84 protein-coding genes and 7 tRNA genes are annotated in these 92655 nt (G+C 38.8%); 37 read left to right on the top strand and 54 right to left on the bottom strand.

All coding sequences use genetic code 11. The features are described from left to right. The coding region (locus F928_RS05485; protein ID WP_005072893.1) for a PT dipeptide repeat lipoprotein at positions 1-1431 on the top strand (1431 nt) is incomplete at its 5' end. Between the two features lie 60 nt (positions 1432-1491). Here the strand turns inward: F928_RS05485 and F928_RS05480 are convergent. From F928_RS05480 to rplU, 7 genes are all read right to left on the bottom strand, one after another. Beyond that, positions 1492-1965, bottom strand: a complete 474-nt coding sequence (locus F928_RS05480) for a tRNA (cytidine(34)-2'-O)-methyltransferase (RefSeq protein ID WP_005072891.1) — start codon at positions 1963-1965, stop codon at positions 1492-1494. A gap of 43 nt (positions 1966-2008) precedes the next feature. Next, positions 2009-3382, bottom strand: coding sequence for a siroheme synthase CysG (gene cysG / locus F928_RS05475; RefSeq protein ID WP_005072889.1), 1374 nt, complete (start codon positions 3380-3382; stop codon positions 2009-2011). A gap of 67 nt (positions 3383-3449) precedes the next feature. Further along, positions 3450-4721 carry a serine--tRNA ligase gene (serS, locus tag F928_RS05470; protein WP_005072887.1) on the bottom strand — a complete coding sequence of 424 codons (1272 nt, stop codon included), beginning with the start codon at positions 4719-4721 and terminating at the stop codon, positions 3450-3452. Positions 4722-4839: 118 nt separating this feature from the next. Further along, positions 4840-5640 (bottom strand): RsiV family protein, encoded by an 801-nt coding sequence (locus F928_RS05465; RefSeq protein ID WP_005072884.1) that lies wholly within the window; start codon positions 5638-5640, stop codon positions 4840-4842. A gap of 115 nt (positions 5641-5755) precedes the next feature. Next, on the bottom strand, positions 5756-6451 hold the full coding sequence (lolA, locus tag F928_RS05460; protein WP_004789378.1) for an outer membrane lipoprotein periplasmic chaperone LolA: 696 nt from the start codon (positions 6449-6451) through the stop codon (positions 5756-5758). 239 nt (positions 6452-6690) lie between these two features. Further along, the gene (gene rpmA / locus F928_RS05455) at positions 6691-6948 is read right to left on the bottom strand and encodes a 50S ribosomal protein L27 (protein WP_002116037.1); all 258 of its coding nucleotides are present in this window, start codon (positions 6946-6948) and stop codon (positions 6691-6693) included. 18 nt (positions 6949-6966) lie between these two features. Then, a complete protein-coding gene (rplU, locus tag F928_RS05450; protein ID WP_000271409.1) occupies positions 6967-7278 on the bottom strand; it encodes a 50S ribosomal protein L21 in 312 nt (103 codons plus the stop codon). A 441-nt stretch (positions 7279-7719) separates the two neighbouring features. Here rplU and sdsA point away from each other — a divergent pair, with 441 nt between their 5' ends. The 8 genes from sdsA (at position 7720) to F928_RS05410 (ending at position 18395) form a co-directional block, all read left to right on the top strand. Continuing rightward, entirely contained in the window at positions 7720-8697 is a 978-nt protein-coding gene (gene sdsA, locus F928_RS05445; RefSeq protein WP_002116233.1) for an All-trans-nonaprenyl-diphosphate synthase, read from the top strand. Between the two features lie 14 nt (positions 8698-8711). Continuing rightward, positions 8712-10772: a site-specific recombinase gene (locus F928_RS05440; protein ID WP_005072881.1), complete on the top strand. Its 2061-nt coding sequence runs from the start codon at positions 8712-8714 to the stop codon at positions 10770-10772. A gap of 183 nt (positions 10773-10955) precedes the next feature. Further along, positions 10956-11582, top strand: coding sequence for a phosphatase PAP2 family protein (locus F928_RS05435; RefSeq protein ID WP_005064516.1), 627 nt, complete (start codon positions 10956-10958; stop codon positions 11580-11582). A gap of 24 nt (positions 11583-11606) precedes the next feature. Next, on the top strand, positions 11607-12854 hold the full coding sequence (adeI, locus tag F928_RS05430) for a multidrug efflux RND transporter periplasmic adaptor subunit AdeI (RefSeq protein ID WP_005064514.1): 1248 nt from the start codon (positions 11607-11609) through the stop codon (positions 12852-12854). A gap of 12 nt (positions 12855-12866) precedes the next feature. Further along, positions 12867-16043 (top strand): multidrug efflux RND transporter permease subunit AdeJ, encoded by a 3177-nt coding sequence (gene adeJ / locus F928_RS05425; protein WP_002116419.1) that lies wholly within the window; start codon positions 12867-12869, stop codon positions 16041-16043. Continuing rightward, positions 16043-17494 carry a multidrug efflux RND transporter outer membrane channel subunit AdeK gene (gene adeK, locus F928_RS05420; RefSeq protein ID WP_002116015.1) on the top strand — a complete coding sequence of 484 codons (1452 nt, stop codon included), beginning with the start codon at positions 16043-16045 and terminating at the stop codon, positions 17492-17494. The genes adeJ and adeK overlap by 1 nt, the downstream gene beginning before the upstream one ends. A gap of 108 nt (positions 17495-17602) precedes the next feature. Further along, positions 17603-17953, top strand: coding sequence for a YbjQ family protein (locus F928_RS05415; RefSeq protein ID WP_002116377.1), 351 nt, complete (start codon positions 17603-17605; stop codon positions 17951-17953). 7 nt (positions 17954-17960) lie between these two features. After that, the gene (locus F928_RS05410; RefSeq protein WP_005072879.1) at positions 17961-18395 is read left to right on the top strand and encodes a YbjQ family protein; all 435 of its coding nucleotides are present in this window, start codon (positions 17961-17963) and stop codon (positions 18393-18395) included. On the opposite strand, the gene F928_RS05405 is transcribed toward F928_RS05410, so the two are convergent. From F928_RS05405 to F928_RS05395, 3 genes are read right to left on the bottom strand one after another with little or no spacing between them, the layout of a single operon-like run. Beyond that, positions 18392-18826, bottom strand: a complete 435-nt coding sequence (locus F928_RS05405; RefSeq protein WP_002116099.1) for a nuclear transport factor 2 family protein — start codon at positions 18824-18826, stop codon at positions 18392-18394. The genes F928_RS05410 and F928_RS05405 overlap by 4 nt on opposite strands. Positions 18827-18879: 53 nt before the next feature. After that, positions 18880-19686, bottom strand: a complete 807-nt coding sequence (locus tag F928_RS05400; RefSeq protein ID WP_005064503.1) for an SDR family NAD(P)-dependent oxidoreductase — start codon at positions 19684-19686, stop codon at positions 18880-18882. A gap of 25 nt (positions 19687-19711) precedes the next feature. Then, complete coding sequence (locus tag F928_RS05395; RefSeq protein WP_002116504.1) at positions 19712-20383, bottom strand: hypothetical protein; 672 nt, start codon at positions 20381-20383, stop codon at positions 19712-19714. A gap of 196 nt (positions 20384-20579) precedes the next feature. On the opposite strand from F928_RS05395, the gene valS reads away from it, so the two are divergent. Further along, positions 20580-23477: a valine--tRNA ligase gene (gene valS, locus F928_RS05390; protein WP_005072876.1), complete on the top strand. Its 2898-nt coding sequence runs from the start codon at positions 20580-20582 to the stop codon at positions 23475-23477. Positions 23478-23542: 65 nt separating this feature from the next. Here valS and F928_RS05385 read toward each other — a convergent pair whose 3' ends face one another. The 3 genes from F928_RS05385 to F928_RS05375 all read right to left on the bottom strand — a co-directional run bounded on the left by F928_RS05385 (position 23543) and on the right by F928_RS05375 (position 26326). Further along, a complete protein-coding gene (locus F928_RS05385) occupies positions 23543-24121 on the bottom strand; it encodes a class I SAM-dependent methyltransferase (protein ID WP_005072874.1) in 579 nt (192 codons plus the stop codon). Between the two features lie 187 nt (positions 24122-24308). Next, complete coding sequence (locus F928_RS05380; protein ID WP_005072871.1) at positions 24309-25325, bottom strand: hypothetical protein; 1017 nt, start codon at positions 25323-25325, stop codon at positions 24309-24311. 95 nt (positions 25326-25420) lie between these two features. Continuing rightward, on the bottom strand, positions 25421-26326 hold the full coding sequence (locus tag F928_RS05375; protein ID WP_005072869.1) for an AEC family transporter: 906 nt from the start codon (positions 26324-26326) through the stop codon (positions 25421-25423). A gap of 117 nt (positions 26327-26443) precedes the next feature. On the opposite strand from F928_RS05375, the gene F928_RS05370 reads away from it, so the two are divergent. Both F928_RS05370 and F928_RS05365 read left to right on the top strand, forming a co-directional pair. Beyond that, the gene (locus tag F928_RS05370) at positions 26444-27328 is read left to right on the top strand and encodes a LysR family transcriptional regulator (RefSeq protein ID WP_005072867.1); all 885 of its coding nucleotides are present in this window, start codon (positions 26444-26446) and stop codon (positions 27326-27328) included. A 304-nt stretch (positions 27329-27632) separates the two neighbouring features. Further along, the gene (locus tag F928_RS05365; RefSeq protein ID WP_005072865.1) at positions 27633-28820 is read left to right on the top strand and encodes an ammonium transporter; all 1188 of its coding nucleotides are present in this window, start codon (positions 27633-27635) and stop codon (positions 28818-28820) included. A 94-nt stretch (positions 28821-28914) separates the two neighbouring features. Here F928_RS05365 and F928_RS22315 read toward each other — a convergent pair whose 3' ends face one another. Continuing rightward, the gene (locus F928_RS22315) at positions 28915-29049 is read right to left on the bottom strand and encodes a hypothetical protein (protein ID WP_014207507.1); all 135 of its coding nucleotides are present in this window, start codon (positions 29047-29049) and stop codon (positions 28915-28917) included. Positions 29050-29118: 69 nt separating this feature from the next. On the opposite strand from F928_RS22315, the gene F928_RS05360 reads away from it, so the two are divergent. Beyond that, entirely contained in the window at positions 29119-29829 is a 711-nt protein-coding gene (locus F928_RS05360; RefSeq protein WP_005064477.1) for a phosphatase PAP2 family protein, read from the top strand. Position 29830: 1 nt separating this feature from the next. Here F928_RS05360 and F928_RS05355 read toward each other — a convergent pair whose 3' ends face one another. From F928_RS05355 to F928_RS05330, 6 genes are all read right to left on the bottom strand, one after another. After that, positions 29831-31165, bottom strand: coding sequence for a two-component system sensor histidine kinase PmrB (locus tag F928_RS05355; protein ID WP_005072863.1), 1335 nt, complete (start codon positions 31163-31165; stop codon positions 29831-29833). Positions 31166-31188: 23 nt separating this feature from the next. Next, positions 31189-31863 carry a DNA-binding response regulator PmrA gene (locus tag F928_RS05350; protein WP_002116411.1) on the bottom strand — a complete coding sequence of 225 codons (675 nt, stop codon included), beginning with the start codon at positions 31861-31863 and terminating at the stop codon, positions 31189-31191. 14 nt (positions 31864-31877) lie between these two features. Continuing rightward, positions 31878-33527 (bottom strand): phosphoethanolamine transferase, encoded by a 1650-nt coding sequence (gene yjdB, locus F928_RS05345; protein WP_005072860.1) that lies wholly within the window; start codon positions 33525-33527, stop codon positions 31878-31880. A gap of 178 nt (positions 33528-33705) precedes the next feature. Then, positions 33706-34998 carry a DcaP family trimeric outer membrane transporter gene (locus F928_RS05340; protein ID WP_002116353.1) on the bottom strand — a complete coding sequence of 431 codons (1293 nt, stop codon included), beginning with the start codon at positions 34996-34998 and terminating at the stop codon, positions 33706-33708. 272 nt (positions 34999-35270) lie between these two features. After that, the gene (locus F928_RS05335; RefSeq protein ID WP_005804665.1) at positions 35271-35462 is read right to left on the bottom strand and encodes a hypothetical protein; all 192 of its coding nucleotides are present in this window, start codon (positions 35460-35462) and stop codon (positions 35271-35273) included. Positions 35463-35535: 73 nt separating this feature from the next. Beyond that, complete coding sequence (locus F928_RS05330) at positions 35536-36795, bottom strand: MFS transporter (RefSeq protein ID WP_002116253.1); 1260 nt, start codon at positions 36793-36795, stop codon at positions 35536-35538. 128 nt (positions 36796-36923) lie between these two features. Here F928_RS05330 and F928_RS05325 point away from each other — a divergent pair, with 128 nt between their 5' ends. The 4 genes from F928_RS05325 (at position 36924) to qmcA (ending at position 39984) form a co-directional block, all read left to right on the top strand. After that, a complete protein-coding gene (locus F928_RS05325) occupies positions 36924-37550 on the top strand; it encodes a lysophospholipid acyltransferase family protein (RefSeq protein ID WP_002116508.1) in 627 nt (208 codons plus the stop codon). Positions 37551-37616: 66 nt separating this feature from the next. Then, the gene (locus tag F928_RS05320; protein WP_002116244.1) at positions 37617-38534 is read left to right on the top strand and encodes a patatin-like phospholipase family protein; all 918 of its coding nucleotides are present in this window, start codon (positions 37617-37619) and stop codon (positions 38532-38534) included. Between the two features lie 105 nt (positions 38535-38639). Continuing rightward, a complete protein-coding gene (locus F928_RS05315) occupies positions 38640-39101 on the top strand; it encodes an NfeD family protein (protein ID WP_002116499.1) in 462 nt (153 codons plus the stop codon). A 28-nt stretch (positions 39102-39129) separates the two neighbouring features. Further along, complete coding sequence (qmcA, locus tag F928_RS05310; RefSeq protein WP_002116544.1) at positions 39130-39984, top strand: SPFH domain-containing protein; 855 nt, start codon at positions 39130-39132, stop codon at positions 39982-39984. Positions 39985-40055: 71 nt separating this feature from the next. On the opposite strand, the gene F928_RS05305 is transcribed toward qmcA, so the two are convergent. The 3 genes from F928_RS05305 to prpF all read right to left on the bottom strand — a co-directional run bounded on the left by F928_RS05305 (position 40056) and on the right by prpF (position 42744). Further along, entirely contained in the window at positions 40056-40424 is a 369-nt protein-coding gene (locus F928_RS05305) for an MmcQ/YjbR family DNA-binding protein (protein WP_002116325.1), read from the bottom strand. A gap of 58 nt (positions 40425-40482) precedes the next feature. Further along, complete coding sequence (gene ispA, locus F928_RS05300; RefSeq protein WP_005072853.1) at positions 40483-41394, bottom strand: polyprenyl synthetase family protein; 912 nt, start codon at positions 41392-41394, stop codon at positions 40483-40485. Between the two features lie 162 nt (positions 41395-41556). Beyond that, positions 41557-42744, bottom strand: coding sequence for a 2-methylaconitate cis-trans isomerase PrpF (prpF, locus tag F928_RS05295; RefSeq protein WP_002116337.1), 1188 nt, complete (start codon positions 42742-42744; stop codon positions 41557-41559). Between the two features lie 378 nt (positions 42745-43122). Between prpF and F928_RS05290 the strand changes: the two genes are divergently transcribed. Continuing rightward, the gene (locus tag F928_RS05290; protein ID WP_002116340.1) at positions 43123-44502 is read left to right on the top strand and encodes an amino acid permease; all 1380 of its coding nucleotides are present in this window, start codon (positions 43123-43125) and stop codon (positions 44500-44502) included. A gap of 79 nt (positions 44503-44581) precedes the next feature. On the opposite strand, the gene nudC is transcribed toward F928_RS05290, so the two are convergent. Next, on the bottom strand, positions 44582-45361 hold the full coding sequence (gene nudC / locus F928_RS05285) for an NAD(+) diphosphatase (protein WP_002116282.1): 780 nt from the start codon (positions 45359-45361) through the stop codon (positions 44582-44584). A gap of 287 nt (positions 45362-45648) precedes the next feature. Here nudC and F928_RS05280 point away from each other — a divergent pair, with 287 nt between their 5' ends. Next, positions 45649-47172: a cryptochrome/photolyase family protein gene (locus F928_RS05280; protein WP_002116547.1), complete on the top strand. Its 1524-nt coding sequence runs from the start codon at positions 45649-45651 to the stop codon at positions 47170-47172. Positions 47173-47176: 4 nt separating this feature from the next. Beyond that, positions 47177-47317 (top strand): DUF2256 domain-containing protein, encoded by a 141-nt coding sequence (locus tag F928_RS21770; protein ID WP_077162469.1) that lies wholly within the window; start codon positions 47177-47179, stop codon positions 47315-47317. A gap of 85 nt (positions 47318-47402) precedes the next feature. Here the strand turns inward: F928_RS21770 and F928_RS05275 are convergent, their stop codons facing one another. Beyond that, positions 47403-47657, bottom strand: a complete 255-nt coding sequence (locus F928_RS05275) for a TIGR03643 family protein (protein WP_002116175.1) — start codon at positions 47655-47657, stop codon at positions 47403-47405. A gap of 309 nt (positions 47658-47966) precedes the next feature. Here F928_RS05275 and F928_RS05270 point away from each other — a divergent pair. Continuing rightward, positions 47967-48039 (top strand) — tRNA-Arg (locus tag F928_RS05270). Positions 48040-48052: 13 nt separating this feature from the next. Here F928_RS05270 and hchA read toward each other — a convergent pair. The 4 genes from hchA to F928_RS05250 form a co-directional block, all read right to left on the bottom strand. Beyond that, the gene (gene hchA, locus F928_RS05265; RefSeq protein ID WP_002116447.1) at positions 48053-48928 is read right to left on the bottom strand and encodes a glyoxalase III HchA; all 876 of its coding nucleotides are present in this window, start codon (positions 48926-48928) and stop codon (positions 48053-48055) included. A gap of 208 nt (positions 48929-49136) precedes the next feature. Next, positions 49137-50147, bottom strand: a complete 1011-nt coding sequence (locus tag F928_RS05260) for an NAD(P)H-quinone oxidoreductase (RefSeq protein WP_080632632.1) — start codon at positions 50145-50147, stop codon at positions 49137-49139. 32 nt (positions 50148-50179) lie between these two features. Beyond that, positions 50180-51076, bottom strand: coding sequence for an AraC family transcriptional regulator (yqhC, locus tag F928_RS05255; RefSeq protein WP_002116473.1), 897 nt, complete (start codon positions 51074-51076; stop codon positions 50180-50182). A gap of 159 nt (positions 51077-51235) precedes the next feature. Next, the gene (locus F928_RS05250) at positions 51236-52054 is read right to left on the bottom strand and encodes an undecaprenyl-diphosphate phosphatase (RefSeq protein ID WP_002116515.1); all 819 of its coding nucleotides are present in this window, start codon (positions 52052-52054) and stop codon (positions 51236-51238) included. Positions 52055-52407: 353 nt separating this feature from the next. On the opposite strand from F928_RS05250, the gene F928_RS05245 reads away from it, so the two are divergent. Both F928_RS05245 and F928_RS05240 read left to right on the top strand, forming a co-directional pair. Beyond that, positions 52408-53208 (top strand): PaaX family transcriptional regulator C-terminal domain-containing protein, encoded by an 801-nt coding sequence (locus F928_RS05245; protein WP_002116030.1) that lies wholly within the window; start codon positions 52408-52410, stop codon positions 53206-53208. A 105-nt stretch (positions 53209-53313) separates the two neighbouring features. Beyond that, positions 53314-54297, top strand: coding sequence for a fatty acid desaturase family protein (locus tag F928_RS05240; protein WP_005072844.1), 984 nt, complete (start codon positions 53314-53316; stop codon positions 54295-54297). A 57-nt stretch (positions 54298-54354) separates the two neighbouring features. Here the strand turns inward: F928_RS05240 and F928_RS05235 are convergent, their stop codons facing one another. Then, a complete protein-coding gene (locus F928_RS05235; RefSeq protein ID WP_025464193.1) occupies positions 54355-55380 on the bottom strand; it encodes an AraC family transcriptional regulator in 1026 nt (341 codons plus the stop codon). A 156-nt stretch (positions 55381-55536) separates the two neighbouring features. Between F928_RS05235 and F928_RS05230 the strand changes: the two genes are divergently transcribed. Next, on the top strand, positions 55537-56235 hold the full coding sequence (locus F928_RS05230; protein ID WP_005072841.1) for an NAD(P)H-dependent oxidoreductase: 699 nt from the start codon (positions 55537-55539) through the stop codon (positions 56233-56235). A gap of 598 nt (positions 56236-56833) precedes the next feature. Beyond that, the gene (locus F928_RS05225) at positions 56834-58345 is read left to right on the top strand and encodes an OmpP1/FadL family transporter (RefSeq protein ID WP_002116318.1); all 1512 of its coding nucleotides are present in this window, start codon (positions 56834-56836) and stop codon (positions 58343-58345) included. A 58-nt stretch (positions 58346-58403) separates the two neighbouring features. Here the strand turns inward: F928_RS05225 and thrH are convergent, their stop codons facing one another. After that, complete coding sequence (thrH, locus tag F928_RS05220) at positions 58404-59021, bottom strand: bifunctional phosphoserine phosphatase/homoserine phosphotransferase ThrH (RefSeq protein WP_002116438.1); 618 nt, start codon at positions 59019-59021, stop codon at positions 58404-58406. A 184-nt stretch (positions 59022-59205) separates the two neighbouring features. Here thrH and cysH point away from each other — a divergent pair, with 184 nt between their 5' ends. Together cysH and F928_RS05210 are read left to right on the top strand one after the other, a co-directional pair. Further along, positions 59206-59940, top strand: a complete 735-nt coding sequence (gene cysH, locus F928_RS05215; protein ID WP_002116388.1) for a phosphoadenylyl-sulfate reductase — start codon at positions 59206-59208, stop codon at positions 59938-59940. 171 nt (positions 59941-60111) lie between these two features. Continuing rightward, positions 60112-61497: a WS/DGAT/MGAT family O-acyltransferase gene (locus F928_RS05210; RefSeq protein WP_005072836.1), complete on the top strand. Its 1386-nt coding sequence runs from the start codon at positions 60112-60114 to the stop codon at positions 61495-61497. A 29-nt stretch (positions 61498-61526) separates the two neighbouring features. On the opposite strand, the gene F928_RS05205 is transcribed toward F928_RS05210, so the two are convergent. From F928_RS05205 to F928_RS05180, 6 genes are all read right to left on the bottom strand, one after another. Next, positions 61527-61700, bottom strand: coding sequence for a PA1571 family protein (locus tag F928_RS05205; protein ID WP_002116397.1), 174 nt, complete (start codon positions 61698-61700; stop codon positions 61527-61529). Positions 61701-61839: 139 nt separating this feature from the next. Then, positions 61840-63294: a ribonuclease G gene (gene rng, locus F928_RS05200; RefSeq protein ID WP_005064412.1), complete on the bottom strand. Its 1455-nt coding sequence runs from the start codon at positions 63292-63294 to the stop codon at positions 61840-61842. Positions 63295-63407: 113 nt separating this feature from the next. Then, positions 63408-63968: a Maf-like protein gene (locus F928_RS05195; protein WP_005072834.1), complete on the bottom strand. Its 561-nt coding sequence runs from the start codon at positions 63966-63968 to the stop codon at positions 63408-63410. Further along, positions 63956-64447 carry a rod shape-determining protein MreD gene (gene mreD / locus F928_RS05190; protein WP_002116279.1) on the bottom strand — a complete coding sequence of 164 codons (492 nt, stop codon included), beginning with the start codon at positions 64445-64447 and terminating at the stop codon, positions 63956-63958. Before mreD ends, F928_RS05195 begins: the two co-directional genes overlap by 13 nt. Beyond that, positions 64434-65291 carry a rod shape-determining protein MreC gene (gene mreC, locus F928_RS05185; RefSeq protein ID WP_002116449.1) on the bottom strand — a complete coding sequence of 286 codons (858 nt, stop codon included), beginning with the start codon at positions 65289-65291 and terminating at the stop codon, positions 64434-64436. The genes mreD and mreC overlap by 14 nt, the downstream gene beginning before the upstream one ends. Positions 65292-65307: 16 nt before the next feature. After that, a complete protein-coding gene (locus F928_RS05180; RefSeq protein ID WP_000601379.1) occupies positions 65308-66348 on the bottom strand; it encodes a rod shape-determining protein in 1041 nt (346 codons plus the stop codon). A gap of 133 nt (positions 66349-66481) precedes the next feature. On the opposite strand from F928_RS05180, the gene gatC reads away from it, so the two are divergent. The 4 genes from gatC to pfpI all read left to right on the top strand — a co-directional run bounded on the left by gatC (position 66482) and on the right by pfpI (position 70546). Further along, a complete protein-coding gene (gatC, locus tag F928_RS05175; RefSeq protein ID WP_000107699.1) occupies positions 66482-66796 on the top strand; it encodes an Asp-tRNA(Asn)/Glu-tRNA(Gln) amidotransferase subunit GatC in 315 nt (104 codons plus the stop codon). 53 nt (positions 66797-66849) lie between these two features. Next, on the top strand, positions 66850-68328 hold the full coding sequence (gene gatA / locus F928_RS05170) for an Asp-tRNA(Asn)/Glu-tRNA(Gln) amidotransferase subunit GatA (protein WP_005072830.1): 1479 nt from the start codon (positions 66850-66852) through the stop codon (positions 68326-68328). Continuing rightward, positions 68328-69797 (top strand): Asp-tRNA(Asn)/Glu-tRNA(Gln) amidotransferase subunit GatB, encoded by a 1470-nt coding sequence (gene gatB, locus F928_RS05165; RefSeq protein ID WP_002116348.1) that lies wholly within the window; start codon positions 68328-68330, stop codon positions 69795-69797. The genes gatA and gatB overlap by 1 nt, the downstream gene beginning before the upstream one ends. Before the next feature lie 170 nt (positions 69798-69967). Next, positions 69968-70546: a DJ-1/PfpI family protein gene (pfpI, locus tag F928_RS05160; RefSeq protein ID WP_005072827.1), complete on the top strand. Its 579-nt coding sequence runs from the start codon at positions 69968-69970 to the stop codon at positions 70544-70546. Between the two features lie 78 nt (positions 70547-70624). Here pfpI and F928_RS05155 read toward each other — a convergent pair whose 3' ends face one another. Both F928_RS05155 and F928_RS05150 read right to left on the bottom strand, forming a co-directional pair. Further along, positions 70625-71143 carry a hypothetical protein gene (locus F928_RS05155; RefSeq protein WP_005072826.1) on the bottom strand — a complete coding sequence of 173 codons (519 nt, stop codon included), beginning with the start codon at positions 71141-71143 and terminating at the stop codon, positions 70625-70627. An 83-nt stretch (positions 71144-71226) separates the two neighbouring features. Then, positions 71227-72294, bottom strand: a complete 1068-nt coding sequence (locus tag F928_RS05150; protein ID WP_005072823.1) for a DUF1176 domain-containing protein — start codon at positions 72292-72294, stop codon at positions 71227-71229. A gap of 124 nt (positions 72295-72418) precedes the next feature. On the opposite strand from F928_RS05150, the gene F928_RS05145 reads away from it, so the two are divergent. Then, on the top strand, positions 72419-73168 hold the full coding sequence (locus F928_RS05145) for a DUF4850 domain-containing protein (protein WP_005072822.1): 750 nt from the start codon (positions 72419-72421) through the stop codon (positions 73166-73168). 42 nt (positions 73169-73210) lie between these two features. On the opposite strand, the gene F928_RS05140 is transcribed toward F928_RS05145, so the two are convergent. The 7 genes from F928_RS05140 to F928_RS05115 form a co-directional block, all read right to left on the bottom strand. Beyond that, the gene (locus F928_RS05140) at positions 73211-75259 is read right to left on the bottom strand and encodes a M13 family metallopeptidase (protein WP_002116375.1); all 2049 of its coding nucleotides are present in this window, start codon (positions 75257-75259) and stop codon (positions 73211-73213) included. A 268-nt stretch (positions 75260-75527) separates the two neighbouring features. Further along, positions 75528-76721 (bottom strand): peptide antibiotic transporter SbmA, encoded by a 1194-nt coding sequence (gene sbmA, locus F928_RS05135; RefSeq protein WP_005804672.1) that lies wholly within the window; start codon positions 76719-76721, stop codon positions 75528-75530. Positions 76722-76959: 238 nt separating this feature from the next. Further along, a complete protein-coding gene (gene tdcB / locus F928_RS05130) occupies positions 76960-78195 on the bottom strand; it encodes a threonine ammonia-lyase (RefSeq protein WP_002116295.1) in 1236 nt (411 codons plus the stop codon). A gap of 204 nt (positions 78196-78399) precedes the next feature. Then, complete coding sequence (locus F928_RS05125; RefSeq protein WP_005804673.1) at positions 78400-79374, bottom strand: patatin-like phospholipase family protein; 975 nt, start codon at positions 79372-79374, stop codon at positions 78400-78402. 170 nt (positions 79375-79544) lie between these two features. Beyond that, the gene (locus tag F928_RS05120; RefSeq protein WP_002116430.1) at positions 79545-81020 is read right to left on the bottom strand and encodes an alanine/glycine:cation symporter family protein; all 1476 of its coding nucleotides are present in this window, start codon (positions 81018-81020) and stop codon (positions 79545-79547) included. 99 nt (positions 81021-81119) lie between these two features. After that, entirely contained in the window at positions 81120-81260 is a 141-nt protein-coding gene (locus F928_RS21765) for a hypothetical protein (RefSeq protein ID WP_016802562.1), read from the bottom strand. 183 nt (positions 81261-81443) lie between these two features. Then, complete coding sequence (locus tag F928_RS05115; RefSeq protein WP_002116048.1) at positions 81444-81647, bottom strand: hypothetical protein; 204 nt, start codon at positions 81645-81647, stop codon at positions 81444-81446. A gap of 509 nt (positions 81648-82156) precedes the next feature. Here F928_RS05115 and F928_RS05110 point away from each other — a divergent pair. After that, complete coding sequence (locus tag F928_RS05110) at positions 82157-82864, top strand: nitroreductase (protein ID WP_002116417.1); 708 nt, start codon at positions 82157-82159, stop codon at positions 82862-82864. 25 nt (positions 82865-82889) lie between these two features. Here F928_RS05110 and F928_RS05105 read toward each other — a convergent pair whose 3' ends face one another. Then, positions 82890-84104 (bottom strand): multidrug effflux MFS transporter, encoded by a 1215-nt coding sequence (locus tag F928_RS05105; protein ID WP_005072812.1) that lies wholly within the window; start codon positions 84102-84104, stop codon positions 82890-82892. A 127-nt stretch (positions 84105-84231) separates the two neighbouring features. Here F928_RS05105 and yccS point away from each other — a divergent pair, with 127 nt between their 5' ends. The 4 genes from yccS (at position 84232) to sanA (ending at position 90726) form a co-directional block, all read left to right on the top strand. Further along, positions 84232-86406, top strand: a complete 2175-nt coding sequence (gene yccS, locus F928_RS05100) for a YccS family putative transporter (protein ID WP_002116372.1) — start codon at positions 84232-84234, stop codon at positions 86404-86406. A 100-nt stretch (positions 86407-86506) separates the two neighbouring features. Further along, positions 86507-87082 carry an SdpI family protein gene (locus F928_RS05095; RefSeq protein WP_002116136.1) on the top strand — a complete coding sequence of 192 codons (576 nt, stop codon included), beginning with the start codon at positions 86507-86509 and terminating at the stop codon, positions 87080-87082. 155 nt (positions 87083-87237) lie between these two features. Continuing rightward, complete coding sequence (gene cysJ / locus F928_RS05090; protein ID WP_002116380.1) at positions 87238-89826, top strand: PepSY domain-containing protein; 2589 nt, start codon at positions 87238-87240, stop codon at positions 89824-89826. A 114-nt stretch (positions 89827-89940) separates the two neighbouring features. Next, on the top strand, positions 89941-90726 hold the full coding sequence (sanA, locus tag F928_RS05085; RefSeq protein ID WP_005072805.1) for a YdcF family protein: 786 nt from the start codon (positions 89941-89943) through the stop codon (positions 90724-90726). Between the two features lie 377 nt (positions 90727-91103). Here sanA and F928_RS05080 read toward each other — a convergent pair. The 7 genes from F928_RS05080 to elsL all read right to left on the bottom strand — a co-directional run bounded on the left by F928_RS05080 (position 91104) and on the right by elsL (position 92533). Continuing rightward, positions 91104-91179: transfer RNA gene (locus F928_RS05080), tRNA-Val, on the bottom strand. A 65-nt stretch (positions 91180-91244) separates the two neighbouring features. Then, positions 91245-91321: transfer RNA gene (locus F928_RS05075), tRNA-Asp, on the bottom strand. 36 nt (positions 91322-91357) lie between these two features. After that, positions 91358-91433: transfer RNA gene (locus tag F928_RS05070), tRNA-Val, on the bottom strand. Positions 91434-91522: 89 nt separating this feature from the next. Continuing rightward, positions 91523-91599: transfer RNA gene (locus tag F928_RS05065), tRNA-Asp, on the bottom strand. A gap of 47 nt (positions 91600-91646) precedes the next feature. Then, positions 91647-91723 (bottom strand) — tRNA-Asp (locus tag F928_RS05060). Positions 91724-91747: 24 nt separating this feature from the next. Continuing rightward, a tRNA-Val gene (locus F928_RS05055) sits at positions 91748-91823 on the bottom strand. Between the two features lie 206 nt (positions 91824-92029). Then, positions 92030-92533: a cell wall-recycling L,D-carboxypeptidase ElsL gene (gene elsL, locus F928_RS05050; RefSeq protein ID WP_002116462.1), complete on the bottom strand. Its 504-nt coding sequence runs from the start codon at positions 92531-92533 to the stop codon at positions 92030-92032. Positions 92534-92655 lie beyond the last annotated feature (122 nt).

The following is a 92655-nucleotide window of genomic DNA, read 5'->3' as shown; positions in this document are numbered from 1 at the left end:
ACACCAACACCAACACCAACACCAACACCAACACCAACACCAACACCAACACCAACACCAACAAGTGTAGCGGATCGCTTTGTTGGAAGTTGGTTAGCAGGCAAAGGAGGTTGTATTAACGGCTCTGCTCTAAAAATGAATGTCATTAAGGTTTCTGATAACAGCGTGCGATTTGCCAGTGAAACAGTACGTTATGAGAATGAATCGAACTGTACAGGTAACATTGTTGCAAGTTACCGCCAAGCTGAAGATTTTAGTCTGGTTTCAAATATTGGAGCACCTCAGACAGTACAAACCTCAAGCTATAACAAAGTAGATTGGCAGCTTGTAGTAGCAGGAAAGCTAACGCAGAAACAGCAAGCTATTCTAGGGTTTAAAAATGCAAACCAATTCTGTCTAGTTCCTACAGATGAACCAAATGCGATACATAATTATTTGCAGCAAGCAAACTTTGATCTCACAAATACGTGCTTCACAAAAACAACCCCACCAGCAAGCATGCAAAAGCCAACTCAAGTATTGGCAACAGCAAGTTTTAGACTAGGAGATAATAAGGAATCTTGGGCAGATCTATTAACCCAACTTAATGACCAAGGACGCCAAGGCTATGCTCTTCTCACGCCATCTGTAAGATTAGATAATCCGGATGGAAGCTTTGCGCTGTATAAAAATTTATATGTTAAAAACAATAAATCCACTGACACATACACCTATAAAACAGTTGATGTTAAAACTAATTCAGTAGCAAACCGTTATTTACTATGGGTGAATGAGTTAAATAAACAAGGTAGCTTAGGCTATATATATAAGCTTTCATTTGGCGAGGTTACATCTGATACAGATAAATATTTATTTGTGAAAAATGATAAGAAACCTGCAACCTATTCGTATTCTAATCGCTTCTTAACCAACACTTCTCGCACAAGTATTCTAAATGCCTTCAATGAACTTGGTGCACAAGGTTGTAAGCTAATTTACGCAAACTCAGAATTCACCAATAATGGCACAACGAATGGAACCTTCTATGTACCTACTTGCGTAAATAGCAGTACCCATAACGGAACCTATGCATATCGTTATTTTGAAATTCCGCAACATATTCCTTTCAACAAGGATGATGCAATTAAACTTGAAAAACTTCTTAAAGAACAAGCAGCTGAAGGTTATAGGTTAGTCGACGCGAACAATAACCTAGGCTTCTTTAATATTGATGGTTATCTATTTGAGCGCGACAGTGAAAATACAGGACCTATTGAATATAAAGTATTTATTGAAGATGCTGCATCCGAAACAGATGAGCCTTATATCTTTGAAAATCGGATTCAAGACCAAGGTACATTAGGCTGGTTCTTTGCAGTTCGACTTGGATCGGTCTATACTAACTCACCAACAAATTATGATTTAGCAAGTGGTGTTGTTTTCCCTAAATAAGACATCTAAAAACAAATAAGGCCACAACTGTGGCCTTATTTTTATTTAAAAACTATTAACTTATCCTAAGTCTTTAAAACCCTGCTGACGCCATGCTTCATAAACAATCACAGCCGTTGCATTAGATAAATTTAAACTTCTTGAGTTTTCAGCCATTGGCAAACGAATCCACTGTTCTTGTGGAAACATCAAGCGAACATGCTCAGGCAAACCGCGTGTTTCCGGCCCCATCAGTAAAGCCACAGGTCGATTCAAATCAACTGTATGCGGAGTTGCAGAACCTTTAGTGGTGAGTGGAAAAACATGCTCAACCCCTTTAGCTTTCAGGTCAGCAAGGCAAAGTTCTATGTTGTCCCAAATTTGCATACGTGCCCATTCATGATAATCAAGGCCTGCTCGTTTGAGCTTTTTATCATCTAATTCAAAACCTAAAGGCTTGACCAAATGTAACTGTGCACCAGTATTAGCACATAAACGAATGATATTGCCTGTATTGGCAGGAATTTCAGGCTCGTATAGGACAACATGAATCACAAATTTTCTCGACTTTAATAACCAGCAATAAACTCAAATGAACTTATTGCCATTTTAACTGTTCACGTAAATTCACCACTTCACCAATAATGGTTAAAGTCGGTGCTACGATATGATGTTCAGACACTTTTGTTGCGATATCAGCTAATGTTCCAACTACAACTTTCTGGTCTGGTGTGGTTCCTTTAGAGATTAAAGCCACCGGCATATCAGCACGTTGACCATGAGCAATAAGTTGCTCACAAATACGCTCCAAACCAACTAACCCCATATATAAAACCAAAGTTTGATTTTCATAAACCAGCTCATTCCAAGGAAGTTCAGGTGAACCTTCCTTTAAATGCCCAGTCAAGAAACGAACACTTTGTGCATAATCACGATGTGTTAATGGGATACCCGCATAAGCTGAACAGCCTGATGCTGCTGTTATACCCGGTACAACTTGGAAAGTGACATTCGCCTCAACGAGCTCTTGAATCTCTTCACCACCACGTCCAAAGATAAACGGATCACCACCTTTTAAACGACAAACACGCTTTCCTTTTTGAGCATACTCAACCAGTAAAGCATTAATACCATCTTGAGGAACAGAGTGATTTGAACGCGCTTTACCGACATAAATTTTGGTCGCATCACGACGGCAAAGCTCTAAAATGGGTGCAGAAACAAGACGATCATAAATCACAACATCAGCTTGTTGCATAAGACGTAATGCTTTTAGTGTCAGTAACTCTGGATCACCTGGTCCAGCACCTACCAAATAAACTTCACCTTTAGGTGCAGTCCATTCTGTTAAGGCTTGCTGAATCAAACCATTTGCAACTTCTAAATTGTCATTAAAAACTTGTTCTTTTAATGGACTAGCATAGAGATTTTCCCAAAAAATCCGACGCTCATCTGGATTGGGAATTTTTTCTTTTACCTGCTTACGCCACTGACCAGAAAACTCAGCCAACTTACCCATGCCATGCGGAACAATTGTTTCTATTTGAGTACGAAGTTGTCTTGATAAAACTGGTGATGCACCATTTGAAGCGACAGAAATAATTAACGGAGAACGATCAATAATAGCTGGAACCATAAAGCGGCAATGTGGAATATCATCAACACTATTGACCAATAAATTACGCGCTTCGCATTGTTCAAAAACAGCTTTATTCACTTGCGCATCATTAGTTGCAGCAATCACTAATCGATATGGTGTATTTAATATTTTTTCAGCAAAGGACTCGGCAAAATACTCTCCGCCTGTCGTTTTGACTAACTGTAAAAGCTGCTCTTCAATTGCAGGAGCAATAATATCGATTACTGCTCCCGCCTTGGCTAAAAGGTTTGCTTTGCGCAATGCAATATGCCCACCACCTACAATCAGACAATGTTGCTGTTGCAACTTTAAAGAGATTGGAAAAATATCCACCTTAAACCTCTACATTAATCATCTGATTTGGGTTAAGCAAAAACCGTGCACAATTTAGATGCAAAGCTTAGTCAATAAACGTTGCACCACCCATATATGGGCGTAATACTTCTGGAATCTCGATAGAACCGTCTTCACGTTGGTAATTTTCCATTACAGCAAGCAAAGTACGTCCAACTGCCAGACCAGAACCATTTAGTGTGTGCACCAATTCGGTCTTCTTTTGATCCATTCTGTAGCGTGCTTTCATGCGGCGTGCCTGAAAATCACCCATATTAGAGCAACTAGAGATTTCACGATAAGTATTTTGGCTTGGAACCCAAACTTCTAAGTCGTAAGTCTTAGTTGCACCAAAGCCCATGTCACCACCACAAAGCAAAATCTTGCGGTATGGCAAACCTAGTGCCTGCAAAATGCCCTCAGCATGTGCAGTAAGCTCTTCAAGTGCTTGCATAGATGTTTCAGGTTTAACGATTTGCACCATCTCAACTTTATCAAATTGATGCTGACGAATTAAACCACGGGTATCACGACCATAAGAACCAGCTTCACTACGGAAACATGGCGTATGCGCTGCATATTTTAAAGGCAAACGTTCGGTATCAATAATCTCATCGCGAACGAAGTTAGTAACTGGAACTTCTGCTGTAGGGATGAGGTAATATTCTTTTTCACCTTGAAGTTTGAATAAATCTTCTTCAAATTTTGGCAACTGACCAGTACCACGAAGTGAATCAGCATTGACCAAATAAGGCACGTAAGCTTCTGTATAGCCATTCTTTAAAGTATGGGTATCAAGCATGAACTGTGTTAATGCACGTTGTAGGCGTGCTAAAGAACCTTTCAATACGCTAAAACGTGAACCAGTCAATTTAGTAGCGGTTTCAAACTCTAAACCACCCATCCACTCACCTAAATCAGTATGATCTTTGATTTCAAAATCAAACTGACGAGGCGTACCCCATTTTGAGATTTCAACGTTGTCATCTTCATCTTTACCAGCAGGAACAGACTCATCTGGTAAGTTAGGAATACTCAGCGCTTTTTGTTCAATCTCATTTTGTAACTCTGACAAAGCAACTTCAGCAGCTTTGATTTCGTCACCAATGGCTTGCATACGCGCCATGATTTCAGAAGCATCACCACCGGATTTTTTAATCTGACCCACTTGTTTTGCACCGGCATTACGTTCTGCCTGCAATTTTTCAGTTTTTGATTGCAAATCTTTACGACGAGTTTCTAAAGAAGCCCATTCTTGAACATCTAATTGAACACCGCGTTTTGCCAAAGCCGCATTAACGGCTTCAATATTATTTCTGAGTAACTTAGGGTCGATCATAATCAATCATAATATGGGTAAAAAACTGGCTATAGTGTAAGGCCTTAACACTAAAAAATATAGTGATCATCTTCATAACGAATAGCTTTCACACAATTCTTAGAATAGATCACTTATTTTAAAAGTTATAGTTTGGCACACTTGGTAAATACTCAGGTTTAATGAACTTACCCGCTTCAAAATATGGCAGCGTTAATTCAGACATTCCCTCTGCATATGAAGCTAGCTCATAAATTGGATAGACAAATACAATGCCATTAGCGCCATAGTAGAAATTATCGCTTAGCTGAAGTTTTTCACGGCTAATATTATGTGCTTGAAGCCAATTTGTATTTGCTTCAAAAAGAGCATCAACCAACTGTTTTTCAACATCTGGCTTAATAAGTTCAGCAACAGTAATGTGCTTTTTATTTAATAAGTCAAAATTTACAAATTCTTGATGAGACATACCGTGTGCAGCACCAGCTGAGTACGAATAAGTCTGTAATGCAAAGGTGGCAAGATTATAGTTTTGCCCTAAATAGCGAACATAAATTGCACTTTGACTTGAACTTGGTTCACCTTCAGGTACTTCAACTGGTTGATCGGCTAAATTTGCAAAAGCATTCGGATCTGCTTTCTTTATACGATTGGTGAAGTAATCATTAATCCATTTTTGGTTGGTCTGTACTGTTTGAAAATCATACTCAGTACAACCATCTTCTAAGCAAACTTTTGATTTTGGCAATTTTACTGGGATTACTTTTGCTTGAATTACAGGAACACCAGCCTCTTTCGTTTCTTTAACTTTTGCAGTCGAAGCAGCCTGCTCTTCTTTGGCTGCTGACTTTGGTTGGCAACCCGTCACCATTGCCATTGCAGCCATTAATGGAAGAATACAAATAATTTTCTTATCGTAAAGTCGCATAATAATCCCCATGAATTTACCTCTAACACTATACAAAGCGTAAGAATAAGACGGGGTTAAAAAATGTATCTGTTTCTCTTATATAAAAAAAGCTACCGTTAAAGTAGCTTTTTTGAAGAGGCTTTAATTATTGGTCAATAACATCCGTACCTTTTGGCGGCGTAAAGTTAAAGACTGATGCCGGAATTGAAGCATTTACTTTAACGTTCTTAAAGCGTACATAGGTGGTTTGACCTAATGAGTCTTGTAATACCATAAGTGTAGGCGCTTTATTTGCTCCGAAGCTAATCGTTAAGCTTTGGAATGCCCCATCCTCTTTTTTAGGGAATAATGTGAAATAAAGTTTAGATTTATCGGGTTGTGTTACACGATAAGACTTCATGATTTGGTTGGTATTACCAGAGAGTAATAATGCTGGTGTATCTGCAACCTGATCATCTAAGCTTTGGCGGACCGCTTGTTGTAAATCCGGATCATAGATCCAAACTGTTTTTCCGCTCGTTACAATAGTTTGTTTAGCAGGACTTACTGTTTCCCAATAAAATTTCCCCGGACGCTCAACTTTCATTGAGCCTTTAAATGTCTGGTTCATATGCTGTGCACTTAAACTCTTTTTCTGTGCCACAGTTTTTGTATTGGCTTTAGTTGTTTGTTCAAAGTCGGCAGTCAAACGCTGTAAACCTGATAACTGATTAACCAGGTTCCCAATTGCCTGTTGCTCCGGTGCTGCTACAGGCGCAGCAAACACTGTAGTACTCATTACAGGAGCAAGCACTGACGCGCTAAGTGTAATAGCACACATAGTTTTACGAAGCATATTCATGTCATCACCTTTTTAGTTGCTGTAAGACAACTTACTCTCTTTCAAAGTTATGAAACTGAGTAAGCTCTTAATTCAAGACTCATATTAACCGACAAACTCTGTGCTAATCATTGAGAAAATAAGATATTTTGTTATGTTATTCATGTTGTTTGTAGAATTTCATTCATCATGATGAAGATGAATAAAAATAAATGCCATAAAAAAAGCCCACAAAATGTGGGCTTTTTTCGAGCTAAAACTTATACAGTTTCAACTTTTACGTAGCGACGGCCAAATTGACCTTTCACTTCGAATTTTACTACGCCGTCAGCAGTAGCAAATAAAGTATGGTCACGGCCCATACCAACATTTGCACCAGCGTGGAACTCTGTACCACGTTGACGAACGATGATGTTACCAGCAGTTACAGCTTGACCGCCGTAAACTTTAACACCTAACATTTTTGGGTTTGAATCACGACCGTTCTTCGTCGATCCACCGGCTTTTTTAGTTGCCATGTCTCTTACTCCTCGTGATTAGCCTGAAATACCAGTAATTTTCAACTCAGTGAACCATTGACGGTGACCTTGTTGTTTACGGTAGTGTTTACGACGACGCATTTTGATGATGCGGATTTTGTCGTGACGACCATGACCAATCACTTCTGCAGTTACTTTAGCGCCAGCTACAACTGGAGCACCGATTTGAATGTTGTCACCGTTTACAACCATTAATACATCATCAAATGTAATAGTCGCACCAGATTCAGCTTTCAATAATTCAACTTTAAGGGTTTCACCCTCAACTACACGGTGCTGTTTACCACCGCTTTGGATTACTGCGTACATAATGTACTCCAATCAGCCCGTGTCGTCGTGTCGATAAAGGGATATATCGATCTTAAAACGATCGCCACTGGGGTTATACAAGGCGACAGATTTTAAGTGAAATTTGATCAAACGACAAGTATTTTCTATCTATCAGTAAAGCATGATCCCCTATTCTTACAAAATCAAACAGCTTGGACTGGAATTTAGCAGTTTTCATTGATTCTGAATGAAAATTAAAATACAGTTCCAAACACAAATTGCGTCAAGAACAAGTTGTATTAATGCTGATGTCATTAAATTTATTGTTTTGCCGAAAACATCGTATTTTGCTTAAATAAAGAACAAAAAACGCTTAAAAACAATAGAAATGATTAATATCAGCCACTTGTTAACCTGTGCAACACATCTTTAATTGATACACTAACGCCACTTATCTACCAATACGGGGTTTTTCTTCATATGGTCATCGATTTCAAGCAAGACATTCTTGCGCCTGTTGCTTCAGACTTCGCTGCGATGGATCACTTGATTAATGAAGGAATTAGCTCAAAAGTCGGTTTAGTCATGTCTGTCAGCAAACATGTCGTTGAAGCTGGCGGAAAGCGTATGCGTCCAATCATGTGTTTACTTGCAGCACGTGCTTGTGGTTTAGATAACATGGCAAATGCACAGCGTTTAGCTGCAATCATTGAAATGTTACATACCGCGACACTAGTCCATGATGATGTGGTAGATGAATCTGGGCTTCGTCGTGGTCGCCCTACAGCAAATGCAACATGGAACAATCAAACAGCCGTTTTAGTTGGCGACTTCCTGATTGCTCGTGCTTTCGATTTACTGGTCGATTTAAACAACATGACTTTATTGAAAGACTTTTCAACAGGTACATGTGAAATTGCTGAAGGTGAAGTATTACAACTTCAATCGCAGCATCAACCAGATACAACTGAAGAAACTTATTTAAAAATTATTCATGGTAAAACGTCTCGCCTGTTTGAGCTGGCTACAGAAGGTGCTGCTATTTTGGCGGGGCAAGAAGCGTACCGTGAGCCATTAAGATTGTTTGCTGGTCATTTTGGTAATGCATTCCAAATTATTGATGATATTTTAGACTACACCTCTGATGCTGAAACATTAGGTAAAAATATTGGTGATGATTTAATGGAAGGTAAGCCAACTTTACCGTTAATTTCTGCATTAGCACGCTCAACAGGTGAAGAGCATGCGATTATTCGTCGCAGTATCGCAACTGGTGGAGTAGACCAACTATCTCAGGTCATCGAAATTGTACAGAAGTCTGGTGCTTTAGATTATTGCAACCAACGTGCCCAAGAAGAAACAGAAGCAGCACTGCAAGCTTTATCAAACCTACCCGATACACCGTATCGTCAGGCTTTGATTAACTTAACTCAGCTTGCGTTACATCGAATACAATAGATATTATTTTGCCTATGCATATAAATTTTTCAGATCTTTTTTTAAAAATAGAGAAACAGCTTGAGGATCCTCAAGCTGTCATTGATGAAAATCTACTGATTGAACTCGTCAATGTCATCCGACCATCCAACCCACAAGATACGGATGAAATTAAGAAAAAAATACAGGCTTTTATTGAAAGTCTTTTGCGCACACCTACAGCGCCCTTCTTACTACAAACTTTTTTATTACGTTTAATTAATCGCTATAAGCAAGTTAGTTTATATGCTGATAGTGGAATTTTGTCTTTAGATGGTTTCTGGAACCAGCTTGGGCAAAGACTCGGAGCACATTTTTTACCTTTAATAGAAGATGCAAGCCAACTCAGAATATTAATTGGTAAAATTTTCTATTTAGAAAGTGACAAAATTTGGCTCAATAATATTGATGATGAAGATTGGGCAAATTTATTTAGCCTTATTGGGCAAAGCCAAAGTAATGTCGATGAGAAGTTAGTCATTCAAAGTGAAATGATTAAAGCCATTACAGTCCTATCTTATCGAATTAGTGGAATTGGTCTTTATCCCGAATTTATTAACGCTCAGCCAGAATTAACAGAATATGAGTCACCGTTTTTAGTTCAGAACCGTGAAATTATTGAGTTTATTGAAAAGTATAAAAAACAAGAAATTTCTGAACATGAAATTGCAGTTATTTCCCCGCCCGATGCATCACAAGCATTTGTTATGTTGGAACAGTGCCGAGATGTGGTTTTAAAGATTCGTCGTGCGACCAAAAGAATTGGTGTCAGCTTAAGTTTGACTTACTTACTATCATTACTTGAGCAATGTCTTGATCGAATTGAGTTATTACTTTATCTGGTCGTAGATAACACTAAAGGAAAATATGTTTCTTTAGGACATCTGATTTCCGATTTAACCAAGGCACATTACAGCGAAAAAAGTGTTCGCTCATTACTCAGTACGACTAGTGAACTCATTGCCTTTCAGGTAACAGAAAATGCTAGCCGAACAGGTGAACATTACGTAAGTACAGATACCAAAGGCTTTTGGGGAATGTATAAAGCTGCCGCTGGTGCAGGTGTCATTATTGCCTTTATGGCATCTTTAAAAATTCTTGCTGCAAGAATGACAATGGCCCCGCTCATGCAAGCCTTTACTTTCAGTATGAATTATTCCCTAGGTTTCATTCTGATTCATGTTCTGCATTTTACAGTTGCGACCAAGCAACCCGCTATGACGGCGGCGGCTCTTGCTGCAACAGTGCAGCAACGTAAAGGCTCTAAAACGGCTCAAATTGCAGAGTTAGCGGCGCTTATTATTAATATTATCCGAACGCAATTTATTGCTATTTTGGGCAATATTTCAATTGCGATTCCTACTGCTGCACTCATCACTTTTGCTTGGCAGTTTTACCTTGATGAACCGTTATTAACCCATACTAAAGCAACTTATCTTCTACACAGCTTAAACCCCTTTACTTCATTAGCAGTTCCACATGCAGCAATTGCTGGAGTATGTTTGTTTTTGTCAGGTCTCATTGCAGGATACTTTGACAACATGGCTGTTTACCGAAAAGTCGGCCCGCGCCTAAGAGCACATCGCCGTTTAGCTAGCTGGTTTGGGCAAGATCGCCTTAACCGTTTTGCTGAATATATTGAACGTAATTTAGGTGCGTTAGCCGGTAACTTCTTATTCGGTATTATGCTAGGAAGTATGGGGACCATAGGCTTTATCCTAGGTCTACCTTTAGATATCCGCCATATTGCCTTTGCATCCGCTAACTTTATTCAAGGTTTAATGACTATTAACGGCAGCCCAGATATCGGACTGATTATCGTGTCCTTTCTTGGTGTGTTATGTATTGGTCTCACCAACTTATTTGTGAGTTTCACCTTAACGATTATTGTGGCATTACGAGCGCGTCGAGTCCGCTTTGAACAATGGAAACCTTTAGCCAAATTGGTCATGACCCATTTTTTAACTCGTCCAAGCGATTTTTTCTGGCCACCAAAACAACCATTAGAACTTGAAGAAAACACTTCAACAAATAACGGGAAAAAAGCAGACCACTAAGAATTTTGCTTTGTACACAAAATGTGATTTTCGTCAATTTTGTTGTGATTGTTTTTCCAAATGTTAAAAAATTTTCAAAATGAATTTACGATGATCTATCAGGCTTGAAAAAAAGTGTACTGGCAAGTACACTTTTAACGGCTTTCAGTAGTAGACACTGCTTGAACAAGCAAAGGTATATACATGCCCTATTTATTGCTTTTTATTGGTTGTATTTTTTTAGGATTAGGTGTTCTTGGTCTTTTTGTACCAAGACTTCAATCTTTGGATCTTCTCACCGTTCAAATATTGAGTGAAAATCGATCAGATTATCTTAACTCTATTACGACTTTTCTAGCACGTGTAGGTGGTATGCCTTTTGTATGTTTTTTATCCTTATTGGTGTGTATATATCAAGCATGGTATAAAAAATATATTACTGTTATTTTCATTAGCGTGGGTGTTCTTGGCAGTATCATCACGGGTTGGCTGCTCAAGTGGTGTGTTGACCGTCCAAGACCTCCACAGGTATATCATATTGTCGAAAGTTATGGTGCATCGTTCCCAAGTGCACATAGTGTTTATGCATCAACACTGGCTTGTATGGCAATGATAATGTTATGCCATAAGCCCAACACTAACTCTCCTTATATCATTTTGATTTCCTGTCTTTGGTTTATCTGCATGGGGCTTTCAAGAATATATGCTGGAGTTCATTTTCCAACAGATGTACTCGCCGGTTGGGGCATAGGTTTTATTTGGATTGCACTGCTTTGGCTCTGGTTATTACAAACACAAAGTAGGTTAAGTAGAAAACAAATATATTTTTAGATTTTATCTAAACGAGGTGGAACAATGATGTCGGCTAAGCTTTGGGCTCCTGCCCTTACTGCTTGCGCATTAGCAACAAGTATCGCACTTGTTGGTTGTAGCAAAGGCTCCGATGAGAAACAGCAAGCTGCTGCTGCTCAGAAAATGCCGCCTGCAGAAGTAGGTGTTATTGTTGCTCAACCACAAAGTGTTGAACAAAGCGTTGAACTCTCCGGCCGTACTTCAGCATATCAAATTTCTGAAGTTCGCCCTCAAACAAGTGGTGTTATTTTAAAACGCTTGTTTGCTGAAGGAAGTTACGTTCGTGAAGGACAGGCTCTATATGAACTGGATTCTCGCACGAACCGTGCAACGCTTGAAAATGCAAAGGCTACCCTTTTACAACAACAGGCAAATCTAGCTTCACTACGTACTAAGTTAAACCGTTATAAGCAACTTGTTTCAAGTAACGCTGTATCTAAACAAGAATATGACGACTTACTTGGTCAGGTTAATGTTGCCGAAGCACAAGTTTCTGCTGCAAAAGCTCAAGTAACGAATGCAAATGTTGATCTTGGCTACTCTACAATTCGCTCACCAATTTCTGGTCAGTCTGGACGTTCTTCTGTAACAGCAGGTGCTTTAGTCACTGCTAACCAAACTGAACCGTTAGTGACGATTCAACAGTTAGATCCGATCTATGTTGACATTAACCAGTCTAGTGCCGAGTTATTACGTTTACGTCAACAACTTAGCAAAGGCAGTTTAAACAATAGTAACAACACGAAAGTGAAATTGAAGCTCGAAGATGGTTCAACTTACCCAATCGAAGGACAACTTGCTTTCTCTGATGCTTCTGTAAATCAGGATACAGGAACGATTACTTTACGTGCCGTATTCTCGAACCCGAATCATCTGTTACTTCCAGGCATGTATACCACTGCACAGATTGTTCAAGGTGTAGTTCCTAATGCTTACCTGATTCCTCAAGCTGCAATTACACGTTTACCTACAGGTCAAGCTGTAGCAATGCTTGTTAATGCCAAAGGTGCTGTTGAGAGTCGTCCTGTTGAAACCTCTGGTGTTCAAGGACAAAACTGGATTGTGACTAACGGTCTTAAAGCTGGTGATAAAGTGATTGTTGACGGTGTTGCCAAAGTTAAAGAAGGGCAAGAAGTTTCAGCAAAACCTTACCAAGCTCAACCAGCGAATCCACAAGGTGCAGCTCCAAATGCGACAAAACCGGCTCAATCAGGTAAACCTCAAGCAGAACAGAAAGCATCTAATGCATAAGGGGTAGATTGAATGGCACAATTTTTTATTCATCGCCCCATTTTTGCGTGGGTGATTGCATTAGTCATTATGTTGGCGGGTATTCTCACGCTAACAAAAATGCCTATTGCACAGTATCCGACGATTGCACCACCGACAGTTACAATTGCTGCAACTTATCCTGGTGCATCTGCTGAGACTGTTGAAAACACTGTAACCCAGATCATTGAACAACAAATGAATGGTCTAGATGGTTTACGCTACATTTCATCTAACAGTGCTGGTAACGGTCAGGCTTCTATTCAATTAAACTTTGAACAAGGTATTGATCCAGATATTGCACAGGTTCAGGTTCAAAACAAACTGCAATCTGCAACTGCGCTTTTACCTGAAGATGTACAGCGTCAAGGTGTAACAGTAACTAAATCTGGTGCAAGCTTCTTGCAAGTTATTGCATTTTACTCACCAGATAACAGCCTTTCTGACTCGGACATTAAAGACTACGTAAACTCATCAATTAAAGAACCACTTAGCCGTGTTGCTGGTGTGGGTGAGGTACAAGTCTTTGGTGGTTCATACGCAATGCGTATTTGGCTTGATCCAGCTAAGTTAACCAGTTATCAACTAACTCCTAGTGATATTGCGACAGCTTTACAAGCGCAAAACTCACAAGTAGCAGTAGGTCAATTAGGTGGTGCACCAGCTGTACAAGGTCAAGTGCTTAATGCAACAGTGAATGCACAAAGTTTGCTGCAAACACCTGAACAGTTTAAAAATATCTTCTTAAAGAACACAGCATCTGGTGCTGAGGTTCGTTTAAAAGATGTTGCGCGTGTAGAGTTAGGTTCTGATAACTATCAGTTTGACTCGAAGTTTAACGGTAAACCTGCTGGTGGTCTTGCAATTAAAATTGCAACTGGTGCCAACGCACTTGATACCGCAGAAGCTGTTGAACATCGTTTATCTGAATTACGTAAGAACTATCCAACAGGTCTTGCAGATAAACTAGCTTATGACACGACTCCATTTATTCGTCTTTCAATTGAAAGTGTTGTACACACATTAATTGAAGCGGTAGTTTTGGTATTCATTGTCATGTTCTTGTTCTTACAGAACTGGCGTGCAACGATTATTCCAACACTTGCTGTACCTGTTGTGGTGTTAGGTACATTCGCTGTTATTAATATCTTTGGCTTCTCAATTAACACCTTAACCATGTTCGCCATGGTATTGGCAATTGGTCTTCTGGTCGATGACGCCATCGTTGTGGTCGAAAACGTCGAACGGGTTATGAGCGAAGAGCATACCGATCCGGTCACGGCGACCTCACGATCAATGCAACAGATTTCTGGCGCGTTAATTGGTATCACAAGCGTATTAACAGCGGTATTCGTACCAATGGCATTCTTTGGTGGTACAACTGGTGTAATTTACCGTCAGTTCTCGATTACCCTTGTAACAGCAATGGTTCTATCGTTAATTGTAGCGTTAACATTTACACCGGCACTTTGTGCAACCATTTTAAAACAGCATGATCCGAACAAAGCACCAAGCAATAATATTTTTGCTCGTTTCTTTAGAGGCTTTAACAATGGTTTTGACCGCATGTCGCATAGCTACCAAAATGGTGTTAATCGCATGCTTAAGGGCAAAATCTTCTCTGGCGTGCTTTACGCTGTAGTTATTGCTTTATTAGTGTTCTTGTTCCAAAAACTCCCATCTTCATTCTTACCAGAAGAAGATCAGGGTGTGGTAATGACGCTTGTTCAATTACCGCCAAATGCAACGCTTGACCGTACAGGTAAAGTGATTGACACCATGACAAACTTCTTCATGAATGAAAAAGATACTGTGGAATCTATTTTCACCGTTTCGGGCTTCTCATTCACAGGTGTTGGTCAAAATGCTGGTATTGGCTTCGTTAAATTGAAAGACTGGAGTGAACGTACTTCACCAGAAACTCAAATTGGCGCATTGATTCAGCGTGGTATGGCATTGAATATGATCGTTAAAGACGCATCTTACATCATGCCTTTACAGCTTCCAGCAATGCCTGAATTAGGTGTAACAGCCGGATTCAACTTGCAACTTAAAGATTCAAGTGGTCAAGGCCATGAGAAACTTATTGCTGCACGTAATACGATCTTAGGTTTGGCTGCACAAGATAAACGTCTTGTGGGTGTTCGCCCTAATGGTCAAGAAGATACACCTCAGTATCAAATTAATGTAGACCAAGCTCAAGCTGGAGCGATGGGTGTGAGTATTGCCGAAATTAACAATACAATGCGTATTGCATGGGGCGGCTCATACATTAACGACTTCGTTGACCGTGGGCGTGTGAAAAAAGTTTATGTTCAAGGTGATGCGGGTAGCCGTATGATGCCTGAAGACTTAAACAAGTGGTATGTACGTAATAACAAAGGCGAAATGGTACCGTTCTCTGCATTTGCTACTGGCGAATGGACATATGGTTCTCCACGTCTTGAACGTTATAACGGCGTGTCATCGGTTAACATTCAAGGTACACCTGCACCTGGCGTGAGCTCTGGTGACTCGATGAAAGCGATGGAAGAAATTATTGCTAAGTTACCATCTATGGGCTTACAAGGTTTCGACTATGAATGGACAGGTTTATCACTTGAAGAACGTGAGTCTGGTGCTCAAGCTCCATTCTTATATGCACTTTCATTGTTAATCGTTTTCCTTTGCTTGGCTGCATTGTATGAAAGCTGGTCTATTCCGTTCTCGGTTTTACTTGTGGTACCACTCGGTATTATTGGTGCAATCGTATTAACTTACTTGGGTATGATTATTAAAGGAGATCCAAATCTCTCAAATAACATTTACTTCCAGGTAGCGATGATCGCGGTAATCGGTCTTTCTGCAAAAAATGCGATCTTGATTGTTGAGTTCGCAAAAGAGCTGCAGGAAAAAGGTGAAGACCTGATTGAAGCAACTTTACATGCTGCAAAAATGCGTTTACGCCCAATTATCATGACTACCCTTGCCTTCGGTTTCGGTGTACTTCCGCTTGCCCTTTCAACAGGTGCAGGTGCAGGAAGTCAGCACTCTGTTGGTTACGGTGTACTCGGTGGCGTACTCAGTGCAACGTTCTTAGGTATCTTCTTTATCCCTGTATTCTATGTGTGGATTCGTAGTATCTTTAAGTACAAACCAAAAACCATAAACACTCAGGAGCATAAATCGTGATGCAAAACGTATGGTCTATTTCAGGTCGTAGCATTGCGGTATCTGCACTTGCGCTTGCTTTGGCAGCTTGTCAAAGCATGCGCGGCCCAGAACCAGTCGTGAAAACCGATATTCCACAAAGCTATGCATATAGCGCTTCTGGTACGTCTATTGCTGAACAGGGTTACAAACAGTTTTTTGCTGACCCTCGTTTGCTCGGAGTGATTGATTTGGCACTTGCCAACAACCGCGACTTACGTACAGCAACGCTCAATATCGAACGTGCTCAACAGCAATATCGAATTACACAGAACAATCAGCTTCCAACAATCGGAGCAAGTGGTAGTGCAATTCGTCAGGTTTCTCAAAGCCGTGATCCGAATAACCCCTACTCTACTTATCAAGTAGGTCTGGGTGTAACTGCCTATGAGCTTGATTTTTGGGGCCGCGTACGTAGCTTAAAAGATGCTGCATTAGATAGTTATCTTTCAACGCAAAGCGCACGTGATTCGACTCAAATCAGTCTAATCAGTCAAGTGGCGCAAGCGTGGTTGAACTACTCTTTCGCAACAGCGAATTTAAGACTTGCAGAGCAAACACTTAAAGCACAGCAAGACTCTTACAATCTCAACAAAAAACGTTTTGATGTGGGCATCGACAGTGAAGTTCCACTACGTCAGGCACAGATTTCTGTAGAAACTGCGCGTAATGATGTAGCGAACTACAAAACACAGATTGCTCAAGCGCAAAACTTGTTGAACTTGTTAGTTGGCCAATCAGTTCCACAAAACTTGTTACCAACCCAACCTGTAAAACGCATTACGCAACAAAATGTATTTACAGCGGGTTTACCAAGCGACTTGCTTAACAACCGTCCAGATGTAAAAGCTGCTGAATATAACTTAAGCGCTGCTGGTGCGAATATCGGTGCTGCAAAAGCACGTTTATTCCCAACCATTAGCTTAACGGGTTCTGCAGGTTATGCATCAACTGACTTAAGTGATCTATTTAAGTCTGGTGGTTTTGTATGGTCAATTGGTCCAAGCTTAGACTTACCAATCTTTGACTGGGGCACTCGTCGTGCCAATGTAAAAATTTCTGAAACTGATCAGAAAATTGCATTGTCTGATTATGAAAAATCAGTTCAGTCTGCGTTCCGCGAAGTTAATGACGCGCTTGCAACTCGTGCCAACATTGGTGAGCGTTTAACAGCTCAACAACGTCTAGTAGAAGCAACTAACCGCAACTACACACTTTCAAATGCCCGCTTCCGTGCTGGTATTGATAGTTACTTAACGGTTCTTGATGCACAGCGTTCATCTTATTCAGCAGAACAAGGTTTGTTATTGCTTCAACAAGCAAACTTAAACAACCAAATCGAGTTATACAAAACTCTAGGTGGTGGTTTAAAAGCAAATACTTCAGATACAGTGGTTAATCAACCATCTAGTGCTGAACTTAAAAAGCAATAAGTTTTAAATAACTTATTCACAAAAGCTCACTTCGGTGGGCTTTTTTATTGCAACTCATCTGAATATTTTTTATCTTGAAACCTTAAGAATTTAGATTGATAAAAAACAATGTTATTGAGTAATTTAGAAAGTGTTCCAGGCCACCAGATTGTAAAGCAGCTGGATGTTGTTTACGGAAGTACTGTTCGTAGTAAGCATGTTGGCCGTGACTTGATGGCAAGTTTAAAAAATATTGTGGGTGGAGAACTTACGGGTTATACCGAATTATTAGAAGAATCTCGCCAAGAAGCCATGCAGCGTATGATTGTAAAAGCCCAACAGCTTGGTGCTAATGCAATTGTGGGTATTCGCTTTTCAACTTCCAATATTGCACAAGGTGCTTCTGAGTTATTTGTGTATGGCACAGCAGTGGTTGTGCAGCCTCAAGCACCTCATCTACCCGATCCATTTAATGCATAGGTAGAAAATGGACAATCTTATTTTTCAGCTTGTTATTTTTCTCATTCTTTTCAGTATTGGTTGGGCTTTTGGCCGCCATATTGAACGAAAACATTTGAATGAACTTATAGAAAAAGAGCAAAAATTTGCCCATATCAGAATTGATACCAATCGTTTTGCAACAAGTGATCAGCTAGGCCACTTTATTAGCAGTAATGTTGTGATTTCTCATGATTACTTTAAATATGTATTGGCATCTATAAAAAATGTTTTGGGCGGAAGACTGACCAGTTATGAAAGTATTGTTGAGCGTGCTCGCCGAGAGGCAATTGTACGTTTAAAACAACAAGCTCAAAGTGTCGGTGCTACTCATATTATGGGAGTTCGGTTGAGTACAACCGAACTCGGAATGCAAGGCGGAATGGTGGAAGTTTTTGCTTATGGAACAGCAGTTAAAGATTAATACTGCCCAACCTCAGAAAAATGAATACGTGGATTGCCAATATTTTTAGTTAAATGTTGGCAAATTCGGGTAATTTTCCATTGGTCTTGTTGTTTCGCCAAAGTAAAATAATAACGACCAAAAGAATGAAAATAATCATTTTCTGAAAAACGGTAAATTTGATAATTACATTCTAGCCATGCTTGATCTTGTTCAATCCGAATTAGAGGATTGCTCAAATTGTGCTGTAGTCGTAAATGGGATAAAGCTTGCTGTCGAGAACCTTTATATTCATGACAAGACACGACACATAAAGGCTCTCCTCTAAATTGGAAATAGTCCACCTCAAGTTGATCTGCCAACAACTCATCAAAAGCGTCCCAATTTTTCTGATCAAAGACCAATTGAAAACGCGTGACGACTTCTAAAATACGGTGATAATCCTGATCCATGGTGAACCTTCTATGCGGGTTTTTCACCAATTTAGCACGGCAAAATCACTTTTTTATTTTACTTTTGTTTTCCGAATCATTTTATAAAGAAGTTTTGGTGACATCCGAGAAACCATCACACCTAGTTTTTCTTTGGCCCCACCCACAACAATATATTCTTGACCCTGTACTAACGCTTTTACAGCTTGCTCTGCAAAAACATCTGCTTCTAAACCATTTTCAATTGCTTCATCTTGATGGCCTTGAGGTTCCCCTGCACCATTGAGTGCATTGAAAGAAACATTGGTTTTTACAAAACCAGGGAAAATAACCGAAACTTCGACACCTTGATCTGAGACCTCAGCACGTAAACTATTTGCCCACATGTGAATCGCTGCTTTAGCAGCCGAGTAGCTTGCACGGTACTGTGTACCCAATAAACCCGCTACACTCGACACAAATACAACTCGGCCAGACTTTTGTTTTAGCATGGTCGGTAGGACGGTTTTAGTTAACGCAACTTGTGAGAAATAATCGACTTCCATGATGGCGCGTTCGGTTGCCATTGTCGTGTCTTTAATTAAAGCACGTTGACTCAAACCTGCATTATTGATGAGCCAGTCAATACGGCCTTTCGCTTTTAAAATCTGCTTGTAAGCCTCTTGAACCTGCTTTTCATCAGTAATATCTGCGACCACAGACAAATGATGATCGGGATTTAATAAGCCAACCCGAACCTCTTCTAATTCTTCAAAACGACGCGAAGTCAAAATCAGCTTTGCGCCTTGTAAAGCCAACTCCCCTGCTAAGGCCTTACCCAAACCAGAAGATGCGCCCGTAATCCATACCACTTTATTTTGCAAAGTATCAAGTTTGGCCATGTGATGTTCCTATTATCTTTTTAAATTATGCTGCTTGGTGCATGAAGGCCAAAAAGTGGTTGATATAATGAGTTGCTGTGGTCTGATCGACCTGTGTCCCTAACTTTTCCAAACGTTTATAGCCCAAATGCGTCGTCATGTTGATGACTCCGTTAAGAGTTTTATCGACAACCAAATTAAATTTTAAACGCTTTTTAGGTTCACGTACTAGGCTTGTTACGCCTAAATCCACAATTTGTATGAGCGTTTCAAATGCAGCCGTAATGCTTTGCATATTACCGTCACGAATTTGCTGGGTAAGGGTTTCGGCTTGTTGTACGAGTTGAAGTGTGACCGGATAGGTAATATAAACTTGCTGCCCTTGCTCTTTCATGAGAGATGTCATGTAGTCAACTAAAGGTAAAAGACGTTCATTTCCAAAGAATGAAACTGACCAAGGCATGTATTTTCGAAAAGTCTCTAAAACTTGCTGAATAACTTTTTCAGACTCAGCTTGTTGTTTTGGAGACATGCTTGCATTTCCTGACTGTAAAAGCACAGAAAAAACCTGCTCAATAATTTCACAAGAAAGGTCAGACAATACATCCCCCAAAACTTTTGCCTGACTTTGGCTTACTCCATCATGTAGTTTTTGCCGAATGGCCTCGAATTGGGTATAAGTCGAATCGGAAATTTTCAAAAAAACTTCATAACTCATCAGCAGCATCCTTTTTCAATTCTTTTGTAATTTTTGTGCCGTGTCGCCACACGATTAAATTGTGATCCATCTTTCATAAATCTACCGTTTTTTGAAAAAAATACAAAACCGTTTATCTGTTTTCAGCACATTAATTTCGAGGCATTTTTTTGCTACAATAGATGCAATTTTTTATGCATATTCGATCTAAGCTACTATGACTGATGCTCAAACCGCTCAAAATATTGCAACCACATACGATCCAACCGAGATCGAAAAGAAGTGGTACAAAACGTGGGAAGAACAAGGTTACTTCAAACCTTCTGGTCACGGTGAATCATTCTGTATCATGATTCCACCACCAAACGTCACTGGTAGTTTGCACATGGGCCATGGCTTTAACAATGCCATTATGGATGCCCTCACCCGTTATAACCGCATGATGGGTAAAAACACTTTATGGCAACCGGGTACAGACCATGCTGGTATTGCAACTCAAATGGTTGTTGAGCGTCAACTTGGCTTACAAGGCGTAACTCGTCATGACTTAGGCCGTGATAAGTTCATCGAAAAAGTTTGGGAATGGAAAGAACAATCTGGCGGCACGATTACGAAACAAATTCGTCGTTTAGGTTCGTCTGTAGACTGGTCGCGTGAACGCTTCACGATGGACGAAGGTTTATCAAACGCAGTTAAAGAAGTATTCGTTCGTTTGCACGAAGACGGTTTAATTTACCGCGGTAAGCGCCTTGTAAACTGGGACCCTAAACTGCAAACAGCACTTTCTGATCTTGAAGTAGAAAGCAAAGAAGAAAAAGGCTCACTTTGGCACTTTAAATATTTCTTTGAAGACAAATCTGTTAAAACTCAAGACGGCAAAGACTATTTAGTCGTTGCAACGACTCGTCCTGAAACTTTACTGGGCGATACTGCCGTTGCCGTTCATCCAGAAGATGAGCGTTATGCGCACCTTGTTGGTAAAAACATTGTATTGCCAATTACAGGTCGTTTAATTCCGATCGTTGCTGACGACTACGTTGAGAAAGACTTCGGTACTGGCTGTGTAAAAATTACCCCTGCTCATGACTTCAATGACTATGACCTAGGTAAACGCAATAGCTTGCCAATCATTAATATCTTCAACAAAAACGCCGAAGTTTTAGGTGAGTTTGAATATATTGCAAAAGCTGGCGAACAAATTTCTAAAACCATTACTGCACCTGCGGAATATGCTGGTTTAGAACGTTTTGCTGCACGTAAAAAACTAGTTGCTCAAGCTGAAGCTGAAGGCTGGTTAGATCAAATCCAACCGTATGACTTAAAAGCGCCACGTGGCGACCGTTCAGGCGTGATCATTGAGCCATTACTGACTGACCAATGGTACGTGAAAATTGCGCCGCTTGCTGAACCTGCAATTGAAGCAGTTCAAGATGGCCGCATTAAGTTCGTTCCAGAGCAGTACAGCAACATGTACATGGCGTGGATGCGTGATATTCAAGACTGGTGTATTTCACGTCAGCTTTGGTGGGGTCACCGTATTCCAGCTTGGTACGATGCGAATGGCAACATCTATGTTGGCCGTAACGAAGAAGAAGTACGCGCGAAAAATAACATCGCTGCTGACGTTGAACTTAAACAAGACGAAGACGTTCTTGATACATGGTTCTCATCTGCACTTTGGACATTCTCAACTTTAGGTTGGACTGGCGACGCACAAAAAGATGCAGCAAATGATTTCTTAAAAACCTTCCACCCAACAGATGTGTTGGTGACTGGTTTTGACATCATTTTCTTCTGGGTTGCCCGCATGATCATGATGACCCTACACTTCATGAAAAATGAAGATGGTTCATCGCAAGTTCCATTTAAGACTGTTTACGTTCACGGCTTGGTACGTGATGGTGAAGGTCAAAAAATGTCGAAGTCTAAAGGTAACGTACTTGATCCATTAGACTTAATTGACGGTATTGATTTAGAAAGCTTAGTTGCAAAACGTACAACTGGCCTAATGAACCCTAAAGATGCAGCGAAGATTGAAAAATCAACGCGTAAAGAGTTCCCAGAAGGCATTAATGCTTATGGTACTGACGCAGTTCGTTTCACGTTCTGTGCACTTGCAAACACTGGTCGTGATATCAAGTTCGACTTAAAACGTGTTGAAGGCTACCGTAACTTCTGTAACAAAATCTGGAACGCAACTCGTTTCGTTTTGATGAATGTTGAAGGCCAAACTGTTGGTCAAGAAGCGCGTCCTGATCTATGGGAACTTCCAGAACAATGGATTATCAGCCGTTTGCAAAAAGCAGAAGCTGCTGTACATCAAGCGTTTGCAACGTATCGTTTAGACCTTGCTGCTCAAGCGATTTACGACTTTATCTGGAATGAATACTGTGACTGGTACGTTGAGTTAACTAAACCAGTTCTGAATGATGCAGAAGTTTCAGAAGAGCGTAAAGCTGAAGTACGCCGTGTATTACTTGCAGTCATGGAAGCTTCTTTACGCTTGGCTCATCCGCTTATGCCATATTTGACAGAAGAAATCTGGCAGACTCTTGCACCAATGCTTGGTCAAGGTGGCCCAACCATTATGACTGCTCAATACCCTATTCCTGAGCAAGCAAAAATCAATGAACAAGCTGAAGCAGACATGCAATGGCTTCAAGGTTTGATTGGTGCAGTACGTAACATTCGTGGTGAGTTGGGCTTAGGTAATGCACGCTTGTTGCCAGTATTACTTCAAAACACTTCTGATGCTGAACGTGAACAAATTATTCGTATTGAAGCGTTGTTCAAAGCATTGGCTAAAGTTGAAAGCATTGAGTTCTTGAATAAAGACCAAGAACCACCTTTGTCTTGCTCTAGTGTTGTTAGCCATGCATCGGTATTTGTACCAATGAAAGGCTTAATTGACCCTAAAGCTGAGCTTGCTCGTTTGCAAAAAGACTTGGATAAAATCCAAAAGCAACACGACCAAATCGCGGGCAAACTTGCAAATGAAGGCTTTGTTTCTAAAGCACCAGCAGCTGTTGTTGAAGGTGAAAAAGCCAAACTTGCTGAGTTTGCTGCTCAATTAGAGAAAGTTAAAGCGAACATGGAGCAAATTGCTGCGTTTTAAGCTTTTTTAGTCGAATAAACCCAGAATCTGTGCAAGCAGGTTCTGGGTTTTTCTATATTTAGAAATTACTTTTTTTGTAGAATCAGTATATGAAGATGCCATGATTTTATATAACCACTCAGCAAAGGTAATTTTTCATCAATTTCTTTATGAAACAATAAATTAAAATCGCATAAAAACAAATCGCCTATATCTTGGTACGTAAAACCTATAAATTTTTTAGGTTCTCTAATAACCCATTCATCTTGAGTCCCCAATAAATCAACTACCAGAATTCCGCCATCAGGAAGTGCATTTATAATTCGTTTAATTACACTATAAAAATAGCTTGGCTCACAAAAGAATAGACTTGATGAAGCAATAATTAAGCTTGCAGACGGGAAATTAAAGTCTTCAAAAGATTCATGATAGAAAGTAAATTTAGAGTCATCTTTGAATCGCTCAGCACAGACTTTTTGTGCATCAATTGAAATATCAAAAGCATGAACATTAAATCCCTTTGAGAGTAGATAAGCAGATTCATTGCCAGCGCCACAGCCGCAATCTATAGCAATTAAAGGTAAGTTAGGAAAATGACCTAAAGCCTTCTCTAAAATAGGTCTATGTTTAAGTTCTCTTGATAATTGAATAAATTTTTCATTCATAAATCCGATCTTTTAATTTTTATAATTCCCACACTATATTTTATAAAAAATCCAATCTCAACGATTTCTTATTTCAGAAGCTACTCTCTCACAACCTCATCACTAGTATGGTTATGGCAGCAAATAAAGTATAAATCTAATTATTGCTGCCATAAGTTGAATACGCCAATAGGCTTATCAAAGATAATTAAAGCGCCCCATGCCCCAACAACATCTCTAACCCACTCACCTTTTTCATATGCTTTAAACGCTCTTTTTCCCACTTCAACTGTTGTTTTAACTCAGCACAATCAGCATCGACAGCTTTATAAACATCACTAATATGTACATGCTCTGCTTTTACATTTTTTGCTAACTGAAAAGAATCTAAAATCTCAGCAATTTGGCTTTCAAGCTGCTGACTTTGTGCATCTAATGCCAGTTTATAAAACCGCAACTGCTCAGCAGATAGTTCTTTAGCGCCTACCCCTTTATTCTGTTCAAGCTGTAACTGGAGTTTGAGTAAATAAAACAAATCCTGCTTTTCATAGGCCTGACTTGCCTGTTGAAACAACTCAGTTTTTTCCTGTTTCTTTGTTTCATCTTGTTCACGGTCTGGGTGAATCATCGCGGCAATTTTTAAATAGACTGTTTTGAGTGACTGCGCTGCCATTTGCTCAGCTTGTTCGCGTTTTTGTTGTTGTCTTTGCTGTTTGGCTTGTTCTCGCGCTTGATGTTGCTCAGCCGCATACTGTTCAAAGTCTTCATCAAATTCTGCACTTTGCTCAGTGCTTTCTTCATATTCAGATTTTATTGGCTGAGTTTTTTTATTCTTTTTTACCGACTCTTGTGTATGTTGCTGATAAAAGGTATCAATCTGCTTCACCAACTCCAACTGTTCAGCAGATAGCATTTTGGAGCGCTTCAACATTTGTGCAAGCTGGGCAATTTTTTCGTCTAGTTGTTGCATGTTTGCTTTGGAAAACTCATGGCTATGTAACATATTCCAAAGTTGCTCTAACTGTTGGAATAACACTTCATGCAAATCGCCATACACAGGCATCAGTTTTTGCCGTATATGCTGTTCAATCTCAGCTTGCGCATTTTGCCATGTGCTCAGGCTAACTTTTTGTTGCTCTATTTTATCAATCAGGCGATTCAGTTTTTTCTGCTGTGCAGACGGCTCAGACCGCTGCTGCAGGCTCACTTTGAGATCAAAGGACATACTCATCCACCTGAAAAAGAAAAAAGTGTAGCAATAATTATATGAGGAAGGTAGCAAAGCATTCTTTAAATACGAGTCAGTCTAAAGTTTATATTTTAAGAAATCCACCAAATCACCATTGGCAAAGTCACGGCAGCACATAGAGTTTGAAAGCTAATCACGGCAGCCATGAGCTGACTATCGCCACCTAAAACTTTGGTTAAAATGTAGGAAGCGGAAGCAGTCGGTAGTGCAAAGAAAATAACTAAAATTTGTGTTTGCAAACTTGGTAAAGCAAACCACATGCAGACCATATAAGCCAAAGCAGGAACTGCTAAAAGTCGTGCAAACGTGTCTGCTGCCAATACCACAATGTCTTTTTTAATTTGCATAAACTGTAAAGCTGCGCCAACACATAACAACCCTAGTGGCAAACTCGACACTGAAAAAAGCTTAATAAACTGAGTAAAGCCTTCCCAAATCGGGATATGAAGCGCATTGATTGCTGCCCCAACCACACAAGATACAATTAAAGGATTTTTAAGGAGTGCAATCAAAACAGGTTTAATTGCCATGTGTTCTTTAGAGGTTAGAGCAAGCACCGAAATAACATTCACAAGCGGAATGCAAAGCGCCAATAAAATTGCCAGAATTGCCATTCCTTCACTTTTAAAAAGCGAAGTCACTAAAGCCAAACCAATATAGGTATTAAAGCGAACCATACTTTGTACATGCACACCAAAACGTGCAGGCGGTATGTGCCAAAACATTCGGAGTATGTATAAAAAGGCGGTGACTGCCAAAACCACAATTAACATCGCAATAATGGCTGTACTCAAGCTTTGTAAATCAATTTTCGCGGTCGATAGCGTACTAAAAAGCAAAGCAGGAAATAAAATATAGTAATTGAGCTTCTCTGCCCCAGCCCAGAACTCATCGCTAAAAAAACGATATTTTTTAAATAAGTATCCCGATGCAATTAATGCAACTAAAGGAAAAAGAGATAAAACAATGCTATTCATTTCTTTACTCGAGTTTTGTTGAGGCTTAATGTTTTTAGCAATGACCTTGGCTTACTCATATATTAAAGATAATGAAAACTCATGATAAAATGAGTTTTTACTCATAATAAGTACAATATGACATTTACCCAGCTTGAAATTTTTGCACTCATTGCTGAACTAAAAAGCTTCACTGCTACTGCAGAAAAGCTGGGAATTTCGCAGTCGGCAGTTTCTCATGCACTTAAATCATTAGAACAACAATGGGGCATTAACCTAATTTCAAGAACCCAAAGTGATATTGAACTCACCACGACAGGTCAGCAGCTTCTTACTCATGTAAAAGAGTTATTGAGTATTTCCGATACATTAGAAAAAGAAGTGGCGGCCATCCACGGTTTAAATGAAGGAACATTACGTATAGGGTCTTTTGGGGCTTCATCCTCTATTTATCTATTACCTGAAATTTTAGAAACCTTTCGGCAACGCTACCCTAAAATCGAGATTTATATTGATGAAGGTGAGGATAAAGAAGTTGCTCAATGGCTATTAGAACGGCGCATCGAAGTTGGTTTTTTGATTATGCCAGATGAGCGTTTTGATACATTCCCATTAATTGAAGATCGTTTTGTTGCCCTAATTCCGAGCCACTACCCGCTCGCACAACAACTCTATATTGATCCAGCACAACTAGAAAACTGTCCTTTCATCATGACAATGGCTGGTAGTAGATATCAGGTCGAATTAATTTTAAAAAACTTTAATGTGAAACCAGACATCAAATTTTATGTGTCACAAATTTTGAGTATCGTCAGCATGGTTCACAATCAATTAGGGGTGTCCATTGTTTCTGATATGGTCATCACCAAAGAGTTACTCTCACTTTATCCAAACGTAGTTAAACGCCCTTTTAAACCGAACCTTAAACGCTCAATTGGCCTTGCAGTCAAAAATAAAAAGCATATGAGTCCTGCTGTGAAAGCATTTATTGAAGTTGCTCAATCGGTTTGGTCAGATCATTAATTAAAAATAGGTAATTCTTTTTAAACTTTGATCACGAACTCTTTCAGGTCATTTTATAAGCGAATTAGATGACTTTTAACGTAAAAAGCGCCATAACTGCCCTATCTTAACCAGATCAACGCACCATTTATCGCCAAAAACCACTTATTTAATCCAAATTGGTGCGCTTATTGCATATTCACTTTTATGCAATTGAGTTTGTTTCGACAAACTTAGGTTTTTAGATTCCTTAAATCTATTTTGGTGCAATTTACAGACCCAGATTTGTTCCAAAATGGAATTTAGCACTTTTTTCGAGCATGCTATGCAAAATGTAGATCTATTTTTCTTATTACTTGGTGCTGTTTTGGTTCTTGCCATGCACGCAGGTTTTGCATTCTTGGAACTTGGTACGGTTCGCCATAAAAATCAGGTGAACGCACTTAGTAAAATTCTGACTGACTTTGCCCTTTCTGCAATCGCATATTTCTTTGTTGGCTACTACATCTCTTATGGCCAGCACTTCTTCCATGATGGTACGGTTTTATCAAGTGATCATGGCTACAACCTCATGCGTTGCTTCTTTTTACTTACTTTTGCTGCGGCAATTCCTGCCATTATTTCGGGTGGTATTGCTGAACGTGCAAAAATGCGTTCACAAGCAATTGCAACACTCGCTTTAGTTGCGCTGGTATATCCATTTTTCGAAGGTATAGTCTGGAATGGCAACTACGGTCTGCAAAAGTGGTTAGAAACAACCTTTGGCGCAGCTTTTCACGACTTTGCGGGTTCAGTCGTAGTTCATGCCATGGGCGGTTGGATTGCACTTGCTGCTGTCATTCTATTGGGTGCGCGTTCTGGTCGTTATAAGAAAGATGGTCGTGTAAGTGCTCATCCACCTTCTTCTATTCCATTTTTGGCACTTGGCTCATGGATTTTAATTGTCGGCTGGTTTGGCTTTAACGTGATGAGTGCTCAGCGTGTTGATGCTATTTCTGGCTTAGTTGCCATTAACTCACTTATGGCAATGGTTGGGGGTACAATTACAGCCAATGCGATTGGGAAAAATGACCCTGGTTTCTTACACAACGGCCCACTTGCTGGTTTAGTCGCAATCTGTGCAGGCTCTGACATTGTTCATCCAATCAGTGCACTTGTGATTGGTGGTGCAGCTGGGGCTATGTTTGTGTATCTATTCACTTATACTCAAAACAAACTTAAAGTTGACGATGTGTTAGGTGTATGGCCTTTACACGGCGTATGTGGCGCATTTGGTGGTATTGCAGTAGGTTTATTTGGTCAACAATGGCTTGGTGGCTTAGGAGGTGTCTCATTCATCTCTCAACTCATCGGAACAGCGCTCGCGATCGCTATTGCGCTTGTCGGCGGCTTTATTGTTTACGGTTTACTTAAAGCGACCATTGGCATTCGTTTATCTCAAGAAGACGAGTTCCGTGGTGCAGATTTGTCTATTCATAAAATTTCAGCAAATTCTGAAGAAGGTATGTTTTAATGCTGTGTAGGCACGACAGAGTCTTTTCTTCTGTAATAGCAAATAACATCAGTCAATTACGTTACTTTTGTTTCGGCATGAGTAGCGTCTAAAGCTACGCAAGACCAAAACCATTTCCATTCACAAAACCTGTTCCTTGTTTATTACTATTCAAATAGTTTGCAAAAACTTTAAACTTCTTATGCTCAACAGGTTGTGAATGGATACACTCACTTATCATTTTGGTCACGAAATTAAATTTAGTTTAAGAGCAATTTAAGTTTTATTTTATGTAATGCCTTTACTCACAATCTAATTGATGTTGCATGGCATGAATCAGCAAAAACAATTTTTCCAGATTAATATCATTCTTCTGTTTTTCAGTTTTTTTCTGCTTTTAATTGTTTTTCCAGTGGGTGGGAAAATTGATATGTACCTCATCCAGCCTTGGATTGATTCAACAGGTCATTTTTTCAATCGAGACAATTGGTATCTAGAAAGACTTAATCATGAAATTGTAAAACAGATCATTACTGGCATTTATGTCATCTTTTTGGGTCTATGGCTTGCATCATTTAAAGTTGAGAAATTAAAGCTTTATCGCTGGCAATATGGTTATATGTTTTTCGTGAGCATGGTTGGCAGCGCACTGGTTGGTCTCTTAAAATCACAATCTGCTCATGCCTGCCCTTGGAATATGGTTCATCCTAACAGCTTAGGTGGCTATATTTGGGACTTTACTGCGAAACATGGGCATTGCTTTCCGGGTGGACATGCAAGCGCTGGCTTTATTTTAATGACAGGTTATTTTGTTTATCGTCTTGAACAACCCAAACGTGCCTATTTTTATCTCATTTCAGGCATTTTATTAGGCTTTATGATGGGATGGGCACAAATGATGCGTGGAGCACATTTCTTGAGTCATAATTTATGGACTGGTTGGGTCATTTGGGCCGTAAATATCTTATTTTATACCGTTTGTATTCATCGCTTTGAGTTTGAAAAACGAATCAAACAAGAACTTGTCTAACTCAAGTCCTTGTTTCGTGAACATTTAAAATCTTTGGAAGTTTAACCAAAACCGAAAGTCCACCAAGCTCTAAACTTCTGTCTAGTGTCAAAGTCCCACCTAAACGTTGAGTTGCTCGGTCAACAATGGATAGACCTAAACCACTCCCCACTTCAAGATGATGATGTACACGATAAAAACGTTTTAGAACTTTATCATAATGTTCTGGGTCGATCCCCGCGCCGCTATCTTCAATTTGTATACACGCATCGCCATCTGTAGCAGTGAAAACAGAAATATTAATCATCCCTTCATGAGGCGTGTATTTGATTGCGTTATCAATTAAGTTAAAAATAATTGAATGAACTGTTGGTTCGACACTATGCATTTCAATTGGTTCATTACGAACAAACCCTAAATCGATTTCTTTTTGCATAGCCAGATTAACAAGCTGTTCAACACAATTTAAAGCGACATCATTAAGCTGAAAAGCCCTCGTCGGTTCAATCACACTTAAAGATACATCCTGCTTAGCTAGCGCTAAAAGCTGTGTCACCAAGTGCTGAATACGCGCTAATCCTTTACTCAAATTTTGCAACGATTCCTGCTCAGGAAACTGACTGATTAAAATTTTAGTTTGTAAATTCAGAGCAGTCACAGGGGTTCTGAGTTCATGGGCTGCATCTGCAATAAACTGTTTTTGCTCGTTTTGTGCCTTAGAAATGCGCTCAAAAAGACGGTTCATTTCATCAATTGTGGGTAACAATTCTTGAGGATAATCTACAACTTCAATAGGTGTCAGTTCTTCTGAATCACGATGAGTCAGTTCATTTTTAAAGTCATCGATGGGCTTCAGCCCACGACGAATAATTGCAGCTAAAGCAAAAATCGCAAATGGTAAGATAATCAAATATGGAATGAACATGCTACCTGCAAGTTCCCAAGCAAAAGCCTCACGAACCTTTTCTTGCTGGCTAATCTGAATCTGGTAATCCTTTAACGGTAAAACATAGGTACGGATTAAGCCGTTACTGGTTTTATGTGAGTAAAAGCCAGCTTGTGTAACAGGTGGAACCAATAAATGGAGATGGTGTGATAAATGGGCTTGATCTTTATAAGCCCAAATATCTACAAATAGATCTTCTTCATGATAAGTTTTATGAAAATCAAACTCACTGCTTACCGTTTTTAATGGATATTCAGCTGTTCGCTCAGCTAAATAACGCATTTGCGTATCTAAAATTTCATCAACTTCTTGCAGTGCAACTTTATACGCACTAAAAATTAATATACAACCTAAGATGACACTGAAAATTGAGGTGCCCCAAATCAGTCGTTTTTTTAATGAATAATGCACTGTTAAGAAGTTCCAAAATTAAGTTACGATTGCCCTAAACGGTAACCCAATCCTCGAATAGTTCGGATAAAGTCTTTCCCGAGTTTAGCTCTCAGGTGATGCACATATACTTCAATCGTATTACTGGTTACATCACTATCGAAATCATATAACTTATCTTCAAGATTTGCTTTAGAAAAGATTTTATTTGGGTGACTCATTAAAGGAATCAGAATTGCCCATTCACGATTAGACAAATCAATACGCTGTCCTTTAAAGGTGGCAATATGTTGTTCAACATTTAAAACCAGATCACCACTTTGTAATAGTTGCTCATGATTCGCAAGCTGAGCCTCTACGCCACTACGGCGTAATAGCGCATGAATACGGGCAAGTAACTCATCAAACTCGTATGGTTTGATCAAGTAATCATCTGCACCATGGTTTAAGCCATCAACACGGTTTTGTAACTGATCTCGCGCTGAAATAATTAAGACGGGAGTTGCTGCTCTTTGGCGAATTTGCTTTAAGACTTGCATGCCATCCATCATAGGTAGCCCTAAGTCCAAAAGAATTAAATCGAATTTATTTTTAGCCAACTGAGCCAGACCGTCTAAGCCATTATTGACCCACTCCACTTCAAATTGATGATATTGCAGCAACGTTATTGTTGACTCTGCAATCATAAAATCATCTTCAATCATCAAGATTTTTGTCATGTTCTAGGCTCGCTTTAATTCACATGGGCACAAGAGTGCAGCATATCCAGTTGAGGGTTGATGACCTGAGTTTTTACACCTAACAAACTCAGTAAGCTTGGGAATAAATTATCCTGACTTAACTTTTCTTTAGTTTGTTGGCCTAAACAACTCACTTGTGCAAGGTTGTGTTGTTTCCAGCTATCAGAAAACCACATTATCATTGGTACATGCGTTTGTTGGGTCGGTGCAATTGCATATGGTGAACCATGTAAATATAAACCATGTTCACCCGTCGATTCACCATGATCAGATAAATACCATAAACCTGTTTGATATTTCGATAATTCTTTTAGGTTATTAATGATCTGACTTAACACATGGTCTGTATATACAATCGTGTCATCATAACTATTTAATAACTCTGTTTGAGAACAACCCTGTATCGCATTAGTATCACAAGTCGGTTTAAACGGTTGATACTGGGCAGGTGCACGCTTGTAATAGGCTGGACCATGACTTCCGACTTGGTGTAAAACAATGAGTCGCGGACGAGTGTCTTCTTTAGGAATAGTCGCTAAATACTCATTTAAGCTATCGATTAAAATATCGTCATAGCATTCGCCATCTTTACACCATTTTTGCTTTAACTTTTCTGGTATTTTGTACTGTTCAACACGATCACAAGTGCCCTTACAGCCAGAGTTATTATCAATCCAAGTTACTTGGTAACCCGCACGTTTAGCAATGTCCAATAGACCTTCACGGTGACTTGCTAGTTGTTCATCGTAGTCAACACGAGGCATTCCAGAGAACATACATGGAACCGACACAGCAGTTGCTGTACCGCATGAGCTGACTTGGGAAAAATTCAAAATATCTTGTTTAGAAAGTTCCGGATTCGTATTTTTCGAATAACCATTTAATGCAAAACTTTCTGCACGGGCAGTCTCACCAACAACGAGAACCATTAATTTAGGCAAGTTGCTTTGTACTTGCTGAACTTGATGAGCATCTTCTCCATAATGTATAAGTGGCAAGTTCTTCTTAGGTGCCATTTTGTGGTAATAAGACATTAAGGAAGAAATGCTATTTTGTGGTGAGATCATACCTTTCAAATCACGATGCTCACGAAAAATAGATGCAAAATCAACATAATAAACAAATAGTAAAACACCCACGATTGCACATGAGGCTACAATCGAACCAAGCTTTTTCATTAATAAGTAAGATACTTTTTCTTTTTTAAACTTTACCAGAGTAATTAAAATAATAGGCAAAACAACAAAGAAAACTGTCCAAAGCCCGAAACGTAATGAAATTAAATCAGAAACTTCAGATACATCAGTTTGTATCATATTTTGAATCTGATCAGGTGAGATAATTACACCTAATGTATTGACGAAATAAGAGCTAAAACCACCAATCACGATGAGTAAAATTGCAAAAATTTTAGCGGTCCATTTCCAGTTTAAAATCTGTAAAAGCGCATAATAAGCAGCAACCACAATAACTACTGTAGCAGCTAAAAATAGAATAGCCTTTATTCCAAAATATGGAGTTAAAAGATGCACTTGGTGATAAAAACCAATATTTAGAATTGCCCCTAACCAAATGGCTATAATCAAATTAAACATAAACAGCGAAATCTGCTTATGTTTTAAAGTAGAAAAAAAATTCAGCATCTTGGGTGACTACAATCTTTTTATGATGCTCTAATGTAGAAATTGAAACTTAAAAATGACTTAAATAAAAAATGATCTAATTCAGAAGCTTTAAAGCATGCTAATTCTTTTAATTTATATAAAAAAAGACGAGGTTAGATTTAACCTCGTCTTTTGAGCTTTTAACTAAATATTGTTTTTAGAAACTGTATTTAGCCATTAAACCAACACGGTTGTCTTTGTAATCATCACCAGCAAAGGTTTCGCGTTTACCATTAACATATTCAATACCTAAGTCAATTGGTTTAACTGGTGTATAAATGACGTTGAGCCATGCTTGCTGAACTTTTTCATTACCCGCAGTATATGCTTTAGCATAGTCTGTGCCATCATCAGCGAATTGAGCACCGTATGCTAAAGTAGCACGTAGGTTAGGTAAAATCTTATAAGTTCCACCCACTTGTACAGCTACAAATTCATTTTGCTCAATATTATCATTAACTAAAGTATAAGCAGAATTACTACCATATAAGTAGTTACTGTTACCTACAACATAAGAAGCATCAGCAAAGAGTTTTAAAGGATCTGCTACTTTAAAGTCAGTACCTGCAGCAACGCCCCACCCAGTCTGGTCATCGCCCTTTCCTGATTTGTAGTTTTCAACAAAAGCTCGAGCAGAAGCATTACCATTACCACCAGCATAACCTTGAGTAATTTTAGCTGTTAATACAGGTAATCTATATTTAACTGAGTCACCTGTTGCTGAACTATTACCTTCCTCAGCTGAAACAAATAATTGAGTCGCAGGAGCTAATTTATAGTTATAACGTACTTGTGGAATACGTGTTGTACCACCACCAATGTTCGTCGAAAAGTCGATCATTTCTGGTGCGTGGCTCGCCAAGAAGTTAGATGTAGTTTGACCAAACAACCAGTTGTTATAAGTTAAGTAAGCATGACGAATACGTACGTTTTCAGATTTGTTATTGTCACCACTTGCAAAGTCCAACTCAATTTTACCACCAACTTTGGCATTGCTTACAGGAGCAGTAAAATCTAAACCTAGACGAGTCGTTTTAGCAGTAGCACGCAATTTATCTTTTGCTTCACCATTAGACTTACTTACATCAGCGAAGTCACCATCCGCACCTTCGATAATATAGTTAGCATCGCCACGAACAAAACCATATAGATTCACATCAGCACCAGTTTTAGATTTTAATGATGCTAATGGAGAAGCTGGTGCAGCAGCTTGAGGTTGTGCCTTAACTTCAGCTAACTGTACTTGCTGTTGTTGCTGTACTTGCTGTTGTTGTTGCTGAACTTGACGTTGTTCTTGAATTAAAGCTTTTAACGCTTCAACTTCTTTACGAAGCTGTTGAATTTCCGCTTTGTCGGAAGTCGCAGCATGTGCCCCACTCATCATTAAAGCTGTAACTGTAAGAGCTAAACTTTTAATAACGAAAGATTTACGATTAAGGAATAGATCCATCAAAAACTCCTAAAAATATATTTTATGTTGCCTATCCATGCCAAGTTGATTTACGCCATTAAATTAGGAGCTAAAAAATCAACTCTCCTCCACATTGGTTACATTAATTTTATTACCGCAACCAAAACCAATTTCAACGTTGTGCAAGACTAAAACCTATAAACAAAGACATAAAAAACATACTTTGATTTACAGATTTTTACCTTAACTTCATGTTGTAACGAATCCTACACAACTCTCTTATCTTATAGAATGATTAAATCGTTATTTCATTATTCTTTTTTAGACTTTAGGCTAATAACCAATCTAATTGAACATTTTTCTGTCCATTTTGATTGATTCACATGATTTTTCTTGTTATCCAAATCCATTTTTTCTCCATTTAGCTTCCATTTGCTACCCACACAAGATGGCACAATTAATTGAGCATTTAAATAGCTAAAAATATACATTTTTAAAAACATAGACAAAGGTAGTAGATAAAGCTTAGATCACTGCTTGAGCAATATTAAAGTTCTTTATTTCATTTAGTTAACATTATTTTTCCTGTACTTTCTCATGTTTCCAGAGGAAAATAGGCAGTAAACTGATCACTGCAATAATGACAATAGCTATCAAATAATGGAAATAACCGAGTACATCTCCAATCACACCGCTAAAACTATAAAGAAGACCGCTAACAGTCGCCATGACTGAAACCTGAAAGGTAAAGTCTGTTCCCGCATATTCTTTTCGACTGTAATGCATGACTAGAGTCAACATAGCTACCAATAGCATTGCCGAGAATGCATCTTCTAAAGCATTGACTGTATATATAACCCAGACATTCAGCTGAATTTTTTGTTCATAGGCATAGGCTAAATAAGCATAGGCTCCTAGACTCATAATTTTAAAAACTGAAAAGCCAATTAATGCTGTTGGTCTTGAAAAGTATTTAAGCACTCCTCCTGCTATTGCCGCCCCAGCGAGTGCTGCTACTGCACCGAGCATCGTGATGTAAACACCAATTTGAGTAAAACTTAATCCTATATCCACCATTAAAGGTTTAAGTAATGGCCCTGCTAAGCCGTCTGCTACTTTAAAAGTGATCAGTACCATTAACCAAGAGCGGAGCTCTTTATTTTGAGAGAAATATCTTAGGTAAGCTTTAATTTTTAGGACTAAATTTTGCTGATCAAGTTTGAGTTCGCGACTCGCATGAGAAGTATGTTGAGGCTCTTTAAATAACCAAACTGGTAGAGTGTTTAAAAATACTATGGTCGCTAATAGCAAAAAAGTGGGTTGCCATGTTAACCAGTCTAAGCACCAAAGTACGGCGCCTCCCCCAACAATAAAACCTAACCGCGAACCAATGACCTGAAATGTATTGCCCCAATGCTGCTGATCATGTTTTAACAAGTTGACTGCTAAAGCATCGGTAGCAATGTCTTGTGTTGCTCCAGTTAAGTTCATAAAAAGAAGGGAAATAAAAAATGCGAATAAATAAATAGGTTGATCTAAAGCTTGAACAGGGAAAAAAGACAAAATACACAGTACACCCACAGTCAAAAACTGAGTAGGTAGAATCCAACTACGATAATGTCCTAAACGGGAAAGTGCGTGTCGGTCGACCCATGGCGCCCAAAAAATCTTGATTGACCACGGCAACATTAATAAGCCAAAGCCACCAATGTGGGCAAGTGAAACTCCTTCTGCCCTTAAAATCACAGGTAAAGCATGGGTCATAAACCCAACAGGCAGTCCTTGTGCCCAATATAAAGAAAATAGCAGAAGATAAAGATTTTGCTGCCGCAACATAGAAACCTACTTTTTATTTGTTTAATGAGGAATAACATCAAATGTCATGTTGTTCTTACATTTTGCCAATGAAGCATATATTTCAAAAGATTAAGATAAAACTAGGACAAGTTAAAATTTAAAAAAATATGGATCAACATTTCCCTAATTTACCTGATTTAGTACCTCAACGCGGTACTGCTTTAAGCCGAGCGCTATTTAAAAAACTTTTTTTAGCGCAAGGTTGGACAATTGAAGGCGAAGTTCCTAATTTGCCAAAAGCAGTGGCGATTATTTCCCCCCATACTTCCAATATTGATGGATGGTATGGCTTTCTTGCGATTTTCGGATTAGGTATCCAAATTACGGTCCTAGGTAAAGATGCCCTTTTTAAACCACCATTTAAACGAGCTTTAGATTGGGCTGGAGTTATTCCAGTTAAACGTGACACAGCCAATGGACTTACTGAGCAAGTCGTTGCAACCATTCAAAAATATGACAAGATCTGGATTGGAATGGCGCCCGAAGGCACACGTAAAAAAGCAAAAAAAATGAAAAGTGGTTTTTACCATATTGCTGCAAAAGCCAATATTCCCATTGTGATGTTTTCTTTTGATTATGATCATAAGACGATTCACTGTTTAGGGCACTTAAACCCAAGTGGCAACTACGACGAAGATCTCACCAAGATTTTTGAGCGTTATGAAGGAAAAATTTCACCTAAAAATCGTAATTGGCTTGCCGAACCTTTACAAAATCTAGTGAAAAAAACCTAGCAAAAATTGAGCAAATCTGGTCTCATGAGCCCTCTTAATTTATCTCGACGTAGATTATTTTTAAAGATGAAAATTGCTCAATTTGCCAGTATTGGATTTATCTCTCTAGCACTATTTGGCTGTGATAAATTTAGCAAAACACCAACACCGACAACCTCAATGAAAGCCCGTGAACCTGTGATTGCACTTGCTTTAGGTGGCGGTGGAGCAAAAGGATTTTCACATATTGGTGTAATTAAGGTTTTAGAGTCTCACGGAATTAAACCTAAAATTGTCACGGGTACCAGTGCCGGTAGCTTTGTTGGAAGTATCTACGCAAGTGGACAAACGCCTTATCAATTGCAAAGTCTGGCTTTAAAGTTACAAGAGTCAGATATCCGCGATTTAACACTTAATCGTCAGGGTATCATTCTTGGACAAAAGTTACAGGACTACGTTAACCGTAATGTAGGCAATAAACCGATTGAGAAGTTCCCAATCCGTTTTGCTGCCGTGGCAACACGCCTTGATAATGGTCAAAAAGCTGACTTCATTAAAGGTAATGCAGGCCAAGCCGTACGTGCATCTTGTAGTATTCCAAATGTGTTTGTACCAACAACAATTGGCAAGCAGAAATATGTAGATGGTGGATTGGTTAGCCCAATTCCTGTTAAAACTGCTCGTGATATGGGTGCAGATATTGTGATTGCTGTTGATATTTCTGCACGTCCAGCAGGAAATCGCCCAGCCAATATGTGGGGACTACTGGATCAAACCATTAATATCATGGGTCAACAAAGTATTAATGAAGAGCTCAAGCAGGCCAATGTTGTCATTCAACCTAAAGTTGGTCATCTAGGTACCCTTGATCTCAAATCAAGTAACCAAGCAATTTTGGAAGGCGAAAAAGCAGCTCAAGCGCAAATACGCCAAGTTGAAACTGCAATTGCAAACTTCAAAAAATCTCCAGCTGCGTTTAAGCCTGCACCACGCCCTAAATTCTAATTGAGGTGGTTTTTTTCTATCCACACTCCCCATCATCTGCTACAGTGGTAAAAGTGATATTGAGTCACTTTTACCCATCATAAAGATATATAAAAGAGCAGATCTATGGAGTTTGTTATACAACCTTGGCACTGGTTTGTATTGGGTATCTTACTTATTCTTTCTGAACTGATTCTACCCGCCTTTGCCGCGCTTTGGTTTGGTATTGCCGCCATTATGGTGTGCTTTCTCTACTGGTTATTTCCAGATATTAGCCTCACAACGCAAATTATATTGTGGATAGTTCTGTCAGTGCTATGCACCATTCTTTGGTTCAAATTTATTAAACCATTATCAATTGATAAGACTAAGGCGGGATTACCCCGTGAAGCGACTATTGGTCAAATTGGTATGGTGATTCAAACCGGTCTCGACCATGATCAAATTATCGTTCGCTTTCCAATGCCCATTTTAGGGGCTGATGAGTGGAACTGCCGAAGCACCACACCAGTCAAAGTCGGTGATCGTGTTAGAGTTATTGATATTTCGGGTAACGACTTAATTGTCCAGTCCCATGGTACTTCATAAACATTAAAGATAAAGAGAGGGTATTTTCATGCCAGTCGGTACTATTATTGTTTTAGCCTTTTTGGCTTTTGTGGCTGTCACCATTTTTAAAGGGGTTCGTATTGTTCCTCAGGGTTATAAGTGGATTGTTCAACGTTTAGGGAAATATCATTCTACCCTTAATCCGGGGCTTAATTTCGTGATTCCCTATGTTGATGAAGTGGCCTATAAAGTTACCACTAAAGATATTGTGTTAGATATCCCATCTCAAGAAGTGATTACGCGCGACAATGCTGTATTACTCATGAATGCTGTGGCATATATTAATTTAACCACACCAGAAAAAGCGGTCTATGGTATTGAAAACTATACATGGGCAATTCAAAACCTTGTACAAACTTCATTACGTTCTATTGTCGGTGAAATGGATCTAGATGATGCTTTGTCTTCACGAGATCATATTAAAGCGAAGCTCAAAGCTGCGATTTCTGATGATATTTCAGATTGGGGGATCACGTTAAAAACTGTTGAAATTCAAGATATTCAGCCCTCTTCTACCATGCAAGCTGCCATGGAAGCTCAAGCTGCGGCAGAACGTCAACGCCGTGCGACAGTAACGAGAGCTGATGGTGAAAAACAAGCTGCAATTTTAGAAGCTGATGGTCGCTTAGAAGCATCCCGCCGTGATGCAGAAGCACAAGTTGTTTTGGCAGAAGCTTCACAAAAAGCCATTGAGATGGTGACAAGTGCAGTGGGTGATAAAGAAACGCCTGTTGCTTATCTGTTAGGTGAACAGTATGTCAAAGCAATGCAAGATATGGCGAAATCGAGCAATGCTAAAACTGTGGTTTTACCAGCAGATGTTTTAAATACAATTCGCGGAATTATGGGAAAACATAATTAATTTAGTTACATTTAATACGTAATTGAAATCAAAACGGCGACTACTATGTCGCCGTTTTTTTATCTTTTATATTATTGGTTTTTTAATCTTTTCTGATCTTTCAAAGGTAGTTTTTTTACAACCAAATCATAAGAATCCTGAATTAAATCTTGAAGTAAATCGCTTGTTAAGTTCTTATGCGGTGTAATCGAAATCCAGTGCTTTTTATTCATGTGATAGCCTGGAATAATAAATGAATAGAGCTCCTGATATTCCTGACTTTTATACGGATCACATTTGACATTAACTATTTTGACGTCAGCTACTTCTGCTGTCAGCATGAATATTTTTTCTAAAATTTTAAAAACTTCATAGTCTGGACCAAATGGATGGTCCTGTTGGCTAAAAGGAAGATTGCGAGCGATTTCAATTGCAGCTTGATGAAGCTGAGCACCATTCATTCTTTTCTCCCTTATTCATTGAATATGAATAGAAGTTATGAATATTGATTTAATATTATTAATTGGTACGTGCTAAAAGGAATTGTGAGATATCTACTAATTCTTTGGCATTATTACCAAAATGAGCTAAAGCTTCAAAAGCTTGATCATGCAATTCTTTAGCATAGACCTTTGCTTGTTCGAGCCCCATTAAGGCTGGGTACGTCGATTTTTGTACTTGTTCATCCTTACCTGCGGTTTTACCCAAGGTTTCCGTACTCGAAGTAATATCGAGAATATCGTCTAATACTTGAAAAGCCAGTCCAATGGTCTGCCCATATTGACGCAACTTTGGAATTGCTTGATCTGTTCCAGAGAAAATGGTCACGGCACCCATCATAATAGCCGCTTGAATGAGCGCACCAGTTTTATTACGATGGATATTTTCAAGTTCGTCTTGAGTGATTTTCTTGCCTTCAGCTTGCAAATCTAAAACTTGTCCAGAGACCATTTTAGAGCTGGCAGTTGCTAAAATCTGCATTTGTTTTAGTACAATTGCGGCATCGGTACCCTGCCCTTGTTCATCAAACAAACGGCTACCTAAAACCTCAAAAGCCATTGATTGTAAAATGTCGCCTGCAAGCAAAGCCGTATCTTCACCAAATGCAACGTGACAAGTCGGCTGACCACGACGCAGTAAGTCATTATCCATACAAGGCAAATCATCGTGCGCTAGTGAATAACAATGGATAAGTTCAACTGCAACCGCAGCACGGCGGGCCGCAGCAAAATTTGGATTTGGCTGTAAAGAAGCAGTGGCATAACACAAAGCCGGACGCACACGTTTTCCACCAAGCATAACTGCATGGTGTACTGCACTTTTTAGAGGTTCTGGAATTGAAAATGCAGCCAGTGTCGTCAATAAATCTTGTTGAATACGTTGTTGAGCTTGTTTTAAAACATCCGCATTAACTTGAGAGAGTGATGACACAGTCGCCTCGATAAAATCAGTAGAGAAATTTTATTGAATGTCATGAAGCATTCATGCGCTACATCATACACGATTCACTGTTAAAAGTGGGTGATGAGTTTTTGAAGGCAACTGTAAAAAAGCCTCTACATAATTGAGAGGCTTTTTCTTATTTAACAACTTTTAGAAGCTGTCACCTGGAACGCGTACCCAACCTTCCATTAACACACGTGCACTACGGCTCATAATGGCTTTTTTCACGACCCATTGATCATTAATCAGTTCCGCTTGAGCACCAACACGTAATGTTCCAGATGGATGTCCAAAACGTACTGCTTCACGTTCTCCACCACCAGCCGCTAAATTTACTAAAGTGCCTGGAATGGCAGCTGCTGTGCCAATCGCAACCGCTGCTGTTCCCATCATCGCATGGTGTAATTTACCCATCGACAAAGCTCGAACCAATAAATCGACATCACTCTCTGAAACTGACTTACCGCTTGAAGCTGTATAGTTTTTTGGCTTAGAGACAAAAGCAATTTTGGGTGTGTGCTGACGAGCAGCCGCTTCTGAAATATCTTTAATTAAACCCATCTGCACCGCGCCATAGGCACGAATTTTTTCAAAACGTGCTAGTGCAGTTGCATCACTATTAATATGATCTTGCAACTCTGTACCTTGGTAACCCAAATCTTCTGCATTTAAGAAAATGGTTGGAATACCTGCATTAATGAATGTCGCTTGGAAACGGCCAATATCAGGAACATCTAATTCATCAACGATATTTCCTGTCGGGAACATATCACCGCCTTCTTCACCGTCATCGGCTGGGTCTAAAAACTCAATTTGAACTTCAGCGGCAGGAAACGTCACCCCATCCAGTTCAAAGTCCCCAGTTTCTTGAACTTGACCATTGGTAATAGGCACATGAGCAATAATAGTTTTTTGAATATTTTTTTGCCAAATTCGAACCGTACATAGGCCATTTTCTGGTATACGATCGGCATCAACTAAGCCATTTGAAATCGCAAAAGAACCAACAGCCGCGGTTAAATTACCGCAGTTACCGCTCCAATCTACAAAAGCTTGATCAATTGAAACCTGACCAAACAAGTAATCGACATCATGATCTGGCTGAGTGCTTTTAGCAAGAATAACGGTTTTACTCGTACTCGAAGTAGCACCACCCATTCCATCAATTTGTTTTCCATAAGGATCCGGACTACCAATGACACGTAGTAACAGCTGATCTCTTGCTTGACCTGCAACTTGAGCTCTTTCCGGCAAATCATCAAGTTTAAAAAAGACACCTTTACTAGTTCCACCACGCATATAAGTTGCTGGAATTTTAATTTGCGGTACTGAGCTCATATCAACTGTTATCCTTACTATTATGTTCTTCTATATCAAAACAAGCATTCTTGTTTACCCTTCTCTTCATCTTAAATTGTTTTAAGGCCAAGAGATAGCGATCTGCTTTATACATCAATCGTATTGACGCGAGCATATTTTGTGAATTTAACAATGCTCTTGCAATGACTTAATCTAAGCAAAATCTAAGAAAAAAAGTCTATCTGAAATTATATTTTTTAGAGTACTTTTCACTCGAAATAGAAATATTAAAAGCAAGATTATGATTTTAAATAGTTTTTACAATTACTTTTCAGTCACTGCTTATTAATTTGTAGTCTAGGCTAAAATAACTCCATCTATTAGAATAATTTACTTATTCATAGTGAGTGAAGACCTTTGACCAACGAATCTTCTACACTTCAACGAGGACTAAAAAATCGACATATCCAATTAATTGCTATGGGTGGAGCAATTGGTACCGGATTATTTTTAGGCTCGGCGCAAGTGATTCAATCTGCGGGACCATCCATTATTTTAGGATATGCCATTGGTGGCTTAATTGCTTTTTTAATTATGCGCCACCTGGGAGAAATGATTGTTGAAGAACCTGTTGCAGGATCGTTCAGCCATTTTGCGTATAAATACTGGGGGAAATTTCCCGGATTTTTAACCGGATGGAATTATTGGATACTCTACGTTCTGGTTGCGATGAGCGAACTCACCGCAGTGGCCAAATATATTAATTATTGGTGGCCTCATATTCCAGCGTGGACGTCTGTCTTATTTTTCTTTGTCGTGATTACGGCAATTAACCTAACAAACGTCAAATTTTATGGTGAGTCCGAATTCTGGCTCGCTATTATTAAAGTTGCTGCGGTCATCTCTATGATTGTTTTTGGACTCTATTTGCTATTTACAGCAGATGTAGGCTCAAATATTTCATTTAGTAACCTTTGGTCTCATGGTGGATTTTTTCCAAATGGCTTTAGCGGCCTCTTCTATATGTTGGCTTTCTTGATGTTCGCCTTTGGTGGTATTGAACTGATTGGTATGGCCGCAGCAGAAGCAAAAGATCCGAAAAAAACGATTCCAAAAGCAATTAACCAAGTCGTTTTCCGTATCTTGATTTTCTATATCGGTTCATTGGCAATTTTACTTTCATTAGTGCCATGGAACCAATTAGATCTTGGCGGTCTCGACAAAAGTCCATTTGTTATGATTTTTAGCCAAATGGGTATTGGTTGGGCTGCACACTTACTTAACTTTATTATTTTAACTGCTGCTCTATCTGTTTATAACAGTGGGATGTTTGCAAATAGCCGTATGCTCTACAGTCTTGCTCAACAAGGGAATGCACCAAAAGTTTTTGCAAAAACCAATAAACAGGGGGTTCCTATTCCCGCTGTTTTACTTTCTGCTTTATTAATCTTTGGTTGCGTTCTTTTAAATTACTTTGTACCTGAAGATGCTCTTGGACATCTCATGTATGTTGTAGTTGGTGCACTTGTTCTAAACTGGGCAATGATATCAATTACACATTTGAAGTATAAACGCTTTGTTAAGCACGCGAATATTAAGACTTCTTTTCCAGCGTTATGGTCACCTTTTAGTAATTACTTAGTTTTAGCCTTTATTGCTGTGGTTCTCTATATTATGTGGACTCAAGGCTTCAAAGAGTCAGTAATGATGATCCCTATTTGGATTACGGCAATGCTCGTACTTTTTGACTATTTAAATCCTAAAAAACTAGATTCCATTGTGAATCCTGAAGAATAAATAAATCTAAAAAGCCATTGTCTAGACAATGGCTTTTTTATTTAAAACTATAAGATTAAAGCCATATCTGAATCTCAGTTTAAAGCCACCGTTTCGTATCATCAGCGACTGGTGTGCCATGAATAACGTGCATAATCATTGCATGAGCAATACTGCCTTTAAATGGAATTTCAGGTAATTGATTAAATTTGAAAAACTGAGCATCGCTAAGTTCTTTCTCCTGAATTTCAATTTCGCCCGCTTCATATTCAGCTTTAAAAGCCAACATTAAGTTACTCGGAAATGGCCATGGTTGACTCGCCAAATACTGAATATTCTTAATGTGTAATCCAACTTCTTCTAATGTTTCACGTCGCACAGCATCTTCTAGTGTTTCCCCTACCTCGACAAAGCCAGCGATTAAACTGTACATCTGGCTCGTATTTCTGGCATTTTTAGCCAGCAAAATCTCGTCCTCTCCACGTGTAATAATAGTAATCACACAAGGATTAACTCTAGGATATTGACTAAAGTTACATGCTGGACAAGTCATAGAATATTCAGTCTTATGCTGTTGGGTTTTATGTCCGCAACGGCTACAAAACTGATGATTACGACGCCACTCTAGCAACTGAAAAGCGCGACTTGCCTGCTCAAACTGAGGTTTAGTCCAATACTGTAAGAGTTGGCGAATGGGTATAAACTGATATCCATTTGGTATAAGTTCGCTTTCTTGGAAATCTCTTGCTATTACTAGAGGGTCTGCTTGTATAGGTAAATCATATTCCTGCTGTTCAAGGCAAGGTAGATTAAAATTCGCATCAACCAAAAGTTGTTGCTGCTGAAAAATATAAGCAATAGGAAGGTTGTTGGTATCCATTTATATACTCGAGTGAAGAACCTTTCGATGGCCTCTATGGCTCCTTCAAAAGGATCAAGCTTAAACATATTTTTTAAAAATCTTACGCATACTGGCAAACATCTTCAATTTATTTAATTTGTATCTTTTTGATTAAAATCACATTTTATTCACGCACGCTATGCTTTTAAGTTATATCTATGACTTTATAGCTAACTGACCAGTGATGAACTTAGAAGCTCTGCTTCACATAAAATTGATCTCTGAAAACTTAAACTAGTTTTAGTTCCATCTCATGAAGCAAAAATATGCGATTTGGTTTAATTCTGGGTGATCAATTAAATCACCAACTCGCAACGCTCAAGTATTTAAACCGGAATGAAGACGTTATCTTGATGGCTGAAGTACTTGAGGAAACATCTTATGTTGCTCATCATCCACAAAAAATAGCGCTGATTTTTAGTGCAATGCGTCACTTTGCAAAAGAATTAAAAGCACAGGACTGGAAAATCCGTTATCACACATTTAAGCGCGAAAGTCATATAAAAAAGTTAGTCGACTTTATTGCTTTGCAGCAGCAACACTTCTCGGCGAATACTCTCGTCATTACCCAATGTGGTGAGTATCGCTTACAACATGAAATCGAAACTTCATGGGCTAACAAGCTAAAACTACCTGTTATGTGTCTAGAAGATGATCGCTTCTTTTGTACTGTAGAACAATTCAAGCGATGGGCAAACAAATATAAAACGCTAAGAATGGAATACTTTTATCGAGAAATGCGCAAGCAAACTCACTATTTAATGCATGACCAACAACCCGTTGGCGGGCAATGGAACTTTGATCAAGCCAATCGAAAAGCATGGTCAGGCAATCCATCTTTGCCATCAAAATTAGCCTTTGAGCATGATCAAATTGATATAGATGTTATTCAACTGGTCAAGAAAGAATTTTCACAACATATCGGCAATATCAACTCCTTTCAATGGGCAACTACCCGTCAAAATGCCCTACTTGCTCTAGATCATTTTATCTCTAACATCTTACCTCACTTTGGCGATTATCAAGATGCCATGGTTTATGGTTCAGATTTTATGTTTCATAGTCTGCTCTCACCTTATTTAAATTGTGGATTGTTGTTGCCAAAAGAAGTGTGTGACGCTGCTCAAACAGCCTATTACAGCGGACAGGCTCCCTTAAATGCAGTAGAAGGATTTATTCGGCAGATATTAGGGTGGCGGGAATATGTGCGTGGAATATATTGGTTATCTATGCCTGACTATAGTGATCAAAATACCCTTCATGCCAGCACGCCGCTGCCACAATATTATTGGACGGGTAATACAAAAATGGCATGTATGGCCGAGTGTTTCAGAAATACCTTTGCACATGGCTACGCTCACCATATTCAGCGTTTAATGATTACAGGCAACTTTGCACTTTTAGCAGGTGTAAATCCATCAGAAATTTGCGAATGGTATTTAGCTGTCTATGTAGATGCTTATGAATGGGTCGAATTACCGAATACATTAGGCATGGCCATGTATGCTGATGGCGGCATCATGGCAAGTAAACCCTATGCTGCATCAGGTAATTACATACATAAAATGTCAAATTATTGTCAGCAGTGTACATATAACGTCAAAACAAAAACTGAACCAGACAGTTGTCCATTTAACAGCTTGTATTGGTATTTTATGAGCCAGCATGAGGCCATATTTCGTCAAAATCCCAGAATGGCTATGGTCTACAAAAACCTTGATCGTATGAAAGATAAAGCTTCTGTCATGCAGCATGCAAAGTTACTTATTCATCAACTTGATGAGCTTTAAGATCATGAAAAAACAGCATCTACCCCAGAAAATATGTGTCTATTGTCAACGCCCTTTTGACTGGCGAAAGAAATGGGAGCGTTGCTGGGAAGAAGTAAAATATTGCTCTGAAAGATGTAAACGACAGGCTCGCTCAAATAAGTAAATATTCCACGCGATTGTTTTAACTGATTCAACACTACTCTTCATTGTTGAATCAGCTATATTTCAATTGGTTATATATGATGATGTTAAGCATATTTATACTGACGAGAACAGTAAGCTCGTTCAACCTCTGGTGAACGTAATTGCTGATGCTTAGTTTTACGCCCTGCCATACGTTTACGCCAAAGTTTAAAACTATTGGTTTTTAGGTTGTATCTCATTAAACGAATAACTTCGCTTTCGCTTAAGCCATACTCTCGCTCAATTGCTTCAAATGGAGTGCGATCTTCCCATGCCATTTCAATAATTCTAGATAAGTCCTGTTCATCAATTTTTTTCATGCTCTGCCCTTTTGAATTATAGGTAGCTAAATCTGATTTTTAACAAACAACCTTTCGGGAATAGTTTCATCTACTCAATTGCTTGTCTTAAACCTTTTCGTGTTTTGCTTGAGATCATAGAAAGACAAACATGAAGTTTTTGTGATTTTTTAGCTTTATAAACTGTTTTTCTACAGACATAAGTGTTTGAAACCGTTGAATGGTTCAACTTTATCTTTATTGGCCACTCTGGCAAAAGTTTTTAATAACTAAAACGTAAAAAAGCCATTGCCTTCGCAATAGCTTTTTTGTTTATAATCATAAAATTATGCGCCCTTAGCTTAACTGGATAGAGCAGTTGCCTCCTAAGCGACCGACGTGGGTTCGAGTCCCGCAGGGCGCACAAACTTAATACGTTAATCCTTCACTTCAGCCAACAATGTTTCAGCTGCAAGTTTTCCTAAATTATTAGAAGCAAGTGGACTATCACCAGTTAGCAATTTACGGTCTCGATGACATTGACCTGTAATGCCCTTATTTAAAATTTCGACACCGAGCTTTTCAAGATTTTCACCTACTAACCAAGGTAAAGCCCCCGGCATATAACCAATATCAATATTTGCTCCCTTATCTAATGAATCAGGGAATACACAAATTTGATAACCTTTAAAAATATAATTCTCAGGTTGTTCGCCTACTGCCGCAGCTAGTAATGAAGCTGGACCATGACATAACGTAATAATAAATTTATCTTGTTCAACCGCCCATTTAAGAACTTTTTTCACCTCAAGGCTATGTGGAATTTTAGCTAATACGCCATGCCCACCCGGAATAAATACAGCCGTATATGGTGAGTTTTCACCGACTGCATTTTCTAAAATGTCAGCTAGTTTTAGCGGATTTTTTAATTTATCTGCATATTTCTGAAAGGTGTCTAACACCACTTGTTCTTGCTTTGGCATTGCCCACATTTCAAGTTTGGCAGAGTTCCCTGAAAGTGTCGCAATATCAATTTCGAAGCCAGCATTATCTAAATGAAACATCGGTAAAAGCATTTCTACAGGATGGTTACCTGTTGAAAAGAACTTACCGTTTTGCATCTGAATATAACGTTCATCAGTTGCAATCATTAAAACTTTTTTATTGCCTGTATACGGCGTTGAATAAGTCGTGCCATCGTAATCGGTTTTAGGAGCAGTATATTGACTTAGTGAATAAGGTGATGGGAAAAAGGCATTATCTTCAGCCAAATCTGGAGTAGGATTTTTATCATCAATATTTGCGGTATTCATTGTTACTATCCTTTTTCATCAGTATGGAAAGAAATAATAAGGTAAGAACCAATTGTTATTTCTTACTCAATTTATAGGTGAAGTTATAGAACTGGTGCAATCTGCCAATAGAATTTGGCAATTTTTATAGAGAAATAGGCAGAATCTAGAATTATAAAATTCAGTTTAGGCGAACCTGTCGTTCGCCCAAACTTCAATGATTACAGCGTTACGCATTCATTTCTAAAACGATCTTTCCAATATGATCACCTTGTTCCATACATGCGTGAGCACTTTGTACATCTGAAAAAGCATACGATTTATAGATTTGCGGTAAACATTTACCTTGAGCCAATAATGGCCACACATGCTCATTCAAAGATTGGGCAATTTGTGCTTTTTCTTGGCTATTACGTGCTCGCATCGTTGAACCCGTAATTGTGGCACGTTTTAAAATCAGTTTTTGTAAATCAAATTCTTTTGCGATTCGTCCCCCCATAAAACCAATAATGATCAATCGGCCATCACGTTTTAATAGATTTAGGTTTTTCGTGAAATAAGAACCACCTACAATATCTAAAATGACATCAACACCTTGATCTTGAGTGTGCTTCAAAACTTCCTGCTCAAAATCTTGGGTTTTATAGTTAATTGCTGTGGTGAAACTAGAGAGTGCTTTAATTTTATCTTCACTACCAACCGTAGCAAAAGTTTTAATCCCTAAAGCTTGGCAAATCGCTAAAGCTGTGGTTCCAATACCACTTGCCCCACCGTGAATCAATGCAGTTTCATGTTTCTTTAAACGGCCAATATCAAATAGGTTTGCCCAAACCGTAAAAAATGTTTCCGGAATCGCAGCAGCTTGTGTAAAAGATAAATTTTCAGGAATTGGTAATACTTGAGTTGCTGTTACCGCACAGTACTCAGCATAACCACCGCCATTTGTTAGGGCGCAAACTTTATCTCCAACCTTGAATTGATCGACTTGTTCACCTACAGCAACCACGACACCAGCGACTTCAAGTCCGGGTATTTGAGTAACACCTTTAGGCATTGGATATAAACCCATACGCTGCAATACATCAGGGCGGTTAATTCCAGCAGCCTTTACCTCAATTAAGACTTCATCTGCTTGAGGTGCTGGAATATTTGCATCTTGAACTTTTAGAACCTCAGGTCCACCAGGAGCCGTAATTTCAATAATTTTCATGGTTGTTGGAAGGGTCATATAATGCTCCATGTTTGATTTATATTTCAAAATACTAATCTACGTTAAATAATTGAAGACTTGGGTGGAACTCCAAACAGTCGCTTAAATTCTCGGCTAAATTGAGAAGCACTAACATATCCAACTTCATAGGCGGCTTCTGCGACTCCCATTTTATTGTTCGTGATTAACTCGCGTGCCTTATGTAACCGAGTAATTTTGATGTACTGTAAGGGCGAATAATTCGTCACCTTTTTAAAAGTTTGATGAAAAAGCGATATGCTCATGCCCGCTTGTTTCGCCAACTCTTGAACCGTTAAGTTATGATAATAATCACGTTGAATAATTTCACAAATGGTGTAAATCACGCCATTTCGACTTGCCATAGCCGATAAGCTCTCGACTAGATTGCCGCCTGAAGCCTGCACCACACGATAAACCAATTCTCTTTTAACTTGCTCACCCAATATAAAAGTATCTTGTTTAGAACGAAGTAAATTGAGCAATCTGAGAGCAACATCTGAAATGGTGGCATTCATGTCAATCACTCTAAGCCCACAGCTTAATTTTAAATCTTCTGAATGAGCATCTTCAGTAACCACTTGTTGCTGTTTATCCATTTTAGTAATGAGATCAGCCATCATTTGTGGTTCAAACTTTATTGCGATTGCCAACATGAGTTCATTATTTTCAACTACAGTATCGCAATCAAACGGTATTGCAATTGAGATAAATAAGCACTGTCCTTGTTGAAACTGAAAGATTTCTTTACCAATATATCCGCGCTTTAACCCCTGTATCACTAAAACAATTGAGGGTTCTTGCAGCACGGCAATAGGTGGTGTGGAATGATCTACACGCATCAAAGTGATGTTAGAAATAAAAGTAGGATAGAGGCCTTCTGCTGGAGCCAAGTGCAAAAATGCATCGACCAAATGTTCTGTAAGATGATTTTGCGGCATAGTTTTATTGTGAGAGGTAATCTAATAATCAATATAACAATGAACTTAAAATGAAAACATCTGTCTTGCGTTTACTTTGTATAAATAGGCAATTCAAATCAATTTTTAGGCATAAAAAAACCTAGAGCATTCTAGGTTTTTTTCAATTTATAAGATTATTTAAGCCGATAAATTAAAGAACATTGCTGCAATCAAAATAATTACACCAAGTACAATTCGGTACCAAGCAAATACACGCAACGTGTGACGCTCAACAAACAGTACCAATGCTTTTACAACAAACAGCGCGGCAATAAAAGCAGCAACGAATCCAACCCCAATATTAACCATATTGTCTGAGGTGAGTACGTCAGCATTTTTAATCAAGTCAAAAGTCGCAGCCCCCAGCATGGTCGGCATAGCAAGGAAGAAAGAAAATTCTGTAGCAGCTTTGCGTGATAAACCTGCAAACATTCCGCCTACAATTGTTGCGCCTGAACGCGAAGTTCCCGGAATCATCGCCACACACTGAGCAAGACCTACTAAAAGTGCTTGTTTAAAAGTAATTTTAGTTGCATCGAGTGTTTTATGTTCAAACTGTCTAGATTCAACCCAGAAAATGATCAGGGCGCCGACAATTAAGGCAATCGCAACCACAATTGGGCTAAATAGAACACTTTTAATAAAGTCGACAGCTAGAACACCAATAATGACTGCTGGAAAGAATGCAATAAGCACACTAATCGCAAAATGACGTGATTCCACATCACCACTAAAGAATCCCTTAATCAAGTTAATAATTTTTTGTCGGTATAACCAGCACACTGCCAAAATAGCACCTAACTGGATTACGACCTCAAATACACGACCGCCGTCTGAGTGGAAATCGATAATATGACCAAATAAAATTAAATGGCCTGTACTCGAGATGGGTAAAAATTCAGTTAAGCCTTCGACAAAGCCTAAAAACAGTGCTTTTATAACTTCAAAATTTTCCATAACTTGCTCAAAGAAAGTTAATGATTAGAACGACCTAAAATTTATTTTATCGAAATTGGTAAGTCCCAAATTAGACTTAACACAAGTTCAATATCAGATCATTTCTAACGTTTGTGGTTATTGCCCCTAGTTAAAGGCAGTTTATTTAAAGTGCGATAATGTATCACATCATGATGACAAACTTGGGTTAACTATCGTAAAAAGATAAAACTTGGTTAATAACTGCCAAAGTTTTTCTTATTATAGACAAAGCTTTTTACCTTAACTTACTCTACAAAATGATCTTAAAAAGTCCTTAAAAAAACATGATATTATTCTGATCAAATGCAACTCATATCAAAAATTCAATCTGAATGAAAAATACCAAAATTAATGCACGCCATCTCATTATCGATTTATTTCTTTCCTCGGCCTACCCTCAACTCACCATTAAACAAATATTAATTGCCGCTAAACTTTTTAATATGAGTGACAACGGTATTCGTGTGGCTACGACTCGGCTATTAAATGAAGGGATGATAGAAAGTGTAGAACGCGGTATTTATCAACTTTCGCCATCAACCAAAGAATGGGCAAAAGTTATTTTGAATCGTAAAAATGGCATTAAGCAGACTAAAGAATGGCAACAACACTATCTGGCAGTCTTTACTGGAACTTTGGGTCGTATTGATCGGACCGCTTTAAAAAAGAGAGAACGCGCTTTACATCAATTTGGTTTTAGAGAGCTCGAAACTGGAATTTATATACGTCCAGATAATTTAGCGTATAGCTTTGAAAAAACATGTGAAGAGCTCGTATTAGCGGGCCTTGAAAATGAAGCTAAAATTTCTATTATTCAAAAACTTGACTCAAAAACAGTTTCGTTAATTCCTTCTTTGTGGGATACCAAACAGCTTGAAAAGAACTATGAAATGTATAGTCAAGATATCCAAGAATGGCTTTTAAATTATAAAAATTTATCCTTAAACGAGGCCGCCACTCAAGCTTTGTTATTAGGACGCGAAACAATTACCTTACTCATGAATGATCCTCTACTGCCCTCTCCATTTGTTGACGAACATGCCCGCAATCAGTTTGCTCAAAATGTACAACAGCTCGATTCGATTGGACAAAAGCTGTGGCAGAAACTTTATGAAAATGAATTAGCCCACTAACGGGCGATTTATTTTTTTACAAACAAATATTTCACTTTTTAAATTTTTATGACTATATTTGTAATATAAAATATGGATACCAAACTCTAATTTGGGAGAATAAAAATGAATGCACAGGTGAGTGTTACCGATCTATTTAGCAGAGAAGAAATACAAGAGCTTACAGAACCTTCAGATGCATATGGCGCTTGGGCCGTTACTAGCACATGGGCTGTTATTGGAGGAACATTTGCCAGCTTAATTATGATGTGGGATTACTTACCGAGTTGGGGAAAATTATTAGCATGTATGCTTGCTCTAGCTGTTTTAGCTGGCCGTCAGTTATGCCTCGCAATTTTAATGCACGATGCATCCCATAAAAGTTTATTCAAAAATAAAAAAATAAATGACTTTGTAGGCGAATGGCTATGCGCCCGTCCAATCTGGAATGATCTACAAAAATATCGCGTACATCATGTTCGTCATCATGCAAAAACCTCTACTCCAGATGACCCTGACCTTTCGTTAGTTTCTGGTTTTCCTGTAAGCAAAAAATCGCTTACTCGTAAATTTTTACGCGACTTAACGGGTATGACGGGATTAAAGTTTAGCTTTGGTCGAGTGTTAATGGACCTAGATCTAATGAAATGGACCGTTGCAAATCATCAAGTCTGGTTAGATCGAAGCAATAAAGATTTCGTTGACTATGCCAAAAGTCTTATAAAAAACATTAGTGGTGCCATTGCTACCAATGTTGCTCTTTATGGTGTTTTAAAAGCTTTTGGTCAGCAACGGTTTTATTGGTTATGGCCTTTAGCGTATTTGACACCGTTTCCATTATTTTTAAGAATTCGCTCAATGGCCGAACATGCAGGGATGCAAACGAGTAATACCGCTTTAACTAATACCCGTACTACACGTGCAGGTTGGATTGCTAGAAGTTTTGTAGCGCCTATTCATGTCAATTACCACATGGAACACCATTTAATGGCTTCGGTCCCCTACTTCAAACTGCCACGTATGCATCGTCTATTGAGAGAGCGCGGCCATGTTCCAGCACCACCTAGCTATTTTGAAGTGATTGATTCACTCTCATCTAAGCCAGAATAATCTACTTAATTGACTCAAATCATAAATGAAAGGCCATGAAATTAAATTTGTGGCCTTTTAACTTAAATCATCCATCTTATGTTTGGTTTGGAAATATTTAGGCGTCATCCCCATCCAGCGCTTAAACGCACGAGTGAAGTGAGAAGTTTCGGCATAACCCAGTATTAAAGCCACTTTTTCAACCGACATATTATTTTGAGATAAAAGTTTCTGGGCATGGTCCTTTTTCAGTGAGTCCACCAAAAAGGTAAAACTAGTGTGATCAAGAGCTAAATAGCGTTGCAGGGTTCGCTCTGACATATTCATGATATGAGCCACTTGCCCAACTTTTAATGTCTCAATCTCCCCATTCAAAAGCAATTTTTCGGCAACTTGTTTGACTTGTCCTTTCCAACCACTTTTTAAGTTTAATTTCTCTATATCCCGCTTACATTGCGCATTTAATAACGGCGCTAGCATTGGGTCTGCCGTTAATACAGATTGTGCTAAATACTCTTTTGGAAATATCCAACGATTACCCTTTTGGTTAAATAAACAAGTCACAGCCAGTTGATGACTGATTTGGTCAAAACCTATCGGCTCTGGCATTTGTAATTCAACTTTTCCCAAATGAGAAAGCCCTGTTAATTTTTTCGCAATTTGAACAAAACCGAGTAACAAAAAAATGTTGGCATTGGGGCTCAGCTGAAATGCATTGACGGGCTGATGAATTGACCAACAAGCATCATTATTTTCTTGTTTTAATTCCGGTCTAAAGACCTTACAACGTGAACCAATGAATTGTTCAAGTATTTTCAGTGCTTCTCCTAAATTTGGAGAAACTATGGCAGCCATTCCAACTGAACCATAACATGAAGCCGTCATGCTTAAAGCTAAATATCCAGCTAATGCTGGCTCTTTGCATAACTCGATCGCCCGCTCAATAAGCTGATTTAAGATGTTGAATTCAACATACCAGTAAGGCTTTTCTAATTGGTCTAAGGTTATTCCACTTCCATTTAAAAGCTGCTCACCAGAGACACCCCACCGCTTAACAGTCTCAACGATTAAATTAATATAAGTTCCGGGTAATTCTGGATTCATAAACAAACCAATCAGCAAAAAAATGGCGCAAAATGGTAAAAACTGACAGTTCATGAACTATGCCATGCTTTTAAATTGATGCATAGTTATTCAAAACAAAATCCGCTGAATTGCACTAGACAGCACAATTTCTGAAAAGAATACAGGTCTCACCTTATGAACATTCTTATTGTCCATGCTCATCCAGAACCCCAGTCTTTCACCACTGCTCTAAAAAATACAGCTAAGCAAACCTTAGAAAAATTGGGGCACAGTGTAGAAATTTCAGATTTATATGCGATGCAATTTAACCCTATTGCATCCAAAGCGGATTTCTTAGAGCTTAATCAACCTGAGTATTTTAACTATGCTCTAGAGCAAAGAAATGCCAGCAAAAATCAACTTCTAGCTCATGATATTCAAGCAGAAATTGAAAAGGTAAAAAAAGCAGATCTCGTCATTTTAAATTTCCCACTTTATTGGACATCTGTGCCAGCAATTTTAAAAGGCTGGATTGATCGTGTATTTGTCTCTGGACTTTTTTATGGGGGCAAGCGTTTTTACAACCATGGCGGCATGGCAGGTAAAAAAGCGATGTTATGTTTAACACTCGGTGGTAGAACACACATGTTTGGAGAAAACTCAATTCACGGCCCAATCGAAAATTATTTATCCCCGATTCAACGTGGTACTTTGGCATATGCTGGTTTTGAAGTCCTACCTCCATTCATTGCTTACCATGTACCGTATATTAGCCAAGAAGCACGACAAACCCTTCTTGAAGACTATGTAATCTACCTTACTCATCTGGACCAGCTCGAGTCATTAAAATTCCCCAAACTTGAGCAATTTGATGAAAAACTATATCCACTCTAATGCGATGTTTTAGCTCTTAGAATTAAATAACCGAATTTAGATCATTATTTTCGGTTTTTTATTACACATAACTTTCAAATATAGAATCCAAATTCGCTCAAAAAATAGATCAAATGGTAAAAAAATTAAGGTGAACTTTTTCATAAAATGAATAATATAAAATTGAATCAATAATATACAGATGTAGAGAAACTGGACTTATCAACTAAAAATAACTACCAATACTCATTTCATAATCACTTAACTCATATTTTTACAAAAAAATCTTTGACCATTTTTCTTGGATTTGCGACAAAAATGTCATAAAAACAAAGGCCACCACTAATATATAAAAAATATAAATATCAAATAATTAAATTAATTTAACAATGCAAATATTCCTTCATATTTCATCCATTATTGACATTATTTGTATAAAAAATGAGTACTGCCCAGTTCATATAACAGATTTACTCTTATTGTAATTATGCTATTTTTGTTACATGGAGTTATCAAAGCTTCTATTACTTGTAATTAGGAGCTTTGAAGGCAACACAGTTTAAACGGTTTAACTCTGTTACTTTTAAAAAAATGTCTTGAAGTTCAAGGAAAGATTAAAATGAAATTAAAACATCTGAGCACTGCAATGATTTTAGCAACGCTGCCTGCAACTGGGGTTTTTGCAGCAGCATTGGATCGCTCTGGACAATCAATGTCTGCATTCTTCCAACCGGGTAATTATTTTGAAGCAGGTATTTCTGTTTTAGACCCAGATGTAGCGGGTAAAGAAGCAGGATCAAGCGCAACACGCCGCGATATTGGCGATATGGCTAATGATTATTACTTTCCAAGTGCGGCATTAAAATTACAACTCAACGATAAATTCTCTTTCGGCCTACTCTATGATCAACCATTTGGAGCAGATGCAGAATATTCAGGTAATAATGTATTCGTTTCAAATCCAGGCACTGATACTATTTTAAGTCAAAAGGCATTAACTGACTTAGCAACCAGCTCAATTAACAAGTTAGTTCAAGCATCTGGATCAGCATTTACACCAGCTCTTATAGCTGTGACGAATGCTACTGGCGGTGATCCTACAAAACCGACTCAAACAGAGATCTTAGGCGCGTTACAACAAGTTGCTAAAGGTGGAAATACAACTGTAGGTGCAGGACTGACAGCATTACAAAACACCCAAGCTGCTATTAATGCTGCAAATAATTATTTAGGTACAGGTGGAACTAAAGTTAAAGTTGATACACAAAATTTATCTTTTGTTCTTGGTTTCCAACCAACTCAAAACTTTAACTTCTATGCGGGTCCTGTATTACAAACAGTTAAAGGTAATGTAAGTTTACGAGGTCAAGCTTATAGCCTTTATAATGGTTATGACGCAAATATTAAAGAAACTACTGGTGTAGGTTGGTTAGCAGGTGCAGCTTATCAAATTCCTGAAATTGCACTCAGAGCATCTTTAACCTATCGATCTGAAATTGATCATAAAGTGAATATTAATGAAGACTTATCTATATTAAATTTCCCTGGTCTTACTTCAGTACTTGCGGGCTTAGATGTTCCTGCGTCTAAACTTCAAGCTATTAATACAGAAGGCAAAACTACAATTACTACACCACAGTCTGTAAACCTTGATTTCCAAACAGGAATCATGGCTGATACTGTTGCGTTTGCGAATGTACGTTGGGTGAACTGGAAAGATTTCTCAATTCAACCATATAAATTCGGCAAAGTATCGGAAGCTGTAGGTGGTCTTGTTGGACGTCCAAATGGCTTTAACCTAGTTGAATACTCTGATGACCAATGGTCTGTGAACGCTGGTGTAGGTCGTAAACTGAACGATAAATGGGCTGGTAATATGTCTGTAGGCTGGGACTCTGGTGCAGGTAACCCTGTAACAACACTAGGACCAACAGAAGGTTACTGGAACGTAGGTTTAGGTCTTCAATATAGCCCTACTCCACAAACGTTTATTGCTGGCGGTGTAAAATATTTCTGGTTGGGTGATGCTAAAGCTCAAACAGGTGCACAAGCTGGTAGTGATGAATATGTTGCAGACTTCTCTGACAACAATGCCATCGCTTATGGTTTAAAACTTGGTTATAAATTCTAAGTTTAAAAATTATGTATATAAAAAAAGGCGCTTTAAGCGCCTTTTTTATTCTTTATTCTTAAGCTGGGATTGTACGCTGTGAAACAGAACGGATTGCTTCTTTTAATGCATCGTAACCGTGAATAGCTGGAAATTGTGGAAACTCAGCAATCACATTTGCAGGCGCATCAAATAAGAAACCATGGTCCGCTTCACCAAGCATGGTTGTATCGTTATAAGAATCACCTGCAGCGATTACACGGAAATTCAAGCCATGCAGTGCTTTAACAGACTCACGTTTTTGATCGGGTTGACGTAGTTTATAAGCGGTAATCATACCTTCTTCATCTGTCTCTAACTTATGACAGAAAATTGTTGGCCATCCTAATTGCTTCATTAAAGGATGTGCAAATTCATAGAAGGTATCTGACAAGATCACGAGTTGGAAATGCGTACTCACCCATTCAACAAACTCTTTTGCACCCGGTAATGGCCCCATCTCAGCAATGACTTCTTGAATGTCATTTAAGCCTAAACCGTGTTGTTTTAAGATATTAAGGCGCTGAGTCATTAAAACATCATAATCCGGAATATCACGAGTTGTTGCTTCGAGTTCTTTAATCCCTGTTTTTTTAGCGAAATTGATCCAGATTTCAGGAACTAAAACTCCTTCAAGATCTAGGCATACGATTTCCATGAATGCTTCCAACGTTGGTTAAAAATTGCTGTATCATACCATTAAGATTTTCAGTTTTGCGTTGTTATTGATCAAATCAATTTTATTCATAAGGATCGAAATTAAAGTGCTAAGCACTTTATTAACTATCCTTTAGAATATTTTTCATAACTCAATGCGCCCAAGCCTTTTGCCAGGAACACACATGACCGTTATTCCGACTATTGAGATCGTAGATGCTCTTGCTGCTGAATATGCAACCAAAAGCCCTCGAGAAATTTTAGAACTTGCCTTAAGCCAACAAGGTGAAATTGCAATTTCGTTTTCGGGAGCAGAAGATGTTGTTTTAATTGATATTGCTTCACGCTTAGGCAAACCATTCCGTGTATTTAGTCTCGACACAGGCCGCCTGCATGCCGAAACTTATCAATTTATTGAAACTGTCCGTAAACACTACAATATCAATATCGAAATTTGTTTCCCTGAATCTGAAGCTGTTCAAAACATGGTAAACGAAAAAGGTTTATTCAGCTTTTTTACAGATGGGCATCAAGAATGTTGCGGTATTCGAAAAGTTCAGCCTTTGCGTAAAAAACTTGCGACTTTAGATGGCTGGATTACGGGTCAACGTAAAGATCAAAGTCCTGGTACGCGTACAGAGATTCCTGTAGTACAAGCTGATGCAGGTTTCTCTGGCCCAGGTAAGCAACTCATTAAATATAATCCTCTAGCGAACTGGACAAGTGCTGAGGTATGGAGCTACATCCGTATGATGGAAATTCCATATAATCCTCTTCATGAGCGCGGTTTTGTTTCTATTGGCTGTGAACCATGTACGCGACCTGTATTACCTAATCAACATGAGCGTGAAGGACGCTGGTGGTGGGAAGAAGCCACTCAAAAAGAGTGTGGCTTACACGCAGGTAATATGAAAAAGTAACTGGATATCAAAAAACCACTGGTAAATCAGTGGTTTTTTTTATGTCATGTTCCGTACACAAAGTCATATTTTCTCTACTCTAAACGCTATATACTTAATTTTACGGTTCTATAATTCTAATAAGAGCTCATATAAGGGCTTCTTAGAAAAATGCATGAGGCACAATGATTTATGCGTCCATTACACCCAATTGATTTCATTTTTCTGTCACTTGAAAAAAGACAGCAACCCATGCATGTCGGTGGATTATTTTTATTTGAAATTCCTGAAAATGCACCAGAAACCTTTGTACATGATTTAGTAGAAGATATTAAACGCTCAAAGAGCATTCCTATTCCGCCCTTCAATAACCGTTTAAGTGGTCTATTTTGGGATGAAGATGAAGAGTTCGATATCGATCATCACTTTCGCCACATTGCTTTGCCTCACCCGGGCCGTATTCGTGAACTACTGGTTTATATTTCACAGCAGCATAGCTCACTAATTGATCGTGCAAAGCCACTTTGGACTTGTGACATTATTGAAGGAATCGAAGGCAATCGTTTTGCCATGTATTTTAAAATCCATCATGCGATGGTCGACGGCGTTGCGGGTATGCGTTTGATCGAGAAATCTCTATCAAAAACACCAGAAGAGAAACATGTTGTCCCTTTATGGTGTGTTGAGAGCAAAAGAGCTAAGCGTCTAAAAGTACCAACTCCAAGTACTAGTAAAATTAAAAGTATTTTAGGCGGTATTAAGTCTCAACTCGACATAGCTCCAAAAGTCATGCACGAGCTATCTCAAACAATATTCAAGGAAATGGGTAAAAATCCTGATTATGTTTCTACTTTTCAGGCACCAGTTTCTATTTTGAACCAAAGAGTCAGTGCTTCACGTCGTTTTGCGGCCCAATCATTTGAATTAAGCCGCCTTAGAAAAATTTCAAAAGCATTAGGCGTGACGATTAATGATGTTGTCCTAGCTGTATGTTCAGGCGCTTTACGTCAATATTTGATTAGCCAAAACAGCTTACCTAAAAAGCCACTTATTGCCATGGTTCCAGCTTCATTACGTACAGATGATTCTGACATGAGTAACCGGATTACTATGATTTTGGCAAATTTAGGGACGCATAAAGATCAACCGTTAGAACGCCTAGAAATCATTCGTCGCAGCATGCAGAATTCAAAGCAACGCTTTAGCCGTATGACTGCGAATGAAATTTTAAACTATAGTGCGGTTGTTTATGGTCCGGCAGGATTAAACATCATGTCAGGAATGCTTCCTAAGCGTCAGGCGTTCAATTTAGTGATTTCCAATGTACCAGGACCACGTGAACCGCTTTATTGGAATGGCGCGAAATTAGATGCACTCTACCCTGCTTCGATTGTCATGGATGGACAAGCTCTAAACATTACCATGACCAGTTATTTAGATAAGCTTGAAGTTGGATTAACAGCTTGTCGAAATGCTTTGCCAAAAATGCAAAACCTTTTGACTCATTTAGAAGATGAGATTCAACGTTTTGAAGAAATTATTGCAGAGAAACAACTGAAACATCATTCAGCAAGTTAAAAAAAGTTAAGGGGCTTTGAATTGGCCCCTTATTTTTTGATTGTGCGGCACTGGTTAAGCAACTGATGACATACTGAACGAATCATAGCAGTTGTGATTGGTACTTCTTTACCTTGGTCATTCAACATATAGCAGCTATTTACTGGCGTGCTTTCTAAAACATGTTTAAGACCGTTGCTAATTAAGTTTTCACTTACATTCATGGGTTATACCTCTTATTGTTTGCTAAGACGTTTAATAGGGAGAACGTCTAGGGCTACTGTATGTAAGTAGTATTTAAAATTCATGAATGAAAGTAAAATTTCAGTTGTAACAAGGATTAAGCGATATCTTGTTACAACTTTAACTTAAAATGATATCGTATTGCTCTTGCGTATATAAATTTTCGACCTGAAATTTAATAACACGGTTAATAAAATGCTCTAAATCGGCTACTGCTGGTGCTTCTGCTGTTAATAATCGGTCAATCACAGAAGGATGCGCAACAACAGTAAAGCCACTCGTTGACTCAAATGCACGGGTATAACGCAATATCTCACGAAATATTTCGTAACACACTGTCTCCGCTGTTTTGACAAAACCACGTCCTTGACATGTTGGACATGATTCACATAACAAGTGTTCTAATGATTCACGAGTTCGTTTACGCGTCATTTCGACCAGACCAAGTTCTGACACTTGAGTAATTTTGGTCTTCGCGTGATCTCGCTCAAGCATTTTCTCGAACTGACGCATCACCTCTTCACGGTGAGTTGCTTCTTGCATGTCAATAAAATCAATAATGAGAATCCCCCCCAAATTACGCAGTCTAAGTTGACGCGCGATAACTTGAGTCGCCTCCATATTAGTTTTAAAAACCGTGTCTTCAAGACTACGACCACCTACATATGAACCTGTATTAACGTCAATCGTTGTCATGGCTTCAGTCTGGTCGATCATCAGATAACCGCCCGACTTCAAAGCTACGCGAGTTTGTAAGGCTTTTTGAATATCTTCTTCAACATTATAAAGATCAAATAGTGGTCGCTCGCCCGGATAATGAATGAGACGACTCTTCATATTCGGGACAAATTCATCTACAAACTCAAGCAGTTTTGCATGAATCTCTCGCGAATCTACATAAATTTTTGCAGTTTCTTCGCTTGCTAAGTCGCGAATAATACGTTGAGGTAATGGAAGTTCTTCAAAAATTAAAGAAGGAACAGCAACGTCGGTCTGTTTACGTTGAATGTACTCCCACAATTTGCTCAGATAGCACATGTCCTGTGCAATTTCTGCCTCATCCACACCTTCTGCAGCCGTACGGACAATCACGCTACCGGGTAAATTATGCTCAGATTGAATACCTTCAATAATATTACGCAGTCGATCTCGCTCTTCTTCAGACTCAATACGCTGCGAAACACCAATATGGTTGCCATACGGCATTAAAACCAAATAGCGAGAAGGGATTGAAAGATCTGTACTTAGACGTGCACCTTTTGTGCCCAACATATCTTTCATTACTTGGACAGTAAGGGTTTGCCCAGGATGTAATAACTCAAAGACATTTGGGGTAGGCTGCGAACGAGGCCAAACCATATCATTGATATGTAAAAAGGCTGTTCGAGACAAACCAATATCAACAAAGGCAGCTTGCATGCCCGGAAGCACTCGTACAACTTTACCCTTGTAGATATTGCCGACTAGACCGCGTTTAACTGTACGCTCGACATACAGTTCATTAACAGTTCCATTTTCGATTAATGCCACCCGACACTCCATAGGCGTGACATTAATAAGTAGTTCTTCTGACATACATAAACTCAAAGCATTATAAAATTTTTATTAAAGAGTCAGAGAAGCTGTTAACTTTAACGTTGTCTAGTGTTCATCGACAATGCTATTCAATGAAGAATGATAACAACCCCTTATGTCTTTACTCTTTTGAATAACTGTGCAAATTCGTATAAAGGAAGTCCTACCACATTACTATAACTTCCTTGAATTTGGGGAATATATTGCGAGGCAATTCCTTGAATTGCATATCCACCCGCTTTTCCAACAGGCTCACCCGTGGTCCAATAATCTTCCATATCCTGTGTAGTCAGGCGCTGAAACTCAACTTGTGTTTGCACTACCTGACTTAACATCTGTTGTTGAGTCGCAACGCACAGTCCAGAAAACACATCATGCCAACGTCCAGATAATTGTTTCCAGATTTCAAAGGCATGATTTTTCGATTCAGGCTTACCAATAATTTGACCATCAAGTCCCAGACTTGTATCGGCAGCAATAACAATTGCTTCTGGAAAAAGCTTCAATACAGCCTGAGCTTTTTCTCTAGCCAACCGTTCAACATAATGATGAACCAACTCATTTTCATGAACAGACTCATCAATGTCAGGACTATAGATTTCAAAATCTAAGCCTAGCTGTTGCAACAGCTCCTTCCGACGAGGAGAGCTAGATGCTAAAACTATATGCGCCATTTTGCCAAACAATAATAGACGACTGGCCACGTGATGATACTTGTCATCAAAGGTTGCCAATGTCTAGCAATCGAAAAATGAATTCCACCCATCGTCTGTGTTACCCACATAAATGCTAAATGGGCAATAATGACCAGCGTTGCTATCGTCCATAAATTAACAAAAGTTAAAATACGGCGTTCCCGAATTAAAAAACGGGTAAGAAAAGTCACAATTACAAAACTTAAGGCATTGAGCCCTAAAGGCGCATCAAGCAGTAAGTCTGTAAAAATCCCCATCCCAAATGCAAACCAGACCCCACACCATGTTGGCTGACATACTACCCAAAATAGCATGATCATTAACATGAACAGTGGCCGCCATCCTGAAATATCATAAGATAGCGGATAAACCATGAGTACAGAACCCACAATAACGGAGAGAATAATTCCCCATAATGGGTCTTTACGCTTTTCTCGTTTAAGTTTAGCGATCGGCATACGGCTGCTCCTTCGCTAATGATTCAGAGAAAAGTACAACTACATGATGGCCTGTTGCTAATTGTGCTGATGGTGTTACATCAATTTCAGCAAACTCACCTGAATTATGGCGTTTTATTTTGGCCACTGTACCCACTGCGTAACCTGCTGGGAAATGTTCACCCAAGCCTGAGCTAAACACTTTATCACCCACCTGAATATTCGCACTGGTCGGGACATATTCCATTTTTAAACGGCCCAAATCACCTGTACCAGAAACAATCGCCCGCATTCCAGTACGCTCAAGACGTACCGACAGTGAATGTTCTTTATCTGATAACAACATCACACGTGAACTATGAGGGTATACATTAATAATCTGCCCCATAATCCCCTTATCATCCAGAACCGTTTGACCGACCTTTAGATGGTCCGTAGAGCCTCGGTTAATAATGATGATATGGCGTAATGGGTCTGCATCTGTCCCAATCACTTCGGCAATTTCCATACGACCATCAATAATTAATGGTGTATCAAGAAGGCCTCGTAAACGGGTATTTTCAGCTGACAGTTCAGAAAGCTTCTGTAAGCGGACTTGAGCTTGTAAAAGCTCAGCCTGCATCGCGGTATTTTCACGACGCAGTTGTGCTTCAGATTTTGTTTGTTGATTCAGCCATTCTCTCGACAGTACCGGATAACTAGCCAATGCATAAATTGGGTTATATGCAGCGTACAAGACATCCCTTGCTGGCTGAATTACATAAGGCATGCGCCAATCAAAGAACAGCACAACCAAACATGTAATGACCGCAATAATGAACGAGCGGAAAGATGGCGGCTGTCTTGAAAAAATATTCGGTTGCACCGCCTAATCCTTAAACTTAACCGACGAAAAGCATGTCATGGTTCGGGTTGTCGAAGAATTCTAATACTTTACCACCACCACGGGTTACGCAAGTAAGAGGATCTTCAGCAACAACAACTGGTAAACCAGTTTCTTGAGCCAATAACTTGTCAAGGTTACGAAGTAGCGCACCACCACCTGTCAACACAATACCGCGCTCAGCAATATCAGAAGAAAGTTCAGGAGGAGTTTGCTCAAGAGCAGATTTCACAGCGCTTACAATGCTTTGTAACGGATCAGAAATAGCTTGAGTAATTTCGTCAGAAGTTACGGTAATTGCACGAGGCACACCTTCTGCAAGGTTACGGCCACGTACTTCGATTTCTAATGTTGTACCATCAGAAACAGCCATACCTACTTCTTTTTTAATAATTTCAGCAGTGGTTTCACCAATCACACAACCGTGAGCTTTACGAACATAATTGATGATTTGCTCATCAAAAACATCGCCGCCGATGCGTAAAGAGTCAGCATAGACACAACCTTGCAATGAAATAATTGCAATTTCTGTTGTACCGCCACCAACATCCACAACCATAGAACCACATGCTTGTTCAACTGGCATACCTGCGCCAATTGCTGCTGCCATAGGCTCTTCAATCAAACGAACATCACGGGCACCAGCATTAAATACTGCTTCGCGAATCGCACGACGCTCGACCAAAGTTGATTTACATGGTACACATACAACTACACGAGGTGCAGGTGGGAACAAACGTTTTTCGTGAACTTTACCAATAAACTGATTCAACATGGTTTCAGTCACTTCAAAATCCGCAATTACACCGTCTTTCATTGGACGAATTGCAGAAATATTCGCAGGCGTACGGCCCAGCATTTGCTTAGCATCTAGACCTACAGCAGCAACAATTTTTTGTGAACCACTGTGACGAATTGCCACAACTGTTGGTTCATTTAATATAATGCCGCGGCCTGGTGCATAAATAAGTGTATTTGCTGTACCTAAATCAATGGCTAGATCCGGCGAAAACAAGCCAATTAGTCGTTTTAGAATCACGGTTCGTTCTCAGTTAAACTTTCATGTGGATGCAAGGTGGCAACTTTAAACTAAATGTGATGATTTGAACAAGTCAATCGCTTATTATAACGCACGATATTTTGAAAATTTTTAATACTGATTAGGTGATGTTATGTCTACATCGGATGCACAGCATTCAGCAGATTTAAATGCACAAACAGTTTCAGCAATCGCCAATCTTGCTCGATTGTCGCTCAATGATACGCAATCTGCTGAATATGCTCAAAGTCTAAATAAAATTTTAGGCATGATGGAAACCTTAAAAGGCATTGATACGGAAGGCGTAGAACCTTTGAAAAGTCCTTTTGACAATCCTCAACCTTTACGTGCTGATGTGGTAACTGAAAGCAATCATCGAGATGAATACCAAGCAGTTGCACCTGCAACTCAAGATGGTTTGTATCTTGTTCCTCGCGTGATTGAATAACTTTTACTCAACTAACCCATCTTCCCTATTTTGAATGTAAAGAAATTTTACTCATGACTGATTTACATCGCTTATCAATTCGTGAACTTGCTGAGGGCTTAAGCCAAGCGAAGTTTTCATCTCGCGAACTGACTGAACACTATTTAAAACGTATTGCTAAAATTGACCCACTGGTAAAAAGCTACGTGACGGTTACGCCTGAACAAGCGCTTGCTGAAGCCGACGCTGCCGATGCTGCATTAAAAGCAGGTAATGCAACCGCTTTAACGGGTATTCCTCTTGCGCATAAAGATATCTTTTGTACCAAAGGCATTAAAACAACTGCCGGTTCAAAAATACTAGACAACTTCATCTCTCCTTACGATGCAACTGTTGTTGAAAAAACTAAAGCAGCTGGTCTTGTCACTTTAGGTAAAGTGAACATGGACGAGTTTGCAATGGGTTCAACTTCTGAAAGCTCATATGTTGGCGCAACAAGCAACCCATGGGCGCTTGACCACGTTCCTGGTGGCTCATCAGGTGGTTCTGCTGCGGCTGTAGCGGCTGATTTAGCACCTTTTGCTACAGGTACTGATACAGGTGGCTCAATTCGTCAACCTGCATCATTCTGTGGCTTAACGGGCTTAAAACCAACCTATGGTCGTGTATCTCGTTTCGGGATCATTGCTTATGCATCATCTTTAGACCAAGCGGGGCCAATGGCACGCTCTGCTGAAGACTGTGCTTACTTAATGAATGTAATTGCGGGTCACGATGCAAAAGACTCGACTTCGGTTAAAAAAGAAGTTGATGACTACGTTGCAAACTTAAACAACACATCTGTAAAAGGTCTACGCATTGGTATTCCTAAACAGTACTTTAACGTTGCAGGTTTAGATGCCGACGTAAAAGCTCGTGTTGAAGAATCATTGAAAAAGCTTGAAGAAATGGGTGCAACGCTTGTTGAGATCGACCTCAACATGACTGAAGCCTATGTTCCAACGTATTACCTCATCGCGCCTGCGGAAGCATCATCTAACTTGTCTCGTTATGACGGCGTTCGCTATGGCTACCGCTGTGAAAACCCAGCTGATTTGATGGATCTTTACAAACGCTCTCGTTCAGAAGGTTTCGGTCCAGAAGTTCAACGTCGTATTCTCATTGGTACTTATGCGCTTTCTGCGGGTTATTACGATGCCTACTATGTAAAAGCTCAAAAAGTACGTCGTTTGATTCAACAAGACTTCTTAAAAGCATTTGAGAATGTGGATGTGATTGCTGCTCCTGCTGCGCCAACAACTGCATATAAAATTGGTGCGAACTTAAGCCCAACTGAAATGTATTTAGGCGATATCTATACCCTTGCAGTGAACTTAGCAGGCTTACCAGCGATTAATGCTCCTGTTGGTTTTGATAAAGACAGCTTACCTGTAGGCCTACAATTAATTGGTAACTACTGGTCAGAATCACAATTGTTGTCGATTGTTCATCAATACCAACAAAATACCGATTTCCATACTCAACGTGCGGCAATTGCTGAGGAGAATGCATAATGGCTGAAGCTCAAAAGTTGAAATTGATTGACGGTTGGGAAGTCGTTATTGGTATCGAGATTCACACTCAGCTTGCAACCAATTCTAAAATTTTCTCAGGTTCATCAACTGAATTTGGTCAAGACCCAAACACACAAGCAAGCCTTGTCGACTTGGCTATGCCGGGTGTACTCCCTGTTTTGAATGAAAAAGTGGTTGATCTTGCTATCCGCTTTGGTTTGGGTATTGATGCATACATCGACCAAGCATCTGTGTTTGCACGTAAAAACTACTTCTACCCTGACTCGCCAAAAGGCTACCAAATTAGCCAAATGGATAACCCAATTGTTGGCTTAGGCCACATTGATATCCAGCTTGAAGATGGCACAACAAAACGCATTGGCGTAACTCGTGCTCACCTTGAAGAAGATGCTGGTAAGTCTGTACATGACCAATTTGAAGGTATGTCTGGCATTGACTTAAACCGTGCTGGTACACCTTTACTTGAAATCGTTTCTGAACCTGACATGCGTTCAGTTGAAGAAGCTGTTGCTTACATTAAAGCGATTCACACATTAGTACGTTGGTTAGGTATTTCTGACGGTAACATGGCTGAAGGTTCATTCCGTGCGGACTGTAACGTGTCTTTACGCCGTCCGGGCCAACCTTTTGGTACGCGCTGTGAGCTTAAAAACCTCAACTCATTCCGTTTCATTGAGCAAGCAATCAATGTTGAAATTGAACGCCAAATGGAAATTTTGGAATACGGTGGAAGTATCGACCAAGAAACTCGTTTGTTCGATCCAAACAAAATGGAAACGCGTTCTATGCGTTCTAAAGAAGAAGCAAACGATTACCGTTACTTCCCTGATCCAGACTTATTACCAGTAATTATTGCTGATGAGCAAATTGAGGCTGCTCGTGCTGCGCTTCCAGAGCTCCCTGCTGCACGCCGTGCGCGCTTTATCGCAGACTTTGGTGTAACTGAGTACGATGCACATGTACTTACGCTCTCACGCGAAATGGCGGACTTCTATGAAGCTGTTGTAGCTGCTGCTGGCGGTGCGAAGCAAGGTAAAGTATCTGCAAACTGGGTAATGGGTGAATTCTCAGGTGCGTTAAACAAAGCAGGCCTAGACTTAGCAGACTCTCCTGTTTCTGCTGAACAACTTGGCGGCATGATTGCACGCATTATTGACAACACCATTAGCGGTAAGATTGCTAAACAAGTCTTTGGCTTTATGTGGGAATCGGAAGGTAAATCTGCCGATGACATCATTGCTGAAAAAGGTTTAAAGCAAGAAACTGACACAGGTGCAATTGAAGCAATCATTAAAGAAGTACTTGCAGCCAATGAAAAAATGGTTGAAGAGTATAAGTCTGGTAAAGAAAAAGCTTTTAACGGTCTTGTGGGTCAAGTCATGAAAGCTTCTAAGGGTAAAGCTAACCCTGCTCAAGTAAATGAATTAATGAAGAAGTTGATTGGCTGATTTCATTAGTCAACTCAAGAAAAAGCCTCGATTTATCGGGGCTTTTTTATATCCGTCTAAAGCATCCTTCGACTAAAGAATGCACTTTTTTCCTAAAAAATTACTCAGTGACTGTGCTAATTTAAATTAAGAATTTAGATAACTTATATTTTAAAAAGAGAGATAAAATCATGTCTAAAAAGATTTTAATGTTGGTCGGTGACTATGCTGAAGATTATGAAACTATAGTTCCATTTCAGTTCTTAACAGGTTTAGGTTATACAGTGCATGCTGTTTGCCCAAATAAAAAGAACGGCGACCATATTGCAACGGCTATTCATGATTTTGAAGGTGAACAAACTTATAGCGAAAAACGTGGCCACAACTTTGCCATTAATTATGATTTTGATGCCGTTAATACCGAAGACTATGTAGGTCTAGTTATTCCGGGTGGCCGTGCACCCGAGTATTTGCGTATGAATGATCGTGTTATCGAAATTGTACATGAGTTTGATCGAGTGAAAAAACCAATAGCAGCCGTATGCCATGGCGCTCAGTTACTCGCAGCGGCAGATGTATTACAAGGTCGCCTCTGCTCCGCTTATCCAGCATGTGCTGCCGAAGTAAAATTGGCAGGTGGACAATACGCAGATATTGCTGTGACTGAAGCCGTTACAGATGGACATTTGGTGACTGCACCTGCTTGGCCTGCACATCCAGCTTGGTTAGCTCAATTTGTGAAAGTTTTAGGGGCTACAATTGCGATCTAAAAAGATCTCTTTATACTAAATACAATAAAGCCTGCATTTAGATCGCAGGCTTTATTACTAAAATAGAAAACTAGATTTTTATCTTGTAATTCCTAATTTATTCCAAATTTCTGGTGTTAAAAACGTCGTCACTAATTTATTTAAATCGATATAACGCAATGTACCTTGTAACTGTTGTTTAACGGCTGGGTCTTTAACAATATCTTCACCCGCACTTTGACCTAACTGTTGAAATGCCTCTCCAACAGCCTTCACACCTTCAGCCTGAATCACAGCTTTAGTTTGGGTAGAACATTGCTCCACAATCACACGTTGTAAAACCTGTGCCAGTTTTTGGTCCAACTGATCTTTTTGCTCGGGCGTTACATTACTAAATGCTTTTAAATCTGGATGAGCTGCTAAAGCCGTAAAGGTCCATTGAAGTACAGTAGTTTTGTCTGAAGCCGTTGTAGCCTTAACTAAACAGTCACTTAACTGATCAACCGTTGGGCCAGCCATCGCAATTTGAGTAGTCCCCAACACAGCAGCCGCTACACATATTGAACGGCTCAGATGTGAAAACTTACGGCGAGCAATAGCGTAAAGATGATGTGACATAGGTCTGGCTCCAATAAACAATCTGTTCTTTTTATCACAGAGTCACTAAAGTTCCCTGTTATGACTATGTAACCGCAAAATACTTATTTCACCACAGACTGTATTCGATCAAGTTCCCACACCCCACCTGCTGCCAAGCCTTTACACATACCCGTCCACATATCCTTGGTATGTACAAAACTCTTGCCGTCCCATACCCATTCTTCACTTGCCCAGCAATCTCCAATGCCTCGTCCCTTTTGAGCACTGCTGATCATACCGCTATCAAAATCTGAAGCGGATTCAGTCACAAACGTCGCTTTACCATTTAAAGACTCATCGAGTACCCATGCTCCATACCCTTCGTTATAAGCCCCTCTCCAACACAATGTAGTCGCCAGAACTTTCTTATTGGTTAGTTTATATAGCTCAATTTTCTGTGGTTCAGCTCCATCGCTATTACCCCCATAAACACCTTCACAAAAGCCGTCTTCTTTCTGATTCGGTTTAGCAGCCATCAAACTACGGTGTATTGCTTGATACTGCTTGCTTTTCAGTTGTAGCGTTAAATAAGGTTTGACTGTAGTTTTAATGCGTTTAACAAGTAGTTTTGGCTCAGGCATAAGCACTTTGGTTTCATTGGCATTGCCCTTTTTAACCAAAGCACTAACAGTTCCGATACGCTTCTGAAAATCATCCATTTTTAATAACACAGCGGTCATTCCAGCATCGGAAATTTTCCATTCATGCTGTGCATTTTTAAATACAATTTCAGTCTTCTGTTTGGATTGCTGTAGTACAGCATTGACTTGCGAGCTGTTGAGTTTACCCATAAGTGGTAACTCAGTACCATCTACAGTCACAGCGCCTAAATCTTTGCCATTTATATAAAAATGAATATTTTTAAGCTGATTGGCTGGCATGCTTTGTTCATAGTCTGATAAAGCAAATTCAGCTTGCACAGCTTGTTTTGGCCCTGCTTTACGCACCAATAAAAGTGATGCTGGATTATCACCATTTTCTTCACTTTGATAGCCTGCGGCTTTACATGTACCCGTATTGCTACACGAGATTTCCCACTCTTGGTGTGAAAATGAAATACCTTTGATTTCTTGAGCAAAACTATAAGAACTCATTACTGCCAAACAGCAAATTGAAAGCATATTTTTCATTATTTCATATCTCTATAAGTCTGTTTTATTATGAAGTTAACAATAGTGTTAAATTTTGAGTTACCGTCTAGTTTAAAAGAATATGCTAGATTTATATAAGATTTAAATTGATTACTTACTAAAAATGAAAAAACTGAATTTTTTATTATTTACTGCATTTACCTGTCTACCTTCACCTGCTTATGCAGAAGTAAAAAGCTTTACTCCCCATTTCCCCAAATTTTATAGCTCTGCTGCAACCCGCAAAGCAGACAATCAGTTCTACCCTCTAGGAGAGGCAAAATTTTTAAACGGTAATACAGTTCCGTTTTATGGTGTTACAGCACAAAGTCCTACAGAGAATGATTTACTTAAAGACTTTGAAACGTGCACCCACAAAAGCTGCCGTTTTAATTTCAAACTCGATGCTCAACACGCCAAACAACTCAAGCTTCTTGCATTACCTGAAACAGGTTTAGTACTTGTTCCACGTAACTGGCAAGATGTTCAAGCAAATGCAGGGGCAAATGGAACTGGTTTTGCTCTAATAATGAGTCCAGATCAAAAGCAAGCGATTAAGCTTTATGACTCTTCTTTTTGCGTTGGGTGTGGATTACCAAATGCAACGCTTTACTTTCCCCAGCTATTAAAAGAAAGTCTGGAAAATGAATTTGGCGGATTTAAAGATCCTAAAAAACTCATCAATATTGTTCACCCTTCTAAAAAAGTGGCTTTTTTTAGTTATCAAATTCCACAAGTGAACAATAAAACCCATGGTATTGCTAAATATTATGATGAAGACACGTTTAACTATAAAGAAATTCAAGTCACGTTAGATAAATCCCAACAATCTTTAGTTGGCCCTATCCTTAATTTTTATAATGCAACGCACTAATCCAATACTTATAAAAAAACCCGCTTTCGCGGGTTTTCTTAATCACCAAATAGTTACCCGCTTCTCTGGTGGTAAATACATCTGATCATCTTCGTTTATTTTAAAAGCCTCATAAAATGGTTTTTGATTCATTAAAGCTCCATTGCCACGTACTTTATCAGGAGAGTGAGGATCTGTTTTTAAATAGATAATCGCTTGAGCTTCGCGGGTTTTCGCACGCCAAACTTGAGCCCATCCCATATAAAAACGTTGCTCCCCAGTCTGTCCATCAATTACAGGAGCTGGCTTACCGCCTAGTGCAATTTGGTAAGCCTTATAGGCAATTGCTAACCCAGAGTTATCTGCAATGTTTTCACCTAATGTTAATTCACCATTAACATGATAACCAGCAATCGGTTCATAACGGTTATATTGTTCAATCAACGCTTGTGTTTTAGCTTTAAAATGCTGATGATCTTCAGCATTCCACCAGTTTCTCATATTGCCCAATTCATCAAACTGACTACCCTGATCATCAAAGCCATGACTAATTTCATGGCCAATCACAGCACCTATACCACCATAGTTCACTGCATCATCTGCGTTTATATTAAAAAAAGGCGGTTGTAATATCGCTGCTGGAAATACAATTTCATTCAATGATGGATTGTAATAAGCATTCACCGTTTGTGGTTTCATATACCATTCATCACGATCAACCGGCTTACCCAATTTATTAAGTTCATATTGGTATCTAAACTCACTTGCACGAATTATATTTCCAACTAAATCATTTTTAGCGATGTGCAGACCAGAATAATCACGCCACTTTTTTGGATACCCGATCTTTATTGACATGTGAGAAAGCTTTTTACGAGCTTGTATTTTCGTCGCAGGACTCATCCAGTCCAATTCTGTAATGCTTTGGTCATAAGCACGAATCAGATTTTGTACCAATAATTCTATCTGTTGTTTTTTCTCAGCAGGAAAGTATTTTTCAACATAAAGTTTGCCAATACCATCTCCCAGAACCTTATCAACAAGCTGTACACCACGCTTCCAACGCGCTTCTTGTTCAGTAATATCTCGAAGTGTCTTGTTATAAAAATCAAATTTATTATTTACAAAAGCGCTATTTAGTAATGGAGAAAAATTATTTATCAAATGCAATTTAAAATAAGCTTTCCATATATCTAAGGGTGTATCTTGAATAATTGTATTTAAGCCCTGAAAGTAGTCTGGCTGATTTACCTGAATAGTATCAATTTTTCCTTTTAATTCAGTTGCTGTTAGATAACCTTGCCAATCAAATACAGGTGTTAGTTTATATAAATCTTTGATTTTGTATTTATTGTAGCGTTTTGCAAGATTACGATTTTGTACATTACTCCATTGTATTTTTGCCAACTGAGTTTCAAGTTTTAAAATTTCCTGAGCATGTTGTGCTGCTTGCGAGTCTCCAGCAAGTGTTAAAGTTTTTTCAATATACTTTAAATACTGTGCACGAGTTTCAATAAATTTTTTATCATCTTTCAAATAATAATCACGGTCAGGTAGACCCAGACCACTTTGCTCCAAACCAGCCACCATTTCAGTAGATTGTTTCATATCCTGTTCAATGCTTAGACGGATTGGGCTATTGACATCAATACGAGCAAAATGTGCCATTAAAATTGCAATTTTATTCTTATTTTTCAATTTATCAATTTGATTTATCTCATTTTTTAGAGGACTAATACCTTGCTTCTCAATACTTTTTTCATCCATAAAGCTAGCATATAGAGTAGCTACTTTTTGCTCTAAACTACCATCCACCCACTTTTGACCAGAGAGCTCTTCTACAATTTCATGTACTTGGCTGATTGATAACTCACGGAGCTGATTAAAAGCTCCCCAACTTGCTTTATCAGCTGGGATTTCAGTATTTTTTAACCAAATACCATTTACATGTGAATAAAAATCGTTCTTTTCATTAATAGAGGAATCAATATATTGTTGATCTATACCTGATATTTTTTTGATTTGAGAATTTGTTACTAATTCCGCACGTACCAAATTAGCAGAAGTCATAAGTGCAATCGTAAGAGCACTTTTAAGTAAAATAGATTTCAAAGACTCAACCTCACATTTAAATATTTAATAATTAAAAACAATAACTTAATAGCGATTGACTTTTATTAATTAAGCGAATGGCAAAATTAAAACCAATATAGAAGCAAGTTTTATACCGCGAAAATATAATATTTTCAAAAATATATTTTTATATAAATCAAAATAATAAACGAAGAAACTTACTAAATCTTTTATTCTACTAAATACTTAATAATTCTAAAGATGCCATGGCTTGAACCAAGGCATCTTTCAGAGATATGATTACTTTTTAATCTAAAATTTTCTCAAATATTCTTAAACGCTTATAAATTGAAAGCAGTTCAATAATCGTTTTCCATGAACTAATTAAATATTGGAATGATTCACGGACTTTATCAAAAACATTACCTATTTGCGTAATTAAACCCAATGTCATTTTACCTGCGGCAATAGAAGGGAATAAAACAACTAGACTATATAAAATATCTAATTGGATATACCAAATACTAACTAAATTAAAATAAGAGTAATGCAGATATAAACGGAAATAATTCAGCCTAACACTTGTGAACAATTCTCTTAATGTTTTTGGCTGCGCACGCTCCTCATGATCCTCACCATAGACAAGTTCTTTACGATAGGCTGCTTCTACTTTTTGATTATTAAACTGTAAACCAGGTAATTTAATACCAACAACCATTAATAGAACAGTACCAAAAACAGCCCATACAATTGCAGCCCAGACCAATGAATGATCAATTTCACCTACAATAGGTAGTACTTTAACTTGTTTAGAAAGTTCAAAAAGAATAGGTAAAAAGGCAATTAAAACCATTATAGCCTTAACAAAATTTACTCCCAGGTCTTCTAAAACAGAGGCGAAACGCATGGTATCTTCTTGAACACGCTGTGAAGCCCCCTCGATATGACGAAGCTTTTCCCAATGCTCTGTGTAATATTCATTCATTGCTGTACGCCAGCGGAATACATAATGACTAGCAAAAAAAGCATTAATAACAGCTAAAGTCACACCGACCATCGCAATTAAAAGAAATGTAACTGTTCCCATATAAAGTTTATTAATATCACCACCACCGTGATCTAACATACTTTGAATGAGATTATAAAAAGGCCCATACCATGCATTAACAGCTACACTAACCTGAACGCTAAACCAGATATTAAATAAAATAAACGCCGAACCCCACACAGACCAACGTTGCCAAGGATTATTCGATATAGCCCTCCAGAAACCAGCAAAAAGCGCAGTAGAGACTAAAAACCAAACATAAAACCATAAGAAAGTGGGAGACCAAAAACGGCTCACATCTAATGGTAGTTGAGTATCATGGTAGCCCTTAGCAAAGCCGATAAAAGTTCCCCATGTGTTTCCACCTGAGTACCAGAGCACCATATTGAGCGCGATCCAAATGACCGCAGATATAAAGAAATACCTTGGTGATGGAAAAAATGATTTGAACATTGAGCGTGGATATCCCTATATTTCTTCAAATTTACAATGAAAGGAATACTAAAACCTAAACCTTAAAATTGTGAAGGGTAAAGTTTAGAGAATTGTCAGTTTTTCCTGTTCCATTAAAGGATTTGATCGTTTTTTTGTAAATAAATCCCTTTTTTGGCAATTTAATCCATTTAAATTACCTTGTATATGACTCTCGATAGAGCCATATACAGCTTTTATAACACAGTGATATCAGAGATTAAATCTCTTCTTTACGAACAATATAGCCTTCTAATTGCATTGCTTGAATGAGCAAATCTAGATCCGAGGCACTTTTTAACTCTACATCAACGCTCACAGCGCTTTCTTTGGCACGGCTTGTTGCCGCAAAGCGTTCATGACGCAGCTCATAAATATTACCACCCTGCTCAGCAATAATGGCCGTCAAACGAGCTAAAGCACCTGGATTGTCCGGTAATTCAACACGAATACGAACCATACGACCTGTACGGGTTAAATGGCGTTGTAATACAGAGACCATAACACGTGTATCAATATTGCCACCTGACAGCACCACCCCCAATTTATGACCTAAAAATAAATCAGGACGCGACATAATTGCAGCAATACCTGTCGCTCCTGCTCCTTCACATACTGTTTTTTCAATATTAAGTAAGAGCGCAATCGCTTCTTCAATCATGTCTTCAGTGACAACGACAATGTCGTCAACATATTCTTTAGCAACTTGGGTCGTAAGTTCACCTGGAGTTTTTACCGCAATACCCTCAGCAACAGTAGAGCCCATTGAAACTGCATGTTGATAATTGCAAAGTAGTTTTGCCATACTTGGGTATACAACTGATTGCACCCCAATAATTTTGATTTTTGGATTGATCGCTTTAGCAGCAATTGCAATACCAGAAATTAAACCACCACCACCAATTGGCACAACTAAAATATCCAGATCAGGCACAGCTGCAAGCATTTCAAGTGCAATGGTGCCTTGACCCGCAATAATTTCAGTATCATCAAATGGGTGGATAATCGTTAAAGATTCTTCTTGTGCAACACGATGCATTTCAGCAGCAGCTTCTGAAAAGTCCTGCCCGTGCAAAATAACGCGCGCACCGTACTCACGTACTCGTTGCACCTTAACATTTGGCGTAGATTTCGGCATTACAATAGTCGCAGTCACACCTGTCCGCTGAGCATGGTAGGCTACACCTTGTGCGTGATTGCCTGCCGAAGCTGCAATAACACCATGTTGCTTTTCTTGCTCAGATAAACACAACAGTTTATTTAGAGCACCCCGCTCTTTAAATGAAGCTGTAAATTGTAAGTTTTCAAATTTCAACCACATCTCAGCCCCTAAGGTTTTAGAAATGGTTTCTGAGAAAACAAAGGGAGTTTTTACAACTAAACCTTCCAAACGCTCTGCGGCAGCATGAACATCATCTAATGTTGGAAAGCCATTTTTAACCTGTTGCTGTATCATTTATCCAGTCAGCCTCAATACACTACAAATCAATTATTTTTTAAAAAACGGCAACAATATTTCATATTGACCCTTAGAGTTTTCAGCATATCCAACATGCCTCTAATATACAAAAAATTTTATTCCAAAAATTAAAGATTTAGACTTCCATAAAAAAAGCCCTTTGTGGACTTTTTATATAATTTTCAGAATATTAACGTTTATTTATTGGCTTTGAGCACTCAAGCCTTCCGTAGACATATTTTGTTCAGCTATTTTTTCATCGATAGCAAACTGAATATCAGAAAGCTTGGCATTAGCTGCATCTATACCAGATTTCATAGTAGCTTCACGGCCTTTGACATCAAAAATATGCGCTTTTTCTCTTAAATCTGGCTGAATAACTACGTCCGCATATTGTAACTCTTCTGCTGCCAAACGCCCTTGCATGATATTAATATTCTGGTTAAACAGTCCCCATACATTCGATGTTTCTGTGTAAATAGGCTGAGCTAAAATATCAACTGCAATAATGACATCAGCCCCTAAATCACGAGCCACTTCAACCGGTACAGGACTCACCAACCCACCGTCTACATATTCAGATTTACCAATTTTAGTTGGCACAAACATACTTGGAATCGAAGCAGAGGCTCTCACGGCTTGCCCAGTATTGCCGTAGTTAAATACGGTCTTAGTGCCATGCTTTAGTTCAGTTGCCACCACATACATTGGAATCTTCATTTTTTCGAGTGGCATATTATTTACTTGCTGGTTAACGTAGTTCTCTACTTTTTTACCATCAAAAAAACCTTTTAGACCGATACTAATGTCACGGACGTCACCAGCTTTCATTTTTAAAGCAGTATCACGCAGTTCAGCAGGTGTTTTACCACTCGCATAAATTGCCCCAACAATACTACCCGCACTCGTACCCACAATAAAATCCGGGCGAATACCATGTTGTTCTAAAACTTCAATCACCCCTATATGAGCATAGCCTCGTGCTCCACCGCTACCCAATACAAGCGCAACAACAGGACGTTTTTGCATTTTTTTAATTCTTGCAAAAGGTTGATCGACAGGACGAGCATAAGCTTCTGTCGTTTGCGGTTTTAGAGCAGCAGACAAGTGTGTGGTGGTCTGGCATCCCGCCAACACCATAGAGAGTCCGAGAACCCACAATTTAAGCTGTTTCATGGCCCATCTTCGCACTATGAGGTTTAAGTTCGGATTGCAATTTTAGTGGTTACTTTCGTGAAAAGCTGTAGTGAATTTATTTAATTTGTCATGTTTAAAATTTAGACTCAAGTATTTTATTTGTCCCCTATATAAAAAAGGCCCCTTATGTATAAGAGGCCTTTTGAAACTTACCAGATATCTGAATCAACTTTTTTCTTCAATTCCGGATACTTGTCAATTTTAAACTCAGGCTCTTTAATGCCTCGTTTTAATTGCTCGCGGTAATCTTTTAACAAAGTACGTGCCATTGGCGTTAATAGTAAAATTGCAATCAAGTTAATGGTTGCCATGATACCCATAAATAAATCAGCCATTGACCAAACGAGTGGAACACTACCGATTGCACCGAAGTACACCATCACCAATACGAAAATGCGGAAGATGAACATGACTTTCGGGTTGTTATTAATAAACTGTACATTACCTTCTGCATAAGCATAGTTACCTAATACAGCTGAATAACAGAATAAGAATAATAGAACAGCTAGGAAATCAGATCCCCAATGCCCAACTTGAGTTTCTAAGGCACGTTGTGTTAATTCAACACCAACAAAACCTGCATCTTGGTAAACGCCAGAAACTAAGATAATGATTGCAGTACTCGTACATACAATGAACGTATCTACGAATACACCAAGCATTTGTACTAAACCTTGGTTTACAGGGTGTTTTACATCAGATGCAGCAGCAGCGTTTGGCGCAGAACCCATACCAGCTTCGTTCGAGAACAAACCACGCTTAATACCTTGCATCATTGCCATTGACACTGCCGCACCGAAGAAACCACCTGCCGCAGCATTGAAGTGGAAAGCTTCAGTCACAATCAGCTTTAAAATATCAGGCAAAATTGCATAGTTGCTTAATGCGATATAGAGAGCAACAGATAAGTAAAGACCTGCTTTTAAAGGTACAAACATCTCTGCAAATTTAGCAATACGTTTAATACCGCCAAAAATTGCCAATGCCACCAACACTACAAGCGCAAGGCCAACCCATGAAATTTCTAGATCAACACCACCTAAATGTGCAATGAGATTAGCTTTATCCCACCCCCAAGCATGTGAAGATGCCTTAGCAATCGCATTGATTTGAACTGAGTTAAATACGAAACCATAGGTAAAGATGAGTGCTAGTGCGAAAACCGCACCAAACGTTTTACTGCGTAGACCTTGAGTAATATAGTAAGCTGGACCACCACGGAACTGTTTAGTCTTACTATCTCTAACTTTAAATAGCTGAGCAAGCGTAGACTCAATAAAAGCAGAGCTCATACCAAGAAGTGCGGTCACCCACATCCAGAACACAGCGCCAGGGCCACCAATTGCGATCGCAATTGCCACGCCAGCAATATTACCTACCCCAACACGGCTCGCAAGACCTGTTACAAATGCCTGAAAAGGTGTAAGGCCATGCTCATTCTCACCTGCTGTACGACTACTTTTCATGACTCGGATACTTTGCAAGAACATGCGAATTTGCACGGCTCCTGTTAAGACCGTATAAAAAATACCGACAGCCAGCAAGAAGATAACCAAAAAGTCCCATAAAGGGTCATTAAAAAATTGTACCCACGACATCAGTGTGGCATTGAGTTGTTCATTCATACTCGGTCCGCTTACGTTCTTGCTAATGTGCTAATAGCACAAGCCAAAATACTGCAATAAACAAAAAAGCCCCTCAAAATAGGGACTTCTTCAGTACATTTAAGGAAAAACTTTTAATGTCACTTGAATAGCAATTACCGTCACAAGTTTAAGCAACATAATGCCCAGCACTAAGCCTTTGAAGGTAACATGAGAGAAAGTACCCTTCAGATAAAATGAATTCATCGCACCACTGAACATATTCCCATTTGGGTGAACAGAATGCATCGACTCGGCTACAAACTTGGAAACTAACAAATGACCACCGCTAAATCAGCTCGCTTAATGATTCCCATCAATTAATCGAGTTATAAAAATCTGGATTTAAGCCAATAAGCATATTTACATATACTTGAGAGCGAATGTCTAAAATGGATATGAATTTCAAAGACTGTAACGAGCCATCGCCATAACGCGGTTATCTGCGCCCTTTTCCCTCTGATTGGAAAAGAGTGCGTTTAGATCTGTACCAAGCTGTTGTATTTCTTGTGGCTCAGTAGTTGCGTGAGTTACGTTCATTTTCATGGTTGCAATGGTAATCGCCAATCCTTGTTTCATGAACTGCTTGTTGATGAGCGGTAGACTCATGTAAAGCTCCTTATTCCTCGTGTATTTCTCCATTTCTACATCCAAATCCTTTTTGTAAAGGGATTTTGTATGCAGCCATTTCTTTCCTAACATGAGTATGGAGAAATCATACCTGCGTAAAAAAGTCGGTATTATGCAGAAATTTAAAATTTTGTGTATGTTTTTCATTAAAATTTTATGTTATTTCCGATTGTTTTTTATCCAAAATCATCTGTTTTGTACTGTTTTTAAACATATTATACCTTTTTTTCAATTGAGTGATTTTTAATCCAACTGATGCTATAAATTTATTTTTATAGTCAAAAACATCATACTTTTTTGTCTATTTAGATCTAAAGTGGCATATTCAGATTAGAGTTAATTAGACATCATATCCAAACTAAACACATCATCATATCTTTAAGGATATCCCTTTTCTAATATTTTTTGCTTATAAATGAAGTACTTTCAAAACATGAAATTAAGCTTCAAAAAGTATTAAGTATTTAAGAAAAAATATAGGAGTACGCATGAATCTGGAACAAGTTCGTCTCGTTGATGAAGCTATCACTTCTCGACATTCTGTCCGCGCTTTTTTAAATACTCCAATTGAGCCAGAAGTCATTAAAGATATATTACGAGTCGCAAGTCGAGCACCTTCTGGAACGAACACTCAACCATGGAAAGTCTATGTGGTCACAGGCAAAAAGCGTGATGAAATGGTTGAACGTGTCTGCGCTGCACAAATTGAAGTTTCAAAAAATCCTGAGCTAGCAGAACAATATAAAGAGACTTTTGCCTATTACCCTGAAAAATGGATATCCCCTTTTATTGACCGCCGCCGCGAGAATGGTTGGGGACTCTACGGTTTACTCGAAATCAAAAAGGGCGAAAAAGAAAAAATGGCTGAACAGCAGCTACGTAATTTTAAATTGTTTGATGCACCAGTCGGCCTTTTCTTTACCGTAAATAAAACGATGGGAATCGGCTCTAAAATGGATATCGCAATGATGATTCAAAACGTGATGGTCGCTGCCAAGGCACGTGGCTTAGATACATGCCCACAAGCAGCTTGGAATCATTTTCACCCTATTGTTTTAGATATAGTAGGTGCCTCAGATGACGAAGAACTGGTATGTGCAATTGCATTAGGTCATGCCGATCCTAACCACATTGTAAATACCTTTATTACGCCTAGAGAACCTGTTGAAAATTTCACAGTTTTTCTAGACGAATAAGCTATAAGTGGCCATTCTCTAAAAGCTATGAGAATGGCTTGGTTTTGACCTGTTGTGTCGCTTTCAATACGACAATAAAACCACTTAGTGTAAATAACACCATCATTACTCCCATATTGAGCGATGCAGACCAAATCAGGAAGTTAAGAAGCACGCCTCCTAAAAGGCCACAAGCGAATTGCATACTTCCCATAATTGCACTTGCTGTTCCAGCGCGAGCACCTTGTTTGGACATTGCTAACGCCATAGCATTTGGGCCTGTTAAACCAATGCCTGAAATAGCTAAAAATAACCCTACCATAACCAGCCATAAAGGCGCCGCAGGAATTAAACCAGCAATAAATACAATGATGGCTCCAGTCACTTGCATAAGTGAACCCGATTTTAAGCGTTTGGTAATTTCAACACGTGTTGTTAAATGCTTGTTTAAAGAGGACATTAACATGATACCAAAAGCATTTAATCCAAATACGTAAGCAAACTGTTGCTGATTATGTCCGTACTGATCCATAAACACTGCAGGTGCTGAACTGATATAGCAAAATAATGCAGCCCCCGTTAAACAGCCTGCAAACATAGGTAAGCGGAAACTCGCATCTTTGAAAATAGCTCCATATAAAGTCACCACTTGATAGAGTGATAGCTTAAGCCTTTTATCATTTGCCAAAGTTTCTTTAAAAAAGAAATGTACGCACAGCCAACACAGCGCACCCACAATTGAAAGCGCAATAAAAATAGCCTGCCACGGAAACCAAATTAAAATCCATGCTCCGATCATAGGAGCCAAAATTGGTGCAAGTCCCATGACAATCATCATGCTTGAGAAAGCTTGTGCAGAGCCTTGAACGTCCAATTTATCGCGTATTGCTGCACGAGCCATGACTACGCCAACACAACCACCTAAAGCTTGTAAAATACGGGCCGCAATCAAGCTCCATTCATTAGTAGCCATTACACAAAATAAGCTTGCGACTGCATAAAGCGCGAGGCCAAAGTAAAGTGGTTTCTTTCTACCGATACGATCGCTTAAAGGACCATAAACCAACTGCCCAATGGCTAAACCAAAAAAATAAGCTGGTAGTGTATTTGCCACCATTTGCGTACTTACCCCAAAATCATGGGCCATTTGTGGTAACGCAGGTAAGTACATATCAATGGATAACGGCCCTAAAGCCGTAAGTAAAGCGAGCAACATAATCCAGCCAATAGAGTATTGACGCTGGGCTGTTTGTTCAGACATAACGATATTTCATTTTTCACTCATTTGCATACAGACAAGCTTACACTGTCTATCGTATGATTTGTGCAACATTGGTGTAGAAATACACAAATCCTTTATCACTCAGGTTGATCAGCAAGGACTTCATTTGAAATCTTGGTTTAAACGCCTAAAAAGAGCGACTTATAACACAACATTTATGTATAACGTGCGAATGCTGATAGCCTTTTCAGGAACTGCTTTCGTGCCTTATTTTTTAGGCTATCAATTAGCAACTATTCCACTCACTTTAGGTGTAGTCGCAGCAGGTTTGAGTGATATTGATGATCGCTTTTCCGTGCGAATCATGAACCTAATTTATACTTATATTGGGTTCTTCGTTACCGCAGCTTCTGTACAACTACTTTTCCCCTACCCAATGGCTTTTGCTTTAGGGTTGATTGCTTCATGTATTGGCTGGATTTTACTAGGTTCATTAGGACGTCGTTACGCCACTATTTCTTATGGCTGTTTGGTTGTTTCGGTCTATACCATGTTGGGTGTTCACCTTTTTGATCACTGGTATATTCAACCTGCTCTTTTAGTTGCAGGTGCTGCTTGGTATGGCGTCATTGCTACTATTAGCTTTTTACTATTTCCGGTTCGCCAACTTCAAGATAAACTCGCAGCGTCTTATGCATCTCTAGGTGATTTTCTATTTGCAAAATCAAATTTATTTGATGTAGATATGACTCCTGCCAGCTATCAGCAAAGTATGATTGAGCTGTCATTAGAAAATGGTAAGTTAATTACGATTTTTAACGACTTAAAAACAGCTTTATTGACTCGTTTAAAAGGTGACCGTGGGCAAAAAGATACACGCCGAAGCTTACATTATTATTTTGTCGCTCAAGACATTCATGAGCGTGCTGACTCAGCCCATATCGACTATCAAAAGTTAGCCAAAATTTTTCAGCACAGTGATATTTTATTTAGATTTCAACGAATTTTGGCGGTTCAAGGCAAAGCTTGCCAAGAGTTAAACGAATGTATTTTACAACGCAAACCTTATAATCATAACAAACGCTTCAAGCAGAGTTTTGAGAACTTAAGACTATCTTTAGAGAAACTAAGACGTGATCAGCATTATGATCTGTTATGGGTAAATGCTCTCTTCGCTTTATACCAAAATTTAAAATCTATCGACTCTCAGTTACTTAACTTAGAAACGGAACAACACATTCAGTCTGATAAAGTTAAACAAGCAGAGAACCAGCTTAAAGATGATGATTTACAAGGATGGAACGATATTGTCATCCGAATAAAGCAAAATCTAACTCCTGAATCTGTACTTTTCCGCCATGCAATTCGCGTCTCAATTGTTCTTTTTATTGGGTATGTGCTGATTCAAATGACCAATATTGAGTACGGCTATTGGATTATGCTTACAGCCCTATTTGTAAGCCAACCTAACTTCAACGCAACCAAACGTCGCTTACGCTTACGAATTGTCGGAACATTAGTCGGAATTATTGTTGGTCTTACCATTGTATTTCTCGTACCTTCCGTCGAAGGACAACTATTAATGTTAATCCTAAGCGGGGTATTGTTTTTTGAGTTACGCAGTAAGCAATATGCTCAAGCAACCGCATTTATTACAATTTTGGCATTAATTAACTTTAATCTAGATGGCTCGGCAATGGCTGCTGCTATTCCGCGATTTGTAGATACTTTAATTGGATGTGCGCTAGCTTGGTTTGGTGTGACCTTTATTTGGCCTGACTGGAAATTCCGACGCTTACCTCGCAACATCAGACGTTCATTACAAGCTCAATGCAATTATTTAGCTGAAGTTGTTAAACAATATCATGAAGGTCGTAATCATGCGCTGAATTATCGTATTGTAAGACGGGCTGCTCATAATACAGATGCCGAAGTTGCTTCACTTATTTCAACTTTAGCGACAGAGCCAGACTTTGACCCTACCCGTAAGTCGGATATCTTTGAATTTTTATGTTTAAACCATACATTTTTAAGTTATATCGCAGCACTTGGAGCACATCGAGAAAGCATTCAAGATCAAGCAGTTCTTAAACTCTTAGATCAAGCACTGGATGATATTCAGGGGGCTTTATTGAGAGATGAGATGCCTGATCTTACAGCACAAAATATGCTCCAGACGATACGTCAACGTTTGAGTCAAAATAATGAAGAGGATCAAAAATCACTCATCATTTTACAGCAGCTATCACTCATGCTTGGTGTATTAAACCGTTTTAGTATGCTAAAACAACGCCTAAGTCATGATCTTGATAATGATGCCAACGAGCTTGCATCGTTATAAATTTGAGTCGGAAATTAGTATGAAATTGGCATAATATCCTTTCCTGACTTATGCCAATTAATGCTAAACTTAAAACAGTTTACAATTTGTTATTTGCACTATGACCGCGAAAACTTTATACGCTTATACGCTTCAGCCTGTTCCCTATGACGTGTCAGAAGCTGAACAACGTAATGCACAGCTTCTTATCTGGCGCAGCACCAATAAAATCAGCACAAAAATTTGGGCAATTATGGGTGTCGTTTTAGCCCTAGCTATATTAGGTCTTATTTTTATTAAGAACTACTCTACTGTTTTTTGCTGGGTTGCTATTGTTGCTGTAGTACTTTACTACCTAGGTCGTAAATACGGATTAGAGTGGTACGTTAAACGCAAAATGAATGAATTTCCGGTACAGGAAATCAAAGGTATTCGTTTAGGTGTGCAGCCTCATGGTATTGTGATGCGTCAACAAATGGGCTTACAAGAAGGCGTAGGTACTATTGGATGGAAAAATATCTACGAATGGTACAATACACCTGATTTTATTTTGGTCAATTTCAAAGTAAAAGATCCAAAAGGCCAAGAACAACAAGGTGCTTATATCCTACCTAAGCGCATGGATTCTAAAAACTTCTCGTTCAACACAATTCGCACACACTTAAAAGAATCTGTAGGCGAACCAAAAACCTTGTAATTCTAGATTTTATAAAAAGCCTCCTCATGGAGGTTTTTTATTAAGCTAAAAATAAATGATAATGAAAATTAATATTATCTCCAAAATCCATATTATCTCCCCAATCTTCGGCTATACTTCGTTACAAGATCTCCATCATATTTACATTTTCGACCATGTTTAAAAAAATTTTATTTCAAATTCATTGGTTTCTGGGTATTACTGCTGGCCTCATCTTATCCATTATGGGTGTTACAGGTGCAATTTATTCTTATGACCAACAAATTTTAAAATGGGTGAATTCTGATAGTTATGTTGTACAAGCTGAAAACACTCCAAAATTAACTCCTGCTCAGCTTTACCAGCATTTCAATACAACCCAACCTGAAATCAAAATTAATAGCATTACGATCGCCAAGGACCCCACCTCTTCTTCTATTGTAAACATTGAAAAAGAAGGTGAACGCCGTGGCTACAATATGATGGTGAATCCTTATAACGCTGAGGTTCTTCCAGATGTTAAAGGCCGAAAATTGTTGTTACTCATACAACAAATTCATCGTAATTTAACAGCAGGTGAAGTTGGTAAACAAATTACTGGTGCCTGTGCACTCATGCTAATTTACTTCGTACTCAGTGGGTTATATTTACGTTGGCCTAAAAAGCACTCTGCTCGTCAATGGTTGGCTGTTAAACCGAAACTCAAAGGCCGGAATTTTATTTGGGATCTACATGCTGTTGTCGGCACATGGGTCATTGTTTTTTATCTTCTTTTTGCATGTACGGGACTATATTGGTCTTATGATTGGTGGCGTAGTGGCATGTTCAAAGTGATGGGAGTTGAACAGCCTAAACGACAAGATCATGGCGCTGCTCCTCAAAATCAAAATCGTGGAATGCAGCAAGGTAAACAATCTGACCGTAATAATGATAAAAAATCAGAGCCTCAATTAGATAATACTCAACTCATTACAGCACTTAATCAAACATGGAGTGGCTTCAATAGTCAGGTTGGACGTGATTATTCGACTCTAACATTAAGCTTACCGAAAAAAGATGATGGAAAAGTTGAGTTAAGCTTTGTCGATGCTACTCCACAACATGAACGGGCACGTAACCAAGCCATCTATAATTATCAAACTGGCAACATCGAAAAGATGGAGCTTTACGAAGACAAAAAGCTTAATCAAAAGATTATGAGCAGCATGTTACCCGTACACCGCGGTAGCTTCTTTGGACCAATTTATCAATTCGTTGCAATGCTTGCTTCTCTAGCAATGCCTTTGTTCTTGGTTACTGGGTGGATGCTGTATCTTAAACGCCGTAAACAGAAAAAATTAACACAGGCGGCTCGTCAGTCTTTAGCAGGACAATACATTGATCCAAATGCAAAGCCTTGGCTTATTACTTATGCAACTCAAACCGGCGTAGCTGAACAACTCGCTTGGAGTACGGCAACAAGTTTACAAGAGGCTCATCAACCTGTTCAGGTAAAACCTGTACAGCAGCTAACACAAACTGATTTAGAGCAACATCAGCAGGTTTTATTTGTGATCAGTACTTATGGTACTGGTGATGCTCCTGATCTTGCTACAAGCTTTGCTAAAAAACTTTTAAAATTGAATGTGGATCTTAAGCACATCAACTATGCTGTTCTAGCGCTGGGCTCTAAAGAATATCCAGACACTTATTGTAGTTTTGGCCATGCAGTAGATGCTTGGCTTAAAGCAAATGGTGCCCATGCTCTCTTCAATACAATTGAAGTTGATAATGCAAACCCATCGGATATTCAAAATTGGAATCAATCTCTCGCTAAAGCAACCAAATTAGATTTACATGCTGTAAATCTGGAAAAAGTATTTGATAGTTGGACATTGCAGCAACGTGATTTACTCAATCCAAATAGCTTAGGTCAGCCTGCTTATAATATTGAACTTAAAGCAAATCATGAGGCGATATGGCAAGCGGGTGATATTGCTGAAATCCAGCCTGGTAATAGTCCTGAACGTATTCACGCTTTTTTGCAAAAGCATCATATTCTTAAAAATTCAAAAGTTGATTCACTACAGATTTCAATCGAAAAAGCGCTTTGGAATAAAGATTTAACTGGTGAAATTGAACCATTTGCCAATCTGGATCATTTATTAGAGCAGCTCCCTACTCTACCAACGCGAGAGTATTCGATTGCGAGTATTCCTTCTCAGCAAGTCCTTCGTTTGGTTGTTCGTCAACAATATGATGCGTCTGGTAATTTAGGTTTAGGTTCGGGTTGGCTTACTCAACATACGCAAGTTAATAATGAAATTGCTTTGCGTATTCGTACCAATGAATCATTCCATCTTATTGATGACAACCGCCCTATTATTTGTATTGGTAACGGAACTGGTATTGCTGGCTTAATGAGCCTATTACACACCCGTACGCGTCATGATTACACTGAAAACTGGTTAATCTTTGGTGAACGTCAAAGAGCATGTGATTTCTTCTATGAATCAACTATTGAGGCATGGAAAACCACAGGAATGTTAAAACGCCTCGATTTAGCATTTTCCAGAGATCAAGAACAACGTATGTATGTTCAAGATGTAATCCGTCAGAATGCAACAGAATTAGTAAGCTGGATAGAACGTGGTGCTGTTCTGTATGTATGCGGTAGTATTGATGGTATGGCAAGCGGAGTTGATCAAGCACTTATCGAAATTCTGGGTGAAGAACAGGTAGATGATTTAAGACAACAAGGTCGTTACCGCCGTGATGTTTATTAAAAATCAATAAAAACAAAAACCGAGTAATAGCTTAAATGCTTTACTCGGTTTTTTATTGCATTCAGAATGATTTTGCATACACTGTCTGCAATTTAAATTGCAACTCTAAGCACAATGCAAGTCAGTAAGTGGATCCGTATTTTCCTAGCAATCATTGGTTCGATTTTATTTCTAGATGGATTAGTTCTAATTTGTCTCAATAAAATTAATGTAGGCACCGTTATTCCTTTAATTTTAGGTGCTTTCCTCTGCCTATATTCCTTATTTTATTATCATTTAGAACGCTTTTTCTTCTATCACTATCGCTTACACACACTTTGGCGTTTTGGATGGTTATGCTTCTGGATATGGTTAATTGGCTTAGGCTATTTTTTTAGCTTTATTAAAGAAAATAAAGATACTTCAAATAATATTCCTCCAGTAAAAGCAATTATTGTCTTAGGAAGCGGTGTTGAGAATGGTCAGCCATCCACAATTCTTGCAAAACGTTTAGATACGGCCGCCCCTCTAGCCCTAAAACAGCAGCAAGCACAGATTGTTCTAACAGGTGGTCTTGATTTTTCAGAAAAAGAAAGCGAAGCATTGGTTATGTCTCGTTATCTTGAACAAAAGTATCATATCGCAAGAGATCAAATGATCCTTGAAGATAAAAGCACCAGCACAGAGCTTAACTTAAAAAATAGTAAACCCTTATTAGAACAGCACCACATTACCTTAGACCAGCCAATTGCTATTGTGACAAGTGATTTTCATATTCCTCGAGCAATAGCAATTGCAAAAAAACAGGGCTATATCCAAGTTTATGGGGTAGCGGCCGAGACACCATTAGCTACTCGCTACAATGCATGGTTACGTGAATATTTCGCATATGCAAGTGGATGGCTTTTAAACGAATATTAAAAATAATTTAATAAAAAAACTGCTATTTAAAAAATAGCAGTTTTTTTATTTGTGAAAATATTAGTGATCGGTACAAATACAAAGTTGATCTAAGCTGAAGATCATAAATTGCAAGTTAGATTCTTATCTTTAGCCACTAATAAAGAAATTTAATAAGGAGGAGGAAGCCCATCAACAGCAAGAGAAAAAAACACTAATGCTAAAAAAATAAAAACTAGCGATCAATAAAAAGAATAACTTAAAGATATAAGGACTTTAATTTTAGAATAGAAACGTTGTATCTACACTGAGTCACATAGTAAATAAATTTACATGTAAGTATAAGATATTTATAGATGAATATGAATTCAGGGAATTTAAATTTCTGATAGAAATTATGGTGGGCGCTGACGGGATCGAACCGCCGACATTCTGCTTGTAAGGCAGACGCTCTACCAACTGAGCTAAGCGCCCTTAATGAGAAAGATAGCGAATGTATCTTTATACTCTACATTCTCTAGACAAGGGAATCAAGAGAATGGCGCAGCGGACGGGGCTCGAACCCGCGACCCCCGGCGTGACAGGCCGGTATTCTAACCAACTGAACTACCGCTGCACTACAATACTTTAAAATAAAGTATGGTCACATATATGGTGGGCGCTGACGGGATCGAACCGCCGACATTCTGCTTGTAAGGCAGACGCTCTACCAACTGAGCTAAGCGCCCCAAGAAGAAAAAACTAATAAATTATTAATTTTTTGATTTAAAACTTTTACATCTCAAATCTTCTTCCAAACACAACCCGAACTGAAAAGTGGCGCAGCGGACGGGGCTCGAACCCGCGACCCCCGGCGTGACAGGCCGGTATTCTAACCAACTGAACTACCGCTGCACTTTCACAATATCGCAATTGTGGGGTAAACGATGTTAAGTCTTAAGTGGCGCAGCGGACGGGGCTCGAACCCGCGACCCCCGGCGTGACAGGCCGGTATTCTAACCAACTGAACTACCGCTGCACTTGAGAGCTTAACGTAAAGGCTTGGTGGGCGCTGACGGGATCGAACCGCCGACATTCTGCTTGTAAGGCAGACGCTCTACCAACTGAGCTAAGCGCCCTTAACGTCTTCATCGTTTGTGAGGTGCATTATAGAGAATCTTTAACAGGTGTCAAACGCTTTTCGACAACTTTTCAAAAAAATGCGAATGAATGATTAAAAATAAGTCATTATTAAGTAAAAAACAATTTTTTGTATTTTATTTAAGCACTTATTTTAATATTTTGATCATTCAGCTAATTAAATAAGAATTTTTAAAATCTTATTTTAGGTTAAAGATTGCTCAGACAAATAAACCAATGCATCTTCAGCGACTAAATCAAACAGTTCAATGATTTCTTCATTACGCATTCGAATACAGCCATGTGACATGGGAACGCCCATCGGTTCTTTATCAGGAGTGCCATGAATATAGATATAACGCTGCATGGTGTCGTGGCCATCGCCTTTATTGAAGCCTTCTTCTAAGCCATCTAACCAAAGAATGCGTGACAATATCCAATCTCGCTCAGGAAATTGTGCTGCAAGTTCACTACTATAGACCTCCCCTGTTGGCTTACGTGCAATAAAAACCGCATTTTGAGGAGATTGGGCACCAATTTTTTTTGCAACCCTATGCCATCCACGTGGAGTCCTACCAGTATTCTCTTGCTCACCGATTCCGTTCTTTCCGGTAGAAATGACATAAAACTTATTATGTTTAGGCAAAGTTAATGTTTGATTTGCTAAATCGATGAGGACATCTGCATCTTCGAGCTTAAATTGAGACATTGAACTTATTCTCTTATATCAACTCAAATACTTTGAGTTTAAGTAAAAATTTATATGAAGAACTTGTCTTGCGCCAAAATTAAAAGATTATCAATCTTCTCTTATCTACGCGCAGTTTCACT

This window comes from Acinetobacter pittii ATCC 19004 = CIP 70.29 (genome assembly GCF_000369045.1).
Classification (GTDB): Bacteria; Pseudomonadota; Gammaproteobacteria; order Pseudomonadales; family Moraxellaceae; genus Acinetobacter; species Acinetobacter pittii.
This window is presented reverse-complemented; position numbering and strand designations above follow the sequence as displayed.

Bases quoted from the DNA above. Each gene is read 5' to 3' on its own strand.
- serS (WP_005072887.1), bottom strand. From the start codon at position 4,721: ATGATCGACCCTAAGTTACTCAGAAATAATATTGAAGCCGTTAATGCG.
- F928_RS05465 (WP_005072884.1), bottom strand. From the start codon at position 5,640: ATGGGGATTATTATGCGACTTTACGATAAGAAAATTATTTGTATTCTT.
- lolA (WP_004789378.1), bottom strand. From the start codon at position 6,451: ATGAATATGCTTCGTAAAACTATGTGTGCTATTACACTTAGCGCGTCA.
- rpmA (WP_002116037.1), bottom strand. From the start codon at position 6,948: ATGGCAACTAAAAAAGCCGGTGGATCGACGAAGAACGGTCGTGATTCA.
- rplU (WP_000271409.1), bottom strand. From the start codon at position 7,278: ATGTACGCAGTAATCCAAAGCGGTGGTAAACAGCACCGTGTAGTTGAG.
- sdsA (WP_002116233.1), top strand. From the start codon at position 7,720: ATGGTCATCGATTTCAAGCAAGACATTCTTGCGCCTGTTGCTTCAGAC.
- F928_RS05440 (WP_005072881.1), top strand. From the start codon at position 8,712: ATGCATATAAATTTTTCAGATCTTTTTTTAAAAATAGAGAAACAGCTT.
- F928_RS05435 (WP_005064516.1), top strand. From the start codon at position 10,956: ATGCCCTATTTATTGCTTTTTATTGGTTGTATTTTTTTAGGATTAGGT.
- adeI (WP_005064514.1), top strand. From the start codon at position 11,607: ATGATGTCGGCTAAGCTTTGGGCTCCTGCCCTTACTGCTTGCGCATTA.
- adeJ (WP_002116419.1), top strand. From the start codon at position 12,867: ATGGCACAATTTTTTATTCATCGCCCCATTTTTGCGTGGGTGATTGCA.
- adeK (WP_002116015.1), top strand. From the start codon at position 16,043: ATGCAAAACGTATGGTCTATTTCAGGTCGTAGCATTGCGGTATCTGCA.
- F928_RS05415 (WP_002116377.1), top strand. From the start codon at position 17,603: ATGTTATTGAGTAATTTAGAAAGTGTTCCAGGCCACCAGATTGTAAAG.
- F928_RS05410 (WP_005072879.1), top strand. From the start codon at position 17,961: ATGGACAATCTTATTTTTCAGCTTGTTATTTTTCTCATTCTTTTCAGT.
- F928_RS05405 (WP_002116099.1), bottom strand. From the start codon at position 18,826: ATGGATCAGGATTATCACCGTATTTTAGAAGTCGTCACGCGTTTTCAA.
- F928_RS05400 (WP_005064503.1), bottom strand. From the start codon at position 19,686: ATGGCCAAACTTGATACTTTGCAAAATAAAGTGGTATGGATTACGGGC.
- F928_RS05395 (WP_002116504.1), bottom strand. From the start codon at position 20,383: ATGAGTTATGAAGTTTTTTTGAAAATTTCCGATTCGACTTATACCCAA.
- valS (WP_005072876.1), top strand. From the start codon at position 20,580: ATGACTGATGCTCAAACCGCTCAAAATATTGCAACCACATACGATCCA.
- F928_RS05385 (WP_005072874.1), bottom strand. From the start codon at position 24,121: ATGAATGAAAAATTTATTCAATTATCAAGAGAACTTAAACATAGACCT.
- F928_RS05380 (WP_005072871.1), bottom strand. From the start codon at position 25,325: ATGTCCTTTGATCTCAAAGTGAGCCTGCAGCAGCGGTCTGAGCCGTCT.
- F928_RS05375 (WP_005072869.1), bottom strand. From the start codon at position 26,326: ATGAATAGCATTGTTTTATCTCTTTTTCCTTTAGTTGCATTAATTGCA.
- F928_RS05370 (WP_005072867.1), top strand. From the start codon at position 26,444: ATGACATTTACCCAGCTTGAAATTTTTGCACTCATTGCTGAACTAAAA.
- F928_RS05365 (WP_005072865.1), top strand. From the start codon at position 27,633: ATGCAAAATGTAGATCTATTTTTCTTATTACTTGGTGCTGTTTTGGTT.
- F928_RS05360 (WP_005064477.1), top strand. From the start codon at position 29,119: ATGTTGCATGGCATGAATCAGCAAAAACAATTTTTCCAGATTAATATC.
- F928_RS05350 (WP_002116411.1), bottom strand. From the start codon at position 31,863: ATGACAAAAATCTTGATGATTGAAGATGATTTTATGATTGCAGAGTCA.
- yjdB (WP_005072860.1), bottom strand. From the start codon at position 33,527: ATGCTGAATTTTTTTTCTACTTTAAAACATAAGCAGATTTCGCTGTTT.
- F928_RS05340 (WP_002116353.1), bottom strand. From the start codon at position 34,998: ATGGATCTATTCCTTAATCGTAAATCTTTCGTTATTAAAAGTTTAGCT.
- F928_RS05335 (WP_005804665.1), bottom strand. From the start codon at position 35,462: ATGTTTTTAAAAATGTATATTTTTAGCTATTTAAATGCTCAATTAATT.
- F928_RS05330 (WP_002116253.1), bottom strand. From the start codon at position 36,795: ATGTTGCGGCAGCAAAATCTTTATCTTCTGCTATTTTCTTTATATTGG.
- F928_RS05325 (WP_002116508.1), top strand. From the start codon at position 36,924: ATGGATCAACATTTCCCTAATTTACCTGATTTAGTACCTCAACGCGGT.
- F928_RS05320 (WP_002116244.1), top strand. From the start codon at position 37,617: ATGAAAATTGCTCAATTTGCCAGTATTGGATTTATCTCTCTAGCACTA.
- F928_RS05315 (WP_002116499.1), top strand. From the start codon at position 38,640: ATGGAGTTTGTTATACAACCTTGGCACTGGTTTGTATTGGGTATCTTA.
- qmcA (WP_002116544.1), top strand. From the start codon at position 39,130: ATGCCAGTCGGTACTATTATTGTTTTAGCCTTTTTGGCTTTTGTGGCT.
- F928_RS05305 (WP_002116325.1), bottom strand. From the start codon at position 40,424: ATGAATGGTGCTCAGCTTCATCAAGCTGCAATTGAAATCGCTCGCAAT.
- prpF (WP_002116337.1), bottom strand. From the start codon at position 42,744: ATGAGCTCAGTACCGCAAATTAAAATTCCAGCAACTTATATGCGTGGT.
- nudC (WP_002116282.1), bottom strand. From the start codon at position 45,361: ATGGATACCAACAACCTTCCTATTGCTTATATTTTTCAGCAGCAACAA.
- F928_RS05280 (WP_002116547.1), top strand. From the start codon at position 45,649: ATGCGATTTGGTTTAATTCTGGGTGATCAATTAAATCACCAACTCGCA.
- F928_RS21770 (WP_077162469.1), top strand. From the start codon at position 47,177: ATGAAAAAACAGCATCTACCCCAGAAAATATGTGTCTATTGTCAACGC.
- F928_RS05275 (WP_002116175.1), bottom strand. From the start codon at position 47,657: ATGAAAAAAATTGATGAACAGGACTTATCTAGAATTATTGAAATGGCA.
- hchA (WP_002116447.1), bottom strand. From the start codon at position 48,928: ATGAATACCGCAAATATTGATGATAAAAATCCTACTCCAGATTTGGCT.
- F928_RS05260 (WP_080632632.1), bottom strand. From the start codon at position 50,147: ATGGAGCATTATATGACCCTTCCAACAACCATGAAAATTATTGAAATT.
- yqhC (WP_002116473.1), bottom strand. From the start codon at position 51,076: ATGCCGCAAAATCATCTTACAGAACATTTGGTCGATGCATTTTTGCAC.
- F928_RS05250 (WP_002116515.1), bottom strand. From the start codon at position 52,054: ATGGAAAATTTTGAAGTTATAAAAGCACTGTTTTTAGGCTTTGTCGAA.
- F928_RS05245 (WP_002116030.1), top strand. From the start codon at position 52,408: ATGAAAAATACCAAAATTAATGCACGCCATCTCATTATCGATTTATTT.
- F928_RS05240 (WP_005072844.1), top strand. From the start codon at position 53,314: ATGAATGCACAGGTGAGTGTTACCGATCTATTTAGCAGAGAAGAAATA.
- F928_RS05235 (WP_025464193.1), bottom strand. From the start codon at position 55,380: ATGAATCCAGAATTACCCGGAACTTATATTAATTTAATCGTTGAGACT.
- F928_RS05230 (WP_005072841.1), top strand. From the start codon at position 55,537: ATGAACATTCTTATTGTCCATGCTCATCCAGAACCCCAGTCTTTCACC.
- F928_RS05225 (WP_002116318.1), top strand. From the start codon at position 56,834: ATGAAATTAAAACATCTGAGCACTGCAATGATTTTAGCAACGCTGCCT.
- thrH (WP_002116438.1), bottom strand. From the start codon at position 59,021: ATGGAAATCGTATGCCTAGATCTTGAAGGAGTTTTAGTTCCTGAAATC.
- cysH (WP_002116388.1), top strand. From the start codon at position 59,206: ATGACCGTTATTCCGACTATTGAGATCGTAGATGCTCTTGCTGCTGAA.
- F928_RS05210 (WP_005072836.1), top strand. From the start codon at position 60,112: ATGCGTCCATTACACCCAATTGATTTCATTTTTCTGTCACTTGAAAAA.
- F928_RS05205 (WP_002116397.1), bottom strand. From the start codon at position 61,700: ATGAATGTAAGTGAAAACTTAATTAGCAACGGTCTTAAACATGTTTTA.
- rng (WP_005064412.1), bottom strand. From the start codon at position 63,294: ATGTCAGAAGAACTACTTATTAATGTCACGCCTATGGAGTGTCGGGTG.
- F928_RS05195 (WP_005072834.1), bottom strand. From the start codon at position 63,968: ATGGCGCATATAGTTTTAGCATCTAGCTCTCCTCGTCGGAAGGAGCTG.
- mreD (WP_002116279.1), bottom strand. From the start codon at position 64,447: ATGCCGATCGCTAAACTTAAACGAGAAAAGCGTAAAGACCCATTATGG.
- gatC (WP_000107699.1), top strand. From the start codon at position 66,482: ATGTCTACATCGGATGCACAGCATTCAGCAGATTTAAATGCACAAACA.
- gatA (WP_005072830.1), top strand. From the start codon at position 66,850: ATGACTGATTTACATCGCTTATCAATTCGTGAACTTGCTGAGGGCTTA.
- gatB (WP_002116348.1), top strand. From the start codon at position 68,328: ATGGCTGAAGCTCAAAAGTTGAAATTGATTGACGGTTGGGAAGTCGTT.
- pfpI (WP_005072827.1), top strand. From the start codon at position 69,968: ATGTCTAAAAAGATTTTAATGTTGGTCGGTGACTATGCTGAAGATTAT.
- F928_RS05155 (WP_005072826.1), bottom strand. From the start codon at position 71,143: ATGTCACATCATCTTTACGCTATTGCTCGCCGTAAGTTTTCACATCTG.
- F928_RS05150 (WP_005072823.1), bottom strand. From the start codon at position 72,294: ATGAAAAATATGCTTTCAATTTGCTGTTTGGCAGTAATGAGTTCTTAT.
- F928_RS05145 (WP_005072822.1), top strand. From the start codon at position 72,419: ATGAAAAAACTGAATTTTTTATTATTTACTGCATTTACCTGTCTACCT.
- sbmA (WP_005804672.1), bottom strand. From the start codon at position 76,721: ATGTTCAAATCATTTTTTCCATCACCAAGGTATTTCTTTATATCTGCG.
- tdcB (WP_002116295.1), bottom strand. From the start codon at position 78,195: ATGATACAGCAACAGGTTAAAAATGGCTTTCCAACATTAGATGATGTT.
- F928_RS05125 (WP_005804673.1), bottom strand. From the start codon at position 79,374: ATGAAACAGCTTAAATTGTGGGTTCTCGGACTCTCTATGGTGTTGGCG.
- F928_RS05120 (WP_002116430.1), bottom strand. From the start codon at position 81,020: ATGAATGAACAACTCAATGCCACACTGATGTCGTGGGTACAATTTTTT.
- F928_RS21765 (WP_016802562.1), bottom strand. From the start codon at position 81,260: ATGTTCAGTGGTGCGATGAATTCATTTTATCTGAAGGGTACTTTCTCT.
- F928_RS05115 (WP_002116048.1), bottom strand. From the start codon at position 81,647: ATGAGTCTACCGCTCATCAACAAGCAGTTCATGAAACAAGGATTGGCG.
- F928_RS05110 (WP_002116417.1), top strand. From the start codon at position 82,157: ATGAATCTGGAACAAGTTCGTCTCGTTGATGAAGCTATCACTTCTCGA.
- F928_RS05105 (WP_005072812.1), bottom strand. From the start codon at position 84,104: ATGTCTGAACAAACAGCCCAGCGTCAATACTCTATTGGCTGGATTATG.
- F928_RS05095 (WP_002116136.1), top strand. From the start codon at position 86,507: ATGACCGCGAAAACTTTATACGCTTATACGCTTCAGCCTGTTCCCTAT.
- cysJ (WP_002116380.1), top strand. From the start codon at position 87,238: ATGTTTAAAAAAATTTTATTTCAAATTCATTGGTTTCTGGGTATTACT.
- sanA (WP_005072805.1), top strand. From the start codon at position 89,941: ATGCAAGTCAGTAAGTGGATCCGTATTTTCCTAGCAATCATTGGTTCG.
- elsL (WP_002116462.1), bottom strand. From the start codon at position 92,533: ATGTCTCAATTTAAGCTCGAAGATGCAGATGTCCTCATCGATTTAGCA.